Annotated in this window: 79 protein-coding genes, 1 tRNA gene, 3 pseudogenes and 1 riboswitch (1 of these 84 only partly in view); of the genes and pseudogenes, 51 read left to right on the top strand and 32 right to left on the bottom strand. The window is 71.6% G+C overall.

What is annotated here, in order from left to right:
* Nucleotides 1-119 precede the first annotated feature (119 nt).
* Nucleotides 120-3,002 (bottom strand): phosphoenolpyruvate carboxylase, encoded by a 2,883-nt coding sequence (gene ppc / locus ACWDAK_RS14980; protein ID WP_449806469.1) that lies wholly within the window; start codon nt 3,000-3,002, stop codon nt 120-122.
* A 332-nt stretch (nt 3,003-3,334) separates the two neighbouring features.
* Between ppc and ACWDAK_RS14975 the strand changes: the two genes are divergently transcribed.
* Together ACWDAK_RS14975 and ACWDAK_RS14970 are read left to right on the top strand one after the other, a co-directional pair.
* Entirely contained in the window at nt 3,335-4,627 is a 1,293-nt protein-coding gene (locus ACWDAK_RS14975) for a sensor histidine kinase (RefSeq protein WP_344640212.1), read from the top strand.
* A gap of 196 nt (nt 4,628-4,823) precedes the next feature.
* Nucleotides 4,824-5,921 (top strand): hypothetical protein, encoded by a 1,098-nt coding sequence (locus ACWDAK_RS14970; RefSeq protein ID WP_427393536.1) that lies wholly within the window; start codon nt 4,824-4,826, stop codon nt 5,919-5,921.
* A 24-nt stretch (nt 5,922-5,945) separates the two neighbouring features.
* On the opposite strand, the gene ACWDAK_RS14965 is transcribed toward ACWDAK_RS14970, so the two are convergent.
* The 5 genes from ACWDAK_RS14965 to ACWDAK_RS14945 form a co-directional block, all read right to left on the bottom strand.
* Nucleotides 5,946-6,296: a hypothetical protein gene (locus ACWDAK_RS14965; RefSeq protein ID WP_344640214.1), complete on the bottom strand. Its 351-nt coding sequence runs from the start codon at nt 6,294-6,296 to the stop codon at nt 5,946-5,948.
* Complete coding sequence (locus tag ACWDAK_RS14960) at nt 6,293-6,694, bottom strand: hypothetical protein (protein ID WP_344640215.1); 402 nt, start codon at nt 6,692-6,694, stop codon at nt 6,293-6,295. The genes ACWDAK_RS14965 and ACWDAK_RS14960 overlap by 4 nt, the downstream gene beginning before the upstream one ends.
* A 331-nt stretch (nt 6,695-7,025) precedes the next feature.
* Nucleotides 7,026-7,181, bottom strand: a complete 156-nt coding sequence (locus tag ACWDAK_RS14955; protein WP_427393537.1) for a hypothetical protein — start codon at nt 7,179-7,181, stop codon at nt 7,026-7,028.
* 2 nt (nt 7,182-7,183) lie between these two features.
* Nucleotides 7,184-7,474 carry a hypothetical protein gene (locus ACWDAK_RS14950; RefSeq protein ID WP_427393538.1) on the bottom strand — a complete coding sequence of 97 codons (291 nt, stop codon included), beginning with the start codon at nt 7,472-7,474 and terminating at the stop codon, nt 7,184-7,186.
* Nucleotides 7,471-7,911 carry an ATP-binding protein gene (locus ACWDAK_RS14945; protein WP_427393539.1) on the bottom strand — a complete coding sequence of 147 codons (441 nt, stop codon included), beginning with the start codon at nt 7,909-7,911 and terminating at the stop codon, nt 7,471-7,473. The genes ACWDAK_RS14950 and ACWDAK_RS14945 overlap by 4 nt, the downstream gene beginning before the upstream one ends.
* 243 nt (nt 7,912-8,154) lie before the next feature.
* On the opposite strand from ACWDAK_RS14945, the gene ACWDAK_RS14940 reads away from it, so the two are divergent.
* Both ACWDAK_RS14940 and ACWDAK_RS14935 read left to right on the top strand, forming a co-directional pair.
* The gene (locus ACWDAK_RS14940) at nt 8,155-9,012 is read left to right on the top strand and encodes a helix-turn-helix domain-containing protein (RefSeq protein WP_427393540.1); all 858 of its coding nucleotides are present in this window, start codon (nt 8,155-8,157) and stop codon (nt 9,010-9,012) included.
* A 27-nt stretch (nt 9,013-9,039) separates the two neighbouring features.
* Nucleotides 9,040-9,249 carry a DUF397 domain-containing protein gene (locus ACWDAK_RS14935; protein ID WP_427393541.1) on the top strand — a complete coding sequence of 70 codons (210 nt, stop codon included), beginning with the start codon at nt 9,040-9,042 and terminating at the stop codon, nt 9,247-9,249.
* Between the two features lie 75 nt (nt 9,250-9,324).
* Here the strand turns inward: ACWDAK_RS14935 and ACWDAK_RS14930 are convergent, their stop codons facing one another.
* Nucleotides 9,325-9,825, bottom strand: a complete 501-nt coding sequence (locus ACWDAK_RS14930; RefSeq protein WP_427393593.1) for an SUKH-3 domain-containing protein — start codon at nt 9,823-9,825, stop codon at nt 9,325-9,327.
* A 55-nt stretch (nt 9,826-9,880) separates the two neighbouring features.
* Nucleotides 9,881-10,345 (bottom strand): YwqJ-related putative deaminase, encoded by a 465-nt coding sequence (locus ACWDAK_RS14925; protein ID WP_344640221.1) that lies wholly within the window; start codon nt 10,343-10,345, stop codon nt 9,881-9,883.
* A gap of 337 nt (nt 10,346-10,682) precedes the next feature.
* On the opposite strand from ACWDAK_RS14925, the gene ACWDAK_RS14920 reads away from it, so the two are divergent.
* The 8 genes from ACWDAK_RS14920 (at nt 10,683) to mfd (ending at nt 25,158) form a co-directional block, all read left to right on the top strand.
* Entirely contained in the window at nt 10,683-11,864 is a 1,182-nt protein-coding gene (locus ACWDAK_RS14920; RefSeq protein WP_344640222.1) for a Gfo/Idh/MocA family protein, read from the top strand.
* Nucleotides 11,861-12,838: an NAD-dependent epimerase/dehydratase family protein gene (locus ACWDAK_RS14915; RefSeq protein WP_344640223.1), complete on the top strand. Its 978-nt coding sequence runs from the start codon at nt 11,861-11,863 to the stop codon at nt 12,836-12,838. The genes ACWDAK_RS14920 and ACWDAK_RS14915 overlap by 4 nt, the downstream gene beginning before the upstream one ends.
* Before the next feature lie 83 nt (nt 12,839-12,921).
* Nucleotides 12,922-14,049, top strand: a complete 1,128-nt coding sequence (locus ACWDAK_RS14910; protein WP_427393543.1) for a DegT/DnrJ/EryC1/StrS family aminotransferase — start codon at nt 12,922-12,924, stop codon at nt 14,047-14,049.
* Between the two features lie 370 nt (nt 14,050-14,419).
* Nucleotides 14,420-15,520 (top strand): DegT/DnrJ/EryC1/StrS family aminotransferase, encoded by a 1,101-nt coding sequence (locus tag ACWDAK_RS14905; RefSeq protein ID WP_344640225.1) that lies wholly within the window; start codon nt 14,420-14,422, stop codon nt 15,518-15,520.
* 232 nt (nt 15,521-15,752) lie between these two features.
* The gene (locus ACWDAK_RS14900) at nt 15,753-16,754 is read left to right on the top strand and encodes an SMI1/KNR4 family protein (protein ID WP_427393594.1); all 1,002 of its coding nucleotides are present in this window, start codon (nt 15,753-15,755) and stop codon (nt 16,752-16,754) included.
* A gap of 49 nt (nt 16,755-16,803) precedes the next feature.
* The gene (locus ACWDAK_RS14895; protein WP_427393544.1) at nt 16,804-19,362 is read left to right on the top strand and encodes an SUKH-4 family immunity protein; all 2,559 of its coding nucleotides are present in this window, start codon (nt 16,804-16,806) and stop codon (nt 19,360-19,362) included.
* Nucleotides 19,363-19,700: 338 nt separating this feature from the next.
* On the top strand, nt 19,701-20,984 hold the full coding sequence (locus ACWDAK_RS14890) for a hypothetical protein (protein WP_427393545.1): 1,284 nt from the start codon (nt 19,701-19,703) through the stop codon (nt 20,982-20,984).
* 541 nt (nt 20,985-21,525) lie between these two features.
* The gene (mfd, locus tag ACWDAK_RS14885) at nt 21,526-25,158 is read left to right on the top strand and encodes a transcription-repair coupling factor (RefSeq protein WP_427393546.1); all 3,633 of its coding nucleotides are present in this window, start codon (nt 21,526-21,528) and stop codon (nt 25,156-25,158) included.
* Between the two features lie 106 nt (nt 25,159-25,264).
* Here the strand turns inward: mfd and ACWDAK_RS14880 are convergent, their stop codons facing one another.
* The 3 genes from ACWDAK_RS14880 to ACWDAK_RS14870 all read right to left on the bottom strand — a co-directional run bounded on the left by ACWDAK_RS14880 (nt 25,265) and on the right by ACWDAK_RS14870 (nt 27,387).
* Nucleotides 25,265-25,711, bottom strand: a complete 447-nt coding sequence (locus ACWDAK_RS14880; RefSeq protein ID WP_427393547.1) for a hypothetical protein — start codon at nt 25,709-25,711, stop codon at nt 25,265-25,267.
* 90 nt (nt 25,712-25,801) lie between these two features.
* On the bottom strand, nt 25,802-27,061 hold the full coding sequence (locus tag ACWDAK_RS14875) for an amidase domain-containing protein (protein ID WP_344638730.1): 1,260 nt from the start codon (nt 27,059-27,061) through the stop codon (nt 25,802-25,804).
* 2 nt (nt 27,062-27,063) lie between these two features.
* Complete coding sequence (locus ACWDAK_RS14870; RefSeq protein ID WP_344638729.1) at nt 27,064-27,387, bottom strand: type VII secretion target; 324 nt, start codon at nt 27,385-27,387, stop codon at nt 27,064-27,066.
* 83 nt (nt 27,388-27,470) lie between these two features.
* Here ACWDAK_RS14870 and ACWDAK_RS14865 point away from each other — a divergent pair.
* The 3 genes and pseudogenes from ACWDAK_RS14865 to ACWDAK_RS14855 all read left to right on the top strand — a co-directional run.
* Nucleotides 27,471-27,689: pseudogene (locus ACWDAK_RS14865) on the top strand (hypothetical protein); the annotation flags it as partial.
* A 389-nt stretch (nt 27,690-28,078) separates the two neighbouring features.
* Complete coding sequence (locus tag ACWDAK_RS14860) at nt 28,079-28,723, top strand: SurA N-terminal domain-containing protein (RefSeq protein WP_344638727.1); 645 nt, start codon at nt 28,079-28,081, stop codon at nt 28,721-28,723.
* Between the two features lie 98 nt (nt 28,724-28,821).
* Entirely contained in the window at nt 28,822-29,820 is a 999-nt protein-coding gene (locus tag ACWDAK_RS14855; RefSeq protein WP_344638726.1) for a MazG family protein, read from the top strand.
* Nucleotides 29,821-29,909: 89 nt separating this feature from the next.
* Here the strand turns inward: ACWDAK_RS14855 and ACWDAK_RS14850 are convergent, their stop codons facing one another.
* Entirely contained in the window at nt 29,910-30,407 is a 498-nt protein-coding gene (locus ACWDAK_RS14850) for an SDR family NAD(P)-dependent oxidoreductase (protein WP_344638725.1), read from the bottom strand.
* Nucleotides 30,408-30,673: 266 nt separating this feature from the next.
* Between ACWDAK_RS14850 and ACWDAK_RS14845 the strand changes: the two genes are divergently transcribed.
* From ACWDAK_RS14845 to ACWDAK_RS14815, 7 genes and pseudogenes are all read left to right on the top strand, one after another.
* Nucleotides 30,674-31,927, top strand: coding sequence for a cytochrome P450 family protein (locus ACWDAK_RS14845; protein ID WP_344638724.1), 1,254 nt, complete (start codon nt 30,674-30,676; stop codon nt 31,925-31,927).
* Between the two features lie 314 nt (nt 31,928-32,241).
* Nucleotides 32,242-32,422, top strand: a riboswitch (cyclic di-AMP (ydaO/yuaA leader).
* A 4-nt stretch (nt 32,423-32,426) separates the two neighbouring features.
* Nucleotides 32,427-33,272: a transglycosylase family protein gene (locus ACWDAK_RS14840; RefSeq protein WP_427393548.1), complete on the top strand. Its 846-nt coding sequence runs from the start codon at nt 32,427-32,429 to the stop codon at nt 33,270-33,272.
* 233 nt (nt 33,273-33,505) lie between these two features.
* On the top strand, nt 33,506-34,792 hold the full coding sequence (gene eno / locus ACWDAK_RS14835; protein ID WP_344638722.1) for a phosphopyruvate hydratase: 1,287 nt from the start codon (nt 33,506-33,508) through the stop codon (nt 34,790-34,792).
* 158 nt (nt 34,793-34,950) lie between these two features.
* Nucleotides 34,951-35,430, top strand: a complete 480-nt coding sequence (locus ACWDAK_RS14830; RefSeq protein ID WP_344638721.1) for an FtsB family cell division protein — start codon at nt 34,951-34,953, stop codon at nt 35,428-35,430.
* A gap of 13 nt (nt 35,431-35,443) precedes the next feature.
* Nucleotides 35,444-35,953, top strand: a pseudogene (locus ACWDAK_RS14825) (DUF501 domain-containing protein); the annotation flags it as partial.
* Between the two features lie 122 nt (nt 35,954-36,075).
* Nucleotides 36,076-37,014, top strand: coding sequence for a Ppx/GppA phosphatase family protein (locus ACWDAK_RS14820; protein WP_427393549.1), 939 nt, complete (start codon nt 36,076-36,078; stop codon nt 37,012-37,014).
* Between the two features lie 519 nt (nt 37,015-37,533).
* A complete protein-coding gene (locus ACWDAK_RS14815) occupies nt 37,534-38,904 on the top strand; it encodes an NAD(P)/FAD-dependent oxidoreductase (RefSeq protein ID WP_344638719.1) in 1,371 nt (456 codons plus the stop codon).
* Between the two features lie 470 nt (nt 38,905-39,374).
* On the opposite strand, the gene ACWDAK_RS14810 is transcribed toward ACWDAK_RS14815, so the two are convergent.
* Together ACWDAK_RS14810 and ACWDAK_RS14805 are read right to left on the bottom strand one after the other, a co-directional pair.
* On the bottom strand, nt 39,375-41,936 hold the full coding sequence (locus ACWDAK_RS14810; RefSeq protein WP_427393550.1) for an ABC transporter permease: 2,562 nt from the start codon (nt 41,934-41,936) through the stop codon (nt 39,375-39,377).
* 56 nt (nt 41,937-41,992) lie between these two features.
* Nucleotides 41,993-42,883, bottom strand: a complete 891-nt coding sequence (locus tag ACWDAK_RS14805) for an ABC transporter ATP-binding protein (RefSeq protein ID WP_425557757.1) — start codon at nt 42,881-42,883, stop codon at nt 41,993-41,995.
* A gap of 252 nt (nt 42,884-43,135) precedes the next feature.
* On the opposite strand from ACWDAK_RS14805, the gene ACWDAK_RS14800 reads away from it, so the two are divergent.
* The 3 genes from ACWDAK_RS14800 to ACWDAK_RS14790 all read left to right on the top strand — a co-directional run bounded on the left by ACWDAK_RS14800 (nt 43,136) and on the right by ACWDAK_RS14790 (nt 44,679).
* A tRNA-Leu gene (locus tag ACWDAK_RS14800) sits at nt 43,136-43,220 on the top strand.
* A gap of 114 nt (nt 43,221-43,334) precedes the next feature.
* Nucleotides 43,335-44,219: a Bax inhibitor-1/YccA family protein gene (locus tag ACWDAK_RS14795; protein WP_427393551.1), complete on the top strand. Its 885-nt coding sequence runs from the start codon at nt 43,335-43,337 to the stop codon at nt 44,217-44,219.
* Between the two features lie 121 nt (nt 44,220-44,340).
* Complete coding sequence (locus ACWDAK_RS14790; protein WP_344638715.1) at nt 44,341-44,679, top strand: hypothetical protein; 339 nt, start codon at nt 44,341-44,343, stop codon at nt 44,677-44,679.
* A 122-nt stretch (nt 44,680-44,801) separates the two neighbouring features.
* On the opposite strand, the gene ACWDAK_RS14785 is transcribed toward ACWDAK_RS14790, so the two are convergent.
* The 3 genes from ACWDAK_RS14785 to ACWDAK_RS14775 form a co-directional block, all read right to left on the bottom strand.
* Nucleotides 44,802-45,743 carry a hypothetical protein gene (locus ACWDAK_RS14785; protein ID WP_344638714.1) on the bottom strand — a complete coding sequence of 314 codons (942 nt, stop codon included), beginning with the start codon at nt 45,741-45,743 and terminating at the stop codon, nt 44,802-44,804.
* A gap of 290 nt (nt 45,744-46,033) precedes the next feature.
* Nucleotides 46,034-47,254 carry an acetyl-CoA C-acetyltransferase gene (locus ACWDAK_RS14780; protein WP_344638713.1) on the bottom strand — a complete coding sequence of 407 codons (1,221 nt, stop codon included), beginning with the start codon at nt 47,252-47,254 and terminating at the stop codon, nt 46,034-46,036.
* 136 nt (nt 47,255-47,390) lie between these two features.
* The gene (locus ACWDAK_RS14775; RefSeq protein ID WP_427393552.1) at nt 47,391-48,512 is read right to left on the bottom strand and encodes an SGNH/GDSL hydrolase family protein; all 1,122 of its coding nucleotides are present in this window, start codon (nt 48,510-48,512) and stop codon (nt 47,391-47,393) included.
* 254 nt (nt 48,513-48,766) lie between these two features.
* On the opposite strand from ACWDAK_RS14775, the gene ACWDAK_RS14770 reads away from it, so the two are divergent.
* The 9 genes from ACWDAK_RS14770 (at nt 48,767) to ACWDAK_RS14730 (ending at nt 60,267) form a co-directional block, all read left to right on the top strand.
* Nucleotides 48,767-50,167: a cystathionine beta-synthase gene (locus tag ACWDAK_RS14770; protein ID WP_427393553.1), complete on the top strand. Its 1,401-nt coding sequence runs from the start codon at nt 48,767-48,769 to the stop codon at nt 50,165-50,167.
* Between the two features lie 522 nt (nt 50,168-50,689).
* Nucleotides 50,690-51,025, top strand: coding sequence for a hypothetical protein (locus tag ACWDAK_RS14765; protein ID WP_344638710.1), 336 nt, complete (start codon nt 50,690-50,692; stop codon nt 51,023-51,025).
* 230 nt (nt 51,026-51,255) lie between these two features.
* Nucleotides 51,256-52,542: a L,D-transpeptidase gene (locus ACWDAK_RS14760; protein WP_427393554.1), complete on the top strand. Its 1,287-nt coding sequence runs from the start codon at nt 51,256-51,258 to the stop codon at nt 52,540-52,542.
* 147 nt (nt 52,543-52,689) lie between these two features.
* A complete protein-coding gene (locus ACWDAK_RS14755) occupies nt 52,690-53,631 on the top strand; it encodes a helix-turn-helix domain-containing protein (RefSeq protein WP_344638708.1) in 942 nt (313 codons plus the stop codon).
* A gap of 400 nt (nt 53,632-54,031) precedes the next feature.
* The gene (locus ACWDAK_RS14750; RefSeq protein ID WP_344638707.1) at nt 54,032-55,354 is read left to right on the top strand and encodes a hypothetical protein; all 1,323 of its coding nucleotides are present in this window, start codon (nt 54,032-54,034) and stop codon (nt 55,352-55,354) included.
* Nucleotides 55,355-55,578: 224 nt separating this feature from the next.
* Nucleotides 55,579-56,733 (top strand): cystathionine gamma-synthase, encoded by a 1,155-nt coding sequence (locus tag ACWDAK_RS14745; RefSeq protein WP_344638706.1) that lies wholly within the window; start codon nt 55,579-55,581, stop codon nt 56,731-56,733.
* A gap of 189 nt (nt 56,734-56,922) precedes the next feature.
* The gene (ilvA, locus tag ACWDAK_RS14740) at nt 56,923-58,134 is read left to right on the top strand and encodes a threonine ammonia-lyase (protein ID WP_344638705.1); all 1,212 of its coding nucleotides are present in this window, start codon (nt 56,923-56,925) and stop codon (nt 58,132-58,134) included.
* A gap of 257 nt (nt 58,135-58,391) precedes the next feature.
* A complete protein-coding gene (locus ACWDAK_RS14735) occupies nt 58,392-59,402 on the top strand; it encodes an ATP-binding cassette domain-containing protein (protein WP_344638704.1) in 1,011 nt (336 codons plus the stop codon).
* 1 nt (nt 59,403) lies between these two features.
* The gene (locus tag ACWDAK_RS14730; protein ID WP_427393555.1) at nt 59,404-60,267 is read left to right on the top strand and encodes an ABC transporter permease; all 864 of its coding nucleotides are present in this window, start codon (nt 59,404-59,406) and stop codon (nt 60,265-60,267) included.
* A gap of 73 nt (nt 60,268-60,340) precedes the next feature.
* Here ACWDAK_RS14730 and greA read toward each other — a convergent pair whose 3' ends face one another.
* Both greA and ACWDAK_RS14720 read right to left on the bottom strand, forming a co-directional pair.
* Nucleotides 60,341-60,838 (bottom strand): transcription elongation factor GreA, encoded by a 498-nt coding sequence (greA, locus tag ACWDAK_RS14725; RefSeq protein ID WP_344638702.1) that lies wholly within the window; start codon nt 60,836-60,838, stop codon nt 60,341-60,343.
* A 318-nt stretch (nt 60,839-61,156) separates the two neighbouring features.
* Nucleotides 61,157-61,573, bottom strand: a complete 417-nt coding sequence (locus tag ACWDAK_RS14720) for a DUF4307 domain-containing protein (RefSeq protein WP_344638701.1) — start codon at nt 61,571-61,573, stop codon at nt 61,157-61,159.
* Nucleotides 61,574-61,723: 150 nt separating this feature from the next.
* Here ACWDAK_RS14720 and mca point away from each other — a divergent pair, with 150 nt between their 5' ends.
* From mca to ACWDAK_RS14700, 4 genes and pseudogenes are all read left to right on the top strand, one after another.
* Nucleotides 61,724-62,608, top strand: a complete 885-nt coding sequence (gene mca / locus ACWDAK_RS14715) for a mycothiol conjugate amidase Mca (protein ID WP_344638700.1) — start codon at nt 61,724-61,726, stop codon at nt 62,606-62,608.
* A gap of 78 nt (nt 62,609-62,686) precedes the next feature.
* On the top strand, nt 62,687-62,878 hold the full coding sequence (locus tag ACWDAK_RS14710) for a hypothetical protein (RefSeq protein WP_344638699.1): 192 nt from the start codon (nt 62,687-62,689) through the stop codon (nt 62,876-62,878).
* A 138-nt stretch (nt 62,879-63,016) separates the two neighbouring features.
* Nucleotides 63,017-63,178: pseudogene (locus ACWDAK_RS14705) on the top strand (DUF255 domain-containing protein); the annotation flags it as partial.
* 268 nt (nt 63,179-63,446) lie between these two features.
* The gene (locus ACWDAK_RS14700) at nt 63,447-63,992 is read left to right on the top strand and encodes a Uma2 family endonuclease (RefSeq protein WP_344638697.1); all 546 of its coding nucleotides are present in this window, start codon (nt 63,447-63,449) and stop codon (nt 63,990-63,992) included.
* A gap of 81 nt (nt 63,993-64,073) precedes the next feature.
* Here the strand turns inward: ACWDAK_RS14700 and ACWDAK_RS14695 are convergent, their stop codons facing one another.
* The 4 genes from ACWDAK_RS14695 to ACWDAK_RS14680 are packed head-to-tail and all read right to left on the bottom strand — an operon-like array spanning nt 64,074 to nt 68,520.
* Complete coding sequence (locus tag ACWDAK_RS14695) at nt 64,074-64,613, bottom strand: hypothetical protein (RefSeq protein ID WP_344638696.1); 540 nt, start codon at nt 64,611-64,613, stop codon at nt 64,074-64,076.
* 20 nt (nt 64,614-64,633) lie between these two features.
* Nucleotides 64,634-66,616: a hypothetical protein gene (locus ACWDAK_RS14690; protein ID WP_427393556.1), complete on the bottom strand. Its 1,983-nt coding sequence runs from the start codon at nt 66,614-66,616 to the stop codon at nt 64,634-64,636.
* Complete coding sequence (locus ACWDAK_RS14685; protein ID WP_427393557.1) at nt 66,613-67,776, bottom strand: 5'-methylthioadenosine/S-adenosylhomocysteine nucleosidase family protein; 1,164 nt, start codon at nt 67,774-67,776, stop codon at nt 66,613-66,615. Before ACWDAK_RS14685 ends, ACWDAK_RS14690 begins: the two co-directional genes overlap by 4 nt.
* A complete protein-coding gene (locus ACWDAK_RS14680) occupies nt 67,777-68,520 on the bottom strand; it encodes an NUDIX hydrolase (protein ID WP_427393558.1) in 744 nt (247 codons plus the stop codon).
* 184 nt (nt 68,521-68,704) lie between these two features.
* On the opposite strand from ACWDAK_RS14680, the gene ACWDAK_RS14675 reads away from it, so the two are divergent.
* The 3 genes from ACWDAK_RS14675 (at nt 68,705) to ACWDAK_RS14665 (ending at nt 72,171) form a co-directional block, all read left to right on the top strand.
* Complete coding sequence (locus tag ACWDAK_RS14675) at nt 68,705-70,753, top strand: thioredoxin domain-containing protein (protein WP_427393559.1); 2,049 nt, start codon at nt 68,705-68,707, stop codon at nt 70,751-70,753.
* 75 nt (nt 70,754-70,828) lie between these two features.
* Nucleotides 70,829-71,677 (top strand): GNAT family N-acetyltransferase, encoded by an 849-nt coding sequence (locus tag ACWDAK_RS14670; RefSeq protein WP_427393560.1) that lies wholly within the window; start codon nt 70,829-70,831, stop codon nt 71,675-71,677.
* Between the two features lie 245 nt (nt 71,678-71,922).
* Nucleotides 71,923-72,171, top strand: coding sequence for a hypothetical protein (locus ACWDAK_RS14665; protein ID WP_344638693.1), 249 nt, complete (start codon nt 71,923-71,925; stop codon nt 72,169-72,171).
* Nucleotides 72,172-72,207: 36 nt separating this feature from the next.
* On the opposite strand, the gene trhA is transcribed toward ACWDAK_RS14665, so the two are convergent.
* Complete coding sequence (trhA, locus tag ACWDAK_RS14660) at nt 72,208-72,846, bottom strand: PAQR family membrane homeostasis protein TrhA (protein WP_344638737.1); 639 nt, start codon at nt 72,844-72,846, stop codon at nt 72,208-72,210.
* Between the two features lie 391 nt (nt 72,847-73,237).
* On the opposite strand from trhA, the gene ACWDAK_RS14655 reads away from it, so the two are divergent.
* The gene (locus ACWDAK_RS14655) at nt 73,238-75,061 is read left to right on the top strand and encodes a phosphoenolpyruvate carboxykinase (GTP) (RefSeq protein WP_344638692.1); all 1,824 of its coding nucleotides are present in this window, start codon (nt 73,238-73,240) and stop codon (nt 75,059-75,061) included.
* Nucleotides 75,062-75,244: 183 nt separating this feature from the next.
* Here ACWDAK_RS14655 and ACWDAK_RS14650 read toward each other — a convergent pair whose 3' ends face one another.
* Both ACWDAK_RS14650 and ACWDAK_RS14645 read right to left on the bottom strand, forming a co-directional pair.
* Nucleotides 75,245-76,459: a pyridoxal phosphate-dependent aminotransferase gene (locus ACWDAK_RS14650; RefSeq protein ID WP_344638691.1), complete on the bottom strand. Its 1,215-nt coding sequence runs from the start codon at nt 76,457-76,459 to the stop codon at nt 75,245-75,247.
* A 79-nt stretch (nt 76,460-76,538) separates the two neighbouring features.
* A complete protein-coding gene (locus tag ACWDAK_RS14645) occupies nt 76,539-78,821 on the bottom strand; it encodes a protein kinase domain-containing protein (protein WP_427393561.1) in 2,283 nt (760 codons plus the stop codon).
* 100 nt (nt 78,822-78,921) lie between these two features.
* Between ACWDAK_RS14645 and ACWDAK_RS14640 the strand changes: the two genes are divergently transcribed.
* The gene (locus tag ACWDAK_RS14640; RefSeq protein WP_344638689.1) at nt 78,922-79,551 is read left to right on the top strand and encodes an A24 family peptidase; all 630 of its coding nucleotides are present in this window, start codon (nt 78,922-78,924) and stop codon (nt 79,549-79,551) included.
* 214 nt (nt 79,552-79,765) lie between these two features.
* A complete protein-coding gene (locus ACWDAK_RS14635) occupies nt 79,766-81,223 on the top strand; it encodes a S41 family peptidase (RefSeq protein ID WP_427393562.1) in 1,458 nt (485 codons plus the stop codon).
* Nucleotides 81,224-81,325: 102 nt separating this feature from the next.
* On the opposite strand, the gene ACWDAK_RS14630 is transcribed toward ACWDAK_RS14635, so the two are convergent.
* A complete protein-coding gene (locus tag ACWDAK_RS14630) occupies nt 81,326-82,954 on the bottom strand; it encodes a chitinase (RefSeq protein WP_427393563.1) in 1,629 nt (542 codons plus the stop codon).
* Between the two features lie 408 nt (nt 82,955-83,362).
* Here ACWDAK_RS14630 and ACWDAK_RS14625 point away from each other — a divergent pair, with 408 nt between their 5' ends.
* The 4 genes from ACWDAK_RS14625 to ACWDAK_RS14610 all read left to right on the top strand — a co-directional run bounded on the left by ACWDAK_RS14625 (nt 83,363) and on the right by ACWDAK_RS14610 (nt 88,752).
* Nucleotides 83,363-84,157 carry an isoprenyl transferase gene (locus tag ACWDAK_RS14625; RefSeq protein WP_344638686.1) on the top strand — a complete coding sequence of 265 codons (795 nt, stop codon included), beginning with the start codon at nt 83,363-83,365 and terminating at the stop codon, nt 84,155-84,157.
* 222 nt (nt 84,158-84,379) lie between these two features.
* The gene (locus ACWDAK_RS14620) at nt 84,380-85,714 is read left to right on the top strand and encodes a PhoH family protein (protein ID WP_344638685.1); all 1,335 of its coding nucleotides are present in this window, start codon (nt 84,380-84,382) and stop codon (nt 85,712-85,714) included.
* Nucleotides 85,715-86,195: 481 nt separating this feature from the next.
* A complete protein-coding gene (locus tag ACWDAK_RS14615; RefSeq protein WP_449806468.1) occupies nt 86,196-86,900 on the top strand; it encodes an aggregation-promoting factor C-terminal-like domain-containing protein in 705 nt (234 codons plus the stop codon).
* Between the two features lie 484 nt (nt 86,901-87,384).
* Nucleotides 87,385-88,752, top strand: a complete 1,368-nt coding sequence (locus ACWDAK_RS14610; protein ID WP_449806467.1) for an AI-2E family transporter — start codon at nt 87,385-87,387, stop codon at nt 88,750-88,752.
* Nucleotides 88,753-88,943: 191 nt separating this feature from the next.
* On the opposite strand, the gene ACWDAK_RS14605 is transcribed toward ACWDAK_RS14610, so the two are convergent.
* Together ACWDAK_RS14605 and ACWDAK_RS14600 are read right to left on the bottom strand one after the other, a co-directional pair.
* On the bottom strand, nt 88,944-89,480 hold the full coding sequence (locus tag ACWDAK_RS14605) for an alkyl hydroperoxide reductase (protein WP_344638682.1): 537 nt from the start codon (nt 89,478-89,480) through the stop codon (nt 88,944-88,946).
* A 2-nt stretch (nt 89,481-89,482) separates the two neighbouring features.
* The gene (locus ACWDAK_RS14600) at nt 89,483-90,034 is read right to left on the bottom strand and encodes a peroxiredoxin (RefSeq protein ID WP_344638681.1); all 552 of its coding nucleotides are present in this window, start codon (nt 90,032-90,034) and stop codon (nt 89,483-89,485) included.
* 134 nt (nt 90,035-90,168) lie between these two features.
* Between ACWDAK_RS14600 and ACWDAK_RS14595 the strand changes: the two genes are divergently transcribed.
* The 3 genes from ACWDAK_RS14595 (at nt 90,169) to ACWDAK_RS14585 (ending at nt 93,002) form a co-directional block, all read left to right on the top strand.
* Nucleotides 90,169-91,110, top strand: coding sequence for a LysR substrate-binding domain-containing protein (locus ACWDAK_RS14595; protein ID WP_427393565.1), 942 nt, complete (start codon nt 90,169-90,171; stop codon nt 91,108-91,110).
* An 87-nt stretch (nt 91,111-91,197) separates the two neighbouring features.
* Complete coding sequence (locus ACWDAK_RS14590; RefSeq protein WP_427393566.1) at nt 91,198-92,274, top strand: AAA family ATPase; 1,077 nt, start codon at nt 91,198-91,200, stop codon at nt 92,272-92,274.
* On the top strand, nt 92,271-93,002 hold the full coding sequence (locus ACWDAK_RS14585; RefSeq protein WP_427393567.1) for an HNH endonuclease: 732 nt from the start codon (nt 92,271-92,273) through the stop codon (nt 93,000-93,002). Before ACWDAK_RS14590 ends, ACWDAK_RS14585 begins: the two co-directional genes overlap by 4 nt.
* 83 nt (nt 93,003-93,085) lie before the next feature.
* On the opposite strand, the gene ACWDAK_RS14580 is transcribed toward ACWDAK_RS14585, so the two are convergent.
* The 3 genes from ACWDAK_RS14580 to ACWDAK_RS14570 all read right to left on the bottom strand — a co-directional run.
* On the bottom strand, nt 93,086-94,870 hold the full coding sequence (locus ACWDAK_RS14580; RefSeq protein WP_427393568.1) for an ATP-binding SpoIIE family protein phosphatase: 1,785 nt from the start codon (nt 94,868-94,870) through the stop codon (nt 93,086-93,088).
* Nucleotides 94,871-95,143: 273 nt separating this feature from the next.
* Nucleotides 95,144-96,037 (bottom strand): class I SAM-dependent methyltransferase, encoded by an 894-nt coding sequence (locus tag ACWDAK_RS14575; RefSeq protein ID WP_344638676.1) that lies wholly within the window; start codon nt 96,035-96,037, stop codon nt 95,144-95,146.
* 574 nt (nt 96,038-96,611) lie between these two features.
* Nucleotides 96,612-96,914, bottom strand: partial view of an AfsR/SARP family transcriptional regulator gene (locus ACWDAK_RS14570; protein ID WP_449806466.1) — the end only. Its footprint extends 2,667 nt past the window's final position; 303 of the gene's 2,970 nt are visible here — the last part of the coding sequence; the start codon falls outside the window, past its right edge; the stop codon is at nt 96,612-96,614.

Genomic DNA, 96,914 nt, shown 5'->3' with positions numbered 1-96,914 from the left:
GTGGGACGGGCTTCGCCCGGCTGGGGGTGTGGGGTGGTGGTGGGTGGGTGGTTCGGGGTGTGGGGGTTGGGGCTCTGCCCCGCGCCCCTGGTGGCTGCCCCTGGGAAGGGGCCCGGGCGTCAGCCCGTGTTGCGCAGGCCGGCCGCGATGCCGTTGACCGTCAGCAGCAGGGCCCGGGCCCGCAGCGGGTCCTCCGGCCGCCCGGTGGCGACCTCCTCGCGCTGGCGGCGCAGCAGTGCGACCTGCAGGTAGGAGATCGGGTCGAGGTAGGCGTCGCGGACGGTGAATGTCTGCTTCAGCACCGGGTTGTGTTCGAGGAGTTCGCTCTCGCCGGTGAGCCGGAGCACCTCACGCAGGGTCAGTTCGTGCTCAGCCACGATCTGGTCGAAGACGTGGTGCAGTTCGGCCGGGACCAGCTGCTCGACGTAGTGGCGGGCGATCCGCAGATCGGTCTTGGCCAGCGTCATGGCGACGTTGGACAGGAAGTTGCGGAAGAAGTGCCACTGCCCGTACATCTCGTCGAGCACGTCGCCGAGCCCGGCCCCGCGGGCGGCGGCCAGGCCCGAGCCGACGCCGTACCAGCCGGGGACGATCTGGCGGGACTGGGTCCAGCCGAAGACCCACGGGATCGCGCGCAGGCCGTCCAGGCCCGCACCGGAGTCGGGGCGGCGGGACGGGCGGGAGCCCAGGTGCAGTGAGGCGAGCTGGTCGACCGGGGTGGCAGCGAAGAAGTACTTGGGCAGGTCGTCCTGCTCGACCAGGGTGCGGTAGGCGGTGTGGGCCGCCTCGGAGACCTGGTCCATCGCGGCGTCCCAGCGGGCGAGTTCCTCGGGGGCCTGGCGCGGCGAGGTGTGCAGGGCGGAGGCGGCCAGGGTGGCCGAGATGGTCAGCTCCAGGTTCTCCCGGGCCAGCGAGGGCAGCAGGTACTTGTCGGAGATGACCTCGCCCTGCTCGGTGACCTTGATCTCGCCCTCCAGGGTGCCCCAGGGCTGGGCCAGGATGGCCTCGTGCGAGGGGCCGCCGCCGCGGCCGACGGTGCCGCCGCGGCCGTGGAACAGGCGCAGCCGGATGCCGTACCGGTGGGCGACGTCGCGCAGCCGGCGCTGGGCCCGGTGGATCTCCCACTGGGAGGTGGTGATGCCGCCGAACTTGGAGGAGTCGGAGTAGCCGAGCATGACCTCCTGGACGTCGCCGCGCAGCGAGACCAGCAGCCGGTAGGAGGGGTCGGAGAGCATCTCCTCCAGGATCCGGTCCGCCTGCTGGAGTTCGTCGGTGGTCTCCAGGAGCGGCACGATGCCGATCTTGGCGATCCCGGCGTGCAGGTCGATCAGACCGGCCTCGCGGGCCAGTACGGTGGCCGCGAAGACGTCGTCCGCGCCCTGGCACATCGAGATGATGTAGCTCTCGACGATCTCGTCGCCGAAGCGCTCGAAGCCCTCGCGGATGGTGTTGAAGACGTTCAGGGTCTTCGTCCCGGCGGCGTCCAGCGGGGCCGGGGTCGGGGCCAGCGGGCGGCGCGAACGCAGCTCCTTGGCGAGCAGCTTCTGCCGGTACTCGCGCGGCATGTCGTTGTAGCGCCAGGCCTCCTCGCCGAGCCGGTCGAAGAGCTGGCCGAGCGCGTGGTGGTGCGCCTCGGCGTGCTCGCGCACGTCCATGGTGGCCAGTTGCAGGCCGAAGGCCTCGATGGTGCGGATCGCGCGGGCGAGGCGGCCGTCGGCGATCAGTTCGCCGCGGTGGGCGCGCAGCGATTCCTGGATCAGCTTCAGGTCGGCGACCAGCTCGCGGGTGCCGAGGTAGTCGCGGCCGATGACGTGCGGGGTGCCGGTGACCAGGCGGTCGCGGGTGTTCTCCAGCTTGAGGCGGACGCAGGTGGCCTTGAGCCGGTACGGCTCCTCGGCGTTCATCCGCTTGTAGCGCGGGCTGAGTTCGGGCAGCAGCTTGAGGTCGGCGTCCAGCGAGGCGAGCAGTTCGTCGGAGGCGCCGGCCAGCCGGACCGAGGTGGAGAGCGAGGCGCGCAGGTCGTCGATGGTGTCCAGGGCGTCCTTGATGCCGTACTCGTGCTGGAGGTCGAGCACGTCCCAGGTGACGTTCGGGGTGACGTTCGGGTTGCCGTCGCGGTCGCCGCCGATCCAGGTGCCGAAGGTCAGCGGGCGGACGCCCTCGGGGAGGCTCAGGCCCACCCGGGCCAGCTCCTCGTGCAGCTCCTCCAACACCTCGGGGACGGCCTCGCGGTAGAGCTCGTCCAGGTAGTAGACGGCGTTGCGGGCCTCGTCGGTGGGCTCGGGGCGGGCGATCCGCAGCTCGTCGGTCTGCCAGAGCAGGTCGATGACCTCCGCGAGTCTGCGGTCGGCGGAGCGGCGGGCGGAGGTGAGCCGCGCAGCGGCACGATCGGGGGTGGTGGCGGGGTGGCGCTCGGGGTCGGCGCTGGCCAGGCCGGCGGTCGCCTGCTCGCGGTGGATGCGCTCCAGCAGCTCGCCGATCCGGCGCAGCTTGTGGAGCACGCTGCGGCGGGCGGCCTCGGTCGGGTGCGCGGTGAAGACCGGGCGCACCGCCAGGTGGGCCAGGGTGTCGGCGAGGTGCTTGGGGTCGGCGTCGGACAGCTGGTCGGCGGTCTGCGCCAGCTGGGAGCCCTCGCGGGCCCGGCGGGCGGCGAACTCGCGGCCGCGGTGCACCTGTTCGGTGACGTTGGCCAGGTGGAAGTAGGTGGAGAAGGCCCGTACCAGCTTGGCGGCCGTCTCCAGGTCGATGCCGGAGAGGAGTTCGGCGGTGGCCTCGCCGTCGGTGCGGCTGAGCAGTCGTACCTGCTCGACCAGGCCCAGCAGTTCGGGGCCCTCCTGGCGGACCAGGGTCTCGCCGAGCAGGTCGCCGAGGCGGCGGATGTCCGCACGCAGGGCCGCGTTGTCGGCGACCGTGGGCTGGGTGGAGTTGTCCGCCGACGAGGTGGGGACCGGAGCGGTCACGGCTGGCTCCCTGAGGTGGTGGGGTTCGGCAACGGCTCTCATCACCACTGTGAAGGTGACGTGTGCGGACCGCGCTGTCCGACGCGACCAGCATAGGTGGCACGGGGTGCCGCGACGGTGACATAACCGTATGGCGGACAGCCGGCGGCCTCCCGGGGCCGGGCCGGGGCTTCCCCGTCGCGCGGGGACGTGCGACCGGCGCCGTCCCGTGGGCCGGACCGCGCCGGTCGCACCTTCCGAGGAGCGGGCGGGGGCGCGCCCGGCCCGCCGCGGAGGTGCGCGGTCGGCCGCGTGGTCGTCCGTCCCCGGAGGTGTCGCCCCCGGCTGGCCGGGTGTTCAGTGGATGACAATGTCCCCCCCTTAGGCTGTCTCTCATGAGCAAGTCGCCTGAGGGGGGCGGGCCGGTCCATTCACTGTGGTGGTGGCGTCGGCGCCGTAGCGCGCTGCTGGACATCGGTCTGGCCGCATTGGCCGGACTGGAGTGCGCTTTCGGGGCGTACGGAATGGTGCACGACCGGCTGGGCTGGGGCGTGGGCCTGGTGGTGGTGTCGGCGGTGCTGGGCGCACTGGCCGGGGCCAGCCTGGTGGTGCGGCGGCGCTGGCCGGCCGTGCCGGTGCTGATGGCGCTGGTCTTCGTCCCCGGCCTGTTCGGCGTCGTGCTGCTGGTGGTCTCGCTGTACACGCTGGCGGGGACCTGGGAGTGGCCCTCGCGGCGGGGGCGGGTGCTGGGGCTCTCCGCGGTGGCGCTGCTGGAGACCTTCGCGATGGTGTTGTTCGCCATGCTCCACCCGATGCCGCAGCAGAGCCGGTCCGAGAGCCTCGCGGCCGAGCAGCTCCCGCCGACCTGGGTGTTCGTCCTGCTGGCGGTGCTGGTCGCGGCCGGCCTGACGGTGCTGCCGGTGATCACCGGGCTGTACGTGGGCGCGCGCCGCCGCCTGGTGGAGTCGCTCGAGGACCGCGCGCAGGGCCTGGAGACCGAGCTGGCCCTGCTGGCCGAGCAGGCCCAGGAGCGCGCCCGCCGGGCCCGGCTGGAGGAGCGCACCCGGATCGCCCGCGAGATGCACGACGTGGTGGCGCACCGGGTCAGCCTGATGGTGGTGCACGCCTCGGCGCTGGAGCGCATCGTCGCCAAGGACCCGGAGAAGGCGAAGCAGAGCGCCCGGCTGATGGGCGAGGTCGGGCGCCAGGCGCTGAACGAGCTGCGCGAGATCCTCGGTGTGCTGCGGATGTCCGAGGAGGCACCGGAGCCCCAGGACGGTCTGGAGCACCTGCCGCGGCTGGTCGAGCAGTCCGAGGCGGCCGGGATGGCGGTGACCCTGACGGTCAGCGGCAGCCGCAGGCCGTTCAGCACCGAGGCGGAGCAGACCGCGTACCGGGTGGTCCAGGAGGGCCTCACCAACGCCCACAAGCACGCCGCCGGGGCACAGGTCGCGGTGCTGCTCGCGTACGTGCCGAACGGGGTCCGGGTGGCGGTGGTCAACGACCGCGCGGACGGCGACGGCGGTCGGGTGGCGCTGCCCAGCGGCGGCAACGGGCTGGTCGGGATGCGCGAGCGGGTGCTGGCGCTCGGGGGCAGCTTCTCGGCCGGTCCGGAGGACGACGGGGGCTTCCGGGTGGAGGCGGTGCTGCCGTCCCGGCTGGCGGTGCCGGCGGAGCGGCTGGCCTGAACGGCTGGTCTGAACGGCTGGCCTGAGCGGCCGATTCGGCTGCCCGTGGCTGCTCGGCTGCGGACCACCGCTCGCTGAGGAGCAGGACGAGGGCATCGAGGAGCGGCAGTGGGGCCGCTCTACGACGTCTGCGCTCCCCCATAGGGTTGGGAGGTCAGGATCTCGCGTCGTCCGTCGTCTGGGGCTGGAAGAAACCGTGACCATCGCCGCTCGTCTCGTCACCACCATCGCCGCCCCATTGGACCCGGCGTCAGCCGACGCTCCGCAGGTGCTGTCCTGGCCTGGCCACCGGCTCCTCGTGCAGCGCGGTGACACGGACGTAGTGGCCCTCGATCTGGACACGCCCCACGCCGGCCGGGCCGCCGAGGTCCGATTCCCGGCGCCCTGGCCGCGCCGCTTCGGATCGGTGACGGTGTCACCGGAGCGGGATGCGGCGGTGTTCGCCGGCGTGCACGCGGTGCGGTCGGTGGAGCGGACCGGTGCGACGCGGTGGGAGGTGCGACATGGCTGCTGGGACGGCGGCTGCACCCTCTCGCACCCGTCGTTCGACGAATACGCGCACGACGAGGACCACTCCCGCGCTGACGGCGGTTCTGTCGCGGTCAGCGCAGACGGCAGGCTCGTCTGGGCCCACGTCCGCGGTCCGTTGGGCGACGACGGGGACACGGAGGACGACCAGGAACTGTGGGTGGTTCTGGACGCCGTGGACGGCAGGGTCGTGGGACGCGCGAACACGATGACCGTGGCCTCCGGCTCCGAGCACACTCCACACCCGGATTCCGCACAGATGGGATTGAGTGTCGGCGAGGGAGAGGAAGGGTCGCCTGCGCTGTGGGGACGTTGGGACGGGCAGCAGCTGACCACCGAGCAGATCGGCATCGGGCTGGTCCTCCTTGCGGTGAGCCCGTCCGGCCGGCACCTCCTGACCGTTGACGTCGGGCAGTGGTCCCTCTACGTCCACCAGGTGGAAGACGGCTCGGAGCCCCGGGAACTGGACGCCGCGGATACCGTGCCGGCACACCCCGGGAGCACCGGCGAGGACAGGGTGTACTGGGACTACGAGGCGGCCTTCGTCGATGAGGGCACTGTTGTTGCCGGGACCTCCGAGTGCGATGCCCCGTACGGATCGGTTCGTCACTGGCTGGTCGACGTGGACGGGATGACGCTGCGCGGCGAGATTTCCTACCCCGTGCCCGTCTCGGGACCTGCCCGGGCCGCGGGGGACGGCACTTGGTACACGGTCTCCAAGGACGGGACCTCGGTGCATCTGTGGGAGCTGGCCGAAGGGAGCTGACCTCGGACGCTTCGAGGGCGGTGCCTATGCGGTCGGGTCGGTCTCCCTCGCGATGCGCAGATCGACCTCGTGGTCGTCAGGGCACGGATTGCCGTCGACCGGGCAGACGTAGCCCATGCCGTTCGACAGCCAGCCGGGGTGCATCGCCTCGGCCGTCTCAAGGCACATCGCGCAGATGATCTCGGCCGCCAGATTGATCGCATGCCCCGGCGTGCCGCAGAACGCCGTCCGCCAGGAGGCGTCGCGGCAGCAGACGAGGTGCGTGATCTTTTCTCGGTCAGGAGTGAGCTGAAGGTGGCCTTCGACCTGCTGCTCGCGGGCTGTGGTGCTGTCCTGCGCCCGTATGAGCCGATCGGCCGGGGCGGGAGTGTTCACCGGAACTCCGCGATCAGTCGGGCGCTGCCGGCGCAGTGGTTCCGCTGGGGGCCGGTGTCGTGCGTCGCGACCTGCACCGCGACGGCCTGGACGAGGGCGGCGACGACCGCCAGGGGCAGAACGGCGCAGAGCAGGGCGTGCCCGGGGCCGAGCCGGCGCGACTTGTCCCGCAGGACGGTGACCAACTGCCATCCGCCCAGGCAGATGGCGGCGATGCCAAGCACCAGCCCCGCCCAGGCGAGTGGCAGGACGTAGAACGGGGCGCCGGGGCTGTCGTGGCACTGGCTCACGACGTCGCGTATGTCATCGTCCGCCAGGGTGACGGGGACGGTGCACGCCCAGCCCGCGCACACGAGCAGCAGGGAGTGCCGAACCCTGAGCCACCGGAGAGAGCGCATCGTTTCGCCCACCGCTTACCCCCGGCCCGGGTTCACGCGTGCGAAGTGCGGCCTCTGGCGGCCGCGTTGTGCCGGGAAGCCGCCTATTCGGCGGCCGACGATGCCGGTCCTCATGCCCGTTGTTCTCCTTGTCCCCCCGCCGCACCGGTCGCGACCGGTGGGCACGGGCCCATCCTGCCAGGCCGGGATGAACCCGGCCGGTCGCCATGGGGGAGTTCGCGACCGGCCGGGGCGATGCCCGCATGCCGTCCTGTGAGCGGCACGCGGGTGCTTGGGACTTTCGCTGGAACTTCGGTGCGTCCGGCGGGAGTTCCGGCGGCCTGGTGGATGGTCAGTGGCCGTGTGCGGTGGCGAGCAGGGCGACGGCGAGGAGGGCGATGCAGGCGCTGGAGAGGGTGTAGGCGAGTAGCGCGGTACGGGGGTCGGGGAGGCCTTGGCGGTGGCGTTCGGCGACTTCGCGGTACTCGGCCTGGGGGTCGTCGTCCACGGTCAGCTCTCCGTGAGTTGGGGGCGGAGGCGGACGGCGTGGGTTCGGCCGTGCAGGGTGAAGGAGAGGTCGAGCCGGCCGTCGCGCCGGAGGAACTCCGTGGTGCGCTCGGCGGCGTCGGGGCGGGTGAGGAAGTAGCGGAAGGCGTCGGCCTGGAGAGTGCCGAGGGGGAGGAGCTTCAGGGCGTCCCAGACGGCGGTGAGGGCGTCGGGGAGGCGGGTGAACGTGGCGGGGGCGGTGATGCCCTCGATCTCCACGACGACCGGGAGGTTGTCCGTGCTCGGGGTGTTCATGCCGCGCTCCGCCGGGTCGGGCTGATCAGACACCAGACGGCTTTGCCGATGCCGCCCGGTCTGGGGTGGCAGCCCCACGAGGTGGAGAGCTGGTCGACCAGCCAGAGGCCGCGACCTGACTCGTCGTCCTCGCCGGCTGAACGTGCCGTCGGGTGGCTGGCGTTGGCGTCGTGGACTTCGAGCCGCAGCGTGGTGGGTGAGAGTTCGAAACGGACCTGGATCAGGCGGCCGGGTGGCACGCGGGCGTGTTCGATGGCGTTGGCGACGAGTTCGGAGAGCAGCAACTCGCCGGTGTCCAGGTACTGTTCGCCGCCGTCGAGGCGGGCGAGGAAGTCGCGGAGCAGTCTGCGGGCTCTGTCTGCGGACTTGCGGTGACGCGGGAGCCAGCACGAGTGCTCGCCGGTCGCCGAGGGTGGTCTCTCCAGGATTCCGGGCATGGCAACGCCCCCTTCGTGGTCGGGAACTGTGAGCGGGTCGGCCGTCGACCTTGTGAGGGCATGGGAATGCCCGGGTCGCCGGCCGTCATGGTCACGCTGCGTCTCGCGGTGGACTACTGCACGTAGCATGCTCCTGTTGTGATGCAGCTTGCAACAAGAACAGTTGCAACTGTGCAGATCGATTCCTCCTGGCTCCGACAGTCCGTCAGGGGGCAGACTGGGCGCGTCAAGGGAGGAGCGGGCATGACCGACGAATCAAGGCCGACCGTGCGTGGTCGTCGTCTGGGCTCGGAGCTTCGCCGACTCCGAGAATCGGCGGGCAAGAGCACCGAGGATGCCGCAGGTGCACTCAAGTGCTCCCGCGCGAAGATCAGCCGGATAGAGACCGGCGCGGTCGGCATTCGGCGACTCGACCTCGGCGTCCTGTTGGATCTCTACGGCGTCGCCGAACCGAGGGACAGGGATGCTCTTGAGAGGCTGGCGCGGGACAGCAAGAAGCGTGGTTGGTGGCACGACTACGGCGACACCGTTCCGCCTGCCTATGCCGACTTCCTCGGTTTGGAAGGAGACGCGCGGTACATCCGAACGTGGCAACCGCTGGTTTTGCCAGGGCTGTTGCAGACCGAGGACTACACCCGCGCCTTGTTGGAGGCCAATCCGGCTGCTGTCCGCCCGGAACGCATTGACCAACTGGTAAAGATCCGGATGGAGCGCAAGGAGGTCCTGGTCAAGCCGGACCCGGCTCGCTTCTGGGCGATCATCTGGGAACCCGCTCTGCGGTGTCCGGTGGGTGGCGTGGACGTGCGCAGAGCACAACTCGACTACCTTGCTGAGGCGGCACAGCTGCCCAATATCACGCTGCAAATCGTTCCGCTCGACGTTGGTGCGACCGCTGGGGCATGTGGAGCGTTCGTGATGTTTGGGTTTACGGACTCGCCCACCCCGGGAGCAGTGTTCCTGGAGACGTTGACGAGCAGCCACTACCTGGAGCAAGAGGCAGAGATCGACGGCTATGGACTCGTCTTCGACTATCTGCGGTCTTCGGCGCTGAACCCTGCCCAGTCGCTGGATATGATCACCGCCATTGCAGCGGAGACATGAGTGCGAGATCAAACAAGAGGTGAGCGCATGACCGTGCCGGAGATCTCTGCTCGGGGTTGGTACAAGAGCAGCTACAGCGCACAGGCGAACGACTGTGTGGAGACGGGACGCGCCATCACCGGCGGGATGGCCGTCCGGGACTCCAAGGACCCGCACGGTCCCGCCCTGGCCTTCCCCGCCGACGCCTGGTCGGCGTTCGTCGCGGGCATCAAGGCAGGCGAGTTCCCCGCCGCCTGACATCACCTCTCGCACTACGTCGCAGCCCCGGCGCGGACCACCCGGCCGGGGCTGTGGCGTACCAGTGAAGTCAGCTCAGGGCTGGACCTTCAGGCGCTCCGGCATGGCGCCGAGCACCAGGCCGGTGACCGCGTGGTCGATGGAGGGGCCGAGGTACCACTCGCCGGTGTGGTCGAGGCTGTAGACGCGGCCGTCCTCGTCGATGGCGAGCAGGGCCAGGCCGTACTGCTCCTCGCCGAGGGGGGCGACCTGGCGGCCGAGGGCCCGGCCGAGGTCGGCGAGGGTACGGGGCTGGTGCAGGCCGCAGAGCGGGTCGATCAGGAACGGCGTGCGGGCCATCAGCCGCCCGGCGCCGGTCTGGTCCAGGAACAGCCCGCCGAACTCGGCCCAGGCCTCGACGGCGGCGGGGAAGACGGAGTGCTCGGGCCCGGCCGGGTCGCCGTGGCCGGCCAGCTGGTCCGCCCACTCTTCGGCCTGGCGGATCTCCCAGCGGCCCGGGTGCCAGCCGGCGTGCTTGAGCGCGGCGGCGACTTCGGCGGGGAAGCGGGGCTGGGTGCGGACGGCGGACGCGTTCAGGAGGTGCTCCGAGGACTGAGGACAGAGGCGGTAGTGGGCCGGGCCCACCGGTGGTTCAGGGCGCGGTCGGTCCGACGGCGACGACCTCGACGGTGAGGTGTTCGAGCAGCGGGGCGCAGGAGCGGCACGGCGGCGCGTGCGTACCGTGCGCCGGGTCGCCCTCCTCGCGGATCCGGAGGGTGGTCAGCCGGGCGCCCTTGAGCGCCTTGCGGGCCTCCTGGATGGTGAGCGGCTTGCGCGCGGCGCGCTTGGAGCGGGACGAGTCCACCTTGCCCAGGTACTGGGAGAGCAGCACCGCCTCGGGGCAGCGCCCGAGGAACCGCTCCCGGTGCTCCATCGGCAGGGTGGCCAGGAAGTCGCCGACCAGCGGGTGCAGGATGGGCCGGGCGTCCGGTTTGTGGCCGGCCAGGGTGTGCACCTCGCCGTTCCTGAGCGAGAGCGCGGCGGCCACTGCGGGCAGCAGGCTGTCCCGGTGGTGGCGCAACACCGGGGCGGCGCCTGGCTGTTCCGGGTGCTGCACGCTGCTCCTCGCTCTCCACTGGCCGGCAGGCTGGAGCTGCCGGAAGTCTGCTGACGGTAGGTGACACCTCGCGGTGAGGATCCAAGACTGCCAAACTTCCACGACAATCGCCGACCCGGGGTGCGGGAGGGCCGCTCGGGCGGCGCTCGGACGGGTGGCAAGTCCTGCCGCCGGTTTCCGGATTCGGGCCACGACCGGTGGCGGCGGCCGGTAGCGTTCGGGCTGCGGGGCAAGGCCGTTCGAACTGCGGGGGAGCGGTTCTGGCCGGTCCCGATCAGGGGCGGTGGGGGCTGCCGGGCAACGAGGAGTCCCGGCGCCGAGCAAGGGGGGTCTTGCTGTGACGTACGCGCCTGCGGGCGAATCGGAGCGAAGCCGGCGGCCGGGCGGCGCATTAGCCGGGCAGGGGGCGCACCCGGATCCGTACGCGCCTGGTGCGGTCGCCGCGGAGCGGATCGGTCTCGCCGTGGTCGGCGCCGGCTACTGGGGACCGAACCTGGTCCGCAACGCCCAGCAGACGGCGGCGCTGCGCCTGCACTGGCTGTGCGACCTGGACGAGGAGCGCGCTCGCCGGGTGCTCGGCCGGTACAGCACGGTCGGGGTGACCACCTCCTTCGACGAGGTGCTGGCCGACGAGCGGGTCCGGGCGGTGGCCATCGCCACGCCCGCCGCGACCCACTACCGGCTGGTGCGGGCGGCGCTGGAGGCCGGGAAGCACGTCCTGGTCGAGAAGCCGATCACCACCACCGCCGACGAGGCCGCCGAACTGGTCGACCTGGCCGAGAGCAGCGGGCTGGTGCTGATGTGCGACCACACCTTCTGCTACACGCCGGTGGTCCGCCGGATCCGCGAGCTGCTGCACGGCGGCGAACTCGGCGACCTGCAGTTCTTCGACTCGGTTCGGATCAACCTCGGCCTGGTCCAGCCCGATGTGGACGTGCTGTGGGACCTGGCCCCGCACGACCTCTCCATCCTCGACTTCGTGCTGCCGCCCGGCGTCGTCCCGGTCGGCGTCAGCGCCCAGGCCGCCGACCCGATCGGGGCCGGCCGGGCCTGCGTCGCGTACCTGACGGTACGGCTCAGCAACGGCGCGCTCGCCCACTGCCACGTCAACTGGCTCTCCCCGACCAAGGTGCGGACCACCCTGATCGGCGGCTCCCGGCGCACCCTGGTCTGGGACGACCTGAACCCGCAGGCCCGGCTGGCCGTCCACGACCGGGGCGTGGACCTCACCCCGCCCGAGCGGCTGACCGAGGAGATCCGCCACCAGGCCCAGGTCTCCTACCGGGTCGGCGACATGGTCGCACCCGCGCTGTCCGAGCAGGAGGCGCTGCGCGCGGTGATGGCCGAGTTCGCCGACGCCGTCACCGAGGGCCGGGCCCCGCTCACCGACGGCCGGGCCGGGCTGCGGGTGCTGCGTCTGCTGCACGCCGCCGCCCGCAGTCTCGAACTCCGTGGCGCCACCGTGCCGGTGGACGCCCACCAGCTGACCACCACTCAGGAGAGGGCCGTCGCCCGATGAACGCTGTCGCCATTGAGGGCTCCCGCTGCCTGGTCACGGGAGGCGCGGGCACCATCGGTTCCACCGTGGTGGACCAGTTGCTCGCGGCCGGGGCCCGCGAGGTCGTGGTGCTGGACAACTTCGTCCGCGGCCGGATGGCCAACCTCGCGCACGCCCGGTCCATCGCGACAGACGGCCGGCTGCGGGTGGTGGACGGCGACATCCGCGACCGTGCGCTGCTGCGCGAACTGCTCGACCCCGGCACCGACCTGCTCTTCCACCTCGCCGCGATCCGGATCACCCAGTGCGCCACCGAGCCCAGGCTCGCCCTGGAGATCATGGTGGACGGCACCTTCGACGTGGTCGAGGCCGCCGCCGAGAAGGGCGTCAGGAAGGTGATCGCCTCCTCCACCGCCTCGGTCTACGGCCTCGCCGACACCTTCCCCACCCCCGAGACCCAGCACCCGTACAACAACGACACCTTCTACGGGGCCGCCAAGGTCTTCAACGAGGGCCTGCTGCGCAGCTTCCACGCCATGTACGGCCTGGACTACGTGGCGCTGCGCTACTTCAACGTCTACGGGCCCCGGATGGACGTGCACGGCAAGTACACCGAGGTGTTCATCCGCTGGATGGAGCGGATCGCCGCCGGGCAGCCGCCGCTCATCTTCGGCGACGGCGCGCAGACCATGGACTTCGTCTACACCGAGGACATCGCCCGGGCCAACCTGCTGGCCGCCGCCGCACCCGTCACCGACCGGGTCTACAACATCGCCAGCTCCACCGAGGTCTCGCTGCGCGGCCTCGCCGACGCCCTGTTGGTCGCCATGGACTCCGACCTCGGCGTCGAGCACGGCCCGGCCCGGGGCACCGCGGGCGGCGTGGTCCGGCGGCTCGCCGACATCTCGGCCGCCCAGCGCGACCTCGGCTGGAAGCCGGAACTCGGCCTGGAGGACGGCCTGCGCAAGCTGGTCGCCTGGTGGCGTGAGCAGTAACCCCGTCGTCCGGTGGTGACGTGAGCAGTAACCCCGTTGTCCGGCCGCGTAGTTCGGAGTCCGCAGTGTCCACCGTTCCCGTCATGCCCAACATTCCCGTCATGGTGCCGTGGCTCGGCGAGGAGGAGGCCGAGGCCGCCGCCGAGGCCGTCCGCTCCGGCTGGGTGGCCCAGGGCCCCCGGGTCGCCGAGTTCGAACGGGCCTTCGCCGCCCACCTCGGCGTCCCGCACGCCGTCGCCGTCTCCTCCTGCACCACCGCCCTGCACCTGGCGCTCATCGGTGCGGGCGTCGGCCCCGGGGACGAGGTCCTGGTGCCCTCGCTCTCCTTCATCGCCACCGCCAGCGCCGCCACCTACCTCGGCGCCACCCCCGTCTTCGCCGACGTCGACCCGGCGAGCGGCAACCTCACCGCCGAGACCGTCCAGCCGCTGCTCACCGACCGGACGAAGGCCGTGATCGCGGTGGACCAGGGTGGCGTACCCGTCGACCTGGACGCCATCGAGGCGCTGGCCCGGCCGCGCGGCATCGCCGTGGTCGAGGACGCCGCCTGCGCGGCCGGCGCAACTCTGCGCGGCCGGCCGGCGGGCGCCGGCGCCGGGATCGCCGCGTACTCCTTCCACCCGCGCAAGCTGCTCACCACCGGCGAGGGCGGCATGGTCACCTGCCAGGACGGCGAACTCGCCGCCCGGCTGCGGCGGTTGCGCGAGCACGGGATGAGCGTCTCGGCCGCCGACCGGCACGCGGGGGGCGGGGCCGCCGTCCTGGAGACCTACGACGAGATCGGGTTCAACTACCGGATGACGGACATCCAGGCCGCGATCGGCCTGGTCCAGCTGCGCAAGCTGCCCGAACTGGTCCGCCGCCGCCGGGAACTCGCCGACCGCTACCGCCGCCTGCTCGGCCCGCTGGGCGAGCGGCTGGTCGCCGACCCGGAGCACGGCACGGGCAACTACCAGAGCTGCTGGCTGCTGCTGCCCGACGGCGCGCCCGACCGCGCCGAGGTACTGGAACGGCTCGCCGCCGCCGGGATCTCCGCCCGCCGGGGCATCATGGCCGCCCATCTGGAGGCCCCCTACAGGGGCGCCGAACGCGTACCGCTGCCCGCGACCGAACTGCTCACCCGGCGGTCCCTGATCCTGCCGCTCCACCACTCGCTGACCGAGGAGCAGCAGGACCGGGTGGTCGCCGCGCTGCGCTCCGCCGTGGAGTGAGAGACCGGGGCGCGGGAACCGGGTGAGGCGGGAGGGCGGCTGCCCGGTACGGCTGCTTCGGCGAGCCGGGTGCAGCGTCCGGTCCGAACTCCCGGAGTGCGAACGGCCCGTTGGGCACGGCTGACCGTGGTCGGCCGTCGTCTCGCGCGACTTCCCGCGCGCCGGGCGCGCGACTCGGCCGTCGGGATCCGGTGCGGGAGCTTTCCGTAGCGCGCCGTCCCCGCGCTCCGGCGCGCTGCGCATGTCCGCGCCCGGGCGCGATGTTCGTGCCCCCGGGCGCTGCCCGTGTCCGCGCCGGGGCGTGCTGCCCGGCTGATCACCTGCGTCATCGATCGACCGTCCTGTCCCAGAGCTGCCCGAGGGGGCCCGTATGACCGCCATTCCGCTCGTCGATCTGCAAGCCGCGCACGCCGAGGTGGCCGAGGAGGTACGCGAGGGCTTCGACCGGGTGCTGGCCACCGGTGCCTACATCAAGGGCCCGGACGTCGCCGCCTTCGAGGCCGAGTACGCCGAGTTCTCCGGGGTCCGGCACGCGGTCGGCACCGCGAACGGCACCGACGCCCTGGAACTGGCCCTGCGCGCGCTGCGGCTGGCCCCCGGCGCGGGCGTGGTGCTGCCGGCCAACACCTTCGTGGCCACCGCCGAGGCCGTGGTCCGCGCGGGTCTGCGGCCGGTCCTGGTCGACGTCGACCCCGAGTACCTCCTGATCGACCCGGCCAGGGCGGCTGAGGCGCTGCCGGGTGCGGCCGCGCTGGTCCCGGTCCACCTGAACGGCCAACTCGCCCCGATGCGGCCCCTGCTGGACCTCGCCGGGGACCGCCCGGTGATCGAGGACGGCGCCCAGTCCCAGGGCGCCCGCCAGGACGGCCGGGTGTCCGGCTCCTGGGGCCGGATCTCCGCCACCAGCTTCTACCCGGGCAAGAACCTCGGCGCGTACGGCGACGCGGGCGCCGTCGTCACCGACGACGAGGAACTCGCCACCGCGGTACGGCTGATCGGCGACCACGGCTCGGGCCGCAAGTACGTCCATGAGACCTTCGGCTTCAACTCCCGCCTGGACACCCTGCAGGCCGTGGTGCTGCGGGCCAAACTGCGCCGCCTGCCCGGCTGGAACGAGGCCCGCCGGGCCGCCGCCGCCCGCTACGGCGAACTGCTCGGCGGGCTGGACGGGATCACCCTGCCGGGTACCCTGCCGGGCAACGAGCACGTCTGGCACCTGTACGCGGTGCGGGTCGAGCACGGCCGGGACGAGGTGCTCGCGAAGCTGCACGCCGCCGGGATCGGCGCGGGCATCCACTACCCGGTGCCGGTCCACCTGCAGCCGGCCTTCCGCGAACTCGGCTACGCCGAGGGCAGCTTCCCGGTCGCCGAGCGGGCGGCGGGCGAGATCCTCACCCTGCCGCTCTTCCCGCAGATCACCGCGGTCCAGCAGGAACAGGTGGCGGAGACCTTGGTCAAGGCGCTGCACTGACCGCCGCGGGGGCGATCGGGAGGGCGGCCGGATCCGCCGGCCCGCGAGCGGCCCGCCGGGATCCGGCGCCGCGGTGCCGTCCGCCACGGCACGCGGCCTCCCGCTTCCCCGGCCGCCTGCCCGATCGCGCCCGAAGGTTCCTGGGCCCGTCCCCTCACGGCGCTGCCGGGACCCCCTAGGCTTACGTCCAGCAATCGGCATGACAGAGGTCGCAGCCAGTGGGGGCAACCAGATGACGACAGGTCGGCCCGGCGCCGCCGCAGCGCCGAACTCGGCGTACGCGGGCCAGGTGGTGTACTTCCCGGACCCGGTACGGGCCGCGAGCCACCCGGTCGGGGTGCGGGTGGACGAGTACGGCTACCCGGACTTCAGCGCGTACGCGGTCGCCGCCGCCGAGGTCGCCGACCCGCCCGAGGGCCTGGGCGTGGACGAACTGCGGCTCACCGACTACGTGTCGGCCAACGCCGCACTCTTCACCCAGGGCCACGAGCTCTGGGCCGACCTGGACACCGCCGTGGCCACCCCGCCCGGCTGGACCTGGCACCACGTGGTCGGCCGGGCGGCGCCGGGCTGGCGGCGGATGGAACTGGTCCCGGTCGAGGTCAAGGCGCTGCTGCGGCACCACGGCGGACTGGCCTGCTCCCGGGCCGACCACGGGCGCCGGGGCACCCGGCCGCTCCAGGAGCACCGCCCGACGCACTTCCCGCTCGCCAAGGACGGCGGCGACCCGCTCAGCGTCACCGAGGACCTGGTGCAGCGGGCCGAGCAGCGGCTCGGCCACCCGCTGCCCGCCGCGTACCGCAGCTTCCTCAAGCTGGTCGGTGGCCGGGGACCGGCCGGGGTCGCACTGGACACCGAGTTCGGCCTGCTGCTCGACCAGCCGTTCCTGACACTCAGCGAGGAGTACGGGATCCGCGACCTGGTCTACGCCAACAAGTGCCTGCGCGACCACCTCACCAAGGACTACCTGGCCATCGCCTACGTCCAGGGCGGCTTGCTCGCGCTCAAGGTGCGCGGCGAGCAGACCGGTTCGGTCTGGTTCTGCCTCTACGACGACGCCCGCGACACCGGTGCCCCCGAGAGCCCCGAGGACCGGGTCGCCCGGCTGCTGCTGCCCTGCGGTGCGAACTTCGACGAGTTCCTGCGCCGGCTGGCCGGTAGCCCGCCGGAGCTGGAGACCGTGGCGGGGATGATGGTGGACGGCGGGTTCGTCCGTGCCGTACCGGTGAACTGATGCTGCGTACGGGCACGGGCAGCAGGAGGACTGAAGGGGTGGACCTGGCGTGGTGACGTACGCGCAGGCGCAGGAACTGGCCGACGACTGGATCAACGCCGGGGTGCCGCGCTCGCAGCAGCGCGAGGTCCGGGTGCGCGAGTTCGACCTGGGCTTCGTCTGCTGGGCGGAGGACCGGCCCACCGGCCCGTCCGACACCGCGGGCGGTCCGGCCGGATCGGTCGGCCCGGGCACCGAGATCCGGATGGTGATCGCCCGGGAAGGCGGTGTCAGCACGCTCTGGCCGCCGCTGCCCGTCAACGAGGTGGTCCGCCTGTACGAGGAGCAGTACGGCGGGGAGCTGGCCCCCAACCCGGCGGGCGCGGCCAAGCCCGTGCGCGGCACGGTCGAGGCGACGTCCTTCCTGCTCAGCCCTCCGCAGTGGCTCGAGGAGGCCGGGAAGGCCGCGATCGAGGCGGAGGCCGCGCGGCTCGGTGCACCGGCCGAGACCGCTGCCCCCACCGCTGCCGATGCCGGTGCCGGCGTGCCTGAGGCACCGCCGCAGCCGGTGCACCTGACCGCTCCGCCCGCCTCCGACCGTCCGGCGGGGGACGCCCCGACGATGCTGGGCCCGTCCGAACCCCTGGGGACCCCGGCGGCGGGCGTGCCGCCGTTCCCGCCTGCCCCGGCGGCGGGCGTGCCGCCGTTCCCGCCTGCCTCCGTGCCGCCCGGAGCCACCGTGCCCTACCCGGGCGGCGCGCTCCAGGGCGGGCCGGCCCCCGTCGGCGCCGCCGGCACTCCCGCGCCCCAGTACACGCCGCCGGTGCCCGCCCCTGACAGCGCTCCCGCCGCCGGCGGCCCGGCGTCGGCCGGCGGTCCGGGGATCGAGTACGCGCCCACGATGCTCGCGTCCGAAGGTGTACCGGGCCTGATGGGCCTGCCCGGCGCTCCGGCCGCGCCCGAGGGCCAGTCCGCCGGTGCGCTCGGCCGTTCGACGCCGACCGCACCGCCGCCGCCCCCGCCGGCCGAGCTGCGCGGGCCGGCCGCCGCCCAGCCCGGTCCGGTGGCCGGCGGGCGAGGAGCCAGCGCGCCTCCGCCACCTCCGCCCGCCGAGCTGCGACACGCCCCGGGCGCCCTGGGGCATGCCGGTGCGGGTGGCCGCTCGGCGCCGACCGCGCCGCCGCCCCCGCCGCCCGCCGAGCTGCGCGGCGGAGCCCAGCCGCCCGCCGCCCCCGCGACGCCGCCGGCCCCCGGCCCGGCCGCGGCGGGCATCGCGTACGAGGCGACCCAGCTGGCCCACGCGATCGAGGTGCCGCAGCCGGGCCACGGCACGCCGCCGCACGGCGGTCCGGCCGTTCCGTCGCCCGCCGGACCGGCCGGTCCCGGCATGCCCGGCGCACCGGGTGTGCCCGGTATGCCGCCCGCCCCGCCCGCCCCGCCGGGACCGGTGCCGGGCGTCGGCTACGGCTACCCCGCGGCCGCGCCGGTACCTCCGGCGCACCAGGGAGCGCCGGTACCGCCCGCCCACCCGGGGCCCGCCCCGGTGCCGGGCGCCGGTTACGGCTACCCGGCCGCCGGCGCACCGGTGCCCGCCGGCCCCCCGGTTCCCCCGCCCGCGCCGGCCCCGGTACCGGGTGTGCCGGCCGGTGCACCGGGAGTGCCGTCGATCGGGCCCGGCACGGTGGCCGTGGTCAGCTACCGGGCCCCGGACGGCTCCGAGCAGAAGCTCATCCACCGCAGCGAGCCCGGCACCCCGCACCCGGAGTGGAAGGCGCTGCACGAGCTGCGCCGCCTCAACGTCCCGCCGGACCAGGTGCTCGAACTCCACACCGACCTGGAACTGTGCGAGGTGCCCGGCGGCTACTGCGCCCGGATGGTACGCGCCTCCTGGCCGAACGTCCGCCTCAGCCACACCGCCCCGTACGGCCGGGACCACCAGTCCCGGCAGGCGGGCATGGCGGTGCTGGTGGACCACGTCGACCAGCTGCACCAGCTGGCGGCGGCGCCGCAGCGCCCGCGGCCGGTCCGCGCGCCGCTGCCGCCGCCCGGCAGCATTCCGCAGCTGCCGCCGCTCGCCCCGCAGCAGCTGGCGGATGAGCTCGGGCAGGCCTTCGGTCCCGGGGTGTTCCGCTTCGAGCAGCGGGCGGTCTCCCGCCAGGGCGTGCCCGAGGTCGTGGCGCAGACCCTGATGTGGGCCGGGCTGCCGCGCGACTTCGCGCCGTTCTTCTGGGCCCAGGCCCAGGAAGGCCGGCCGATCCCGACCCTGGCCGAGCTGGCGGCCGAGCGGGGACTGCCCGCCGGCCCGGACTTCGGCGGCTACCTGGTGCTCGGCAACGACTACGGCCGCCAGCTCTGCGTGCAGTACGGCACGGCGGCGGTGATCTCGGTCGAGCTGGAGCCGGGCGGTGAACCGGTGCGCTTCGTCAACTCCGGGGTCCCGGAGTTCGCCCGCAGCCTGGCCCTGCTCGGCCGGATGTGGCGCCTGCGCTACGGCCTCACCCCGGAACAGGCGGGCCGGTGGACCACCGACTTCCAGGCCCAGCTGATCGCCATCGACCCGGCGGCGCTGCAGTCGCCGGAGACCTGGTGGGGCGTGCTGCTCGAACAGTTCTGGGACGGGATCCTCTGACCCTCCCGGTCTTGGCCACGGGCCGTGCCGATTCGTCGGCACGGCCCGTGGCCGTCTGGCGGGCAGGGGCGGAATCGGACATTCCGCTTGGCCGGTGCACCCGGGGAACCACTGGCGGACTCCCGAACGTCCTTACTGGTCATGCGCGATGCACGGGAGGTTTCGAGCACGTGGAACGGGGCTGACCGCGGCACGCGTTCACGCGGTCGAGCGGCGCTGTCCTGTTTGGGTTTCCTCCCCGTCCGCGCAAAATAGGTGAAGAGGGCGGGCCGCCGGTCCCGTCCTCGTCCACGTTCGACCACGGGCTGCGCAGCCCGCGAGCACGAGGGGAAGAACCCATGAGCGACGCCGTCTCCCAGCACGGGTTCATGCTGTCCCGGCGCGGTTACGCGCCCGAGCAGGTCGAACGGGCACTGTTGTCCCTGACGTCGGAGCGGGACCGGGCGTGGGAGCGGCTCAGCGTACTCGGTGCCGGCATCCGTGAGATGGAGAAGCGGCTCGCGGACATCGTCCAGGCCGCCGCCGACGCCCCCGCCCCCGACTACCAGGTGCTCAGCGGCCAGGCCGCGCGGTTGATGGCCATCGCCGAGGCCGAGGTGACGGCGATCCGGGAGTCCGCCGAGCGCGCCGCCGAGGAGGCCAGGGACAACGCGTACCAGGCCGGACAGCAGGCCACCGTCAGCGCCCGGGAGTTCGCCACCACCAGCCGCGACGAGGCCGACGCCTTCGCCCGCCGCACCGAGGAGCGCACCCGCGCCGAGGCCGAGCGGATCCGCGCGGAGGCCGACCGGGAGGCCCGCAGCACCCGGGACCTCGCCACGGCGGAGGCCGCCAAGGTCCGGGTGAGCGCCGCCGAGGCGGAGGAGCGGGCTGAGGCCAAGCTGGCCGAACTGCGGCGCCGGGCGGACGAGATGTTCGCCGCCGCCGAGGCCAAGGCGGACGTGGAGGACGAGAAGATCTCCGCCACCGCGGAGCGCCGGCTCAGGGAGGCCGAGCAGTACCGCGACGAGGTGCTCGCCGAGATCCGCGTCAGCGACGCGGAGGCCCAGGCCACCGCCGAGCAGCTGACCGCCGAGGCCCGCCGGGAGGCCGAGCGGATCCAGGCGGCCGGCGAGCGCGAGCAGCGGGAGTTCGCCGTCCGGCACGAGCAGGTGCAACAGCACCTGGACCACATCAAGCAGACGCTGGCCTCGCTGACCGGTGCAGCGGTCGGCGCCCTCGAGGGGGCGGGCGTACGGGCGCTCGAGGCCGCTCCCGCGCGGCCGCGGGCCGCCGTCGAACCGTCGCGGCCGGCCCTGGCGCCGGCTTCGGCATCGATCGAGACGGCGGAGCCGGCCGGGGTGCCGGAGCACGCGACCAGGGAGCTCCGGCTGCCCGCCACCGCCGAGAACCCCACCACCACCCTGCGGGCGCTCTCCGCCGTTCCGCCGCGGCCCAGCACTTCGCCGGAGGCCGTCCCGGCGCGGGCAGCGGAACCGGCTCCGGCTGCGGCGTCCGTCCCGGAGCCCGCCCCGGCCGAACCGGCCGCGCAGGCGTCGGAGGCCAAGACGCGGATCGTTCCGAAGATCGTGATCGTTGACGACGGCTCCGAGTACCCGCGTGAGGTCGTGCACCGCCGCTAGCCCGTGCCCGGGCGCGGTCATGCCTGGGGCGCCTTGGCGTGGCCCCCCAGGCGTGGCCGACCCGGTCCGAAGTTGACGCCGTTCCGCCTTGCCGTCGAGGCGGGCCCGCGAGAAGGGGCCGTCCGCTCCGGCCGCAGGTGAGATCGCGACGGGCCAGGACCCGTGGCGCCCTCCAGGACGGGGCGCCACGACTCCCGGCGAATGGGCACGAGCGCCCCCACCCAGGGTCGCCCGGCCACGCACTCCCGACCCCCATCGGGGTGCGTCGGTGTCCACCGCCTCCATCCCCCACGGTTGGGTGCGGCGGGCACGAACTCCATCTTGCGCGACCACAATGGACGGGCAGTGACAGGAGTATGTCCAGTTCGTGTGATCTCCGCTGCATGATCACGCTGAGCCCGGCGGTGCTCTTCGCGTGAGCGTCCGCGCCGCGGCGTAGGCTGGAGTTCCCCCGGGCGCGCCGCGTGCCGGGCCGTTCGCGTTGCCCGGCCGGTCGTCCGACGCCTGGGCACTCCAGCCACGGGACGAAGAAGAGACTCGCATGAGCCTGTCCGGACTGCTCGATGTCGTCGTACGGGATGCCGCCCTCGCCGAGGCGATCGAGGCGGCGGCCGCGGGTGCCGCCGTGGGGGGCAGGCAGCATCTCGACCTGGTCGGTCCGCCGGCCGCGCGTCCGTTCGCGATCGCCGCGCTGGCCAGGTCGCTGGCGGCGAAGGCGGGTGAGCGGGGCCGCCCGGTGCTCGCCGTGACGGCCACCGGCCGGGAGGCCGAGGACCTGGCGGCCAGCCTGCGCTCGCTGCTGCCACCCGACGCGGTGGCCGAGTTCCCGGCCTGGGAGACGCTGCCGCACGAGCGGCTGTCGCCGCGCTCGGACACGGTCGGCCGCCGGCTGGCCGTGCTGCGCCGGATCGTCCACCCGCGGGCCGACGACCCGGCGGCGGGGCCGGTCCAGGTGATCGTCGCGCCGGTGCGCTCGGTGCTGCAGCCGCAGGTCAAGGGCCTGGCCGAGCTGGAGCCGGTGGCGCTGCAGCGCGGCGAGCAGCACGACCTGGAGGAGGTGGCCCGCAAGCTGTCGGCCGCCGCCTACGCCCGGGTCGAACTGGTCGAGAAGCGCGGCGAGTTCGCGGTGCGCGGCGGCATCCTGGACGTCTTCCCGCCGACCGAGGAGCATCCGCTGCGGGTGGAGTTCTGGGGCGACGACGTCGAGGAGATCCGGTACTTCAAGGTGGCCGACCAGCGGTCGCTGGAGATCGCCGAGCACGGCCTGTGGGCGCCGCCCTGCCGTGAGCTGCTGCTCACCGACGAGGTCCGGGCGCGGGCCGCCGAGCTGGCGCAGGAGCACCCCGGGCTGGCCGAGATCCTGGACAAGATCGCCCAGGGCATCGCGGTCGAGGGCATGGAGTCGCTGGCGCCCGTCCTGGTGGACGACATGGAACTGCTGCTTGACGTGCTGCCCGCCGGCAGTGTCACGGTGGTCTGCGACCCCGAGCGGGTGCGGACCAGGGCGGCCGACCTGGTGGCGACCAGTCAGGAGTTCCTACAGGCCTCCTGGGTTGCGGCCGCCGCCGGTGCGGACCGGCCGATCGACCTGGAGGCGATCGACGTCTCGGCCGCCTCGCTGTGGTCGCTGGCCGACGTGCGCGAGCACGCGGCGGAGATCGGGCTGCCCTGGTGGTCCGTCAGCCCCTTCGCCACCAGTGACTCGGCGTCCTCGGCGGGGCCGGAGATCCTGGAGTTCGACGCCAACACCCTCACCCTCGGCATGCACGCGGTGGAGGCGTACCGGGGCGACACCGCCCGCGCCATCGCCGACGCCAAGGAGCGGCTGAGCGCCGACTGGCGGGTCGTCATGGTGACCGAGGGCCACGGCCCGGCCGCCCGGCTGGCCGAGGTGCTCGGCAACGAGGGGATCCCGGCCCGGCTGGTCGCCGACCTCGCCGAGGCACCGACCCGGGACGTCGTCCACGTCACCTGCGGCTCGATCGAGTACGGCTTCGTGGACGAGGACCTCAAGCTGACGGTCGTCACCGAGACCGACCTGTCCGGCCAGAAGTCCTCCACCAAGGACATGCGCCGGATGCCGTCCCGCCGCCGCAACGCGATCGATCCACTGGCGCTCCAGGCCGGTGACTACGTGGTGCACGAGGCGCACGGCGTCGGCAGGTACGTGGAGATGGTGCAGCGCACCGTGCAGGGCGCGACCCGCGAGTACCTGGTGCTGGAGTACGCCCCCGCCAAGCGCGGCCACCCCGGCGACCGGCTCTTCGTGCCGACCGACCAGCTGGACCAGGTGACCAAGTACGTCGGCGGCGAGGCCCCGACGCTGCACCGGCTCGGCGGCGCGGACTGGGCGAAGACCAAGCAGCGGGCCAAGAAGGCGGTGAAGGAGATCGCCGCCGACCTGATCAAGCTGTACTCGGCCCGGATGGCGGCCCCCGGCCACGCCTTCGGCGCGGACACCCCCTGGCAGCGCGAGCTGGAGGACGCCTTCCCGTACGCGGAGACGCCGGACCAGCTCACCACCATCGCCGAGGTCAAGACGGACATGGAGAAGTCCGTCCCGATGGACCGGCTGATCTGCGGCGACGTCGGCTACGGCAAGACCGAGATCGCCGTGCGCGCGGCGTTCAAGGCCGTCCAGGACGGCAAGCAGGTGGCGGTGCTGGTGCCCACCACCCTGCTGGTGCAGCAGCACTTCTCCACCTTCGCCGAGCGGTACGCCAACTTCCCGGTCAACGTCCGGGCGCTGTCGCGGTTCCAGACCGACACCGAGGCCAAGGCGGTGCTGGAGGGCCTGCGCGACGGCTCGGTGGACGTGGTCATCGGTACCCACCGGCTGTTCTCCAGCGAGACCAGGTTCAAGGACCTCGGTCTGGTGATCGTGGACGAGGAGCAGCGCTTCGGCGTCGAGCACAAGGAGCAGCTGAAGAAGCTGCGCGCCAACGTGGACGTGCTGACCATGTCCGCGACGCCGATCCCGCGCACCCTGGAGATGGCGGTCACCGGTATCCGCGAGATGTCCACCATCACCACCCCGCCGGAGGAGCGGCACCCGGTGCTGACCTTCGTCGGACCGTACGACGAGAAGCAGATCTCAGCGGCGGTCCGGCGTGAACTCCTGCGCGAGGGCCAGGTGTTCTACATCCACAACCGGGTGGAGACGATCGACAAGGCCGCCGCCCGACTGAAGGACCTGGTGCCCGAGGCGCGGATCGCCACCGCGCACGGGCAGATGGGGGAGACCCAGCTGGAGAAGGTGGTGGTCGACTTCTGGGAGAAGGAGTTCGACGTCCTGGTCTCCACCACGATCGTCGAGTCGGGCATCGACATCTCCAACGCCAACACCCTGATCGTGGAGCGCGGCGACACCTTCGGTCTCTCCCAGCTGCACCAGCTGCGCGGCCGGGTCGGCCGTGGCCGCGAGCGCGGCTACGCATACATGCTGTACCCGCCGGAGCGGCCGCTCACCGAGACCGCGCACGAGCGGCTCGCCACCATCGCCCAGCACACCGAGATGGGCGCCGGCATGTACGTGGCGATGAAGGACCTGGAGATCCGCGGTGCGGGCAACCTGCTCGGTGGCGAGCAGTCCGGGCACATCGCGGGCGTCGGCTTCGACCTCTACATGCGGATGGTCGGCGAGGCGGTGGCCGAGTTCCGCGAGTCGCTGGCCGGCGGCGGCGAGCCGGAGGAGGAGCCGCTGGAGGTGAAGATCGAGCTGCCCGTGGACGCCCATGTGCCGCACGACTACGCCCCCGGCGAGCGGCTGCGCCTGCAGGCGTACCGCTCGATCGCGGCGGTGAACTCGGAGGAGGACATCGTCCAGGTCCGCGAGGAACTCACCGACCGCTACGGCAAGCTGCCCGAGCCGGTGGAGAACCTGCTGCTGGTGGCGGGCCTACGGCTGTTCGCGCGGCGCTGCGGCGTCGCCGACATCACCCTGCAGGGCCCGAACGTGCGCTTCGGCCCGGTCTCCCTGCGGGAGTCGCAGCAGCTGCGGCTGAACCGGCTCTACCCGCGCAGCCAGGTGAAGGCGGCGGCCGAGCAGGTGCTGGTGCCCCGTCCGAGCACCGGCCGGATCGGCGGCAAGCCGCTGGTCGGGCGGGAACTGCTGGGCTGGTGCACCGAGTTCCTCACCACGATGTTCGACGACCTGGCGGGCGCGAAGAAGTAGCGCCTGTCACGGGGGTGTTCGGCGGTCTGGCCGGCGCGAGGCGTTGACCTCAGCGCCGGCCGGGCCCGCCTGCCTCGCATGGAGCCGGTGGTTCACAGCCGGGGCGTCAGAAGGAGCAGTCGCCGCCTCGGCCGTGCGGGTGGAAGTGCGGAAGGGCTGCTAGCAGGCTGCCCACTTCGAAGAGCAGCATCAGCAGGCTGGCGAACAGCATCGCCTTCAGCAGCGGGATGAGCAGCGACTGCACGGGTTCGGGCTTGCGGGTCCCGGTCCACAGGAGCAGAGGGATCGCGATCACCACGAGCGCACCGACGACCGCGCCGGCCCAGGCAGCGGCCTGCGCGCTCAGGGGCATGCCCGGGTAGGGGACGCAGTCGCCGTGCGCGGCCTCCCAAGCGCGGTCCTTGGCCCAGTCCGCGTACGACGTGCACGCGACACCGGCCACGGCCGCCACGAGTACGGAGAGCGCGGTCCTGCGCCACGCGGCCCGGTCGAGGCTGTCCGGCACCCTGGCACCGGTGGTCGTCTGCGCGAGGTCAGAGGGCTCGGCGGACATCATGAACTCTCTTTCGGGCGCGGGCGTCTGGCAACAGAGGGGCGCGTCGGGGAAGGCGCGGACAGCGGGTTGGCGTTGCAGTCACCGCTGTCAGTACCAGTCAGGATTAACGCGGACATAGTGCACTTTGAGATGGCCACGGCTCTCCTCGAACGAAGGGAGTCGCCCTTCCACGCTCGCGTTCAATTTGCTGCCGTTGTGCGCCGTGTAGCGGATGTCGCCGCGCGGGGTCACAGCCGTGACGATCGCGGTATGGAAGATCTGGCCCTTGGGAACGTCGGTCCCCTCGGCGTCTTCCTCGTAGTACACGATGTCCCCGGGCCTGACCTGATCCGGAGAGATCTCTTGACCGCCGTGTTTCAACATGAAGTCGTGCTGATTCTGGGCGCCGCCCCAGGCGTGCGTGTGCCCTGGGATTACTCCGTCCACCCAAGACCCGAGTCCACTGGAACCCCCGCCTCGGAACCAGCCATCGCCGTCCATGGTGTTCCAGCCCTTGAACTTCATACCGGACTGGTGCAACGCCTCAGAGACAAAATTGGTGCAGTTCTCTTCGCCTTCGAAGTCGCCGCTGTTGTCGTTCCAGTGCTCCATCGCCCACTGAACGGCCTTCACGCGGTCGTACTTGGCTCCGGGGCCGCCACGGACGTTTTGTTTGACGTCCTCGGGGATCCCAGGCAGGTTGGCCAGAGTTACTGGATCGGAGAGCATCAGCTGCTTCTTCTGGCTGTCGGGCAGGGCGTTCCACCAATCGGCGACCAAGCGCGGGTCCTTCCCGTCCGGGATGCCCCCCGAGTACATGGCGAGTTCGAGCCGAGAAACGGCGTACTGCTCATTGAGCGCCGCGTCCGGGGACTTCAACGTCGTTGCCGCGCCGAGCTTTCGAAGTTCTGCGGCAGCCTGGTGGTCGGCCTGCTCTGCCTCCCGCAAAGCTTCCCGGAGCAGGGCGTTGACCTCTTGCGCGGCAGCGGCCGCGTCGGGGCTCACGCTTCCGGCTGAGTCGCGAACCTGTGCGGTGGCCATGTCGACGGCCAAGCCGTGGTTCTGGGCGAGGTCCAGGCCAGCCTGCATGGTCAGCTTGGCTCGGGTGATCTCTGCGCTGAGGCCGTCGAGGATCATGGCGACGCTGCGCGTAAGGTCGGCTCCAGCCTCCAGGATTTGGGCCTGCTCTTCGAGTTTGCGGCCCGCAGCCTCGCCGACGCGGTCCTTCCAGTCGTCCTTGAGCGGGTCGACGCCATTGGCGTGGATGTCGTTGACCGCTTGCCAGGACTCCTTGGACAACTCCATCCAGCCGTCTGCTGCTGCGTCGACGTCGATGCTTCGCGCGGCCTTGAGTGAGGTCAAGTCCATGGTCAGTGCTCCGTCGAGTGGAGGTCGGCGAGAGCGGCACCGAGGCGGCGGGTTGCCTCCTCCTCGGCGGTGTCATAGGAATGTGCGGAGTTGCGCAACTGCTCGGCATAAGTATGGAGCTGGTCAACCACATACTTCATGTGGGCCTGCCAGGCGTCGGCACAGCTCTTGAGGGCTGGCCCGGATTCCCAACCGGCCAAGGTGTCCGCAGCGGTGAAACTGTTGTCAAGCCAGTGCCCGGCCGCCGGTCCGATCTGTTCTGCGGTGTTCTGCAGCCCGTTCGCCGACTGTCGCAGCGTGTCAGTAAGCACGTGTATGTCGTTCACTGTTCCCCCTGTCCCCCAGGTACCGCCATTGGCAGTATGCAGATCATTATGGCTGATTGGGGTGTGCAAAGCGTTCGAGAACAGTGCGCTTCGGCCCGGTCTCCCTGCGGGAGTCGCAGCAGCTGCGGCTGAACCGGCTCTACCCGCGCAGCCAGGTGAAGGCGGCGGCCGAGCAGGTGCTGGTGCCCCGTCCGAGCACCGGCCGGATCGGCGGCAAGCCGCTGATCGGGCGGGAACTGCTGGGCTGGTGCACCGAGTTCCTCACCACGATGTTCGACGACCTGGCGGGCGCGAAGAAGTAGCGCCTGTCACGGGGGTGTTCGGCGGTCTCAGGCTCACGTGGGCCTGAGACCGCCCTTTTCGTGTCCGGCGTGGCCTTCGTGTCGGTCCGCTCACGCCGGGTGCCGTGCCCGCGCCGGGGGCCGTCGATCCCCGTACGGCGGGGTGGCCGACACCCGCTCCGTTCCCCGGGGCCGGCAGCCGCTGAACCGGGCCGGCAGCCGCTGAACCGGGCCGGCGGTCGCTGAACGGCTGTCCGGTTGATCCGGCCTACCCCGTTCGGCCCAAGGTCTGGGCAAGGCGTCGCGCCGCTCCCTATTGTCTGTACCTGCCAGGAGAACCATCGGACACCGCACCAGCCACACCGTCCCCCGCGCCCCGGGCCCGGGGGTCCCTGCCCGGGAGGCCACACGTGATCCGCACCAACTCCGTCCAGCGCCACACCCGTACGGCTACCGGCGCCATCGGCGTCCTGATCGCCGCGGCCACCCTCACCGCCTGCGGCTCCGGCCCGGCACGCCAGGGGGCGGCGGCCGTGGTCGACGGGCAGCGGATCACCATCGCCACCGTCGAGGCCAAAGTGTCCGCGCTGCGGGACGAGGTCGCGGCCCAGGGCGGCGGGCCGCGCACCGAACGCGCCGGGTTGACCAAGCGCGCGGTGTCGGACCTGGTCCTCAACCGAGTGGTCGACCGCGCCCTGGCCGACCGCCGGCTCGACGTCTCCGCGGGCGAGATCGCGCAGGCGCGGGACTCCGACGCGAAACTGCTCGGTGGAGAGGGCGAACTCCGGCGGGAACTGCTCCTCAAGCAGGGCGTCGCGGACGAGGACACCGACGCCTTCTACCGCCAGCAGCTCGGCATCCACAAGCTGGCCGCCGCCGACGGCAAGGACGCCCGGACGACCGAGGGCGACGCGATCGTCCGCAAGGCCCTGGCCGAAGCCGGTACCGAACTCAAGGTCGTGGTCAACCCCCGCTACGGCGCCTGGGACCCGCGCCAGGTGGCCCTGGTCGACGCCCCCACGGACTGGCTCCCGCGGCGCACCGCCGCCAGCTGAAACAGCCGACCCGGCGCCGCGGGCTTCCCCGCTGCCCGCTCGGTGGCCCCGGGATATATCGGCGGTGCCCGAGGACGGCCAGCAGGTAGGTTCGGAGCGTGGACGACACTGCGAAGCTGATTCTGCTCACCACCACCCACCGGGTCGCCCCCGGCCTGCTGTCCTGGCCGGCCTGGGAGGTCCTGCGCGGGTCCGCCCGGGTGCTGGCCGCCGATCCGGCACACCCGCAGCTGCCCGCCCTCCGCCAGGCCGGGGTCGAGGTGGAGCTGGTCGAGCACGGCAACGCCCCGGCGCTGGCCCGGCTGCTGGCCGAAGCCGCCCCGGCCGTCTGGCTCGGCAGCCCGGACGGCGACCCGGGCCTGACCGACGCGCTCGCCCGGATCGCGGTGGAGGAGGCGGGGAAGGCGCCGGAGATCGAGATCCTCCCCGGTTCGTACGACCTCCCCGGCGCCCGGCTGCTCGACCTGGTCTCGGTGATGGACCGGCTGCGCTCGCCCGGCGGCTGCCCCTGGGACGCCGAGCAGACCCACGCCTCCCTGGTGAAGTACCTGGTGGAGGAGGCGTTCGAACTGGTCGAGGCGATCGAGGAGGGCGACCGGGAGACGCTGCGCGAGGAGCTCGGGGACGTGCTGCTCCAGGTGTTCTTCCACTCCCGGATCGCCGAGGAGCACCCCGAGGACGCGTTCACCATCGACGACGTGGCCGGGGACATCGTGGAGAAGCTGATGTACCGCCACCCGCACGTCTTCGGGGACGTCGAGGCGGGCGGCACGGAGCAGGTCGAGGCCAACTGGGAGCAGCTCAAGGCGGCCGAGAAGCAGCGTGAGTCGGTCCTGGACGGGGTGCCCGCCGGGCTGCCCGCGCTGGCGTACACGGCCAAGCTGGTCTCCCGGGTCCGCCGGGCCGGCTTCACCGGGGTACCGGACGAGCCCTACGAGCTGCCCGCCGAGCTCACCCCCGAGTCGGCGGGAGCGCTGCTGCTCGCCGTCGTCCAGCGGGCCCACGACGCCGGTGTCGACGTGGACGCGGCCCTCCGCGCGGCCGCCCGCGCCTACCGTGCGGCCGTGCGTACCGTCGAGGGGCTGCCCGCCGACTGATCGGCTGCCCGGCCGGGCAGCACCGAGGGGGCGAGGTGCTCCGCGCCCCGTTCCGCCCGCCGCCCTCTAGGAGGGGCCGGCCGGCAGGGTCAGGCCGACTGGGGCTGGTCCACGTGGCGCCGCTGCGGCGGGACGACCTCGCTGATGGCGTCGCCGACCAGGGCGAGCAACTCGGCCAGCGGGTCGAGGTGGCCAGGCAGTTCGGCGAGGGAGACGATCCGCTCGCCGTCGGGGCCCGCGATGCAGAACAGGTCGATCGGGCCGAGGTGCTTCGCGGCGGTGTCCACCAGCGCCGCGACGTCGCTGGGCTGGTGGATGTCGCTGCACACGCCGACCACCGGGCAGCCGGGCCGGTCCAGTTCGGCGGCGAGGTCCTCGGCGACACCGGCGTGCAGGTCCGCGACCATGATCCCGGCGGCGCCAGCGGCGGCGAACCGGCGGGCCAGACCGTCTCCGGACCCACCGTCGAGTACCGCGATGACCACCACTGCCCCGGCTACCCGCATGGCCTGCTCCTCCTTGAGCCGCTCCCCGTGGACGGCCCCGCGCTGCCATCCATCAGAGTCATTGCGGAGGATCGTAGGCACTGCTCGACCCTCCGCGACACTCATTACCCGGCAGGTGACCAGGCTCACTCCTGCACGGGCGGGGGAGTCCGCCGCGCAGCGGCGTAATCCGGACGTCACGACTCTGTCAGCTACGCGCCGTCCGCAGACAGCCCCTCCTTCCCCCTGTCCGTCCCCTATCCGCGCGTCCCCGGGGCAATGGGGCGCCGTCCCGGAGCCACCGGCCGCCCGCGTGGAGCCGGCCGCCCGCGTGGAGCCGGCCGCCCGCCGCCGGATACCGTCGAGACATGCCGGAAACGCCCGACTCCACCCCGCAGCCCGAGCTCTTCACCTGGGAGTTCGCCGCCGACCCCTACCCCGCGTACGCCTGGCTGCGCGAGCACAGCCCGGTGCACCGCACCACGCTGCCGAGCGGGGTGGAGGCCTGGCTGGTCACCCGGTACGCGGACGCCCGGCAGGCGCTGGCGGACGGCAGGCTGTCCAAAAACCCCGCCCACCACAGCGAGCAGGCGCACCGCAGCGGCCGGGTCGGAATCCCGGGGGAGCGGCAGGCCGACCTGATGACCCACCTGCTGAACATCGACCCGCCGGACCACACCCGACTGCGCCGGCTGGTGTCGAAGGCGTTCACCCCGCGCCGGGTGGCCGAGTTCGAGCCGAGGGTGCAGCAGCTGACGGACCGGCTGATCGACGGCTTCGCCACACGCGGTTCGGCCGACCTGATCCACGAGTTCGCCTTCCCGCTCCCCATCTACGCGATCTGCGACCTGCTCGGCGTCCCGCCGGAGGACCAGGACGACTTCCGGGACTGGGCCGGCATGATGATCCGCCACCACGGTGGCCAACGCGGCGGCGTGGGCCGGGCGGTGAAGCGGATGCGCTCGTACCTGGCCGAGTTGATCCACCGCAAGCGGGCCGACCTCGGGGACGACCTGATCTCCGGCCTGATCCGGGCCAGTGACCACGGCGAGCACCTCACCGAGAACGAGGCCGCCGCGATGGCCTTCATCCTTCTCTTCGCCGGCTTCGAGACCACCGTCAACCTGATCGGCAACGGTCTGTACGCGCTGCTGCGCAACCCGGGGCAGCGCGCGCTGCTGCAGGAGTCCGTGGCACGCGGCGAGAAGGAGCTGCTGGCCACCGGGGTGGAGGAACTGCTGCGCTACGACGGGCCGGTGGAGCTGGCCACCTGGCGGTTCGCGACCAGTCCGCTGACCATCGGCGGGGTGGAGATCCCGGTCGGCGACCCGGTGCTGGTGGTGCTGGCGGCCGCGGACCGCGACCCGGCCAGGTTCGCCGCGCAGAACACGCTCGATCTGGCCCGGAAGGACAACCCGCACCTGGGTTTCGGCCACGGAATCCACTACTGCATCGGCGCTCCGCTGGCCCGGCTGGAAGGCCAGATCGCGCTGGCGACCCTGCTGACCCGGCTGCCCGACCTGACCCTTGCCGCCGAAGGCGCCGAACTGCGCTGGCGCGGCGGTCTGATCATGCGTGGCCTGCGCGAACTCCCGGTTTCCTTTACCGCGCGACAGGGCTGATCTTCCCCGTAATCCAGAAGTCATTCTCGGGATTTCGGTGAGATGTGCCACATGGTCCGCGCCGCCTTCCGGACACCCGGCGAACCGGGCGTGTCGAGCTGACGGCGTGTCGGGCTTGTCCCCGTTTGTCGATCTCTGAATGCGCATCAAACCGGACAAAGTCACATCGTTTGTGGGCGCATATAAACACAGCGTAATTCTCGTGTGATGTACGGGATATGAGCTTGTGATTGGTGTGACGGTATGCGTAGTCTCCGATGAGTTCGCAGCTGCGAACCCCGTTGCGTGGAACGCCAAACCTTGCCCATCACGCCTCGGGACACCGACCAGAACCCTTGGGCAAGGGCGGGGGACCCAGGTTTCGTCGCCGTTCCCACGGCTTGGGGTGAAGCCGCGTCGGCAGGGCAGGAAGCGTTCCTGTCCCGCTCGCCGCGGCCGGGCCAACCTCCCGGTCCGAACCCGACAGCTCACCTCGCAGGCGTGCGGAGAGGACACCTTCATGCTGTTCACCGGTTCGGGCCGTCATCGTCGCAAGACCCAGGCCGAGAAGGCCATCGCCGCTGCCGGTGTGGCCGGCGTCGGTCTAGCGCTGCCGCTGCTCACCGCCACCGGCGCACACGCCGCCTCCGTGTCGGCCTGGGACAAGGTCGCCGACTGCGAGAGCGGCGGCGACTGGAGCATCAACACCGGCAATGGCTTCTACGGCGGACTCCAGTTCACCTCCAGCACCTGGAAGGCCTACGGCGGCGGCCAGTACGCGGGCCAGGCCAACCAGGCGAGCAAGGGCCAGCAGATCGCGATCGCCGAGAAGGTCCTCGCCTCGCAGGGTCCCGGCGCCTGGCCGGTCTGCTCCGTCAAGGCAGGTCTGTCCAGGGGCGGTTCGGCCGCCGACGTGGACACCAGCAGCCACACCCGCAGCTCCGGCTCGGGCTCCTCGGGCAGCAAGAGCAGCACCAAGAGCTACAAGAGCCAGTCCTCCCAGGACTCTTCGCGCACGGTTGCCACTCCGTCCTTCCCGGGCAAGGCCGGTTACGACGCCGAGTCGGGCAAGTACTGGTACCAGAAGAGCGGCGGCTGGTACTGGACCAGCCACCAGAGCATCTACGAGCAGTTCGCGGGCGGCGCCGCCGAGAAGGCCCCGGCGCAGAGCCCGGTGTCCGCCGCGGCCACCACGCAGAGCGCCGCCACCGGCGACTACACCGTCAAGGAGGGTGACACCCTGTCGGGCATCGCCCAGGCCCAGCACCTCTCCGGTGGCTGGCAGCACCTCTACGACGTCAACCGCGCCACCATCGGCGGCAACGCCAACCTGATCCTCCCCGGTCAGGTGCTCAAGCTGGGCTGACCCCAGGTGGCATGAGGGGCCGTTTCCGCCGCGTCGCGGAAACGGCCCCACTTGTCGCGCTTGTGGTCATTCAGGTGAACTACCGGCTGGTAGAGCGGCCACACGCTGAGACGGAGCCAAGGGCAGCGTGGCCCGGAGGCCCGGTGCGGTTAGGCTCTGGTCGTAACGACTCCGCAATCGTCCGCAGACTGCACCCCCTGTCCGTAGGACCTGCTTCCGCTAGGAGATGCCTCGTGCCGTCCATTGATGTCGTCGTAGCCCGTGAGATTCTCGACTCGCGCGGCAACCCCACGGTCGAGGTCGAGGTCGGCCTCGACGACGGCAGCACCGGTCGTGCCGCTGTCCCGTCCGGCGCCTCCACCGGCGCCTTCGAGGCCCTGGAGCTTCGTGACGGCGACAAGAACCGCTACTTCGGCAAGGGCGTGGAGAAGGCCGTCCTCGCCGTCATCGAGCAGATCGGCCCGGAGCTGGTCGGCTACGACGCCACCGAGCAGCGCCTGATCGACCAGGCCATGCTCGACCTGGACGCCACCCCGGACAAGTCCTCGCTCGGTGCCAACGCGATCCTGGGCGTCTCCCTCGCCGTGGCGCACGCCGCCTCCGAGGCCAGCGACCTGCCGCTGTTCCGCTACCTCGGCGGCCCGAACGCGCACGTGCTGCCGGTTCCGATGATGAACATCCTCAACGGCGGTTCGCACGCCGACTCCAACGTCGACATCCAGGAGTTCATGATCGCGCCGATCGGCGCCGAGTCGTTCTCCGAGGCCGTCCGCTGGGGCGTCGAGGTCTACCACACCCTCAAGGCCGTGCTGAAGGAGCGCGGCCTGTCCACCGGCCTGGGCGACGAGGGCGGCTTCGCCCCGAACCTGGACTCCAACCGCGAGGCCCTGGACCTCATCACCGAGGCCATCAAGAAGGCCGGCTACACCCCGGGCAAGGACATCGCCCTGGCCCTGGACGTCGCCGCCACCGAGTTCTACAAGGACGGCGCCTACCAGTTCGAGGGCAAGGCGCTCTCCTCCGCCGAGCTGATCGACTACTACGCCGACCTGGTCGCCAACTACCCGCTGGTCTCCATCGAGGACCCGCTGAACGAGGAGGACTGGGACGGCTGGAAGGCGATGACCGACAAGCTGGGCGACAAGGTGCAGCTGGTCGGTGACGACCTGTTCGTCACCAACCCGGCCCGCCTGGCCAAGGGCATCGAGACCGGCACCGCCAACGCACTGCTGGTGAAGGTCAACCAGATCGGTTCGCTGACCGAGACCCTGGACGCCGTCGAGCTGGCCCAGCGCAACGGCTACCGCTGCATGATGTCGCACCGCTCCGGTGAGACCGAGGACGTCACCATCGCCGACCTGGCCGTCGCCACCAACTGCGGCCAGATCAAGACCGGTGCCCCGGCCCGCTCCGAGCGCGTCGCCAAGTACAACCAGCTGCTGCGCATCGAGGAGATCCTCGACGACGCCGCCGAGTACGCGGGTCGCTCGGCCTTCCCGCGCTTCCGCGCCGCGGAGTAGTAAGCACAGTGCGTACGAGGGCTGGTCAGCACGACGGCTGACACCTGCGTCCGACCGGATGAGGTCTGACACGGATGGCTCGTGATCGGTGCCCCGCCGCCCGACCCCGTAGGGTTGGGCGGCGGGGCACCGGCGCGCGGGGCCGACGGGAGGGGTACATGGCGAGGTGGAAGATCCCCGGGATCGCCGGGCGGCCGCGGTTCACCAGCAGGGCCACGGTGCTCGTCCTGGTGCTCTGCTCGCTGGTGGCGATCCTCGCGTACCCCACCCGCCAGTTCATCGCGCAGCGCTCGGAGATCAGCGCGCAGCGCGCCAAGGCCGAGCGCGCCACCCAGCAGGTCGAGCAACTCCGCAAGGAGCGGGCCCGCTGGCAGGACCCGGAGTACGTGAAGGCGCAGGCCCGCGAGCGGCTGCACTACGCGCTGCCGGGTGAGACGCCGTTCGTGTCGGTCGACCCGAGTCCGCCCGCCACCGCACAGCCCGCACCGGGCGCGGTGGCAGCCGGCCCGGCCGCCAGGTCCGCCGTGCCCTGGTACACCAATGTCTGGGACTCGGTCGCGCTGGCCGACGCACCCGCCGCGGCCGGCGCCGCTCCCGGCGCCGCCCCGTCCACTGCCCCCGTACCCGCCACCCGCTAGAGACAGCACCCCCATGACCTCTGAGAACCCTCCCGTTTCCGACACCGACATCGCCGCCATCGCGGCCCAGCTGGGCCGAGTGCCGCGCGGTCTGCGCGCGGTCGCGCACCGCTGCCCCTGCGGCAACCCGGACGTGGTCGAGACGGCACCCCGGCTGCCGGACGGCACGCCCTTCCCGACCCTGTACTACCTGACCTGCCCCAAGGCCGCTTCGCTGATCGGGACCCTGGAGGCGGACGGTGTGATGAAGGAGCAGACCGCCCGGCTCGCCGAGGACCCGGAGCTGGCCGCCGCCTACCGACACGCCCACGAGGACTACATCGCCCGCCGGGACGCCATCGAGGTGCTCGAGGGTTTCCCGAGCGCCGGCGGAATGCCGGACCGGGTGAAGTGCCTGCACGTGCTGGTCGGCCACTCGCTGGCGGCCGGGCCCGGCGTCAACCCGCTCGGCGACGAGGCGCTCGGCATGCTGGAGGACTGGTGGGCCAAGGGCCCGTGCGTGAGCGCGGCCGAACTCGCCGAGAGCGCGGCCGAGGTGGCCGAGCAGCGGGCCAGGGCCGAGGACCACGCCGCCGTCATCGCCGCCAAGGAGCAGAAGACCGTCGAGCGCGCCGCGAAGAAGCGCAAGGCAGAGGAGGAGAGCGAATGACCGCCACCCGGGTCGCCGCGATCGACTGCGGCACCAACTCGATCCGTCTGCTGATCGCCGACCTCGACCCCGAGACCGGCGCGATCGCCGACCGCGACCGGCGGATGATCATCAACCGGCTCGGCCAGGGCGTGGACAAGACCCGCCGGCTGGCGCCCGAGGCGCTGGAGCGCACCTTCGCCGCCTGCCGCGAGTACGCGGCGGTCATCGCCGAGCACGGGGTCGGACCGGACCGGATCCGGATGGTCGCCACCAGCGCCTCCCGGGACGCCGAGAACGCCGAGGAGTTCCGCAAGGGCGTCCGGGAGATCCTGGGCGTCGAGCCCAGGGTGGTCAGTGGCGAGGAGGAGGCGCACCTCTCCTTCATCGGCGCCACCAAGGAGCTGACCGGCGGCGCCTTCGAGCCCCCGTACCTGGTTTTCGACGTGGGTGGCGGCTCCACCGAGTTCGTGCTGGGCCACGAGGACGTCGAGGCGGCACGCTCGGTGGACATCGGCTGCGTCCGGATCACCGAGCGGCACTTCGCGGGCGCCGAGCTGCCGACGCTGAGTCAGATCTCCGCAGCCCAGGCCGACATCCGGGCCGCGCTGGACCAGGCCTCCGAGGTGGTCCCGCTGGACCGGGCGGCCACCCTGGTCGGCCTCGCGGGCACGGTCACCACGGTGGCCGGCATCGCGCTCGGCCTGCCGGAGTACGACTCCGCCGCCATCCACCACTCGCGGCTGTCGGTCGAGGCCGTCCGCGAGGTGACCGGCCGCCTGCTGAGCTCCACCCACGAGCAGCGCGCCGCCATCCCGGTCATGCACCCGGGCCGGGCGGACGTGATCGCGGCCGGTGCCCTGGTGCTGCTGGAGATCATGGAGCGGACGGGCGCCGCCGAGGTGGTCGTCAGCGAGCACGACATCCTGGACGGCATCGCCTGGAGCATCGCCTGACCGTGGTCGGGCGCGGCGGTCGGGGGCGCTCACGTCCCCGACCCCTCACTTGGACCGACCGGCGACAGGGCCCGCGGCGTCGCCGCTCCCTATCGCCGGTCGGTCCTGTTGGCCGGTTTCGGGGCACCTTCGGTGGGCCCGGGAGCGGTCGCCGGCGGGGGTGCCGGGAAAACCTTCGTGAATTTCTTCACATGACGATCCAGTCTTTCGTCGCACTTTGCCGCCCGCTACGCCCGTTATGGGGGACCGAAGGTCGACTCGCTGACCGGCTCGTTGGATCGCAGGCGGGGCTCCCGGCCGGCCGGTGAATTCGAAACGGCGCGCGGGAACCCCCGCGTCACCAGGATCGTTGCTGCTCAGGAGTGCCGTCCGCGTTCCGGTGCTCACCGCGGGCCGCGCGGGGTTGTGAACGCGCGTCAGGCCCCGCCGGACGGGGCCGCGTAGTGTAGCAGACGGTGTCCAGGGTGATGTGACGGGGCTCACGAAAGGTCCGTCGGGCGGTGCTGGATACTTTCCGATATGAGCACCACGGAGCGTCCTCGCATCCTCATTGTCGGCGGTGGTTACGTCGGCCTGTATGCCGCGATGCGCATCCTCAAGAAGATGCGCTACGGAGAGGCGACCGTCACGGTCGTCGACCCGCGGTCGTACATGACGTACCTGCCCTTCCTCCCGGAGGCGGCCGGCGGCAACGTCGCGCCTCGCAACCTCGTCGCGCCGCTGCGCACGGCCCTGAAGAAGGCGGAGGTGCTCACCGGTTCAGTCACCGGTGTGGACCACGCCCGCAAGGTCGCCACCATCCAGCCCGCGGCCGGCGACTCCTACGAGCTGCCCTTCGACTACCTGGTCGTGGCCACCGGCTCGGTCTCCCGCACCTTCCCGATCCCGGGTCTCGCTGAGCACGGCATCGGCATGAAGACGGTCGAGGAGGCCATCAGCCTCCGCAACCACGTCATGTCGCAGCTCGACAAGGCCGAGTCCACCACGGACGAGGCGGTCCGCCGCAAGGCGCTGACCTTCGTCGTCATCGGCGGTGGCTTCGCCGGCGTCGAGACGATCGCCGAGATCGAGGACATGGCCCGCGACGCGGCCAAGATCTACAAGACCGTCAGCCGCGACGACATGCGCTTCATCATGGTGGAGGCGGCCAACCGCATCCTCCCCGAGGTGGGCCCGGACCTCGGTCTGTGGACCAAGGAGAAGCTCGAGGAGCGCAACATCGAGGTCTTCATCGAGACCTCGATGGACTCCTGCGTCGACCAGCACGTGGTGCTGAAGAACGGCGTCGAGGTCGACGCCTCCACCATCGTGTGGACGGCGGGCGTCAAGCCCAACCCGGTCCTGGCCAACTTCGGCCTGCCGCTCGGCCCGCGCGGCCACGTGGACACCGCGCCGACCCTGCAGGTCCAGGGCTTCGACTACGTCTGGTCCGCCGGCGACAACGCCCAGGTGCCGGACCTCGCCGCCGGCGAGGGCGCCTGGTGCCCGCCGAACGCGCAGCACGCGTGCCGCCAGGCCGTCGTCCTCGGTGACAACGTGGTGGCCGGCATGCGGGGCTTCCCGCAGAAGGAGTACAAGCACAAGAACCTGGGTGCGGTCGCCGGTCTCGGCCTGCACAAGGGTGTGGCGATCCTCTTCGGCAAGTACAAGCTGAAGGGCCGCCCGGCCTGGTGGTTCCACCGCCTGTACCACGGAGCCATGGTTCCGACCATGAACCGCAAGATCCGGGTCTTCACCGACTGGACGCTGGCGATGTTCCTGAAGCGCGAGACGGTCGGCCTGTCCGAGATGGAGAAGCCGTTCAGCGCCTTCCAGGAGGCAGCAGGCCCCGCCCCCAAGCCCGTCGAGGCCGCCAAGCCGGCCGAGAAGGAACTCGCGAGCAGCAAGTAAGCGACCAGATCCGGGCGGAGGAGTAGCCCGGGTACGAGTCGGAGGCCCTCCGCCCGGCAGTGTCGCCGGACCACGACCTCCGTGGTGCTCAGCCGGCCGTGCGACCGGGCGGAGTACAGAAGTACCGAGAAGGCCCCTGCCGGAATCCTCCGGCAGGGGCCTTCCCCTGTGTGCGCCCGCGGGCCCGGGAGGGAGGGGACCGGCTCCGGAACTCGCTTGGCTGGTCTGCTGCTTGGTGCTCGTCGCTTGCCGCTGCTCGCTGATCGCCGCTTGCCGCCCGGCACTTGGCGAGTGCTGCCTGCCACTTGTCACCCGGTGCTCGGCGCTCGCCGTCTGCGGCGTCGGTGCGCCCGCCAGCTCTCCGCGGGGTGTGTCGGCCGGTCCGGCCGGGTGGCCGGTGACATGCGGGGACAACGGGAATGCCCCCGCCGAACCCTTCGGCGGGGGCATTCCCGTTGTCCAGCGGACCGTCAGTCAGTCTTGATGCTCTCCAGGATGTTCAGCTTGGACGCCTGGCGGGCGGGCCACAGGGCGGCGAACAGGCCGACCAGTCCGGCCAGCGCCAGGAAGAGCAGCAGCTCGCCGTAGGGGATCACGGTGCTGAGGGTCGGCAGGCTGGAGATCAGGGTGCGGTTGATCGCCCAGGCGGCGAAGGTGCCGAGCGCGACGCCGATCACCGCGCCGAAGAGCGAGATCACCACCGACTCCAGCCGGACCATCCGCTTGATGCCGCGGCGGTCCAGACCGATCGCCCGCAGCATGCCGATCTCACGCTTGCGCTCGAAGACCGACATGGCCAGGGTGTTGATCACGCCGATGACCGCGATCACCACGGCCATGCCCAGCAGGCCGTACATCATGTTCAGCGCGAAGGTGAGGACCTTGTCGAACTCGTCGCGCATGTCCTGCTTGGTCTTGACCGCGACCACCGGGTTGTTGCCGGTGGCGTCCTTGATGGACTGCTTGAGGGTGGCGCTGGGGCCGTCGGTGCCCTTGACCAGGACCTCGCTGAGGTAGGAGTCCTCCACGTGCTTGGTGATCTCGGAGTTGGCCATCAGGACCTCGGAGACCATCGCGTTGCCCTCGTACACACCGCCGACCGTGAGGGTGCCCTCGCTGCCGGGGTGGAACTCCACCTTGACGCCGGAGCCGACCGCCAGGTTCTCCTTCTTGGCCATGTCGGAGTCGACCAGGATCTGACCCTGCTTCAGCGCCGCGGCGGAGCCGCTGACCATCTTCGGCTGGACCAGCTTCTCGAAGCCGGCGGCGTCATAGCCGCGGATCGAGTGCGGGGCGCCGTTGAACTCCCAGTAGTCGCGCCTGACCGGGCTGGAGACCGCGACACCGGGGGCCTTGGCGATGGCGGCGGCCAGCTCCGGGGTCAGGTCGCCGGTGGCCAGGGTGACGTCGTAGTCGGCCTTCATGGAGCTGGTGACGGCCTTGTCCACCATGTCGGAGACCGAGGAGCCCAGCACGGTGAGGCCGGTGACCAGGGCGAGGCCGATGGTGAGCGCGGCGGCCGTGGCGGCGGTGCGGCGCGGGTTGCGCACCGCGTTGCGGCGGGCCAGCTTGCCGGGCGTACCCGCCAGCTTGGCCAGCAGCGGGCCGACCAGGGCGATCACCGGGCGGGACAGCAGCGGCAGCAGGATGAAGATTCCGATGATCGCCAGCCCGAGACCGACACCCACCGGCACCCGGCCGGAGCTGCTCTTGGTGGCGGCGCCCATCACGACCAGGCCGAGGCCGCCGATGGTGACCACCGACCCGATCACGTTGCGGATCACCAGGCTCTTCTGGGTGGCCGGCTGGTCGCCGCTGCTCATCGCGGCCACCGGGGCGATCCGGGAGGCGCGGAGGGCGGGGAGGACGGCGGAGAGGACGGTGACCAGGACACCGACCACCAGGGTCACCACGATCGTGGTCGGCGCGATCACCAGCGGGCCGGTGGGCATGCCGGCACTGGTCGCGTGGATCAGCGACTGCATCCCGGCGCCGATGCCGATGCCGGCGAGCAGGCCGGCCACCGAGGCGGCGACGCCGAGGGCCAGCGCCTCGACCAGCACCGAGCGGGTGACCTGCGAGCGGCTGGCGCCGATCGCGCGGAGGAGGGCCAGCTCCTTGGTGCGCTGGGCGACCAGCATGGTGAAGGTGTTGGCGATGATGAAGATGCTGACGAACAGCGAGATGATCGCGAAGACCAGCAGCATGGTCTTCATGCCGTCGGTGCCGGAGGCGATCGCCTTGGCCTGCTCGTCGTTGAGTTCCTGGCCGGTCTCGGCGCGGAAGTTGCCGTGGTCCTTGGGGAGGACGTTGCCCACCTGGTCGAGCAGCGCGGACTCGCTGGTACCGGACTTGGCCAGCACCGAGACGGAGCTGTACTGACCGGGCGTCAGCAGCATCTTCTGCGCGCTGGCGGTGTCCAGCAGGGTGAGCGTGCCGCCGGAGGTGATCTGCGGGTCGTCGGTGGTGACGATGCCGGTCAGCTTGACGTCCAGGGCCGGGCCGTTGCTCGCGATCCGGATGGTGTCACCGACGTGGTAACCGCCCTTCTCGGCGGTCGCCTTGTCGAGCGCGACCTCCTTGGGGCCGGACGGGGCCTTGCCCTCCACCAGCGGGTAGCGGCTGTCCTTGCCGGAGGCGTCGGGCACGTAGTTGCCGCCCATCGCGCTCCAGAACTCGCCGATCAGGTTGCCCTTCTTGTCGGACACGCCGATGAAGCCGGAGACCACACCGCGCGCCTTCGCCGCGCCGGGCAGGGCGGCTATCTGCTTGACGGTGGCGTCGGTCAGCTTGGCGGTGTTCTTCGCGTCCTCCTTGTTCCGGGGGCCCATCCGGGAACCGGCGGAGGGGTCGGTGACCAGCACCGAGACGTCGGTGTAGCTCTTGGCGAAGCTGTTCTTCATGGCCTGCCCGAGCGTGTCGGAGAAGACCAGGGTGCCGGAGACGAAAGCGGTGCCGAGCAGGATGGCGAGTGCCGTCATCAACAGGCGGCCCTTGTGGGCCAGCACATTGCGCAGTGCGGTGCGATACATGGGTTGCGTCCTGGGAGTCGGGGCGGCTACTGGCGAGGCGTCAGTTCGTCCGGCTCCTAGTTCGTCCGGCCCTTGGCGTCGAAGCGGCGCATCCGGTCCAGGACGCCGTCGGCGGTCGGAGCCGTCAGCTCGTCGACGATCCGGCCGTCGGCGAGGAAGACCACGCGGTCCGCGTAGGAGGCGGCCACCGGGTCGTGGGTGACCATCACCACGGTCTGGCCCAGCTCGCGCACGGAGTTGCGCAGGAAGGAGAGGATCTCGGCACCGGAGCGGGAGTCGAGGTTGCCGGTGGGCTCGTCGGCGAAGATGATCTCCGGCTTGCCGGCCAGCGCGCGGGCGCAGGCGACGCGCTGCTGCTGACCGCCGGAGAGCTGGGACGGACGGTGCGAGAGGCGGCCGGAGAGACCGACGGTGTCCACCACCCGGTCCAGCCAGGCCTGGTCGACCTTGCGGCCGGCGATGTCCATCGGCAGCGTGATGTTCTCCAGCGCCGTCAGGGTGGGCAGCAGGTTGAACGCCTGGAAGATGAAGCCGATCTTGTCCCGGCGGAGCTTGGTCAGCTGCTTGTCCTTCAGACCCACCAGCTCGGTCTCGCCGATCATCGACGAGCCGGAGGAGACGGTGTCCAGGCCGGCCATGCAGTGCATCAGGGTGGACTTGCCGGAACCCGAGGGCCCCATGATCGCGGTGAACTCGCCCTGCGGGAAGACCACGCTGACGTTGTCGAGGGCGACCACTCGGGTCTCGCCCTCGCCGTAGACCTTGTTGAGGCCGGTGGCGCGGGCGGCCGCCTGGCCGGTGCGGACGGCGTACGCGGACGTCGTGGTCACGGGAGGGCTCCTTGCACAGTGGTCGGTCGGCCGTCGGCCAGCCGTGATGGGTTGGTGAAGCTCGGATCGGCCGGGCGCAGAGCACCGGCCGCTATTCCATGCTCGTTTAGCGATCATGGAAATTAGTCGCCCGGGGGAACGGTTGGGCGGACCGCCGCTGGTCGTACGCGGCGAACCGCGCCTCCTCCTCGGGTATGACTCCGACCCTGACACGGCGCGGATGGCTGAATATCGGCGCAGGCTGTCCAAATCACAGACGGTTCGTCAGATGGCAAGGAAACATGACAAATTCCGCCCAGGGAACATGCGAAAGGGGCGGCCGGGAGACTAGTCTCAGGGGTAGCCCGTTACAGGGGCGGAGGGGTGCACGCCCGGGTGGTGGAACGCAGACACGGGCAGCTTAAAACTGCTTGGCCTCCAGGCCGTGCCGGTTCGAGTCCGGCCCCGGGCACCAACTCCGTCCCCGCCGCGATTGCGAGATCCTCCTCGCGGCGTAGGCGCTTCCCTTTGCCAAGGCATTACCCTTGTGGGGCGTGGGCGGTGCCCTGCCGCCCCGGAGGGAATGAGCATGAGAAGCAGCAACCCGGTCTTCTCGCGGGAGGGGGCCTTCACCCGCGGTGCCGGATACGCGGGGTTCGGTACCGGAACTGCCCGGCAGCCGCAGGCCGGCGGCCCCTACTCCGGCGGCCCTTACGGCAACAACCCGTACGCGCGGCAGCAGTACGGAGGGCAGCAGCTCACTGACGAGCAGCTGTACGAGATGTACCAGGCGCCCGAGGCCGGCCCGCTGCAGACCGGCCGGATGACCATGGACGACGTGGTGGCCCGGACGGCCCTCACACTGCTCACCCTGGTCGCGGCCGGCTCGGCCGCCTGGTTCGTGCTTCCCGCGGAGAACTACGGCTTCGCCGTGGGCGCCGCGGTGGCCGCCTTCGTGGTCGGCCTGGTGATCAGCTTCAAGCGGAGCGTCAGCGCCCCGCTGATCCTGGTCTACGCGGCACTCGAGGGCTTCTTCCTCGGAGCGATCACCAAGGCGCTGAACACCGCCCTGCCGGGCATCGCGATCCAGGCCGTGCTGGGTACGGCCGCGGTCTTCGCAGCGATGCTGATCGCCTACAAGAGCGGTCGGATCCGGGTCACCGCCCGCTACACCCGGGTCGGTACGGCGATCGCCATGGGCTTCGTGATCCTGCTCCTGGTCAACCTGGTGGCGTCGATGTTCGGCGCCGACATGGGGCTGCGCTCGGGGCCGCTGGGGATCGTGGTGGGCCTGGTCGGGATCGGCCTCGGCGCGTTCTTCCTCTCGCTGGACTTCGCGCAGATCGAGGCGGGCATCCGGGGCGGTGCCCCGCAGCAGGAGTCCTGGCGGGCCGCCTTCGGGCTGACCCTCTCGCTGGTCTGGATCTACCTGGAGATGCTCCGGCTGATCGCGATCCTGCGCGGCGACGACTGACGGCGGGCTCGCGAGCCGGCCGCATCCGGGCCCCGGGGCATCCGTTCCGGGGCCCGCGGCCCTCCCACGCCGGCGCTCCGTGGCCGTCCGGGTGCCCGCGCTGACGGGATAGCCTCGGAGTATGTCCGCTGAACTTCATCTGTCCGCCGACCGGAGCGCCCTGCTGGACGCCGTGGAGAGCCTGGCGGACCGCTACCGCACGATGCCGCAGAGCCGGCTGATGGGCGAGGTGCCGGGGCACCCCTCGCGGGCCGCCGCCGGGCTGGCGCTGGCCAGGGAGCTGGCCGACGCGGCGCTGGCCGCGGCCGGCGAACCGCCGCACGTGTTCCCGGACGCGGGCCCGTTCGCGGTGGGGGACCAGATCGCGGTCGCCGGGTACGAATTCGCCGAGGAGGCTGACGAGGCGCAGCTGTCCGCGGCCCTGGCCGAGGTCAGGGCCGTCCTCGATCTGATCACGTAGAGCGCGGAGAACGGCGCGCGGGGCCCCGGCGAAGCCGCCCGGGCTCCCCGCGCCCGCGCCCGCCGAGGGGCCGGGTCCCGCATGCCCGCACACCCGGAAGGGTCTTTTCCGCTGGCGTCGGGTCAGATGCTGGCGACCACGCGGTCGGCCAGGACGTAGACGGCGTCCTCGTTGGTGGAGAAGGTCAGGGAGTACGAGCCCGAGAAGCGGGAGCCGCCGAGGAGGCGGACGTCCTCGCCGGCCCGGACGGCGTCGATCAGGCGGTAGGCAGCCTCGCGGTCGCCGGGGGCCACGCAGAGGGTGGTGCCGTCGGCGAAGGCGTACACGTCCAGGGTGCCCAGCGGGCCGGGGCGGACGTCGCTGAGCGGTGTGCCCTCCTCGGCCAGCGTGGTCAGCTTGGTGTCCGTCCACTCGTGGGACGGGGTCGGGCTGGGGACGAAGTCGGGGTGCGAGGGGTGGCGGCGCGGGTCGGGAGCGGTGGTCGACCCCGTGTCGAGCAGGCCGGACTCCAGGCCGGTGGCGAGCAGGTCGGCCTCACGGCGGGCACGGGCCTCACCGGAGTTCTCGGTGCCGCCGGGCACCGGCTGGCCGGGGAGGGGCTGCGCGGGGTGGCCCGGACCGCCCTTGGCACCCTCGCCGTCGTGCCCCTCGTTGATGAGGTCCTCCAGCGCGGAGCGCAGCGCCTCGCCGAACCCGGGATCCATGACGCCGTTGTCCGCAGCCTCCTGCGGTCCGGTCGGGCGCGGGAAGAACAGCGGCCACTCCTCGGCGGCGGTCAAGTGGGCGCCGGTGAAAGGCGAGTCGAAGATGGGGGCGTCCTCGGCCGCCTTGGCCTCCTGCTCGGCCCAGAACGCCCGTGCCTCGGCGATCTCCCGCTCCCGGTCCGCCGCCAGCGCCTCGGTGACCGCGCGGCGTATGACGGCCTCGTCAACCCCGGTGGTGGAAGCGGCAGTTGCGGCCTCTTGCTGCTCGTCCAGGCGGCGGGAGAGACGACGTACGTGGAGCAGGACGGCGGTACACACGGCGATCAGGGCCAGCAGCAGGATGGTGTCGACGGCGCTCACGGAACGTACTCCTAGCGAGGAGTGGAACGGGGTTACACGTCCACACTGCCGTATGGAGCGCTGTTACTGCAGTGGCAGATGTCCGATTTGAGTGTGACGTGCATCCTTGTCCGGAAATCATCTCCCGGACCCGTTATACGCTGCGGAGTTGACCGATTTCGCGGTGTTCGCGAAACGCCGCTCCGGGTGGCAAATGAGGGCTGGATCACACTCGGCGTGTGATCCAGCCCTCAATCACCGTGCGTCACCCCCGAACGGGGGGTTCACGGCCGGCCCTGTTCTCAACTAGCTCAGCTCAGGCGCTCGATGACCATCGCCATGCCCTGGCCGCCGCCGACGCACATGGTCTCCAGGCCGAACTGCTTGTCGTGCCACTGCAGGGAGTTGATCAGCGTGGTGGTGATCCGGGCGCCGGTCATGCCGAACGGGTGGCCGACGGCGATCGCACCGCCGTTGACGTTCAGCCGGTCCAGGTCGATGCCCAGGTCCCGGTAGGAGGGGATGACCTGGGCCGCGAAGGCCTCGTTGATCTCGACCAGGTCGATGTCGCCGATGCTCAGCCCGGCCCGCGCGAGGGCCTGCTTGGACGCCTCGACCGGGCCGTAGCCCATGATCTCGGGGGAGAGCGCGCTGACGCCGGTGGAGACCACCCGGGCGAGCGGGGTGATGCCGAGCTCGCGGGCCTTGGTGTCGGACATGATCACCAGTGCGGCGGCGCCGTCGTTCAGCGGGCAGCAGTTGCCGGCCGTGACGGTGCCGTCCGGGCGGAAGACCGGCTTGAGGCCCGAGACGCCCTCCAAGGTGACCCCGGCGCGCGGGCCGTCGTCCTTGCTGACCACGGTGCCGTCCGGCGTGGTGACCGGGGTGATCTCGCGCTCCCAGAAGCCGGCCTTGATGGCGGCCTCGGCCAGGTTCTGCGAGCGGACGCCGAACTCGTCCTGCTCGGCCCGGGTGATGCCCTTGAGGGCGGCCAGGTTCTCGGCGGTCTGACCCATGGCGATGTACGCGTCGGGGAGCAGCCCGTCCTCGCGCGGGTCGTGCCACTCTCCGCCGCCCACCTCGGCGCGGTGCGCGGTGCGGGCGACCGCCTCGTCGAAGACCGGGTTCTGGGTGTCCGGCAGACCGTCGGAGGTGCCCTTGACGCTGCGCGAGACGGTCTCGACGCCGGCCGAGATGAAGACGTCGCCCTCGCCCGCCTTGATCGCGTGAAGTGCCATCCGGGTGGTCTGCAGCGAGGAGGAGCAGTACCGGGTGATGGTGGCGCCGGGCAGGTAGTCCATGCCCATCTGCACCGCGATGATCCGGGCCAGGTTGTGGCCCTGCTCGCCGCCGGGCAGGCCGCAGCCGAGCATCAGGTCGTCGATCTGGCGCGGGTCCAGCTCGGGGACCTTGGCGAGGGCAGCGGTGATGATCTGCGCGGTGAGGTCGTCCGGTCGGACGTCCTTGAGCGAGCCCTTGAAGGCACGGCCGATCGGCGAACGGGCGGCGCTGACGATGACGGCTTCAGGCATGGTGGCTCCTCGCTGGGTGACCCTGGGCTACGGGCGCCGCCGGGCACGGCAGTGCCAAGTGGGACGCTCGGGAGGAAAGTTACCGTTAAGTAGCCCGTGCGTCACCTGAGTCCGGATGTGAGCTGGCCGACGCGGCTCACCCCGCGGCCTGCGCCTCCTCCTCTGTCGGCGGCCGATCCGGCGGCGCGCCCGGCGAGGCGTCCGGGGAGTCGTCGGGGGAGTCGTCGGGCGGGGCGGCCGCCGCACCAGTCTGCTGCCCGGCTCCGGGTAGGCCGAACCGCAGCCGGTGCACGACCTGCGCCCAGCGCCGTCCGATGTCCGGCAGGCCCGCCCGGTCGGCCGCCGTCACCTCGGTGCCCGAGTACCCCGCCGCCGTGGCCGCCGCCATCGCCACCGGCAGCACCGACTCGCGGCCGCCGTCGGGCCGGATCTCGTCCGGCCAGAGGTCCAGGGCCGCGCACAGCGAGGGCAGTACCGCCATCGCGGCCGTGGCGTACCCCTGGGCGGAGGGGTGGTAGCGGTCCGAGGCGAACATCTCCGGACGGGTGGCGAACTCGGGGCCGAGCAGCGAGCCCAGCGAGACGGTCCGGCCGCCGTTCTCCACCACCGCTATGGTTTGCGCGGCCGCCAGCTGGCGGGACAGCCGCCGGGCGACCCAGCGCAGCGGCGGCCGGACCGGCTTGATCGTCCCGAGGTCCGGGCAGGTGCCCACCACCACCTCGCAGCCGCCGGTGCGCAGTGCCGCCACCGCCTGGCCCAGCTGCCGTACCGAGTGGGCGGCCGAGCTGTGCCCGGTGGTCACGTCGTTGGCGCCGATGATGATCACGGCGATGGTCGGCCGGTGCGGCAGGGCCAGTTCCACCTGCCGGGCCAGGTCCGCCGACCGTGCGCCGGACCTGGCGACGTTCAGCAGCCGCACCCTGCGCTCGGCCACCGAGGCGAGCCCGGCCGCCAGCAGTGCTCCCGGCGTCTCGTGCCCGCGCGCCACTCCGAGACCGGCGGCGGTCGAGTCGCCGAGGAAGACCAGCACCATCGGCGGCTCGGCCGCCAGCGGATCGGCGAAGGCCGCGCCGTACACCCCGTCAGCCTTCGGCGGGTCACCTTCCAGCAGGCCGACCGCGCGCACCGCCATCCTGGTCTCGGTGAGCAGCAGGCCCACCAGGCCGACCCCGAGCAACCCGATCCCGCCTCCGCCGTACGCCGCCGCCGTGGCGATGCGGCGGGCGACCCGGGCCCGTGACTCCTGTGACCCCGACACCCCGGCCCCCTTCTGGTGCTGCTCCCGGCTCCGTATCCCTGCTGGTACCCGCTGGAGTCGAGCGTTATCGGCGAAGGTCGGCCATCCGGGCCCCGGGGCCGGTCACGGAGGGTCGCCGGGCCCGCGCGGGCGTCCCGCTGCCCGGCCCGCCACCCGCGGGTGCTCGCACAGACTGCCGACAGGACCTCCGAGACAGGCCCTAGGCTGGTCATACCGAAGAACACCCGCATCGCGCACTTACCGGGAGGACCCCCGTGCGGTACCACAATTCGATCATCGAGCTGGTCGGCAACACGCCTCTGGTGAAGCTGAACAAGGTCACCGAGGGCATCAGCGCGACCGTGCTGGCGAAGGTCGAGTACTTCAACCCCGGCGGGTCGGTCAAGGACCGCATCGCGATGCGCATGATCGAGGCCGCCGAGGCGTCCGGCGCGCTCAAGCCCGGTGGCACGATCGTCGAGCCGACCTCGGGCAACACCGGTGTCGGTCTGGCCATCGTGGCTCAGCAGAAGGGCTACAAGTGCATCTTCGTCTGCCCTGACAAGGTCTCCACCGACAAGATCAACACGCTCCGGGCCTACGGTGCCGAGGTGGTGGTCTGCCCGACCGCCGTCGCGCCCGAGCACCCGGACTCCTACTACAACGTCTCCGACCGCCTGGTCCGGGAGACCCCCAACGCCTGGAAGCCGGACCAGTACTCCAATCCGGAGAACCCGGCCTCGCACTACCACTCCACCGGCCCGGAGCTGTGGGAGCAGACCGAGGGGAAGATCACCCACTTCGTTGCGGGCGTCGGCACCGGCGGCACCATCTCCGGTACCGGCAACTACCTGAAGGAGGCCTCCGGCGGCAAGGTCCAGGTGGTCGGCGCCGACCCCGAGGGCTCGGTCTACTCGGGCGGCACCGGCCGTCCGTACCTGGTCGAGGGCGTCGGTGAGGACTTCTGGCCGACCGCCTACGACCGCAACGTCGCCGACCGGATCGTCGCGGTCTCCGACAAGGACTCCTTCCAGATGACCCGCCGCCTGGCCAAGGAGGAGGGCCTGCTGGTCGGCGGCTCCTGCGGCATGGCCGTGGTGGCCGCGCTGGAGGTGGCCCGCGAGCTCGGCCCGGACGACGTGGTCGTGGTGCTGCTGCCGGACGGCGGCCGCGGCTACCTCTCGAAGATCTTCAACGACGACTGGATGGCCGACTACGGCTTCCTGCCGTCCGAGACCGACGAGGCGCACATCAGCGAGGTGCTGGCCCGCAAGGTCGCCCTCCAGCAGGACGGCATCCCGCAGTTCGTCCACATGCACCCGGGCGAGACGGTCGGCGAGGCCATCAAGGTGCTGGGCGACTTCGGCGTCTCGCAGATGCCGGTGGTCTCGCCGGGTGCCGGCCACCCCGACATCATGGCGGGCGAGGTGATCGGCTCGGTGGTGGAGCGCGAGCTGCTCAACGGGCTGCACGCGCAGGAGATCCAGCTCACCGACACCCTGGACAAGGTGATGTCCAAGCCGCTGCCGGTGGTCGGCTCGGGCGAGACCGTGACCAGCCTGATGACCGTGCTGGAGAAGGCCGACGCGGCCGTCGTGCTGGTCGAGGGCAAGCCGCAGGGCATCGTCACCCGCCAGGACCTGCTGGCCTTCCTGGCCGGGCGCGGCGGTCACTGATCAGTCGTCAACGGTGCTTCCCGGGCGGCGGGATGGGGATCCGTCCGGGCGCGAAGTGGTACACCGACGACATGTGCACGCAGCAAGGGGTTAACAAACGTCGGGCATCGTAGGGGTCAACGGCAAGACGCCGAGCAAGGTGACGGCAGCGACCGGGAGCGGCTCCCTGGTGCTGCGGTCGCCCGGACGCGCCGGTCGGCCCTGAACCGCCCGCCGCGTCCTGTCCTCCGTCCCGGTCTCCGGCGGCGGAGGGGCCCTCGTGGGGGCTGCCGTCGTCCCGCCCCTGTGCCGAAGATCCCGGCCTTCCGGTCGGTCCAGGCCGACAGGGTGCGGCGGCCCTCGCGGTGCACACCGCGCCGTCAGGCGCGTCTCCGGCGGCTCCCGGGTGGGGGAGCCGGGCCGGAGGGCCGGTCGGGCCGGTCCACGTTCCGTGGGCCGGCCCGTACCGCTTCCCCGGGTTCCGCGGGGCGGCACCGGCTCGGCGTTTCCACCGGACGGTCCGGCTCGCCTACGCTCGCACACATGACCAGCACTGACCTGCCGGAGCAGGACGCCCCCCGTTACGTTCGCCTCACCATCGAGCTCATCGCCGAGATCACCGACGAGCAGGCTCTGAAGACCGCCGCCCTGACCCAGGTCGAGGGCGACGAGTACCTCGACGACGAGGAGCGCGCCCAGTCCGTCGAGGCCATCGAGCTGGACCCGTCCGGCTCGCTCGCGCACTTCGTCGACCCGGTCGCGCTGCTCGGCGACGTCCCCGGCGTGGAGCTGACCTCCGCCACCTGGGAGTCCGCGCGGACCGACTTCGATCCGGACGAGGAGTCCTGGGACGAGTACCAGGTCGGCCAGGAGGACTGACCAGCCATCCCGAGCGCCACGAGCCGCCCGATCCGAAATGTCCGGATCGGGCGGTTTTTCCATTATCTAACTTTGGTGGCGATTGGGGCTTTTGTTGTCATTTGTGGTTATTGATGGATCTTGAGTTGATCTTGAGTAGTCTCATACGATCTCAACCCTTAAGTGCGGAACCGCTTCGCCCGATATCGCGTTGTTTTGTCCGTAACATCTCGACGAGCAGGAGGCGCGAAGTGACGGCACCGGAGAAGCGGCAGTCCCCCACCGTCGGCGGCTGGAGCCGTCGTGGTGTACTCGCGGGGCTGCTCAGTGCCCCGCTGGTGCTGGTGGCCGGATGCGACGGCAAGACGCGGGCGGGGAGTGCCGCGGGCAGTGGTGCGGGTGCAGGCACGGGGGTCGGTGACGCTGCGAGCGCCGGCGCGAGCGCGGCGCCCGCCCCGAAGGCCTCGACCGCGAAGATCACCGTCTCGCCGGCCGACGGCACCACGGACGCCTCCTTCAGCAGGCCGGTCACCGTCGGGGTGGCCGACGGCACCCTCGCCTCGGTCAGGCTGGTCGACGCGGACGGTGACGAGGTGGCCGGCCGACTGGCTCCCGACGGCTCCGGCTGGACCTCCACCGGGCGGCTCGGCAGCGGTACCGAGTACCGGCTCGCGGCCGTCGCTGCCGACGGCGACGAACTGCGGGCCGACGTCGACACCCGATTCACCACCGCCACCCCCGCCCGCACCTTCACCGGCTACTTCTCGCCCGAGGACGGCTCGGTCGTCGGTGTCGGGATGCCGGTCACCATCCGGTTCAGCGAGCCGGTCACCAACCGCCGGGTCGTCGAGCAGGCGATCCCCGTGACCGCCGACTCGGGCGTGGAGATCGTCGGGCACTGGTTCTCCAGCACCCGGCTGGACTTCCGCCCCGCGCAGTACTGGGCCAAGGGCACCGAGGTGACCGTCAAGCTGCGGCTCAAGGACGTCGAGGGGGCGACGGGTGTCTACGGCACCCAGTCGAGGGACGTGCGCTTCACCGTCGGGCGCAGCCAGACCAGTGTCGCCGACCTCGGCGCCGGCACCCTCACCGTCACCACGGACGGGGTGGTCACCGCCACCTACCCGATCATCGGCGGCTCGCCCCAGCACCGTACCTGGGCGGGCAAGCTGGTGATATCCGAGCAGTACCAGCAGACCAGGATGGACTCCTCCACGGTCGGCCTCGGCGACGAGTACGACATTCCGGATGTGCCGCACGCCCAACGCCTGACCACCTCGGGCACCTTCGTCCACGGCAACTACTGGTCGCCCGCCTCGGCGTTCGGCCGCGCCAACACCAGCCACGGCTGCATAGCCCTGCGGGACGTCAAGGGGGCGGGGGACCCGGGGGCGAGCGGGGCGAAGTTCTTCCGGAGCTCGATGGTCGGAGACGTGGTCGAGGTCGTCAACTCCGGTGACCGCACGGTCGATCCGTCCAACGGCCTGAACGGCTGGAACCTCTCCTGGGCCGACTGGAGGGCCGGCAGCGCCCTCTGATCGCCGCACCCGGGGCTGCCGAGGTCCGGCGCGAAGCCCCCGACCGCGTCCCCGGTCGCCCCTCGGCCCGCCTTCGAGCACCCGTCAGGGCTTGCCCCGGTCCTTACGCTTGAGTCTCCAGCGACGGGAGGCCCCAGAGTGGCGGACATGGACGACGACGCCCTCCGCACCATCGGCGACCTGTCCCGGCTCACCGGGATACCGGTGAAGACCATCCGGTTCTGGTCCGATGCGGGAGTGGTGCCGCCGACCGACCGCACACCCGCCGGCTACCGGCTCTACGACCGTGCTGCACTGGCCCGCCTCGACCTCGTCCGTACGCTGCGCGACCTCGGCGTCGACCTCGCCACCATCCACCGGGTGCTGGCGCGGGAGACCACCGTGGCCGAGGTGGCGGCGGCCCACGCCGAGGCGCTGGACGTCCAGATCCGGACGCTCCGGCTGCGCCGCGCGGTGCTCAGGGCGGTGGCCAGACGCGGGTCCGATCCGGAGGAGTTGGAACTCATGCACAAGCTGGCCAAGCTCACCGATCAGGAACGCCGCCGCCTGATCAGCGACTTCATCGACGAGGCCTTCGAAGGGCTGGACGTCGGACCGGAGTTCGTGGCGAAGATGCGCGGTGCCATGCCCGAGTTGCCCGAGGACCCGAAGCCGGAACAGGTGGACGCCTGGGTCGAGTTGGCGGAACTGGTGCAGGACGAGTCGTTCCGGGCGAGCGTCCGCAGGGCCGCCGCGTACCAGGCGAAGGAGCGGGCCGAGGGGGCCAGGACCGGAAGCGAGGCCGATTCGCGACTGGTCGCACTGGTCCAGGAGCGGGCCGGCACCGCGCTGGCAGAGGGTACCGAGCCGGACAGCGCGGCGGCCCGGCCGGTACTGGACGAACTGGCCGCCGCCTTCGCCGAGGTCTTCGGCCGCAGTGACGGCGCGGAGTTCCGGGGGTGGCTGCTGGAGCGGTTCGAGACCGGGAACGACCCCCGGATGGAGCGGTACTGGCAGCTGATCGCGTTGATCAACGGCTGGCCGTCCGTCCCCACCTTCGGCCCGGTCTTCGAGTGGCTGATCGGAGCTCTGCGCAGCAACTCGGCCTGACGCCGGGGGATTCGTCCGAGCACGCCGACCGCGGTCCGCCGGCTTCACGGCCCGGGCCGTCCCGGTAGGCGGTTCGCCCTGGTCCGGTGCGCCCCGCCGGGTGGCCGGACCGGGGCGGCTCGGCGGGGTGGGCCGGTGGAGCCTCCGGCGGATCCCGCACGTGGCGGCGCGGGTCGGGCACTCGGACCCGGTGGGTCCGGATATCCGGTCAAGTGGTGCTAATGAGCCGATAATCGCATGACTAAGCGTGGAATCTGTGCTTCCCTGTGGAAGGTTTCGTGTGCCCGCTGCCGCGCCCAACTGCGGCCCCGGAGCGCCTCGTTCTACAGGGGAGACTCAGATCAACACCGCTCGTCGAGGTGTCGGCCGTACCGCCGTCGCCTCCACCGCCTGCACTGTCGTGCTCGCCACCGGACTGGCCGCCTGCGGCACGGTCAAGGAGCTCGGCGCCGCCGACAAGGTGTCAACCGCCTTCGGAAAGCTGGGCGATGGCAAGTCGTTGAAGGTCGAGGTCTCCGTCGATGCCACCGCGGCACAGCTCCTCGCCTTCAGCAGGGCCGTGGATCCCGGGAAGCCGATGGATCAGAAGAGCGCGGAGGCGGTCACCGGCCTCAGCCTCTCCTACTCGATGAGCGCCGACAAGCCGCTGAAGGAGCTCGACACGTTCAAGAAGGCCAAGGGTTCGGGCGACTACAACGCGTTGTACTCCGACCCGGCGGTCAACTTCTCGTACGCGCTGGCCGGCAAGGACGGCAAGGTCTACGCGGACGTCCGGAAGGTCGGCGACCGGGCGTACGAGAAGTTCGACATCGAGGGCTTCCTCGCGCTGGTCGGCCAGGACCCGGCAGCGATCCGGAAGCTGGCCGACCGGCTCCCGGCCGATGACAAGGCCGCCAGGGAGGCCCTGGCCGGCCACTGGATCTCCTTCGACGCCAAGGCGATGGAGCAGCTCGGCAAGAGCTCGGGCAAGGCCGCGCCCACCACGGCGCCGACCCTGGACGCGAGCACGGCCAGGGACTTCGGCAAGTCCGTCCGGGACATCCTGTCCAAGCGGCTCAGCTTCGAGGACAAGGGCGGCAAGGACGGCGCCGACCACATCGTGGCCTCGGCGCCCGCGCGCGGCCTGGCCGAGGACCTGCTGAAGGCCGTCGGTCCGCTGTCCGCGAAGACGCCTGGCCTGGCCGGGCTGCCGGTCGGCAAGCCGTCCCTGCTCCCGGACCGCAGGCTGGATCTGGACCTCTACGTCAAGGACGGTGCGCTGTCCTCGGCCACCTTCGACGTCGCCCAGCTGTCGGAGAAGGCCGGCCGGGACGTCCACCTGCCGGTGAAGGTCGCCTTCGGCCAGGACGCCACCGCCGCGCAGGCGCCGTCCGGCGCGACCGAGTTCACCGCGGCCGACATCCGGGGCGCGATGACCGCGGTGCTGATGGCCGCGGTGAGCGGAGCCGACGACGACCAGCCGGGTCCCGCCACGGGCGAGGAGCCGGCCCCCGGCACCTCGGCCGCTCCGGTCGCACCCGGCGACGCGGGTGCGGGTGCGGGGTCGGGGGAGGGGGAGGGGGAGGGGGAGGGCGACGGCTCCAAGGGCTCGACCTCGAAGCTGACCGACGACCAGGTCAAGGAGCTCGCCAAGGCGGGCGGCGTCTCCGAGGAGACGATTCGCCTGATGGCCCGCAGCGGTGACCTGACGTACCAGGACTTCAAGGACATGTTCGAGAGCTAGGCCGGGTCCGCTTCCCGGCCGCCGGCCCCGCCCGCTTCCCGCGACCAGGCGGGGCCGCTGTCCTGCCCGCCCCGGGCGGGCGTCAGCCGGCGCGTACCGCACATGTGCACAGAGTGTGGAGATCGCCGCGCCAGGACGCGGTGCGGCCGAAAACCGGCGGGATGCCCGCTGCCGTCCCGACCGTTTGCCCGGTGCCGCGCCCAGTGAGCACTAGGCTCACTGGTATGACCGAGCACCAGCTTCCCCAGGGCTTCGAGACCCTCGCCATCCACGCGGGTCAGGAAGCAGACCCCCAGACCGGGGCCGTCGTCACGCCGATCTACCAGGTGTCCACCTACAAGCAGGACGGCGTCGGCGGCCTCCGCGGCGGCTACGAGTACAGCCGCTCCGCCAACCCCACCCGCACCGCGCTGGAGGAGTGCCTCGCGGCACTCGAGGGCGGCGCCCGCGGCCTCGCCTTCGCCTCCGGCCTCGCGGCCGAGGACACCCTGCTGCGCGCCGTGCTCCAGCCGGGCGACCACATCGTCATCCCGAACGACGCGTACGGCGGCACCTTCCGCCTGTTCGCCAAGGTGCTGGCTCGCTGGGGCGTGGAGTTCGACGTCGCCGACATGCGGGACCTGGCGGACGTGCGCGCGCAGCTGCGGCCGAACACCAAGGCCGTCTGGGTGGAGACGCCGTCCAACCCGCTGCTCGGCATCGCCGACCTGACCGCGCTGGCCGAGATCGCACACGGCGCGGGCGCGCTGCTGGTGGTCGACAACACCTTCGCCAGCCCGTACCTGCAGCAGCCGATCGCACTCGGCGCGGACGTGGTGGTGCACTCCACCACCAAGTACATGGGCGGGCACTCGGACGTGGTCGGCGGTGCGCTGGTCGCGGCCGACGCGGAGCTCGGCGAGCAGCTGGCCTACCACCAGAACGCGATGGGCGCGGTCTCCGGTCCGTTCGACGCCTGGCTGGTGCTGCGCGGCATCAAGACCCTGGGCGTCCGGATGGACCGGCACAGCTCCAACGCCGAGAAGGTCGTCGAGCTGCTGACCCGCCACCCGAAGGTCTCCCAGGTCCTCTACCCCGGCCTGGCCGAGCACCCGGGCCACGACATCGCCGCCAAGCAGATGAAGGCATTCGGCGGCATGGTGTCGTTCCGGGTCGCCGGCGGCGAGGAGGCTGCGGTCGAGGTCTGCAACCGGGCGCAGCTGTTCACCCTCGGCGAGTCGCTGGGCGGTGTGGAGTCGCTGATCGAGCACCCCGGCCGGATGACCCACGCCTCGGTGGCGGGCTCCAAGCTGGAGGTGCCGGCCGACCTGGTCCGCGTCTCCGTCGGCATCGAGTCGATCGACGACCTCCTGGCCGACCTCCAGCAGGCCCTGGGCTGATCGTCACTCCCGCCCCGGGCCCCCGGGGCGGGAGTGACCTTCCGGGCCGCGGGGAACCGGGCGCGACCGCGTACCTCCGCCGAGAGTCGGTCGCGCCGTTCCCCGCGCCCCGAACGGTGCGGCCCGACCGGGTGGCCCCGCCGCGTGCAGCGCCCGGCCGGTCGCGCCGCGCGGTTCTAGGCTGGCGGCATGCAGAGTTGGCCGATCACCACGGACGACGTCCGGGGCGCGCACAAGATGCTCGCCGGGGTGGCCCGGGTCACCCCGATGGAGAGCAGCCGGCACCTCTCCGGGCTGATCGGCTCCCCAGTGCACTTGAAGTGCGAGAACCTGCAGCGCACCGGTTCGTTCAAGCTGCGCGGCGCCTACGTGCGGATCGCGGGGCTGTCCCCGGTGCAGCGCGCGGCGGGCGTGGTCGCGGCCAGCGCGGGCAACCACGCGCAGGGCGTGGCCCTGGCGGCGTCCCTGCTGGGGGTGCACTCCACCGTGTTCATGCCGCTGGCGGCCCCGCTGCCGAAGGTCGCCGCCACCCGGGAGTACGGCGCCGAGGTGCGGCTGCACGGCGCCACCGTGGACGAGGCGCTGCAGGCCGCACAGCGTTACTCGGAGGCGACCGGCGCGGTCTTCATCCACCCCTTCGACCACTGGGACATCGTCACCGGCCAGGCCACGGTGGGCCTGGAGATCCTGGAGCAGTGCCCGGAGGTGCGCACCATCCTGGCCGGGGTGGGTGGAGGCGGCCTGATCGCCGGGATCGCGGCCGCGGTGAAGCCGCTGCGGCCGGACGTCCAGGTGATCGGTGTCCAGGCGGCCGCGGCCGCCGCGTACCCGCCCTCACTGGCGGCCGGGCGCCCGGTCTCGCTGGACCACTTCAGCACCATGGCTGACGGGATCATGGTCGGCCGGCCCGGAGACATCCCGTTCGAGGTGGTCAACACCCTGGCTGACGGCGTCCGTACGGTCTCCGAGGACGCGCTCTCCCGTGCGCTGCTGCTCAGCCTGGAGCGGCTCAAGCTGGTGGTCGAACCGGCCGGAGCCAGCCCGATCGCGGCGATGCTGGAGCAGCCGGACGGCTTCCGGGGCCCGGTGGTGGCCGTGCTGTCCGGCGGCAACATCGACCCGCAGCTGATGCAGCGGGTGCTGCGGCACGGCCTGGCGGCGGCCGGCCGCTACCTCTCGCTGCGGGTCCGCCTCGCCGACAAGCCGGGCTCGCTGGCCGACCTGCTCGCGGTGCTGACCCAGGTGGACGCCAACGTGCTGGACGTGGCGCACGTGCGGACCGACCCCCGGCTCGGCCTGACCGAGGTCGAGGTGGACCTGCACCTGGAGACCAAGGGCCCGGACCACTGCACGCAGGTGATGAGCGAGCTGCGTGCCGCGGGGTACGTGGTAGCCCAGTAGCCCGGTAGCCCAGTAGGGGCGGCGGGCCGGAAAACCGGTGGGCGTTGTCAGTGTTGCCTGGCAGGCTGGGGAGCCGGGCCGTACCGGACTTTGAAACATGCCACGGAACCGAGCCTTGACGCGATATATCGCAATCTGCCATTCTCGCGATGTATCGCGTCTTCCTCTGCCGACTGGGTGCAGTGCGCCCTGTGCGGCGGGGCGGGGCGGACAGAACGCTCGAACCTCGAATCGCTCACGGGAGTTGAGACAGGCCCATGGCGCCAGCCATCCAAGCCGAGAACCTGGTCAAGACCTTCGGGGACGTCCGCGCCCTGGACGGCGTCAGCCTGGACGTCCCCGAAGGTACGGTGCTGGGCCTGCTCGGCCCCAACGGGGCGGGGAAGACCACCACCGTCCGAGTCCTCACCACGCTGCTCCAGCCCGACTCGGGCCGGGTCACGGTCGCCGGGATGGACGTGCTCAAGCACCCCAACAAGGTGCGCAGCCTGATCGGTCTCTCCGGCCAGTACGCCGCCGTGGACGAGTACCTGACGGGCCGCGAGAACCTCCGGATGGTCGGCGAGCTCTACCAGATGAGCTCCCGCGACGCGAAGGCCCGCGCGCTGGAGCTGCTGGAGTGGTTCAACCTCACCGAGGCCATGGACCGCCCGGCCAAGACCTACTCCGGCGGTATGCGCCGCCGCCTCGACCTGGCCGCCGCGCTGGTGGTCCGGCCGCCGGTGATGTTCCTGGACGAGCCGACCACCGGTCTCGACCCGCGCAACCGGCTGGCGTTGTGGGAGGTCATCGAGTCCCTGGTCGAGCAGGGCACCACCCTGCTGCTCACCACCCAGTACCTGGAGGAGGCCGACCGCCTCGCCCACGACATCGCGGTGGTCGACCACGGCCGGGTGATCGCCCGGGGCACCGCCGACCAGCTCAAGGCGCAGATCGGCGGCGAGCGGGTGGAGGTCGTGGTGCACCGGCGCGAAGACCTCTCCGAGGCCCTGGCCGCCCTCACCCAGTACGCCAAGGGCGACGCGGCGGTGGAGAACAACACCCGCAGGATCACCGTCCCGGTCAGCGGCGGTGCCAAGGTGCTCGCCGACGTGATCCGCGAGCTGGACGCCCGCTCGATCGAGATCGACGACATCGGTCTGCGCCGCCCCACCCTGGACGACGTCTTCCTCTCCCTCACCGGCCACGCCGCCGAGGGCCGGGAGGGCGGAGAGAGCGACGGGCAGCAGTCGGCCAAGGGCCGCCGAGGCAGTGGAAAGGACGCCTGAGATGACCACCACCACGGCCACCGAACCCGCCGTCGGCCACCCCGCCCCCGTCCACCGGAGCGGCATCGCCGCCACCCTGCACGACTCCTGGGTGGTCGCGAAGCGCAACCTGCGCCGGATGACCCGGATCCCCGAGATCGTGGTCTTCGGGCTGATGCAGCCGGTGATGTTCGTGCTGCTGTTCTCGTACGTCATGGGCGGCGCGATCCAGATACCCGGGACACACGCCAGTTCCTCCGCGTACACCCAGTTCCTGATGGCCGGCATCTTCGCCCAGACCGTGACCTTCGCAACGGCCGGCGCCTCCGCAGGTATCGCGGAGGACATGACCAAGGGCCTGGTCGACCGCTTCCGCTCGCTGCCGATGGCCCGCTCAGCGGTGCTGGTCGGGCGGACCCTGGCGGACCTGGTGCAGACCGCGTTCACCCTGCTGGTGCTGGCGGTGGTGGCGCTGCTGGTCGGCTGGCGGATCCACGACGGCTTCCTGCCGGCGCTCGGCGGGTTCGCGCTGCTGCTCCTGCTCGGCTACGCCTTCTCCTGGATCGGTGCGCTGATCGGGCTGCTGGTCCGCAGCCCGGAGGCGGCCACCTCGGCGGGCCTGATCTGGCTCTTCCCGCTGACGTTCATCTCCAACGCCTTCGTGCCGATCACCAGCATGCCGGGCTGGCTGCAGGCGGTGGCGTACTGGAACCCGTTCAGCGCGACGGTGCAGGCCGCCCGCCACCTGTTCGGCAACCAGGTCGGCCCGGTGGACCCGTCCTGGCCGATGCAGCACGCCGCGCTGGTCTCGGCCGGCTGGTCGGTGGTGATCACGGTGGTGTTCTCCTGGCTGGCGGTCCGCAAGTACCGCAAGGCCGCGGGCTGAGCACCGGGCGCACACGACGGAGCGGCCGTGCCCCTCGCCGGGGCGCGGCCGCTCTCGTGCGCACGTGGCGGGATCAGCCCTCGTAGGGCTTGACCTCGACGATCTTCACGCTGGCCTGCTTGCCGTTCGGCAGCTCGTAGGAGGCCTCGTCGCCGATCTTCTTGCCGTCGATGGCGCGGCCGAGCGGGGACTGGGGCGAGTAGATGTCCAGGTCGTCGCCGCCCGCCTCCCGGGAGCCGAGCAGGAACTTCATGGTGTCGTCCAGGTCGCCGTCGAACGCGACGGTGACGACCATGCCGGGAGCCACCACGCCGGAGTCGGCCGGAGCCTCGCCGACCTTGGCGCGCTCCAGCAGCTGGGTCAGCTGGCGGATCCGGGCCTCGTACTTGCCCTGCTCGTCCTTGGCCGCGTGGTAGCCGGCGTTCTCCTTGAGGTCACCCTCCTCACGCGCGGCCTCGATCTTCTGGGCGATCTCGATGCGCCAGGGGCCGGTCAGGTGCTCCAGCTCGGCCTTGAGCTGGTCATAGCCGGACTGAGTGAGCCAGGTCACGTTCTCGCTGGTCTGGGTCACGGGTGCTCCTCGTCGGTGCTGGGCTGTGCTGAGGTTGGTCGTCAGCAGGGGTGGTGCCGTGCATTGCAAAGGTTGGTCGTACTACAAAGCAACGCCCACTCCCGGGCCGACCGGCGCGGAAGGGGCGAAACCACGAGCCTAACAACTTCCGATCCGGAGCGGGAGAGGACGGTACGGAGCTTTGACGCGCCAACGCGTGCGGCCGGCCGGAGCCGCTTTCCGAGAGATTCCCGGCCGCACCGGGGAGTATGCGCCGACCGGGCGCCGGTGCGCCTGGGGCGGGCCTGCGGCCGGTCCGGACGGCTCACCCGTCCCGGGTCACTTGCCCGGGGTGCAACCCAGCAGCTCGGCGGTGGTGCCCCAGTCGGTGGTCTTCAGGGTGACCACCTTGCTGTAGCTGCTGCCGGCGGCCGGTACCGGGAAGTCGTACTGGCCGACCACGGAGCCGCTCTTGTCCTGGGAACGGACGGTGCAGACCCCGCCGGTGCCGTCGCTCTTGCGCACCGACAGCTGGAGCTGCACCTCGTGCGCGGAGACCACCTGGAAGGTCGGGACCGTGCCGTTCATCGCCGTCTCGCGCAGCAGGTACGAGCCGCCGAGCCAGGCCACCAGGGCCAGGAAGAGCGTCCCGCAGACGATCGCGGCGATCCGCAGCTTCCGGTCCGCCTCCTCGTCGCTGCGGCGGCTGTAACGGCCCTCGGGCAGCGGCCGGACGGACGTAGGGCTGGAGGTCATGGCGGGCTCGGTCCTTTCGACGAGGGGCGATCGGCCGGTGGAGGGAATGGACGAGCCCTTCAGTCAGTCACTATAGGAGGGGCATGGCCGCGCCGGACGCGGCGGGGGAGCCGGCCCGACGAACCGGAGATACCCGGAAGGAACCAGGCGTTGACTGAGCAGTTGCGACTGATGGCGGTGCACGCGCACCCGGACGACGAGTCCAGCAAGGGTGCCGCCACCATGGCCATGTACGTCTCCCAGGGCGTGGACGTCCTGGTCGCCACCTGCACGGGCGGGGAGCGGGGGTCCATTCTCAACCCGAAGCTCCAGGGCGACCCGTTCATCGAGAAGAACATCCACGAGGTCCGCCGCAAGGAGATGGACACCGCACGCGAGATCCTCGGCGTCAAGCAGGCCTGGCTGGGCTTCGTGGACTCCGGCCTGCCCGAGGGCGATCCGCTGCCGCCGCTGCCGGAGGGCTGCTTCGCGCTCCAGGACGTGGCCGAGGCGGCGGCGCCGCTGGTGAAGCTGATCCGTGAGTTCCGTCCGCACGTCATCACGACGTACGACGAGAACGGCGGCTACCCGCACCCGGACCACATCATGACCCACAAGATCTCCATGCTGGCCTTCGACGCCGCGGGCGACCCGGACGCCTACCCCGAGGCGGGCGAGCCCTGGCAGCCGTCCAAGCTCTACTACAACCACGGCTTCCCGATGGGCCGGATCCGCGCGCTGCACGCCTACCTTACCGAGCACGGCCTCGACTCGCCGTACGGCGAGTGGATCGCCGGCTGGGAGAAGAGCGGCCGCAAGGAGCGCGAGATCACCACCCGGGTCCGCTGCGACGACTGGTTCGAGGTCCGGGACAAGGCGCTGATCGCCCACGCCACCCAGATCGACCCGGACGGCCCGTGGTTCCGGGTCCCGCTGGACGTCCAGCGGGACGTCTGGCCGACCGAGGACTACGAGCTGGCCCGTACCCTGATCGACACCGACCTGCCCGAGGACGACCTCTTCGCCGGTCTGCGCACCCCGAGCCCGGTCGCCTGACCTGCGGCTGTCCGCCAGACGGGCGATACGCCCCACCCCGGTGACCCGGCCGATGTCGGGCCGGGTCACCATGGAGGAATGAGCACCCCGATGAGCTTCACCGACCTCGCCACCGGCCTCGCCCTCGACGACGCCAAGGTGACCCCCGGCCTTCTCGGCTTCGTCGTCTTCGCCGCCCTGGGCGTCGCCACCTGGTTCCTGGTGAAGTCGATGAACAAGCAGATGAAGCGCGTGGACTTCGCGGAGGAGCCCGAGGCCGCGAAGGAGTGACGTCCGGCAGCGAAGGGGGGCCCCGCGGCCGTCGAGGGGTGACGTTCGGCCGCCGGGGGACCTGAACGGCGGCCGGGGCCGCCGTTCGGCGCTTGCGCCTGCCGACCGCGAGGCGCCTGGATGCGCGAGGACGGGGGCATGCCGAACCGACTCGCGGACGCGACCTCGCCGTATCTGCAGCAGCACGCCGACAACCCGGTGGACTGGTGGTCCTGGGGGTCCGAGGCGTTCGAGGAGGCGCGGCGCCGGAGTGTGTCCGTGCTGCTGCCGGTCGGGTACGCCGCCTGCCACTGGTGCTACTAGATGTGCACAACCCGGTAGATCTGAACTGGGATTGTTCCGGGGAGTAGCGCTATGCATGCGCATGGCGAGCGGCTGGGACAGGACACAGACGCCGGGTTGAAGACAAGTTGGCCGCCTCGCCCGAGTGGGTGCCTGAGCAGTACGCCACACTCCGTCGGTACCTGGTGGGAGGCGGCCTCGTCTCCGCCGGCCGGCGCTGCCGAGCAAGGGCCGCCCTGCGCGGGCCAGGGCCCATATGCTGAGGGGCGACGGGAAGGAGCTGTTGATGAGCGTCGACGCGGTCATGCACACCGAGTTCCCCACGGGGTACGTGGTCTTCTTCGGTGCCGACGGGAAGGTGATCATGACTCCGCAGAGCGAGGAGCACTCCAGCACCATCAGGTCGATGCAGATCGACTCCTTGGCCCTCGGTCGACATGCGAAGGTCATCTCCGACGTGTACATCGACTTCCCGGCGGACGAGAACTCAGCTCCCGATTTCGCGATCATGCGGGAGGACGCGCAGCGGCGGGGCAAGCGCTACGGCTTCGAGGACGCGCTGCTGATCGCCGAGGTGGTGTCGGTCTCCTCCGCGCGCAAGGACTACGACGACTGCACGGCGAAGTACGCCCGCTACGGCATCCCGGTCTACCTGGTGGTGGACCCGTACGCCGCCGAGGTCGTCGTCCACACCCGGCCCACCGGCTCCGGCTACATCGCGGCGCACACGCACAAGTACGGCTCGGGCAAGCTGCCCATCGAGCTGGCCGACGGACGCACCTACACCCTCGACCTGGACGAACTGCCCCGGCCCGAGCCGGACGCCTGCTGACCGTATAGCGGAGCCCGGCCCGCGCCTCCGCGCACCGGAGGCGTCGTACGCGTGTGTGGAGCGGGTCCGGCGGGGCTGGTGCTACCGCTCCGCACGGAGCAGGAACTGCCAGCCCAGTACGGCCAGGGCGAGCGTCTGTACGAGAGAAGTGAGCACGAGCAGGGGCTGAACGGTGGGAGAGCACCAGAACGCGGTCGTGCAGACCATTGGCAGGACCAGGTACGTGAACAGGTCCACCGCGGTCTGAAGCCGCTTGCGCATGGTGCGGCCCGCAACGTTGCGGTGGTAGACCTCCCAGCCGAACACCGTGCCGTGGGCGGAGGCGAGTTCCTCCAGGCGCGGTCCCAGTTGGTCGCGGACGTAGCAGCCGATCGCCGAGATCTTCTCGTCGTTGACCAGGTAGGTCCAGCCCAGGATCAGGCAGATCGCGGGGACGGAGAGCAGCAGTCGGGACTGGCCGCTCTGGACGCTGACTGCCACGACCGCAGTGGCCGCGGCGAGCGTGAAGTAGAGCAGGTTGTCGCGGAACCCTATGCGGGTCTTCTGTTCCTCCTTGAGGCAGTCGTACTCGGCCAGCAGGATTTTGCTCTCGGTGACATCGTCCGTGGAGGCCACAGGCATTCCTATGCTCGAGTTCAGGATCAGCCGGCGATCTGGAAGGGCGTCAGGTTGTCGGGGCTGTGCCGTTCGATCCAGCCCTTCCCGTCCGCCGCTATCCCCTCCAGGAGGCGGAAGGTGTGGGTGGAGCCGGCAGCGTTGAGGTTGATCTCGGAGATTTCCTGAGAGTTCTCGTCCGGCGCCAGTTGATGGGCATCGGCGTCCTTGACGCGGATCTTCCTGGCTGGTCCGTTGGTGAGGACGAGTTCCAGGTCGTAGCCGACGTCGACGTTCTCCGTCACCTGCACGGAGGACAGCGCGTCGAACCGGTAGTTGCTCCGCTGCTCGTTCCTGCGCGTTGCGTCGGAGAACTTGAACTCGGAGCTGATCTCGCGGATCCCGTCCTGGGTGAACAGGAACAGGCGGAAGACATAGTGCGAGTACCGCCAGGGGCCGCCTCTGACCCGGCCTCGCTTGTAGGAAGGGGCTGGGGCCACCAGGACGGTGTGAGTGATCAGGTCGCGCCAGGTGAGCCGGTGGTGCCGGAGCGCTTCATCGAGGAAGGAAGTCTTGTCGCAGGTGAGCCAGGTCTCCATTTCCAGCTCGCTGGGGCGCGTGGCGTCCAGAAGCGACTGCCAGCGCTGGTGGGCGATCTGTCGTGCGGTCAGCTGTTCACGGTACTTCTGAGTCTCCCGGGCCAGCCGGTGCTCTTCACGCCGGACCTCCAGCCACAGGGAGGCGGTCGCGTGCCCGGACCAGGCCACACCGAGCACCGCCAGGAACGCCCACAGCGGCCATGACGAGGCGGCACCCGAGACTGCCGTTCCGAACGCGGTCAGAGCCGCGATGCCGAGAACGGCTAGAGCCACCATGGTCAGGGCCTTCGTCCTGACCGGAGTCTGGTCCTGGCGCTGATGATCGAACAGAGTGCCGTTGTTGTGGCGGTTCCGGGCGTCCTCAGCGAGGTACCGGATCAACCAGGTGACCCGGTCCACACTGATCCGGCTCTCCCGGTAGAGGTCCGCGATCTCGGCGGCGAGGCTGCCGCGGACCTGAGCGGTGTGGGCGAGCCAGGCGTCCGGGGTGAACCCGTAGGGCGTGCGAACGCTGAAGTAGTGATCGAACGAATGGCGGACGCGGTTAGTGAACCCGTTCTCGGCGGAGGCGGGACCGCGCGTGTGCGGGACGCTGGTCCCGGCCGTGAGGTCCAACCGGGGTTCCTGGCCCCACCATCGGACGCCGAAGCGGGCCGCGGTCAGACCCGCGCCGAGCGCCACCAGTAACTCGACGATCGCCTCGGCCGGATCCGCGATCAGTGCCAGGGCCCAGAGGAGCACGCTGCTGACGACGAACAGGACCGCCCGGACCGGGAGGGCCGCCTTGGCGGCGGCAGCGGTGCTCGGGCGGGGCGGAACGGCCCGTGCCCCGATGGGGGCGGGCTCGAAGTAGGCCCAGACCCGCCGGACCCGGTCGTTGCCGAAGCGCTCCGTCCTGGCCCGTTCGCGGGTCTCCGCCCACAGGTCGTCCTTCAGGCCTCCGGTGAGCATGAGGTCGAGGTGGCGGAGGATCGCGTCGTGCTGGCGGAGCGGCAGGTCTTGCAGTTGCTTCAGCACGGGTCCGGTCTCGCCGCTCGCGGTGCTGAGCACCGCCAGCAGGTCGAAAGTGACGCGCAGGGCTTCCTTCCACTCGTCCTCGGCGTAGGCCCGTACGAGCCCGGAGGTGTAGTGCAGCCATCGGACCTCTTCGGTGCTCAGGTCGTGGTAGGTGCGTGCGCTGAGTACGGCGAGCACCGAGTGGAAACGAACCTCCGCGCCGTCGTACCCGTGGGCGATCGCATCCGTGATCATTTCGCGGGCGCGGCTGGGGATGCCGTCCTCCAGGAGCCGCACGCCCACTCTGTACTTCTCTTGCGGCGAGGCGTCCGGGTGGACGAAGTAGACGTTGGAGTTGTGTACGGTCTCGGCCTGGATCCCGACGGTGGAGTCGTAGGCGGCCGAGTTGTACGCGGCACCGTTGCTGTGGGTCATGCCAGGTCACCAGCCGCGGCGACCATGGGGGCCAGCGCGGCCACCAGTGCGGGGCACTCCGCGACCAAGCCGCGCAGCCTCCTGAGCGTCATGGCCGTCCGCTTCGACGATTCAGGGGTGTTTCCCCCGGCCGCCCGGAGGGCGGAGTCCAGATCGGTCAGGGCCTCTCGGTAGGTGTCCTCGTCGAGGGCGCCTTCGGCGCGGTGCCGCCCCAGCTGCTCGCGGAAACCGTTCAGTTCCGCGATCAGGTCCCTCGGGCCGGATGCCTTCGGGACCGCGGTCATGTGGACGCTGCTGCCCGTGACCGAGCCGGCCATGATGCCGACGGTGCTTTTGTGGGCGGTGTTGCTGACGCGTCGGTCGAACCGGTCGGCCGAACGGACCCTGTCGTCCAGGGGCATTGGGGTCTCCTCCTGTTCCCCCACCAGTTCCACTGCCAGCCGGGTAGCGAACGCCGCCGCGTTCGCTGCGGCCCGCGGCTGCCAGTTGCGGTCCTCCGCACTGTTCTTCGTGCCGTCCGCCCGGTCGCTGATCCCCCGGACGATGGCCACCGGTGCCCCGTTGAGATGGCCGGCCTGTGCCACACCGGCCGCCTCCATCTCGATGGCGAGTGCGTCGTTGTAGTGCTGTCGGATCCACTTCGCCTCGGCCGAGATCCTCGAGTTCTGGACGACCTCGCCAGCGGCGATCGCCCCGAAGCGCACCTGCGGCACGTCCTCGTGACCGGGCGTGGGGTCCGTCCAGTCGTTCAAGCGGGCCAGGTGCGAGGCGAGCTGGCTGATGCCGTGCGGTGCTTCCCACACCCTGGGGCGGGCTTTGAGTCCGTCGTCCTCGCTGGTCCCGCCGTGGTAGGCGTACACGTGTGTCGCCATCACCACGTCGCCCAGCCTGGCGGTGTCCCACAGGGCGCCGGCGACCCCGACGAAAAGCACGGCCACCGGCGAGAATTCCTGAATCGCGCGTTCGGCGATCACTGCGGCGGAATGGTTCCCCTTGCTCGTCAGACCGAGTGCGACACGGCACGATGTGCCCTGCACGGCTCCCACCTCGAACCGGGTACCACGCTTATGGCGATGCACCTGCGGATCCGCCAGCCTCTGGCGCACAGCCTGGTATTCAAGATTGAGGGCAGTGAGAACCACAACCGGCCCATTCGACATCTATTCCTCTTCCCCTCTCGTGTTCTCTTCCATCGCGGATGGCGCGGGTCGGATCAGCGGTGGGAACAGCACGGTTTTCGGACCGGCCCGGTACAGCCGTGCGGGCCGTCCTCCCGTGCTCCTGCGATCCGCGCCGACGGGGACGATGAATCCCTTCGCGGCTTGGACCTTCCGGTAGAAATTGCGGGTGTCGAGTTCGGTGCCCCAGACGGCCTCGTACACCTGTTGCAGCTCTGCGATGGTGAAGTTCTCCCTGCAGAATGCTGTGGCCAGCGCCGAGAACTCGAGCTTGGTGCGCGCGTGTTCGATCCCGTCCGTAGCGATTCGACGATGGTCGAAGGCGAGCTCCACCTCGCCGGACAGGACGGCTTCCGCGGGAACCCACGCGGCATCGGTGGCATCCGTTCCCGCGACCGGGTCGGGCAGCCCCGGTGCGATCGCCAGGTGGGCCACGGAGACGACTCGACCCCGCGGATCGCGGCCCGAGTCCCCGTACACGGCCAGTTGTTCAAGGTGCACCCAGCCGGCGGCCAGGGCCGTTTCCTCGCTTAGTTCGCGGTGGGCGGCATCCAGAATCTCCTCACCATCGTGGTTTAGGAATCCTCCGGGCAGGGCGGGCATGCCCCGGAAGGGATCTTCGCCCCGCTCCACCAGGAGGACGTGCAGGCGGCTCTCCCGCAGCGTCAGGATCACGAGATCGACCGTCAGCAGTACAGAAGGTGGTGACCACGCGTCATCTCGCATGTCCTGCAAGGTACTTCAGTTATTGTCACTTGCACAAGAAGGGGGATGACGGGGATTGCTGTGCCGCTCGACTCCGCAGTCGCGGCGCGTGCGGCGGGACCGCGCGGATCGACCGCCCGGCACCGACTCCACCAGTCCGTTCCGGTTTCGGAGTTCCCGCGGCCGGTGCTGCGATACTGCCCACATGGTGAACCGCCTGGCCGATGCCACCTCCCCGTACCTGTTGCAACACGCCGACAACCCCGTCGACTGGTGGCCGTGGTCCCCCGAGGCGTTCGCGGAGGCCGAGCGGCGCGGGGTGCCGGTGCTGCTGAGCGTCGGGTACGCCGCCTGCCACTGGTGCCACGTCATGGCGCACGAGAGCTTCGAGGACGAGGCGGTGGCCGCCTACGCCAACGAGCACTTCGTCGCGGTGAAGGTGGACCGCGAGGAGCGGCCGGACGTGGACGCCGTCTACATGGAGGCGGTGCAGGCGGCCACCGGGCAGGGCGGGTGGCCGATGACGGTCTTCCTGACGCCCGAGAAGGACCCGTTCTACTTCGGGACGTACTTCCCGCCCGAGCCCCGGCACGGGATGCCGGGCTTCCGGCAGGTGCTGGAGGGCGTGAGCGCGGCTTGGCGGGACCGGCGGGACGAGGTCGGCGAGGTGGCCGCGCGGATCCGGGCCGAGCTGTCCGAGCGGGCCTCGGTGTACGGCGCCGGGGCCGGGGTGGCCGGCCCGCCCGGTGCGGCGGACCTGCACCAGGCGCTGGTCGCGCTCAGCCGGAGCTTCGACCAGCAGCGCGGCGGCTTCGGCGGCGCGCCCAAGTTCCCGCCGTCGATGGTGCTGGAGTTCCTGCTGCGCCACCACGCCAGGACCGGCTCCGAGGCGGCGCTGCAGATGGCCGAGCGGACCTGTGAGGCGATGGCCAGGGGCGGCATCTACGACCAGCTCGGCGGCGGCTTCGCCCGCTACTCGGTGGACGCGGACTGGGTGGTGCCGCACTTCGAGAAGATGCTCTACGACAACGCCCTGCTGCTGCGGGTCCATCTGCACCTGTGGCGGGCCACCGGCGGAGCGTTCGCCCGCCGGGTCGCGCTGGAGACCGCCGACTTCCTGGTGCGCGAACTCCGCACGGCCGAGGGCGGATTCGCCTCCGCACTGGATGCCGACAGCCTTGACGAGGAGACCGGGCGGCCGGCCGAGGGTGCGTACTACGCCTGGGAGCCGGGGCAGTTGGTGGACGTACTCGGGCCGGCGGACGCCGCGCTCGCGGCCGGGCTGTTCTCCGTGACGCCCACCGGGACGTTCGAGCACGGCGCCTCGGTCCTGCAGCTTCCGGCCGACCCCGAGGACCCGGCGGAGTACGAGCGGATCCGCACCCGGCTGTTCGAGGCGCGCGCCCTGCGCCCCGCGCCCGCCCGGGACGACAAGGTGGTGGCCGCCTGGAACGGGCTGGCCATCGCCGCCCTCGCCGAGACCGGCGCACTGCTGGAGCGCCCGGACCTGATCGAGGCGGCCGAGCGCGCGGCCGACCTGCTGCTGGCCGTCCATCTCACCGCCGACGGACGCCTGTTGCGCACCTCCCGGGACGGCAGGGCCGGCGAGAACGCCGGAGTCCTGGAGGACTACGCGGACACCGCGGAGGGCTTCCTCGCCCTGTACGCGGTCACCGGCGAGGCCGAATGGCTCGACCTGGCGGGCGGGCTGCTCGACACCGTGCTGGCGCACTTCGTCGACGCGGCGTCAGGCGCCATGTACGACACGGCCGATGACGCCGAGGAGTTGATCCGCCGCCCGCAGGACCCGACCGACAACGCCACCCCGTCCGGCTGGACCGCCGCCGCGGGTGCCCTGCTCGCGTACGCCGCGTACACCGGTTCGGCCCGGCACCGCGGTGCCGCCGAGCGGGCGCTGGGCATCGTCGGCGCGCTCAGCAGCCGGGCGCCGCGCTTCATCGGCTGGGGGCTGGCCGTCGCCGAGGCACTGGCTGACGGCCCGCGCGAGGTCGCCGTGGTCGGCCCGGCCGACGACCCGGCCGCCGCCGCACTGCACCGCACCGCACTCCTCGGCACCGCGCCCGGCGCCGTGGTGGCCCTCGGCGAGCCCGGCACCGCGGACGTCCCGCTGCTCGCCGACCGTCCGCTGCTGGACGGGCGTCCCGCCGCGTACGTCTGCCGGAACTTCACCTGCGACGCCCCGACGGCGGACCCGGAGGTGCTGGCGGCGAGCCTGGGCGTCCGGGAGGGGTAGCGCGGGCCGCCCGACCGCCGTGCGCCCGGGTGAAATCGAGCTGCACCGCGCTCCGGGCGGCGGCCATCATGAACCATGACGTGGACCCTGAGCTCATCGCTGGACGAATTCCGTTCCGCGGCCGGTACCTTCCTCGCCGCGCACCCCGCCGAGAACACCGTGCTGCTCACCCTGGTGGACCGTCTCGCCGCGGTCGGCTCCGACTCGCACGAGCAGCCCCCGCGCTTCGGCTGGTGGCGTCCGGGGCCGGGTGCGCCGGTCGCCGGGGTCTTCCTGCAGACGCCGCCGCGCCAGCTCAGGTTGGGGCTGACCCCGCCCCAGGCGGGAGCGGAGCTGGCCGAGCTGCTCCGGGCGCAGGGCGTGGAGCCGGGCGGGGTCGGCGGCGGGAAGGCGCCGGTGGAGGCGTTCGGCGCCGCGTGGTGCCGGGGCGGCCGTGCGACCGCGCGCGTCCGGACCAACGAGCGGCTCCACCGGCTGGGCGAGTTGGTCGAGCCCTCACCCGCTCCGGGCGGCCGGGCCCGGCCGGCGACGGTGGACGACCGGGAACTGCTGACCGACTGGCTCGCGGCCTTCGCGGCCGAGATCGGGGCATCGCATCCGGCCGACCTCGGGGCGATGGTCGACCGGCGGACCGCCCTCGGTGAGCTGCGGATCTGGGAGGACGGGGGCCGCCCGGTCTCGTTCGCCGGGGTCAGCCCGGTGCTCGCGGGGATGTCCCGGATCGCGCCGGTCTTCACCCCGCCCGAGCTGCGCGGCCGGGGCTACGCGAGCGCCGTGGTCGCGGCCGGTTCCGTCCACGCCCGCAGGGCGGGCGCCGAGGAGGTGGTGCTCTACACCGACCTGGCCAATCCGACCAGCAACTCGATCTACCGGAAGCTGGGTTACCGTCCGGTCGAGGACGGCCTGGTCCTGGAGCTCGGTTGATCCGGTCCGCCGGGCCACTCCCAGTCCCAGCGAACGGAGCGGCCCGGGGGCCACGGACCCCCGGGTCGCTCCTCGGGTCCGCTGACCGGAGGTCGCTGTCGCGGGCACTCGCCGGATCGCCTGCGGGTCGGTCCTCACACGGAATTGATGCAACGTTGATCCCCCGTTCGCCCCGGAGGGGAGGGACGCATGTCACCGTGGGTGGAGACGGTGTGGCATGCGGTCATGCGGCTGGAGGGGCGCCGATGGCGAGGGATGGGCAGCTCTGGGGGGCTGTGGCCGGGGTGGCGGCGGCGCTGGCGGTGGTCGGCGGCTATCTGGTCGGCGGGGAGCGGATGGTCTGGGTGGTGGCCGCCGCCGAGACCCTGGTGTTCATGGGCTGGGTGGCCCGCCGCTTCCGGGGCAGGGTACTGACCGGGCCCGCCGTCCACGGTCCGGACGCGGCCCACTGCGAGCGCTGCGCCCGCGCCCGCGCCCGGCTGGGGCGGCACTGACCGGAGCCGGAACGACGGCCCGCTCCTGCGGCGCCGTCAGCCGGCCGGGCTGTACGCGACCATCGAGACGCCGACGTACTGCACGATGAACGCGCCCAGGGTGAAGGCGTGGAACACCTCGTGGAACCCGAACCAGCGCGGTGACGGGTTGGGCCGCTTGAGCCCGTACACCACACCGCCCAGGGTGTAGAGCACACCGCCGACGATGATCAGGGTGAGGACGGCGGCGCCGCCGGTCCGCAGGAAGTCCGGCAGGAAGAAGACCGCCGCCCACCCGAGCGCGAGGTAGCAGGGCGTGTAGAGCCAGCGCGGGGCGCCGACCCAGAAGACCCGGAAGGCGATCCCGGCGAGCGCGCCACCCCAGACCAGCCAGAGCAGTATCCGGCGCCGTCCGCCGTGCAGCAGCAGGATCGTGAACGGTGTGTAGCTGCCTGCGATGATCAGGAAGATGTTCGCGTGGTCGAGCCTGCGCAGCACGGCCTCGCCGCGCGGGCCCCAGGTGAAGCGGTGGTAGACGGCGCTGACACCGAAGAGCAGCCAGGCGCTGACCGAGTAGACCGCGCAGGCGACCCGGGCAGCCGTCGACTGGGCCAGGCAGATCAGCACGATCCCGCCGGCGACCGAGGCCGGGAACATCCCGGCGTGCAGCCAGCCCCGCCATCGCGGCTTGACCATGCCGGTGACCGGATCCGTCGGAAGGGCCGCGGCCTGGTCCACGACCGCAGGCACGGCCGGGGCGGCGAGCGGCTCGGGGAGGTTCTCACAGGCCGTGCTCTGGTCGGCAGTCATGGCCAACATGCTACTTACGGAACCGTAGGTTACCAATGCGTAGAAAGTGGCCCTACTCACTTTTGGACGTTCTGGAGTGTTCGAGCCCGGCGTTCGAGGGTCGTGATCGTGCTCGCGGAGTCGCGAAACCGACCCCAAGTTCGACACTGTGGCGCAAAGCTTCCGTCAAAAGCGCCAAGGCGCTGTATTCGGGCTGACATGGCGGGGCTACGGTGTAACCACCCTCAAACCCCCGCAACGCCGTCTCCTGTCCGAGATGGCGTGAAACGGAGCGATCGTGTCGTACGAGAACTCTGCTCTCGCAACCGCGCCCACCCGCCACAAGGCCCTGCTCGCCTGGGTGAGCGAGATCGCGGAGCTGACCCAGCCGGACCGCGTCGAGTGGTGTGACGGCTCGGACGAGGAGTACCAGCGCCTCGCCGACCTGCTCGTCGCCCAGGGCACCTTCCGGAAGCTCGACGAGAAGAAGCGCCCCAACTCCTACTACGCGGCCTCCGACCCCTCGGACGTCGCCCGCGTCGAGGACCGGACGTACATCTGCTCCGAGCAGGAGAAGGACGCGGGGCCGACCAACAACTGGAAGGCTCCCGCCGAGATGCGCGAGATCTTCCAGGGCGAGAAGGGCCTGTTCCGCGGTGCGATGAAGGGCCGCACGATGTACGTCGTGCCGTTCTCCATGGGACCGGTCGGCTCCCCGCTGGCCGCGTACGGCGTCGAGATCACCGACTCCGCCTACGTCGCCGTGTCGATGCGCGTCATGACCCGGATGGGCCAGGCCGTGATCGACCAGCTCGGCGAGGACGGCGAGTTCGTCAAGGCCGTCCACACCGTGGGCGCCCCGCTCGCGGAGGGCGAGCAGGACGTGCCGTGGCCGTGCAACAGCACCAAGTACATCTCGCACTTCCCGGAGACCAAGGAGATCTGGTCCTTCGGCTCCGGCTACGGCGGCAACGCCCTGCTCGGCAAGAAGTGCTACGCGCTGCGCATCGCCTCGACCATGGCCCGGGACGAGGGCTGGCTGGCCGAGCACATGCTCATCCTGAAGCTCACCCCGCCCACCGGTGAGGCCAAGTACGTCGCGGCCGCCTTCCCGAGCGCCTGCGGCAAGACCAACCTCGCCATGCTCCAGCCCACCATCCCGGGCTGGAAGGTCGAGACCATCGGCGACGACATCGCCTGGATGCGCTTCGGTGCCGACGGCCGCCTCTACGCGATCAACCCGGAGGCCGGCTTCTTCGGAGTCGCCCCGGGCACCGGCACGGACACCAACGCCAACGCCATCGCCACCCTGCACAGCAACACCGTCTTCACCAACGTCGCGCTCACCGACGACGGTGACGTCTGGTGGGAGGGCCTCACCGACGAGCCGCCGGCCCACCTGACCGACTGGCGCGGCAACGACTGGACCCCGGAGTCCGGCACCCCCGCCGCCCACCCGAACGCGCGCTTCGCCGTCCCGGCCGCGCAGTGCCCGACCATCGCCCCCGAGTGGGAGGACCCGGCGGGTGTGCCGATCTCGGCCATCCTGTTCGGCGGCCGCCGTGCCACCGCGGTCCCGCTGGTGACCGAGTCCTTCGACTGGCAGCACGGCGTCTTCCTGGGCGCGAACATCGCCTCCGAGAAGACCGCCGCCGCCGAGGGCACCGTGGGCGAGCTGCGCCGCGACCCGTTCGCGATGCTCCCGTTCTGCGGCTACAACATGGGCGACTACTTCGCCCACTGGCTGAAGATCGGCGGCCAGGCCGACGCGGACAAGCTGCCGAAGATCTACTACGTGAACTGGTTCCGCAAGAACAGCGCGGGCAAGTTCGTCTGGCCCGGCTACGGCGAGAACAGCCGGGTGCTGAAGTGGATCGTCGAGCGGCTGGACGGCACCGGCGAGGGCGTCGAGACGCCGATCGGTGTGCTGCCTGCCGTCGAGGGCTTCGACCTCGACGGCCTGGAGATCCCGCAGGAGGACCTCGACCTGCTGTTCTCCGTCGACGCGGACATCTGGCGGCAGGAAGCGGCGCTGGTGCCGGCCCACCTGGAGCTCTTCGGCGACCACACGCCGACCGAGCTGTGGGACGAGTACCGAGCGCTGGTCAAGCGCCTGGGCTGACGGGCCCGGGTTTGAGGGGCCGCCGCCCCTACTCCTCACCGGGGGCGGCGGCGCTCAAAAGACATCGGCCGACGGCCGGAGCCCCGCTCCGGCCGTCGGCCGCTTCTCCGTCGCCCCGGGCGCCCGGATCCGACCCGCAAGGCTACGGGCAGCGCGAGTTCGGGGCCGTGTGCGGCCCGTCCCTCAGGGCTGCGTGTAGCCCGAGAGGAAGTCCCCGATCCGGGTGACCGCGTCGGTGATCTCCTCCGGGCGCGGCAGTGTGACCAGCCGGAAGTGGTCAGGCTCGGGCCAGTTGAAGCCGGTGCCCTGGACGATCAGGATCCGCTGGGCCCGCAGCAGGTCGAGCACCATCTGCTGGTCGTCCTTGATCTTGTACACCTGCGGGTCCAGCCGCGGGAACGCGTAGAGCGCGCCCTTGGGCTTCACACAGCTCACGCCCGGGATCTCGTTCAGCAGCCGGTACGCCGCGTCCCGGGACTCCAGCAGCCGCCCGCCGGGCAGCACCAGGTCCTTGATCGACTGCCGCCCGCCGAGCGCCGCCGCCACCGCGTGCTGAGCCGGCATGTTGGCGCACAGCCGCATCGAGGCCAGCACGTTCAGGCCCTCGATGTAGCTGTGAGCCCGCGCCCGGTCGCCGGAGAGCACCATCCAGCCGGAGCGGAAGCCCGCCACCCGGTACGCCTTGGACAGGCCGTTGAAGGTGACGCAGAACAGGTCCGGCGCCAGGGTGGCGAGCGGGACGTGCTCCGCGTCGTCGTAGAGGATCTTGTCGTAGATCTCGTCCGCGTAGACCACCAGCTTGTGCCGGCGGGCGATCTCGACCAGGCCCTCCAGGACTTCGCGCGGATAGACCGCGCCGGTCGGGTTGTTGGGGTTGATCACCACCAGCGCGCGGGTCCGGTCGGTGACCTTGGACTCGATGTCCGCCAGGTCGGGGTACCACTCCGACTGCTCGTCGCAGCGGTAGTGCACGGCGGTGCCGCCCGCCAGGCTGACCGAGGCCGTCCACAGCGGGTAGTCGGGCGCCGGGACCAGCACCTCGTCGCCGTCGTCCAGCAGCGCGGTCATGGCGAGCTGGATCAGCTCGGAGACCCCGTTCCCGAGGAAGACGTCATCGACCGAGAGGCCGTGCAGTCCGCGGTCCTCGTAGTGCATGACCACGGCGCGGCGCGCGGAGAGCAGCCCCTTGGAGTCCCCGTAGCCGTGGGCGCCGGCCAGGTTCCGCAGGATGTCCTGGAGGATCTCCGGCGGCGCCTCGAACCCGAACAGGGCCGGGTTCCCGGTGTTCAGCTTGAGGATGCGCTGCCCCTGGTCCTCCAGACGCATCGCCTCGTCGAGCACCGGGCCGCGGATGTCGTAGCAGACATTGGCGAGCTTGCTGGACTGGATGACCTGCATGTCTGAGTACTCTACGGTGCTCGGCCGCCGGCCACCTCGTGCTCTGGGCCACAGCCCGGTGCTCTCCCCTTATTACCGCCTACTCCGGCGGCAGCGCGTAGATGTGCGGGCCGAGCTGGGCGAACAGCCGCTTGCCGTCCGTGCCCAGGTACCAGTCGTCCGTCGAACCGCCCTGGACGGAGAAGGTCCAGCGCAGGCTCGCGCTCCTGACGTCCACCGCGAAGACCCCCGCGCCGAACGCGCCCGGCACGAACAGGGTGCTGCCGACCAGTACCGGTGCCGTCATCGCCGAGACGTTCCTGGGCAGCGCGCAGCGCCACAGCTCCTTGCCGCTGGCGGCGTCCCAGCCGCAGACCGAGGAGGTGCCGTCGCTGCCGTACACCACGCCCTTCACCGCGGCCACCGGAGTGAACATCCGCTTCTCGTCCGCCGGCACGGTGATCTTCCACTGCTGCCTGCCGTCGGAGAGCCGGACGGCCTGCAGGCCGGTCCGCTCGGTGAGGCAGTACGCCTGGGTGTCGTCGGCGGCGGCCGGGAAGGCGGCGGAGGAGCCGGTGTCGGCGTACCAGACCTGGGTGCCGTCCTTGCCGCTGCGGGCGACCAGGTTGTTGCTGGCGTCGGTGTAGTAGACGTTGCCGGCGGCGGCCAGGCCGGAGACGAAGGGGCTGGCGCTCTTCTTCCGCTCCTGGAACCAGAGCTCCCGCTGGTTGTCGAGCGAGACCGCGGCCACTCCGGACTTGGTGTCGCCGAACACCACCCCCTTGGGCGACAGGTCGGCCAGGGTGTAGACGGCCTGGTCGTCCGCGCCGAGCAGGCCGTCGGGGGCGAGCAGGTTGCCGTCGGTGTCCTTGCCCGCGAACGTCCAGCGCGGCACGCCGCTGTCCGCGGCGAAGCCGGTGATCTGGGTGTCGACCGCGGCGAAGACCATTCCCCTGGCGGTCACCAGGATGGTGGCCGGTACGTCCCGCCTGGCCCACCTCTCCTTGCCGGTCGCCGGGTCCAGCGCCACCAGGCCCTCGCCCTGCGGGCAGAGCACCCCGGCGACCAACAGTGGCGGTGCCGCCGACACGCGCCCCTGCACGTCGTACGTCCACAGCGGCTCCGGCGGCACCCCGGCCGGGCGGGACTGCTTCGGCACCGGCTGTGCGGTGGCGGTCGGGTTCTGCGCCGGATAGTGGTTCTGGTTCGGGGACAGTGCCCACACCGCACCGCCGCCGACGGCCGCGACCGCGAGCGCACCGCCGCCGAACAGGAAGGCCCGCCGGGACGGCCGGGGACCGGCCACCGGCTCGGTGTCGGGCACCGCCTGCGGGGGCTGGGGCGTGAACGAGGTCGGCGCGCCGTGCACGGACGGCGGATCCTGCTCTTTGGCGCCGCGACCCAGCCGCATGGTGCCGGGAGCGGGGGAGTGGTCCGCCCCGGTCGGCGAGTAGCCGTCCACCGATGCCGCGGCGGTGCCGCGCGCCGGGGTCTCCATGTCCATCACCTGCGCGGCGTGCTGCGCCAGCGCCCCGGTGACCGGTGCGGGCAACCAGCCGTGGCGCAGCACCGCCGCGGTGCCCTCCGGTGCCAGCAGTTCGGTGAGCTCCTGCGGGCTCGGCCGCCGCGCCGGGTCCTTGGCGAGGCAGGCCGCCACGGCGGGACGCAGTCCGGCGGGCAGCCCCGCCAGGTCGGGCTGGTCGTTCACCACCTTGTACAGCTGCGCGGCCGGTCCCGAGGCGGACTCGAACGGACCCTCGCCGGTGGCGGCGTACACCAGCACCGAACCGAGCGAGAAGACGTCGCTGGCCGGGCCGATCGGCTGCCCCGACGCCTGCTCGGGGCTCATGTAGCCGGGTGAGCCGACCACGATCCCGGTCCGGGTGACGCTGTCGCCCTCCATCGCCCTGGCGATCCCGAAGTCGATCAGTCGGGGTCCGTCGGCGGCCAGCAGCACGTTGGACGGCTTGAGGTCGCGGTGCACCAGTCCGACCCGGTGTACGGCGGCCAGCGCCTGGGCCAGGCCGGCGCCGAGTGCCCGTACCGACTCCTCGGGCAGCGGTCCGTGCGCCAGCACGGCGTCGGTCAGCGGGGGACCGAGTACGTAGGCGGTGGCCAGCCAGGGCGTCGGGCCGTCCTGGTCGGCGTCCACCACCGGAGCGGTGTACGTGCCGTCAACCGCGCGCGCGGCCTCCACCTCGCGTGCGAACCTGCTGCGGAACTCCCGGTCCTCCGCGAGCTCCGGCCGGACGACCTTGACCGCCACGGTCCGGCCACCCGCCGAACGGGCCAGGTACACCCGTCCCATCCCGCCCGCGCCCAGTCGGGCCAGGAGGCGGTACGGTCCGACCGCCTCCGGATCGGTGACCTCCAAGGGCTCCATGCACTGCTCCCCGTTCACAAGCTGATCCGCCATCACTGGCCGCTGGTTCCGCAGATGGTACGGGCCGTACGCTCGACCCGTTCGGGCGGAGGGGGCGGCTGTGGTCGGCGAACTGGTCGGAGCGGGGGGCGGTCTGCTCGCGGCACCGCTGCTGCGTGCGGCGGCGGCGCGCTACGCGGTGCCCTACGGCGAGCCGTGGCGCGCGCCCGGAGCCCCGGGCGGCCCCGGCCTCCTCCGGGTCGGGCTGGTCGCGGCCGGGACGGGCGCGGCGGTCGGCGCGGCCGCCCACTGGCCGCTCGTGCTGCCGCTGGCCTGGGCCGCCCTGTTCGGCGTGGTGCTCGCCTTCGTCGACGCGGCCGTCCACCGCCTGCCGGACGTCCTCACCCTCCCGCTCGCCCTCGGCACGGCCCTGCTGCTCGTCCTGACCGAACACCAGGGCGCCGTACTGCTGCGCTGCCTCTACGCCGCACTGGCGCTCGGGGCCTGCTACGGCGCGCTCGCACTGCTGGCACCGATGGGCTTCGGCGACGCCAAACTGGCCCCCTCCCTGGGCGCGGTCCTCGGTTGGTACGGCTGGAGCACCGTGCTGACCGGCTTCTGGTACGGCTTCGTGCTCGCCGCCCTGTGGGGCGGAGCGCAGCTGCTGGCCCACCGGATGAAGGGCGGCGACGCCCTGCCCTTCGGGCCCTGCATGCTCCTCGGCGCCCTGCTGGCGGTCCTCCTCCACTGACACCGGGCAGGGGTGCGCTCCCAAGAGGCGGCCGCCCCGGCACACCCGGGCGCCCACGTGGTGTACCCGGCGCATCCGTACGGGGGGTCCTGGCAGGGTGGTGCAGGCACCACCCGAACTCGGTAGCCAGCACCATCGCCACTCCGGGGGCGCCGTCGGGAGCATGGTCACCGGACGCCGTACGGCGTCAGGCCAAGCACGGGGAGGCTCGACCATGCCGCTCAGGAACTCTTCCGCCAGGACCGCTCTCACAGCCGCACTGCTCGTCATCACGGGCGGATCGGCCCTGGGCGCCCAGCCGGCGAGCGCCGCCGGCCATCCACCGGACGCCACGGCCTCCCACTGGGCGGACGGCACCTGGCGGATGGACGGCTACGGCACCGTCCTCACCATCGCGGGCGACCACCTCCAGACCTACCAGACCACCTCGATCAGCTGCCTCAAGGGCGACGACGCCCAGCGCTCGCACACCGCCCCGGGGTCGGTCACCTTCACCGGCCCCGACGCAACGGTCCTCACCGTCCGGGTACTGCCCGGCCAGGCCGGCGCGGCCCTGCACGTCGACGGCTCACCCGGCGATCGCATGCTGCACCGCGTTCCGTCCCTGCCCGCCGACTGCGGTCGGCCCGCGCCGGCCGATCGGGTGGCCACCTTCGACGTCTTCTGGCAGACGTTCGAGGAGAACTACCCCTTCTTCGCTGCCAAGGGCATCGACTGGCACGCCGTCAGGGAGCACTACCGGCCGCAGATCAACGCGCGGACCAGCGACGCCCAACTGTTCGCCGTCCTCAGCGAGATGGTCCGGCCGCTGTACGACGCGCACGTCTACATCGCGGCCAAGGGCACCGGTCGCTTCGCCCAGGGCCGCCCCGGCACGGTCGTGCCGAGCAGTGAGCTGGACGACCGGCTCCGTGCCTACATCGAGGAGCGCGACCTCGGCGGAGGGCAGCTGCGGTCCTACGCCAAGGGCCGGATCGGCTACGCGGACCTGCCGAACAGCCAGGGCTACCTCAGGATTTCCGGCTTCGGCGGCTACACGGACGACCCGGACGACAGCTACGCCGCCAACAGCGCCGAGCTGCAGCGGGCGCTGGACGACATCCTCACCCCGGAGCGCACCGCCCGGCTCAGCGGTCTGATCATCGACGTGCGGATCAACGGCGGCGGTTCCGACAGCCTCGGCCTGCAGATCGCCTCGCGGCTCACCGACCGCGGGTACCTCGCGTACGGCAAGGTGACGCGTGACGATCCGGCCGATCCCAGCGCGTTCACGCGTCCACAGCCGATCGTCGTCCAGCCCACCCCGGGTGCCCGCTACACCGGCCCGGTCGCGGTCCTGACCAGCGGGTCCACGGTCAGCGCGGGGGAGACGTTCACCCAGGCGCTGATGGACCGCCCTGGCGGCTCGGTGCGGATCGGCCAGTCCACCCAGGGCGTCTTCTCGGACGTCCTGGAGCGCACCCTCCCCAACGGCTGGCAGATCGGCCTGCCCAACGAGGAGTTCCGCACCCCCTCCGGGCGCACGTTCGACGGGCCGGGCATCCCGCCGCAGTACCGCGAACCGGTCTTCACCGACGAGGAGTTCGGCCGCCACCGCGACTCCGCCTACGACCGTGCGGTCTCCCTCCTGAAGAGCGGGGCCCGACCGGCCGCCGCGGCCCGACCAAGGTAGGGGCCGCGGTAACCGCGGCCAGGAGGCCCGCCGCACCCGGCGGGCACGACGGGCCTCGGCCGGGACACCGCCCCACCCTCGAAAGGCGGCGTCCCGAGGGGGTCACGGCATCGCGTGGACGTGGGCGCCCACGTTGGCGGAGAAGTCGTTGCCGTTGGCGGCGTCCCAGTTGGTCGACCAGCTCATCGCGCCGCGGATGGCCGGCCACCTGGCCGGCGGGACGAAGCTGCCGCAGTTGGTGCCGGTGGCCAGGCAGTCCAACGCGTGGTTCACCACGGTGGAGTCGACGTAACCGCCGCCCGCCGCCTTGCCGGAGGCGGGGACCCCGATGCCGACCTGGTCCGGACGCAGACCGCCCTGGATGTGGGTGCAGACCTGGCTGGTGATGAAGTCGACGGTGCCCTGGTTGTAGACCTTGCCGTCACAGCCGTTCATCCCACCGGAGTTGTAGAACTGGGTGTTGACGACGGTCAGGATGTCCCTGGTGTTCAGCGCCAGTTGGAAGTACGCGCCCGAGGTGCTGTACATCCCGATGGTCTCCGGTGCCATGGTCAGTACGAAGCCGGAGCCGACCTTGCTCTGCAGGGTGTGCAGCGCCTGTGCCAGGTGGACGGGGTCGACACCGTTCTCCAGGTCGATGTCCACACCGTCGAAGCCGTAGCTGCGGATCAGGGCGGACGCACTGGTGGCGAAGTTGTCGGCGGTGGCGGAGCTGTTCACCGTGACGGTGCCGTTCTGGCCGCCGACCGAAAGCACGACCCGCTTGCCCGCCGCGTGCTCGGCGGCGATGTCGGCCCTGAAGTCCGCGTCGGTGTAGCCGCCCAGCCTGCTCGCGAGCGCCGGGTCCAGGGTGAAGCCGATCGCGCCGGGAGTACCGGTCGCGTCCGCGAAGGAGACCGCAATGATGTCGTAGGCGCTCTGCACGTCGCGCAGCCGCTGCACGGTGGCGCCGTTGTCGAAGTTCTGCCAGTAGCCGGTCAGCAAGTGCGCCGGGAGGGGCCCGCTCGGCGGGGTGGCGGGCCCGCTCGGCGGGGGGCTGCCGGTCGGCGACGAACTCGGGGAGGAGCTCGGCGCCGGACTGGAGCTGCCGCTCGGGGCCGAGGTGGGGCTGCTGCTCGGCCCGCCGGGCGACGAGGACGGCGAGCTCGACGGGGAGGAGGAGGTGCTCGGGGCCGGCGTCGGGGAGGAGGTACCCGCAGGGCCGGTCAGCGTGATGTCGTCCGCGCCGTAGGCGCCCTGGCCGTACCAGCCGTGCACGTACACCGTGACGGCGCTGGTGCCGGCGCCGGTGGTGAAGGTCGTGCTGAGCTGGTTCCAGCCGTTCTGGCTGGACCAGGTGGAGGGGTCCGTGCCGCCGGTGCCGCTCACGCCCAGGTAGACGTACGGGCCCTGGACCCAACCGCTCAGCGTGTAGCGGGTGTTGGGCAGCACGCTGACGGTCTGCCGGCAGTCGGCGGTGTCCGAGCCGCCCGGAGTCCCCTGCAGGGCGTACGAGCCGGAGTGCGCCGGGGAGGAGACCGCGCTCGCGGTGCCGGCGCAGCTCCAGCCGGCGAGCGTGCCGGTCTCGAAGCCGCCGTTGGCGACGAGGTCGCCGACCGCCGCGCCGGCGCTGCCCGTGAACAGCGCGAGGCCGCCGCCGGCCAGGGCGAGCGCGGTGGTGCCGGCCGCGAGGGCCGTGGGGAGGGTGCTTCGGCGGCGCCGGTGGGACGGCGGCTGCAGCGTACGGGCCATGGAGGCGCTCCGTGGGAAGAGGGGAGCCGCCGCGGTGGGGGCGCGACGGCTCCGTGTGGGGGAGGGTGGTCCGCGGTAGGGCTGTCGGGGGCGGGGTCGGTACGCGCCGCCGTCCGCCGCCCTCACGCAGAAAACTGGACTAGACCAATGGTGGGCGTCAAGCATCCGGAACCCGACTTACGGCCCGGTTAAGGAACCGGTGACCGTTCCGTGTCCATGGCGGCCGCGACCGAGTCGGGGCCGCCCGCGACCACGGCCACATCGGATCCACATAGGGCCGAGGGTTTCTGTTCACTCTTGTGACAGGTTCGCTACGTGCGGTTTTACCTTCGTGCACCCGTGCGGGAGTAGGCTGCGGCGGGGGTTTTTAGTCGCACCGGGGGACCAAGCACGGAGGGGCCGAACGTCATGGGTCTGCGCGATGTGGTCGAGCGCACGCCGGGTCTGCGCAGCCTGCTGGACAACGCATACCGGCTCTACGGCCGCCGGGTCGAGGTGCACCTCGACAACACCCCGCACCACATCGGGGTCATTCTGGACGGTAATCGCCGCTGGGCGAAGGCGACCGGCGGGACCACCGCGTACGGGCACCAGCGCGGGGCGGACAAGATCAGCGAGTTCCTCGGCTGGTGCGACGAGACGCACGTCAAGGTCGTCACGCTCTGGATGCTCTCCACCGACAACCTCTCCCGCCCGGCCGAGGAACTGGTCCCGCTGCTCGGGATCATCGAGGACGCGGTCCGTGGGTTGGCCGAGGCCCGTCGCTGGCGGGTCAACCCGGTCGGCGCGCTCGACCTGCTGCCCGAGCACACCGCGGAGGTGCTCAAGCAGGCGGCCCAGGCCACCGAGCACGTCCAGGGCGTCACCGTCAACGTCGCCGTCGGCTACGGCGGCCGGCACGAGATCGCCGATGCCGTCCGCTCGCTCCTCCAGGAGCACGCCGGCCGGGGTACCTCGATCGAGGAATTGGCCGAAATCCTCACCGTCGAGCACATCGCCGAACACCTCTACACCACCGGCCAGCCCGACCCCGACCTGATCATCCGGACCTCCGGCGAGCAGCGTCTGTCCGGCTTCCTGCTCTGGCAGAGCGCCCACAGCGAGTTCTACTTCTGCGAGGCGTACTGGCCGGCCTTCCGCAAGGTCGACTTCCTCCGCGCGCTGCGCGACTACCAGCTGCGCCACCGCCGACTGGGCCTGTGACGGACGTCGGTTCCAAGCCGCCGGGGCGCTGAATCGAGTTCAGATCGTCTGCCCGTGAGGCGTTCGGGTAAACGTTCGCCGACAATGATCCGTCAGTTCCGTGCGGCGGGTATGCACCATGGTTCGCCTGGGAATACCCCAGTCAGACCGGTACCCCGGCCACCGGGGTCGCGGGGACCGGCTTGCCGCGGGTGACGCTGGGTCATCCGCTCGGGAGGCCTAGTGGTCAGTACCAAGAGCCGTCGGACACCAGACCGGCGCACGTACGTTCTCGACACCAGCGTGCTCCTGGCCGACCCGTTCGCCATGACGCGCTTCGAGGAGCACGAGGTGGTCCTCCCGGTGGTCGTGGTCACCGAGCTGGAGGCCAAGCGGCACCACCCGGAGCTGGGCTACTTCGCCCGCCAGGCGCTGCGCCTGCTGGACGACTACCGCATCCGCCACGGCCGGCTCGACGAGCCGATCCCGGTGGGCGACTTCGGCGGCACCATCCGGGTCGAGCTCAACCACTCCGACCCCTCCGCGCTGCCGGCCGGGTACCGCTCGGGCGGAGGCGAGGCGGACACCCGGATCCTGGCGGTCGCCCGCAATCTGCAGGCCGAGGGCTACGACGTCACCGTGGTCTCCAAGGACCTGCCGCTGCGGATCAAGGCCAGCTCGGTCGGGCTGTTGGCGGAGGAGTACCGCGCGGAGCTGGCGATCACCTCGGGCTGGACCGGGATGTCCGAGCTGCATGTGTCCGGCGACCAGGTGGACGCCCTGTTCGGGGCCGGCCACGACGTCGCGGTGGACGTCGACGGTACCGAGGAACTGCCCGTGCACACCGGCCTGGTGCTCACCTCGGAGCGCGGCCGGGCGCTCGGCCGGGTGACGCAGGACGGCCGGGTACGGCTGGTCCGGGGGGACCGCGAGGCGTTCGGGCTGCGGGGCCGCAGCGCCGAGCAGCGGGTGGCCCTGGAGCTGCTGCTCGACCCCGAGGTCGGCATCGTCTCGATGGGCGGCCGGGCGGGCACCGGCAAGTCCGCGCTGGCGCTCTGCGCCGGCCTTGAGGCGGTGCTGGAGCGGCAGCAGCACCGCAAGGTGATGGTGTTCCGTCCGCTGTACGCGGTCGGCGGGCAGGAGTTGGGCTACCTGCCGGGCAGCGAGGCCGAGAAGATGGGTCCGTGGGCCCAGGCGGTCTTCGACACCCTGTCCGCGGTCACCACCCCGGACGTGATCGAGGAGGTGATCGCCCGGGGGATGCTGGAGGTCCTGCCGCTGACCCACATCAGGGGGCGGTCGCTGCACGACGCGTTCGTGATCGTGGACGAGGCGCAGTCCCTGGAGCGGAACGTCCTGCTGACCGTCCTGTCCCGGATCGGCCAGGGTTCGCGGGTGGTGCTCACCCACGACGTCGCCCAGCGCGACAACCTGAGAGTCGGTCGGTACGACGGCGTGGTCGCGGTGGTGGAGAAGCTCAAGGGCCACCCGCTGTTCGCGCACGTCACACTCACCCGCTCCGAGCGCTCGCCGATCGCCGCCCTGGTGACGGAGATGCTGGAGGACATCCAGCCCTGAGACCGGCCCGAGCCGAACGGCGCGCCGGCCCGGGGCGCCCGGAGGCGAACGGGTGGTCAATGACACGCCACACCGGGGCAAATTACCCTAAAACTGGATCAAGGGACCTGCCGCATAGCGGCAGGTCCCTTGGCTGTCACCACACCTGACTGTCCCTTCTCTGGAGTACCGGCAAACCCGCTGCTCGCGGGAATTGTGAGATGCGCCACGCAACCGGGAATTGCGTAGACACGTCCTGGTGCGGCATGGTGAGGGTTCTGTCAGGCCCCGCGTACGGCACAACTCGCCCGGCAACTCCGGTCGGCGGGCGGACAACTGAACACCGCTTGAGCCGTATGCCGCCCGATCCACACGCCTGTCCGACTCAGTCTCGGCCCGGCGCCGGGCCCGAGTCTCCCGTGACCAGCACCTGTGGGGACCAGCGCCAAGGGGCATGTTGCGTCCGAACGGTCACGCGCGGGCGATGCTGGAAGGAAACCATGTGACTCGGATCTCGGTCCGGGGAGTCGCTGTGGCCTCTGCCACCGCGGTCACCGCTGTAGGTGCCGTCGTCGGCGTGGCGTCCGGTAGCGAGGGCAAGAACACCCAGACGGTCGACGTCGCAGGTGCCACCCTGCTCGCCGACGTCCCGACGGGCGCTCACGCACAGACCGTCAGTGACAACTTCAAGCAGCAGGCCACCGCTCAGGAGGCAGCCGCCGACCAGGCCGCGCAGGAAGCCGCCGCCAAGAAGGCCGCCGACGAGGCCGCGCGCCAGAAGGCCGCCGCCGACGCCCAGGCGAAGGCCGACGCGGAGAAGGCCGCCAAGGCCGCCGAGGAGAAGCGGCAGGCCGACGAGGAGGCCGCGAACCGCGCCAAGGCGCGGACCGAGATGGCCGCCGTCGTCGCCACCGACCCCGGCTCGGTCCAGGCAATGGCCGCCTCGATCATCGGCGACTCCGGCCAGTTCCAGTGCTTCAGTCAGATCGTGAAGCGCGAGAGCGGCTGGGACTACACCGCGACCAACGCGAGCTCCGGTGCGTACGGCCTGGTCCAGGCGCTGCCGGGTTCGAAGATGGCCTCGGTCGGCTCGGACTGGCGGACCAACCCCGCGACCCAGATCAAGTGGGGCCTGAACTACATGAACGACCGCTACGGCTCGCCGTGCGGCGCCTGGTCCTTCTGGCAGGCGCACCAGTGGTACTAGGAGCGCAGCCGCTTCGCCGAGAGGCCCCCGACCGTGGTCGGGGGCCTCTCGGCGTTCCGCGGGCCCGGAGGTCCTGAGTGCTGCCGGGGCCGGACACGCCGCGGGTCGGACACGCTTCGCGCCGGAAGAGCTGCGGGCCGGAAAACTGCGGGCCGCGCCGCCCAGCGCTGCGCTGACCATGACGCCGGTGGGCGGTGCGGTCCAGATGCGGACGCGGGGGCCGGGGAGGGTCCTGGTTTGCCCCGGCACCGGCCGGTCCGCCGACAGTTGGCCCTCTGTTACACCCGACCCCTCCCCGTGGAACCGCGGTCCGAAACCGCCGAATTATCCGATATTGAGATAATTTTTGCCGCTGTGACATTGAAGATTCCCCGCGCCCACCTCGCTCCAACGGCGAAACCGATCCGTTCGGGCGGGTAGCGTCGTCCCTGACAGCCGTGACGGGGATGACCGACGGCGTAGCAAGAGCCGATCGGGGAGCGGTGTGTCGAAGGTGGCGCGGGGCGCAAGAGTGCTCGCGGTGTCGGGGGCTGGAGCCCTCGCCTCGCGACTGGTGGCGGCACTGGCAGAACGGCGCCGGGCTGCCCGCGCCGTGGAGGAACAGGTAGCGGACCCGGACGACTTCCTGCTGTCCATGGAGCAGGTCCCGGCACCTCGTTCCCCGCTGCCGGACGGATCCGAGCGGCGCTCCGGGGCCGAGCGGACCCAGGCGCCGTACGGCCGTGAAGGCGTCGTACCGGGCCGTCCGGCGGACCCGGTCGACGCGGTGCCGTGGACGCTGCGGGTGGCGGCCGAGTGCACCTGGCGGCTGCTGCTGCTCGCGGCGGCTCTCTACCTGGTCTTCCGGGTGGTGGACATGCTGCGGCTGGTCGCCTTCGCGGTGCTGGCCGCGTTGCTGATCTCCGCGCTGCTGGAGCCGACGGTCTCCTGGCTGCGGCGGCACGGGGTGCCCCGCTCGCTGGCGGCGGCGGCGACCTTCCTCAGCGGTCTGGCCGGGATCGGACTGGTCGGCTGGTTCGTGGTCTGGCAGGTGTCCACCAACCTCAACTCGGTCACCGGGAAGGTCCAGGCCGGTGTCAACCAGTTGCGCGAGTGGCTGGTCACCGGGCCGCTGCACCTGACCCAGCAGCAGATCAACGACTTCGCCAAGCAGATCACGAACGCGATCGGCACCAACTCGGACCAGATCACCTCGGCCGGGTTCACCGGTGTGACGATAGCGGTCGAGGTCCTCACCGGCGTCCTGCTCGCCGCCTTCACCACCTTCTTCCTGCTCTACGACGGCGCCCGGATCTGGAGCTGGCTGCTGCGGGGCCTGCCCCGGCACTCCCGTTACGCGCTCGCCGGTGCGGGCCCGAAGGCGTGGGCGACCCTCACCGCGTACGTGCGCGGCACCGTGTGCGTGGCCTTCATCGACGCGCTCTGCATCGGCATCGGCATCCAGCTGCTGGGCGTACCGCTGGCGATGCCGCTGGCGGTGATCGTCTTCCTCGGGGCGTTCGTGCCGCTGGTCGGCGCACTGGTCACCGGCACCATCGCGGTGCTGATCGCACTGGTGACGCAGGGGCCGTTCATCGCGCTGATGGTGCTGGTCGTGCTGGTCGCGGTGCAGAACATCGAGGGGCACCTGCTCCAGCCGCTGATCCTCGGCCGTGCGGTCCGGGTGCACCCGCTGGGCGTGGTGCTCGGTGTGGCGACCGGCTCGATCATCGGTGGGATCGGGGGCGCGATCGTGGCCGTCCCGCTGATCGCGGTGACCAACACCGTCGTCTCCCACCTGCGCCAGCGCAACGCGGCCGGCCAGCAGGTCTTCGAGGCCCTCGAAGCCGCCCGCGGGGCGGCCGAACGGTAGGGCCGTACTGCCGGGGCGCGAGCAGCGCCCTGCAGACCGCGTCCGGACGGTGCGGAGGCCCACTCGAGAGAACGCGGAAGGCTCACCGGGCGGCACGAAACGGCCGGGGAGACTGCCGGGTTCAGCCAAGAGAACGCGGGAGGCCCTGCCGGACGATGTGTCCGGCAGGGCCTCCTGCGTTGTCGCGTGCGTCAGAGCGCAGCCAGGACGGCCTCGGAGTCGAGGGTCGCGGCAACGGCCTGGACGACGGCGGCGATCTTCATCGACGCCTGGACGGTCGCGGCGTCCACGCCCGCCTTGCGCAGGACCTGCTCGTGCGAGTCGAGGCACTGGCCGCAGCCGTTGATCGCGGAGACCGCGAAGCACCACAGCTCGAAGTCGGCCTTCTCCACGCCCGGGGTGCCGATGATGTTCATCCGCAGCCCGGCGCGCATGGTGCTGTACTCGTTGTTGGAGAGCAGGTGCAGCGTCCGGTAGTAGACGTTGTTCATGCCCATGATCGAGGCGGCACCCTTGGCGGCGGTGTACGCCTCCGGGGTCAGGTTCGCCTTGGCCTCGGGCTCCAGCTCACGCAGCACGGCGGCGCTCCGGGTGGCCATGGCGCAGGCCAGCACGGTGCCCCAGAGCTGCTGGGCGGGGAGCTCGGAGTTGCCGATGACCGCGCTCAGGTTGAGCTTGAGGTCCTTGGCGTAGTCCGGCAGGGCCGCCTTCAGTTCGTCGAGGGCCATGATCAGCCGGCCAGCAGGGCCTGGGCGTCGAGGGTCTCCTCGCCCTTGTTCCAGTTGCAGGGGCACAGCTCGTCGGTCTGCAGGGCGTCCAGCACCCGCAGGACCTCCTTGGGGTTACGGCCGACGGAACCGGCGGTCACCATGGCGAACTGGACCTCGTTGTTCGGGTCCACGACGAAGACGGCGCGCTGGGCCAGGCCGTCGGCACCCTCGACGCCGCAGGCGCGCATCAGGTCGTGCTTGACGTCGGCCAGCATCGGGAAGGGCAGGTCACGCAGGTCCTTGTGGTCCTTGCGCCAGGCGTGGTGGACGTACTCCGAGTCGCCCGAGACGCCGAGGATCTGGGCGTCACGGTCGGCGAACTCCTCGTTCAGCTTGCCGAACGCGGCGATCTCGGTCGGGCAGATGAAGGTGAAGTCCATCGGCCAGAAGAAGACGATCTTCCACTTGCCCTCGTAGGTCTTGTGGTTGATCTGCGCGAAGGCGTTCGCGGCGTCCAGGTCGACGCAGGCGTTGAGTTCGAACTCGGGGAACTTGTCACCGATCGTGAGCACGTTCGCTTCTCCTGTGTGATGCGATTGCGGGGAGGGCCGTCCGGATTGCGGACGGATCCCAGCCTGACACACCGCTCACTGATCGGGGAAATAGCTAGACTCGATCCATCTGATCGGAGAGAGCTATCAGTATCTTGCGCCACCCCAAGTCCCGCACCCCGACCATCGCCCAGCTCAAGGCCTTCCTGGCGGTAGCCGAGCACCTGCACTTCCGCGATGCGGCCACCGCCGTGGGCCTCAGCCAGCCGGCCCTCTCCGGCGCGGTCGCGGCGCTGGAGGAGACGCTCGGATCACAGCTGGTCGAGCGTACGACGCGGAAGGTCATCATCACGCCACTGGGGGAGCGGGTGGCCGAGCACGCGCGCCGGGTGCTCGCCTCGCTGTACGACCTCACCGAGGAGGTGGAGGCGGCCCGTCGCCCGTTCACCGGCCCGCTGCACCTCGGCGTGATTCCGACCGTCGCCCCGTACCTGCTGCCCGGCGTGCTCAGGCTGGTCCGCCGTAGCTACCCCGACCTGGACCTGCACGTCCACGAGCAGCGCACCCCCTCGCTGCTGGAGGGGCTCGCCGCCGGTCGGCTCGACCTGCTGCTGCTCGCGCTCCCGGCCGGCGGGGCGTCACCCACCCGCGACATCCCGCTGTTCGACGAGGACTTCGTGCTGGTCACCCCGCCCGACCACGAGCTGGCCGGGCGCACCGGCGTACCCCGGGACGTGCTGCTCGACCTCGACGTGCTGCTGCTGGAGGAGGGCCACTGCCTGCGCGACCAGGCGTTGGACATCTGCCGTGAGGTCGGTGCCGACACCTCGGGCGGCTCGACCAGGGCCGCCGGGCTCTCCACCCTGGTCCAGCTGGTCGCCGGAGGGCTCGGCGTCACCCTGCTGCCCGCCACGGCCCTGGACGTCGAGGCCGGTCGCACCGACCGGCTGGCCACCGTCCGCTTCGCCGACCCGGCCCCCGGCCGCCGGATCGGCCTCGCCACCCGCCCCGGCTCGGCGCGCAGTGGCGAGTACGAGCGCTTCGCCGCCTCGCTGCGCGAGGCGCTGTGCGATCTGCCGGTCCGCATCGTGTCGTGACCCGGCGGTCCACCGGGGCCGTTCGAGCGGCTCTGCCGACGGGTACTCAACCCATGCACCGTGCCGATCGGTTGAGGGGTGGTCGTCATGTACGTCGCCAGGATCGGGATCGAGAACATCGGGGGCTTCCAGGGCGAACGCAGCCTCGACCTGGAGCTGACCAGGCCCGACGGCTCGCACGCCGGCTGGACGGTGTTCGCCGGGCCGGGCGGCTCGGGCAAGACCGCGCTGCTGCACGCCGTCGCCCACGCGCTCGGGCACGGGCCCGACGACCCGTCCTGGCTGGGCGAGGGCGAGGTGCGGATCACCGGCGCCGGGGCGGACGAACTGCGCTGGCGGCTCAGTCGGACCGAAGGTGGCTGCACCGAGCACCGTTCGGGCCCCGCCGCGGGCGCCGGGGCCGTCGCCACCCGCCTCCACGACTCGGCCGGCCTCGCCGCAGGCCTGGACTGGCTGGCCGGGCAGCGCGGCGACTCCTTACTCGCACTGCTCGGCGACGGACTGCTGCCCGACGGCCACCGCATCGCCCGGATCGACCCGGACGGTCTCTGGGTCACCCGGGGCGGCAGCACCCTGCCGGCGGCCGCTCTCGGGGAGGGCGTCAGGAGCGTCCTCGCCCTCGTCCTCGACCTGCTCAGGAGCGCCCAGGCGGCCGATCCGGACGAGGAGTTGGTGATCGACGGCGAATCGCCCACCGCCCCCGCGCCCGGCCTGGCCCTGATCGACGAGGCCGAGGCCCACCTCCACCCCGCCCGGCAGCAGTGGCTCGGCGAGTGGCTGGTCGCGCACTTCCCCGAGGTCCAGTTCCTGGTCACCACCCACAGCCCCTACATCTGCCAGGCGGCCGATCCCGGCGGCCTGGTCCGCCTGCCCGGTCCCACCGAGCAGGCCCCGCCCTACGTCCTGGACGAGGACCTGCACCAGCGCATCGCCTACGGCAGTGGCGACGACGTCGCGCTCACCGAGCTCTTCGCCCTGCCCAGCGCCCACTCCCCGCAGGCCGAGGAGGAACGGCAGCTGCTGATCGCGCTGGAGCGCAAGCTGTACACGGGCAAGGCCTCCAAGACCGACATCGCCGAGTACCACGCACTCGGTGCCCGCCTGGGCAGTCCGCTCACCGCCCGGGTCGACGAGACCCGCTCACGACGAGGCGGCAACAGGTGATCCCGCTCCAGCGCCCGCAGCTGCGCGGCAGACTGGCCGCCGAGCTGACCCGGCGCACCGAGGTGCTCCGTACCTCCGGGGCGACCACCGCCACCGGACGGGCGGCCTGGCGCGACGCCCGCGACACCAAGGCCCGGCTGCGCACCCTGCTGCACGGGATGGCCCCCGGTCTGGTCCGCTGCATGTACTGCGGCGACAGCCTCGGCACCGACATCGACCACTTCGAGCCGATCGCCCGCGCCCCGCTGCGCACCTTCGACTGGCACAACCACCTGCTCGCCTGCGCCTACTGCAACAGCAACCTCAAGCGCGACCAGTTCCCCTGCGACCCCGTCACCGGTGCCCACCTGCTGATCGACCCCTCCCGCGAGGACCCCGCCGACCACCTGCTGCTCTATCTGGAGTCCGGTGCCTATCAGGGACTGACGGCCAAGGGGCACACCACCATAGACGTGTTCGGCCTCAACGCCCGCGGCGAACTGGTCCGGGGGCGGCGGCTGGCCTTCACCGTGGTCAAGGCGCTGCTGCGGGAGTGGCACCAGCACAGCGGCGTGTCCCCGGCGACCGCACGGGAGTTGGCGGACGCCCTCGCGATGCTCTGGCAGGCCGACGTGTTCCGCGCGGTCGTCCGACTCGCCCGGACCCCGTCCCTCGCCGAAACCGTCCTCGGCCCGGACGCCCATGCGGCGCTCGGGCAACTGGCCTGCCTGGACGAGCGGTTCACCTGACCGTCCGGGGCGCCCGGGTCGGCGCGGTCAGCCGTACGCCTTCGGCGCGTGCAGCCCGCGCAGCCTGCCGCGCTCCGGCCGGCTCACCGGCCGCGTTCGGCCGGCCGGGGGAGCCGCTGCTCGAACCAGACGACCTTGCCCGCGCCGAGCCTGGTCGCGCCCCAGCGGTCCGCGCACCTGGCCACTATCTGCAGCCCCCGGCCCCGTTCGTCCTCCGGTCCGACCCGCTGGGCCCGGGGCAGGACGGGGCTGTCGTCCCCGATCTCGCAGCGCAGCACCGAAGTCCGGACCAGCCGCAGGGTGACCGGCCGAGTGGCGTGCTGGATGGCGTTGGTGACCAGTTCGCTGACCATCAACTCGGTGCTCTCGGACAGTGGTTCGAGTCCCCAGCGGCGCAGCGCGTGCCCGGCCAGGCGGCGGGCCCGGCCGGGCGTCTCGTGCCGGGGCTGGAGGTACCAGTACGCGACGTCCTCGGCCGGGATGCCGTCGAAGGCGGCGGCCAGCAGCGCGATGTCGTCGGCCCGGTCGCCGGGCGGGAGGATCCGCAGCGCCTCCTGGCAGAGCTGCTCGGGCGAGCGCGGCTCCGCGTTGCCGAGGCGGCTGCGCAGCACCTCCAGGCCGGTGCCGATCGGGCGGCGCCGGGATTCGACCAGTCCGTCGGTGAAGAGCAGCAGCGCGGAGCCGGGCGGTGCGGGCAGCTCGACCGACTGGAAGTCGACCCCGCCGACCCCGATCGGCGCGCCGGGCTCCAGGTCGAGCAGCTCGCTGCGGCCGTCCGGATGGATCAGGACGGGCGGTACGTGTCCGGCGTTGGCCAGCACCACCCGGTTCGCGATCGGGTCGTAGACCGCGTACACGCATGTGGCCAAGTGCTGTTCGTGGCCCAGTCGTTGGGCCTGTTCGTCGAGGTGGTAGAGCACCTCGTGCGGCGGTAGGTCGAGGGCGGCCAGGGTCTGCGCGCTGGTGCGCAGCTGGCCCATGATCGCGGCCGAGGTCAGCGAGTGGCCCATGACATCGCCGACGATCAGGGCCATCCGATTGCCCGGCAGCGGTACCGAGTCGTACCAGTCGCCGCCGACCTGGGCGCCGCTCTCGCCGGGCAGGTAGCGGTGCGCCAGCCGGACGCCGTGCCGCTGCGGAAGACGGGCGGGCAGCATGCTGCGCTGCAGCTCGTCGGCGATCTCCCACTCGCGGGAGTAGCGCAGCGCGGTGTCCACCGCGAGCCCGGCCTGGGTGGCCAGGTGGGTGGCGGTGGCGGTGTCCGCGAGATCGAAGGCGGTCGCGGCGTCGAAGGCGGCCGTCACCGGGTCCGCCACGGCGGGCTGCTGCGCCGGGACCTTGCCCGGCCGGCGGATCAGCAGCAGGAGTCCGAGCGCCGCCTTCCGGCCGCGCAGCGGCAGGGCGAGCAGCGCCGTGCCCGCCGCCAGCCGGGCCATCGTACGGGCGCCGTACAGCTCCTCCAGCAGCGGGCGCAGCCCGGCGGCGGACGGGGTGCCCAGGACCACCGGACCGGACGGCAGCTGCTGGCGGAGCGTTCGGGCGAGCACTCCGTCCGGCTCCACCCGGAGGGTGGGCGAGCGGCGGCCGAGCCGGGTGCCGTGGGCGTGGTGGATCCGCAGGGCGGTCGGGCAGCCCGGGTCGCGTTCGAGGTTCGGCAGCGGGTCGCGCAGGTGCACCACGGCGGCGTCGGCCAGCGCCGGGACCACGACCCGCCCGAGGTTGCGCAGGGTCGCCGTCAGGTCGAGCGAGCTGTTGATCCGCCGGGCGGCGCTGTCCAGGTACGCCAGGCGCTCGGCGATCGGCCGGCGTCCGGCCGGGGTCTGCGGCGGGATGGTGGCGGCGGGCGGTGCGGGCGGGGGAATGGTCATGGGTGTCATCGAGGGTGGCGAGCGGCGCTGGGTGGGCACGGTGGGCGGCTGCCCGGTCTGGGGCTGGTAGTGGTCGCGCACGGGCTGCCCGTTCCGGTAGGTCGTAGGAGTCTGGGGGAGTTCAGCGATCCGGTGGCCGATCGTTCGTGTTTCTCGATGTGTCCCGCGGGCGGTGGGCCCCGCGGGCGGTGGATCCTCGGTCGGTGGGCCTCGGGCGCCGGGCCGCGGCCGGGTGCCTCGCCGCCCGGCCCGCCGGTGGATCCACCGCGGCCGTCAGCCGGTCCGCCGACACCGCAGGAACAACTGCTCCTCCGGCGGCAGGGTGGTGCTCGCGGGGGCGTACGGGTGGCCCGAGTGGCCCTCGACCGTGAAGCCGGCCTCGGCCAGGGTCTGCTCCAGCTCCTCGCGCAGGTAGCCGCTGATCCTGATCTCGTGCCCGAGGAAGGGCAGCGGTGCGTAGTCGAGGTCGGCCTCCACCATGCCGAGGGCCAGCAGCCCCCCGGGCCGCAGTAGGTCGCGGATCCGGGCCAGCACCACGGGTATCTCGTCCTGGGGCAGCAGGATCAGCGAGAAGAAGGCGACCGCGGCGGCGAGGCTGCCCGCCGCCTCCGGGCCCAACTCCGGTACGCCCCAGGCGTGTACGGCGCGCGGCGTGGCCAGGTCGTACATGTCCATCCGGTGGTACGCGGCCGCCGGGACGGTGTGGCGGGCCAGGGCGAGCATCCCGTCGGAGAGATCGACCCCGGTCACCCGCAGGCCGCCCTCGGAGAGCTGGCGGATGGTCGGATCCCCCGTGCCGCAGCCGATGTCGAGGACAGGTGCACCGGGCTCGAGTTCGGCCAGCAGCCAGTCTCCGCACTCCAGCTGGCCGGCCTTGGCGGGGAAGACCTCGCCGTAGCGGGCGCCGATGGTGTCGAAGGCCACCGCCTGCAGCGCGCGCTCGGTGCGGCGCCGGCTCTCCCGTTGATCGGCGTTGCGGCCGGCGCGGTCGTCCGCGTGCGGGCCGGTCTGCCGGGTGGTTGGCCGACCGGTCTGCCGGTCGGTCGTGCGGCCGGAGTTCCGGGCGGCCGCGTGGTCTGTCTGCCGGGCGGCCGTATGGTCGGTCTGCTGGTCGGCGGAGGCGGGCCCGCGGCTCTGGGCGGGATCGGATATCTGTCCGGTCGTCACGATTTCGAGGCACCTTTCCACCCTGGCCGCAGCACGGCCGCGGGACCGGCGGCCGCCCTCGGCCCCCGGCCTCGCCACCTGCTGCGGTCCGCCACGCTCCCGCGTCACTGTGCTGCCTGTTGCCCTGCTGGTTTCCGTGTCCCGCTACTCGCTGTCGTGCCCGCCGGCGCGCCGGGCTTCCCCGCTCGGGCCCCCGCTCGGTCCGTTTTCCTCCCGGCAGTGCTTCGGGCACACTGCACTGGCCTTTGAGAATAGGCGTGATCACTCGGCGATGGGATCCCTTTCCGGCCAACTCGTCTTCGTTGGGACGAATTTGGCCGGGATCGTCGGAGCACATCGGGGCAGGAGGGGGTGGTGCGGGCAGCTGCCCCGCGCCGCACAGTTCATCGAGCGCCGCGCCTCTGAACTGCGGAAACGCGATTGGCGACGGCGTTTATTGAACGTCAATCGGCGTCTGTCAGAGTTCTTTCAGCGCCGGGGAAGCGTCAGGGCGTTCCCGCAGCCGGGGGGCTGCGGGAACGCCGACGGCACGGGGGAACTGACGCACGGGGGATCTCCTGTCGGGGGACGGAGATCACGGCGCAGGGGGAGCGGAGGGCTCGGTGTGCTGCTGCTCGATGAGGTCCCGTAGGGGGAGGGCCTCGGGCACACCGAGCCGCGTGAAGATCGAGTGCGCCTCCTGGAGACAGGCCAACCCACGTGCGGGCTGTCCCAACTCCAGGAGCGCCTCACCCAATGCCGCGTTCGCCAGGCCCTGGCAGTAGGCGGCATCCAGCTCCTGCGCGATCGCCAGCGCCTCCTCCGCCGCCTCGGCGGCTTCCGGAGGCTGACCGTCCGCCAGCAGGCAGGGCGCCAGCCTCGCCAGCGAGTAGCCTTC

This window comes from Kitasatospora sp. NPDC001175 (assembly GCF_053598215.1).
This window is presented reverse-complemented; position numbering and strand designations above follow the sequence as displayed.

What these genes read in the sequence shown, in the direction of transcription:
- ppc (WP_449806469.1), bottom strand. Translation starts at nt 3,002, where the DNA reads ATGAGAGCCGTTGCCGAACCCCACCACCTCAGGGAGCCAGCCGTGACC.
- ACWDAK_RS14975 (WP_344640212.1), top strand. Translation starts at nt 3,335, where the DNA reads ATGAGCAAGTCGCCTGAGGGGGGCGGGCCGGTCCATTCACTGTGGTGG.
- ACWDAK_RS14960 (WP_344640215.1), bottom strand. Translation starts at nt 6,694, where the DNA reads ATGCGCTCTCTCCGGTGGCTCAGGGTTCGGCACTCCCTGCTGCTCGTG.
- ACWDAK_RS14950 (WP_427393538.1), bottom strand. Translation starts at nt 7,474, where the DNA reads ATGAACACCCCGAGCACGGACAACCTCCCGGTCGTCGTGGAGATCGAG.
- ACWDAK_RS14945 (WP_427393539.1), bottom strand. Translation starts at nt 7,911, where the DNA reads ATGCCCGGAATCCTGGAGAGACCACCCTCGGCGACCGGCGAGCACTCG.
- ACWDAK_RS14940 (WP_427393540.1), top strand. Translation starts at nt 8,155, where the DNA reads ATGACCGACGAATCAAGGCCGACCGTGCGTGGTCGTCGTCTGGGCTCG.
- ACWDAK_RS14935 (WP_427393541.1), top strand. Translation starts at nt 9,040, where the DNA reads ATGACCGTGCCGGAGATCTCTGCTCGGGGTTGGTACAAGAGCAGCTAC.
- ACWDAK_RS14915 (WP_344640223.1), top strand. Translation starts at nt 11,861, where the DNA reads ATGAACGCTGTCGCCATTGAGGGCTCCCGCTGCCTGGTCACGGGAGGC.
- ACWDAK_RS14910 (WP_427393543.1), top strand. Translation starts at nt 12,922, where the DNA reads ATGCCCAACATTCCCGTCATGGTGCCGTGGCTCGGCGAGGAGGAGGCC.
- ACWDAK_RS14905 (WP_344640225.1), top strand. Translation starts at nt 14,420, where the DNA reads ATGACCGCCATTCCGCTCGTCGATCTGCAAGCCGCGCACGCCGAGGTG.
- ACWDAK_RS14900 (WP_427393594.1), top strand. Translation starts at nt 15,753, where the DNA reads ATGACGACAGGTCGGCCCGGCGCCGCCGCAGCGCCGAACTCGGCGTAC.
- ACWDAK_RS14890 (WP_427393545.1), top strand. Translation starts at nt 19,701, where the DNA reads ATGAGCGACGCCGTCTCCCAGCACGGGTTCATGCTGTCCCGGCGCGGT.
- mfd (WP_427393546.1), top strand. Translation starts at nt 21,526, where the DNA reads ATGAGCCTGTCCGGACTGCTCGATGTCGTCGTACGGGATGCCGCCCTC.
- ACWDAK_RS14880 (WP_427393547.1), bottom strand. Translation starts at nt 25,711, where the DNA reads ATGTCCGCCGAGCCCTCTGACCTCGCGCAGACGACCACCGGTGCCAGG.
- ACWDAK_RS14875 (WP_344638730.1), bottom strand. Translation starts at nt 27,061, where the DNA reads ATGGACTTGACCTCACTCAAGGCCGCGCGAAGCATCGACGTCGACGCA.
- ACWDAK_RS14845 (WP_344638724.1), top strand. Translation starts at nt 30,674, where the DNA reads ATGCCGGAAACGCCCGACTCCACCCCGCAGCCCGAGCTCTTCACCTGG.
- ACWDAK_RS14840 (WP_427393548.1), top strand. Translation starts at nt 32,427, where the DNA reads ATGCTGTTCACCGGTTCGGGCCGTCATCGTCGCAAGACCCAGGCCGAG.
- ACWDAK_RS14830 (WP_344638721.1), top strand. Translation starts at nt 34,951, where the DNA reads ATGGCGAGGTGGAAGATCCCCGGGATCGCCGGGCGGCCGCGGTTCACC.
- ACWDAK_RS14820 (WP_427393549.1), top strand. Translation starts at nt 36,076, where the DNA reads ATGACCGCCACCCGGGTCGCCGCGATCGACTGCGGCACCAACTCGATC.
- ACWDAK_RS14815 (WP_344638719.1), top strand. Translation starts at nt 37,534, where the DNA reads ATGAGCACCACGGAGCGTCCTCGCATCCTCATTGTCGGCGGTGGTTAC.
- ACWDAK_RS14810 (WP_427393550.1), bottom strand. Translation starts at nt 41,936, where the DNA reads ATGTATCGCACCGCACTGCGCAATGTGCTGGCCCACAAGGGCCGCCTG.
- ACWDAK_RS14805 (WP_425557757.1), bottom strand. Translation starts at nt 42,883, where the DNA reads ATGATCGCTAAACGAGCATGGAATAGCGGCCGGTGCTCTGCGCCCGGC.
- ACWDAK_RS14795 (WP_427393551.1), top strand. Translation starts at nt 43,335, where the DNA reads ATGAGAAGCAGCAACCCGGTCTTCTCGCGGGAGGGGGCCTTCACCCGC.
- ACWDAK_RS14790 (WP_344638715.1), top strand. Translation starts at nt 44,341, where the DNA reads ATGTCCGCTGAACTTCATCTGTCCGCCGACCGGAGCGCCCTGCTGGAC.
- ACWDAK_RS14780 (WP_344638713.1), bottom strand. Translation starts at nt 47,254, where the DNA reads ATGCCTGAAGCCGTCATCGTCAGCGCCGCCCGTTCGCCGATCGGCCGT.
- ACWDAK_RS14765 (WP_344638710.1), top strand. Translation starts at nt 50,690, where the DNA reads ATGACCAGCACTGACCTGCCGGAGCAGGACGCCCCCCGTTACGTTCGC.
- ACWDAK_RS14755 (WP_344638708.1), top strand. Translation starts at nt 52,690, where the DNA reads ATGGACGACGACGCCCTCCGCACCATCGGCGACCTGTCCCGGCTCACC.
- ACWDAK_RS14745 (WP_344638706.1), top strand. Translation starts at nt 55,579, where the DNA reads ATGACCGAGCACCAGCTTCCCCAGGGCTTCGAGACCCTCGCCATCCAC.
- ilvA (WP_344638705.1), top strand. Translation starts at nt 56,923, where the DNA reads ATGCAGAGTTGGCCGATCACCACGGACGACGTCCGGGGCGCGCACAAG.
- ACWDAK_RS14735 (WP_344638704.1), top strand. Translation starts at nt 58,392, where the DNA reads ATGGCGCCAGCCATCCAAGCCGAGAACCTGGTCAAGACCTTCGGGGAC.
- ACWDAK_RS14730 (WP_427393555.1), top strand. Translation starts at nt 59,404, where the DNA reads ATGACCACCACCACGGCCACCGAACCCGCCGTCGGCCACCCCGCCCCC.
- ACWDAK_RS14720 (WP_344638701.1), bottom strand. Translation starts at nt 61,573, where the DNA reads ATGACCTCCAGCCCTACGTCCGTCCGGCCGCTGCCCGAGGGCCGTTAC.
- ACWDAK_RS14710 (WP_344638699.1), top strand. Translation starts at nt 62,687, where the DNA reads ATGAGCACCCCGATGAGCTTCACCGACCTCGCCACCGGCCTCGCCCTC.
- ACWDAK_RS14700 (WP_344638697.1), top strand. Translation starts at nt 63,447, where the DNA reads ATGAGCGTCGACGCGGTCATGCACACCGAGTTCCCCACGGGGTACGTG.
- ACWDAK_RS14695 (WP_344638696.1), bottom strand. Translation starts at nt 64,613, where the DNA reads ATGCCTGTGGCCTCCACGGACGATGTCACCGAGAGCAAAATCCTGCTG.
- ACWDAK_RS14690 (WP_427393556.1), bottom strand. Translation starts at nt 66,616, where the DNA reads ATGACCCACAGCAACGGTGCCGCGTACAACTCGGCCGCCTACGACTCC.
- ACWDAK_RS14685 (WP_427393557.1), bottom strand. Translation starts at nt 67,776, where the DNA reads ATGTCGAATGGGCCGGTTGTGGTTCTCACTGCCCTCAATCTTGAATAC.
- ACWDAK_RS14680 (WP_427393558.1), bottom strand. Translation starts at nt 68,520, where the DNA reads ATGCGAGATGACGCGTGGTCACCACCTTCTGTACTGCTGACGGTCGAT.
- ACWDAK_RS14675 (WP_427393559.1), top strand. Translation starts at nt 68,705, where the DNA reads ATGGTGAACCGCCTGGCCGATGCCACCTCCCCGTACCTGTTGCAACAC.
- ACWDAK_RS14670 (WP_427393560.1), top strand. Translation starts at nt 70,829, where the DNA reads ATGACGTGGACCCTGAGCTCATCGCTGGACGAATTCCGTTCCGCGGCC.
- ACWDAK_RS14665 (WP_344638693.1), top strand. Translation starts at nt 71,923, where the DNA reads ATGGCGAGGGATGGGCAGCTCTGGGGGGCTGTGGCCGGGGTGGCGGCG.
- trhA (WP_344638737.1), bottom strand. Translation starts at nt 72,846, where the DNA reads ATGGTCAAGCCGCGATGGCGGGGCTGGCTGCACGCCGGGATGTTCCCG.
- ACWDAK_RS14650 (WP_344638691.1), bottom strand. Translation starts at nt 76,459, where the DNA reads ATGCAGGTCATCCAGTCCAGCAAGCTCGCCAATGTCTGCTACGACATC.
- ACWDAK_RS14645 (WP_427393561.1), bottom strand. Translation starts at nt 78,821, where the DNA reads ATGGAGCCCTTGGAGGTCACCGATCCGGAGGCGGTCGGACCGTACCGC.
- ACWDAK_RS14635 (WP_427393562.1), top strand. Translation starts at nt 79,766, where the DNA reads ATGCCGCTCAGGAACTCTTCCGCCAGGACCGCTCTCACAGCCGCACTG.
- ACWDAK_RS14630 (WP_427393563.1), bottom strand. Translation starts at nt 82,954, where the DNA reads ATGGCCCGTACGCTGCAGCCGCCGTCCCACCGGCGCCGCCGAAGCACC.
- ACWDAK_RS14625 (WP_344638686.1), top strand. Translation starts at nt 83,363, where the DNA reads ATGGGTCTGCGCGATGTGGTCGAGCGCACGCCGGGTCTGCGCAGCCTG.
- ACWDAK_RS14605 (WP_344638682.1), bottom strand. Translation starts at nt 89,480, where the DNA reads ATGGCCCTCGACGAACTGAAGGCGGCCCTGCCGGACTACGCCAAGGAC.
- ACWDAK_RS14590 (WP_427393566.1), top strand. Translation starts at nt 91,198, where the DNA reads ATGTACGTCGCCAGGATCGGGATCGAGAACATCGGGGGCTTCCAGGGC.
- ACWDAK_RS14580 (WP_427393568.1), bottom strand. Translation starts at nt 94,870, where the DNA reads ATGACCATTCCCCCGCCCGCACCGCCCGCCGCCACCATCCCGCCGCAG.